Consider the following 115343-nt stretch of genomic DNA (forward strand, 5'->3'; position numbering starts at 1 on the left):
TTAGCTGTTATAGGCTTTTTAATAATGGCTTAAATATTATACCAATCCGCAATAATACTTAATCATTTTACGGGGCTAAACGTGTCGCTACCTGAGTTAAAAAATTTTCATTTAGAACAACTAAATAGCAAATTTTTGCCTAGCTATCAACACGTTTTTCCATCCTCAAAATAGATCACTTAATTAAGCGAATTGGTATTATTAGTAAATATAGTGAGATAAATAATAAACCCCAATGTAGCAATACATTGGGGTTTATTTTTAGCTGTATAAATAAAGCTTATTTTTGTAGTTTAATACCATTGTAATAGGCATCAAGCGTTGTGATTTTAGTTTGATTTGGTAAATCGGCAAAGTCACTTTCTATAAACTTAGTACCGCGTAATTGCACATTTAAACGTGCGGCATTAGGATTAAGCATTGTTTGCTTGTAGTAGTCTTTTATATCTGCAAGCGTTACTTTTTCAACTTCATCAATCAGCTTTTGCTTAGAATCAAAGGTAAAGTTTTCACGGTACCAATCGTTTATAAGTGGTCTCATTTCGTCACTTAAGTTTTTAGGTTGCTCTTTAAGTGATACTAGGGTTGAGTTTTTAAGCTGCTCAAAAGTCTCTTCGCTCATGTTATCAAGTTCAACTGCGTATTCTTTTTTAAACTTATCAAAACGAGCTTGTATTTCTTTAGGACCTTTAACCGGTGTTTGAATATACAAACCAATTGCAGAGTAACCCTCGATTGGGCGCGCTAATGCACCTACTGCATACGCAAGTTGCTCCTCAGTACGCATTTTATCAAACGCAACTGTTCTAAAGTGACTTTGTAATACAGCCGCTTCTGCTTTTTGTCTGTAACCCGCAACTGGATGAACGGTCATATCAACTACAGCTACATCAGCTACATCAATATCTTTTTGCAGTACCAGCGTTTCGCCAAGTTGAGGTAACCAAGCTTTGCTACGCGCAAATTCACTGCGTTTATGGTTACTTGGTAGTGTTGCGCTTAATTCTTCTGCAATCGCGTCTATATCTTGCTGATTATAGTTACCGTAACTAAATACGCGTAAATCGTTTTGTGCAAACGTAGCTGTTTTTAATTGTGCTAAGTCGGCAACACTCAGTGAGTCAGCGGCTTTAATAAGCGCCTCTGTATCAAATCCACCTGTACGCGTTAGTTTTGAGTACTCGCCAAATGCTTGTGCATACGGAAACTGCTTTTGTTGGTTTAGTAAATTACGTTTAAAGCGATCTACTGCTTGGCTAAATGCTTGCGCTGTTTCATCGGCTTTTAATCCGGTTAAAGCTTGTTTAAGTAATACATCTTGTTTATCTGTAAAACCACTCATAGATAAAACAAGGCCATTACTCGGCGCGAGGCTTACACTCATACCAGCGATTGCTGCTTCGGTACTTAACTGACTTTGTTGAATATTGTATAAATCAGCCCAAACAGAATAAAGTACTTCTGCTTTAATATCGTTTAAACCTGGTTGAGTATTTATATAAACTTCAACAAGCCCTTTTGGCTGCTCTGCAAATTTTTGACTTGCTTGGCGCCATACTTTTACACCATTTTTATCGTATGCAAGCTCAGGGTGTTTTTGCTCTTTAAAGGCTTGAGTTTTTATTGCAAAATTTTCAGGTAATAAATTATTTACAGTTGGTAGTGCTAGCTTAAACTCGCTTGGTTTTTTCCAGCTGGCAATTTCATCATCGCTAATATCACTAATGCGGTATTTGCCGTCGTAAAAATGTAATTGCGAGTCTGTCTCTTCTTGCTGCGATACATACCAAATACGAAGGGTATCGGCATTTAACTGCTCAAGTACCTTGTTTACAGCGTCAGCGTCAAACTTTGCATAATAATATGGCGCATTAATAGCGTGATTTAACGGATAATCTTGCATGCTTTGTGTAAGCGAGCTTACATAATTAAACTCATCACCTTTTTCTAAAAACTTAAACTGGTTGTTTAGTGATGTACGAATTTCGTTGAAGTATTTGCTATCAACGCCTTCGTTTTTAACTAAATCGATGTACTGCATGATAGTTGCAACTATTTCATCACGATTTTTCATGCCTTCATCTGTAAGCTCTACATTTACGTTTAACGAACCGTAATTACCATATTGATTTGGTGCAGCTGAAGCTGACAACTGAGATACCCACCCTTTGTCACGAAGTAGTTGCGCTGGGCTGCCTGGCATTTCATTACTTAGTAGATACGCTACAAATCGGTTTGGTTTAAGCGCAAATTCGCTATTATTATTAGCAATGGTGAAATCAAGTTGTAGCTGTTTTACATCTTCATTTGGTGCATAAAACACGCGTTTTCCGCCAGCGTTATCAAAATCAAGTTTTGCAGTTACTGCTGGTTTTTCGATATTTTTATTTTTTATATCTGCAAAGTATTTTTGCGCTTTTTGCTCCATTTCAGCAATAGATAAATTAGAAATAAGCGCAACTTTCATAATATTTGAAGAGTAATATTTATTATAAAAATCAACCGTTTCTTTATGAAGTGAACTGTTTTCTTTATCGCCAAGCGTTTCTAGGTTACCAATTAAAAAGCGATTAGCGGGGTGATCGCCCATCATTTTTCGCGCGAGTTTAAATTGACCAAAAAAGTCCATTTCGCGGCGCATTGACCACTCTGCGTTTACTGCATTTTTTTCTTTGTCTGTGTATTCTGGGTATAACTTAGGTGCTTTGAAAAAGTCAGAAAAACGGTCTAGCCCTTCATCAAACGCGTCGTTATTAATTTTAAACATGTAATTAGTAATATCGAGCCACGTATACGCATTGTGCGCGCCACCATTTTTGGTCATAAAATCAGAATACCCTTTTGTGTCTGGGTAACGATCTGTGCCTAAAAACAGCATGTGCTCTAAATAATGCGCCATACCTTGTTGCGACATCGGGTCGTGTAGTAAACCAACCCCAACGCTTAGTGCTGCTGCTGATTTTTCAGCACCTGGATCTGACACTAAAATAACTTCAATGTCGTTTGCCAGCTTAAGTGTTTTATATTCGCGGTTATCGTTAGGGCTTACAACTAACGTATCTGATAATAAAGAGGCCTGAGGCGCCACAGAAACCGAAGCTGTATTTGAACAACCACTTAAAACTGCAAGTGCAATAGCACTAAAACCAATAATCTTTTTCATTTTTGTTTTCCATTAAAAAGTATTGCGCAAAATAGCGTGCGCCAATTCAAAGCAATATAGTTAAGCTAAACTAACATTTTCAATTAATAACTTTCTACAAAATAACGCTATTTTGTGTAACACATTGTGAAAAATGCCTTCATAATCGAATATTAGTTGCGAGTATGCCAATCTTCGAGATTAAAAATCATTCAATATAAAAAGATACACAAACTCTAAATAATAATAAGGAAAAACAATGGAAAAAATCATCATACTTGCCATGTTTTCACAAGTTACGCTTTCACTGGTTGTAATGCTCATTATGGGTAAAAGGCGCTTTGCAGCAGCTAAAAACAAACAGCTAGATTTAAGCGATTTTAAAACAATGCAGTTAGATAAGGCTGGCGACACTATTAGGGTTGCAGATAGAAACTTTTCAAATCAGTTTGAAATACCTGTACTTTTTTACGCGGGATGTTTACTTGCACTACAACTAAATAGCGCCAGTACACTTGTGGCTATACTGGCCTGTTTATTTGTAGCAACACGCATTGTGCATAGTGTTATTCATTTAGGTGAAAATAACGTACGCGCACGTTTTAAAGTATTTTTACTAGGTTGTATTTGTGTGTTTTCAATTTGGCTAGCTATGGTTTGGCGAGTATTACTTTAAATAGCAAAGTTTAATAATAGTAATGTGAAAGGTAATTTACGTCTGACACATTACTATTACATAAGATTTAATTATTTAGCACGTTTTAAACGAGGAAACACAAGTAAAAAAGCGCCTAAAAGCCACCCTAGCCCACCGCCAGAACTACTATCTGAACCTATTGCTGCACCTGAGTCAATTAACGTGTTTTCAGTTACAGTAAGACCAGCAGAAGAATTAGGATCATCATCCATAACGGTTACACTTTGAATAGTTACCAAATTAGCACTACTAATTGTTACATCAGTGCTTGCACATTGCTCAGCAGTTATATCAACAACGGGAGTTTCACCACAGTGCACTAAAGCAGCAATTTTATCTAAAGTTGATTGGCTCGCGGCAGTAATTTGTCCAAACACTGTAAAACCGCCATTTTGCGTATCTAGCGCTGCACTTCCTGCGCTGTTATTAGCCATATTAAAAAACCACTGACTTGTAGCGCTATTTTCATTGCCTGATAATTTAGCCATTGCAATGGTGCCTTTAACGTTTGAAAAAACAGGCTCATTTTCTACAGCTGGCTTTGTAGTAATCGCATCTAATGAATCAGAGTATGTAAATCCACCACCTTGAATAACAAAGTTACTAACAGAGCGATGAATTACTGTTTCGTTATATGAATCGTCTTGAACGTAACTTAAAAAATTGGCGACTGTTTTAGGTGTTTGTTGATCAAACAAGTTAATTTCTATGACACCTTGGCTCGTGTTCATTTCGACAATAGTGGCAGCACTTGTAAAGCTTACTGCAGCGAGTACTGAGCCAAGTAAAAGTTTTTTCATGTTATATTCCCGTTGTTATATTTTTTAGTTAATTGTTAATGTGTTAACACATTAATACCATAGGCGATTAAAATCGATTCTAAAGTGTGAGTTGATACAAATTAGACCGCGTTGATAACAAATTAATTACATATAGTGTTACTTATATTCTTTTTAGCTATATAAATCTAATCATTTAAAATTAAATCATCTTAAAAGCATACCTACTTTTTGTTACCTTTAAAAAACACAAAACAATAGGAACTGACAATGCAACATACTGAACACACAATTTGCGACTTTGGTTTACACCGAGGCGAAGCTTACACAAAACTACCCGCTAGCTTTTTAACGTGGATGATTGCAACAAACCATGAAAAATCTAAATATGCGAGTGAAGAGTTAAAGCGCAGAGAAACAGCTGCAACAAGCCGTAATTAAGGTAAAATGTAAATAAGTACGTTTTTTTCGCATAAAACTAGTTTAAACTAGCCGCTCAATAAATTAAGTGGGCCTTAATAGACAGGTATTTTATGCGAATAATTATTTTATTTTCAGTTTTTTTAAGCGTACTTGGGTGTACATCGGCAACTTCCGACCCAAGTGCAAGCAACTCTCCTGCAACTCAATATCTAACTGTACTTCATACGAATGATAACCATGGGCGCTTTTGGCAAAACGAAAAAGGCGAATACGGTATGGCCGCTCGCAAAACGTTAATTGACACATTACGCAATGAAGCTCAAAAGCAAGGTCATGCAGTATTACTTCTCTCTGGTGGTGATATAAATACAGGCATCCCTGAATCAGATTTACAAAAAGCAGAACCTGACTTTAAAGGTATGTCGCTGATTGGTTACGATGCGATGGCATTGGGTAATCATGAATTCGACAATCCTATTGATGTACTGAATCAACAACAAGAATGGGTAAATTTCCCTTTTCTATCAGCTAATATATTTGAAAAAGAATCAGGCGAACACGCGTTTGATAGCTACAAAATATTCAAAAAGAATGGCTTAACTATTGCTGTTATTGGTTTAACAACAACCGACACAGCTAAAATTGGTAACCCTCAATATATTGGGCACTTGGAGTTTAAAGACCCTGTTGATGTTACAGCAAAACTAGCTAAAGAAATAAAAGCTAAGTACAACCCAGACATTACAATCGCCCTGACTCATATGGGTCATTATGTTGATGCTAGCTTTGGTATTAACGCACCCGGCGATGTAACACTTGCTCGCTCACTTCCTGCGAACACGCTTGATATGATCATTGGTGGCCACTCTCAAGAACCTGTTTGTATGAGCGATAAAAATGTAAATGACGACAACTTTAAACCAGGTCTTGCCTGTAAACCGGACCAACAAAACGGTACTTACATTATGCAAGCCCATGAATGGGGTAAGTATGTTGGTAAAGCTGAGTTTAAGCTTGAAAACGGAAAATTAACGTTACTAGACTACAAACTGATGCCAGTTAATTTGTATGTAGATAAAGTACAAGCTGATGGCTCAACTAAAGAAGTATTAGCAAACGAGTACATTAAACCAGACTCAAAACTTGAATCTTATTTAGCGGTATACCAAGCAAAAGGCGCTAAACAAATTGAAGGTACCATTGGTGAAGTAGATGCTCGCTTAGAAGGTGACAGAAACAAAGTTCGTTACCAACAAACAAATCTTGCTCGCGTGATTATTCAAGCCCAAATGGACGTAGTAGGTGCTGATTTTGGACTAATAAGTGGTGGTGGTATTCGCAGCTCAATAGAAGCTGGTGAAGTAAGCTATAAAGATATTTTAAAAGTACATCCTTTTAAAAACCGTATTACTTATATGGATTGGCAAGGCAGCGATTTATGGGATTATTTAAATACAGTAACGAGCTTCCCACCAGATGCTGGCGCTTATTTGCAATACCATAAACTATCGTTTGAGCGTAAAAATAATCAGTTAGTTAATGTTGTTATTAACGGCCAACCTTTGAACAAAAATAAAACGTATAGAATGAGCTTAAATAGCTATAACGCGTCAGGCGGTGATGGCTATCCTGCGCTTACAAATAAAAAAGGCTTTGTTAGTACAGACGAAACAGATGCCCAAGCACTTCAAGATTTCATATCAAAAAACAGCCCTCTTAAAACGGCTGAATTTACTCCTAAATAGCCTCTAATAATAGGAAAGTAACCTTGTTACTTTCCTATTATTTCAATATTGCCCTTTCTAATATTGACCAGACCATAACTATGCAGACGAGAGCGAGACCCCTCCCCGTATGCTTTAGGTGGATAATATAACTCTTTTTCTTCAGGATACTCGCTGAGTACTTCATCTAATGCCGCACGTATTTCGCTTAGGGTTTTTTCTAGGCTATTATTAAAGTTAGGCCTTTTTCTAACCGTATGGCCGAGTTCGACCAACCTATAAAAATACTTGTTAGCAAGCTCTAGCAGCTCCTCTGGTACATCTTTATTATGGCTAAGCGCGACATCATCGTTATTTGTACAATACTCTACAAGTGCTAAATAAAAGCACAATGGCTTATTGGCTAAACACATTTTTTGTTCTGCATTACAACTACTTGAGAATGTCTTATCGTTAAGATCAACAATAAGTACAAGCGGCGTAGGCTCAGTAATTAGTTGATGCTGTGTATTATTAAACTGCTTATTGCTTTGTTTAATAAACGCAAACTTTACCCAAAAACTAATCAGCACACTTAATACTAAAAATATAAAATAGTAAATAAAATGGCTTAATGTAAAGTGGGTTTGTTGTACGTTAAATACAACTAATACGAGTCCGTTATTAGTGCTTAAACTACGTATTATTTGGTCTGAGTTTACAGGCGTTACTACTTCACTTTTTGGTGCAATAGCAACAACTTTAAGCTCGTTCGAATTAATGTAGCTATTTAAAGTTTTAATGTAGCTGTTAACAGCATCTTTATTACCTGAATGCTTTAGCAGCTCATTTGATAAATCGAGTAATGGTAAGTCGAGTGCTATTTGCCTTTCTATCTGCGTTATTTTTTGTTTAACTACTTGCTGGACTTTCTGAGTTACAGAAATATAAAAGACTGACGATAAAATAAAAAATAAGCTTATAATAACAATTAGTTGCTTATACTTACTCATCACCATCCCCCTCTTTTAAGCTTACTAAGTTGGCACCGCAACGCCAAAATGGCTGTACGTTTTGATAGTAATGCAAACTTTGATCTTTAGACATATCAAGCAAGTTCTCCTGCACTGCGCATAATAAATCAGTGTTGTTTTGCTGCATTTTTAAATACCACCTTGTTCCAGAAATATTATTACTCAAAGGCGTAATATAGTTTTTTGAAAAACGCTTTTCGTCGCTCTCTTTCCAAAACGAAGCAATAATATCTACTTTTCCATTAGCGAGTAAATCACGTAATTCGTTATGAGAACTCGCATAAGTGATTTTCAAATTGGCTATATTAATATCCAACTCTTTAAACGTTTGCTTTGGTAAAATATGCCCTGATCGGCTGGTCGGATAATCAAGTAAACCTATGCGCTTATCTAAAAAGTATTGTTTGGTAATGCGAGGTTTTTCTTTAGAAGATATAAAAAAAGCCGTGTAGTCAGAAAAACCAACAACGGGCTGGTAGTTATAGGTCGACTCCGCTTTAAAGGCTGCCATAATATTGTTTTTAGCCAAAATTAAGTCAGCAATTCCTTTACCCACGAACTCAAAGCTGTCTGCCGTTCTATATCCCCAATACCCTTTTACAGAGCCATATTGCTTAGCCACTACGTTATCAGAGCATAACTTTTGTGTTAGTAACTTAGCTATTTTTTTTGATTGTGTAAAAACAATTAATTGGCCTTTATTACTTGTTGCAGTTGTTTGACACTCAGTTGAGGTTTCTATCATAACTGGAAAGTGTAATTCATCATTGTATACACTAACTTGACCGCAAACCCACGTAACGACCAACAACAGAAACAAAAATGTAACAATTAACATTTTGTGCAACACAATATTTTTAAAATTCAAAGCAATGCCACTCAAAAATAGACGATATAGTGTATTTGAACAATTTCGCTTACTTATTACAATAAGTAATTTTACCTGTTAAATATAAACCATTGATTTAAAAGTAATGTTAATAAGAAATTATGAATTTTAATGAGTCCTTCCTATCAACACCAAAAGTAAGGACAATTGACCGCATTAGCCCATAGCAACGCCATGAAATATTCATTAAGGAAGTTCTAATGCATAGCAATATAAAGTACTCGATATCTTCTGCGCTTTTAATTAGTGCAATATTTACAAGCACTGACTCACATGCTTGGGGTCAAAATGGCCACCGTATTGTAGGGCAGATTGCACAATCTCATATAAGCGAAACAACTAAAGCAGCAATACAACCCTACCTTGATGGTGAATCACTTGCACAAATATCAACCTGGCCTGATGAAATGCGCTCAGCTCCTGGCGAGTTTTGGCAAAAGCAATCATCTCGTTGGCATTATATTAATGCAGCACCAGGAAAATCTTTCAGCTTCAATCACGATCACACTAAAAACAAAGAATCTGTAAGTAATATCCTAGAAGGCATTCACTATTCAATGCAAACACTTACTGATACCAACAGCACGTTAGATGCTAAACAGTTCAGTTTACGTTTTTTAGTACATTTGGTGGGCGACAGTCACCAACCATTTCATGCTGGTAGAGGTGAAGACAGAGGTGGTAACCGTATTAAGGTTTCATTTTTTAACGAAGAAACAAATCTTCACAGCCTTTGGGATACAAAGTTAGTTGAGAACGAGAATTTGTCGTTTACTGAGTACGCACAATTTATTGATACAAATAACAGCGAGTTAATTGCTGAGTATTTACAAAGCTCACCTATGACATGGGTTGAAGAATCTCATAATTTAGCCACAAAAATTTATAAATATACCAACGACGAAGTTGGGTATAGCTACATTTATAACAACACTCCAATTGTAAAAACACGCCTACAGCAAGCGGGTATCCGATTAGCTGGACTATTAAACGCCTTATTTGACCCTTCTGCAAAAGAGTTAGAAACGGCATTAAAAATGACGACTGACAAATAAACAGTATTAAATTTATATAACCTACACACGGGAAATCAACATTATGACTAAGCTTCGCCTTTCGAAATTAACTGGAGCGGTAATTTTAGCTCTAGGTGTTTCTACAAGCGCAATGGCTGCTGATACTTCATCTGCAATGCGTGGTAAAATTACAACGCCATCAGGTGGCAATGCTGCAAACGTTAAAATCAAAGTAGTTCACCAACCAACGGGAACTATTAGCGAACTAACTACAAACGAAAGTGGTACGTTTATCGCTAATGGTTTACGTGTAGGCGGTCCTTACATGGTTATCATCGACTCTGATACGTTTAACGATACGACTGTTGAAAATATCTACTTGAACCTTGGTGAAACTTACCGCTTAAGCTCGCAGCTTGCTCCGCTAAACATCGAAAAGATTGAAGTGTCTGGTTATAAGATTGTTCAACAATCAGGTGGCTCTAGCAGTACATTTGGCTCTGATACTATAGAAAATATGCCAAGCTTTAATCGCGACATTAAAGATATTGCGCGCTTAAATCCACTTGCTAGTATTAATGGCAATGGCGAGCTAACGTTTGCAGGTAGTAACCCACGTACAAACGGTTTAACTGTTGACGGTATTGGTCAAAATGACGACTTTGGCTTGAACTTTGGTGGTTACCCTACTTCTCAGCCTCCTGTTGCACTTGATGCTATTGAGCAAGTTTCTGTTGATGTATCTCCATTTTCGGCTTCTAAAGGTAACTTTGGTGGCGGTACTATTAATGCAGTAACAAAATCTGGTACAAATGAGTTTAAGTTCTCTGGCTTTTATGAAATATCTACTCCTGAGATAGCTGGTGATGTTGATAATATTGTACAAGAAGACGATCTTGATGAGCTAGGTCATAAAACTTACTCTACAAATAAAGTAGAGCCAATTAAGACTGAAGAAAGATTTGGTTTTAATGTCGGTGGGGCGATTATTGAAGATGAGCTGTTTTATTTTGTTAACTATGCAGAATGGTCAAGTGAATTAGATCTAGATTACGGCTTTGATGGCTCTGGTGCTTCAAATGAATTTAATACTTCTGAAGCTAACTATAATCGTTTCATCTCTATCTTAAATAATGAATACGGCTTAACTGATTCATTGGCCGGTGCACCAGAAGATACAAACAAAAACTTGCTTGTTAAATTAAGCTGGAACGCAAGTGATGACCACCGTTTAGATTTCACTTATCAATGGCAAGACGATCAAGATGAGCGCAACTCTAGTACGGGCGGAGACAACATAGCTTTAGTTTCAAGCACTTATGCCTACGTAACTAAGTTTAATAACTTTTCATCTAAACTTTACTCTGATTGGAGCGAAAACTTTTCAACAGAAATTGGTGTGTCGTATAAAGATGTTACTTCTGATAGCGCAACTCGCTCTAACTTAGGAAGCATTACTGTTGAGGAAGACGGTCGAAATGGTCCTTCTTACAACTTTGGTACAGATCAATACCGCCATGCAAACCGTTCAGAAACACAAAACCTAACTTTTACGTTAGACGCTACGTATTTAATGGATGAGCATGAAATAAATTTTGGAGCTCAGTACGAGTCACTTCGTTTATATAACTTGTTTGCTCAAAACTCTCTTGGAACGTGGAAATTTGATAGCTTAGAAAATTTTGAAAACCGTGAGATTGGTTCTTATGATTTCTCTTATCAAAATGCTTACACTAATGATTCAGCTGATACAGCATATGATGTAAGGCGTAACCAGCTAGCGCTTTACATAGAAGATACTTTTTATGTAGGTGATGATTTAGAAGTCACTGCAGGTGTTCGTTATGAGCGCTTATCATCTGATGATAAACCAACTCTAAATGAAAATTTTGCTAATACGTATGGCTTTACTAACCAAGAAAATCTTGATGGTCTAGACATTATACTTCCTCGTGTTGGCTTTAAGTACTACGTCACAGAAGCGCTTACTATTAATGGTGGTATTGGTCGTTTCCAAGGTGGTATTCCAAATGTTTGGTATAACAATTCATTCCAAAGTGATGGCATTACTTTAGTATCAGCACAAAACGATGTAATTAATGATTACTATGCAAATAACACAGCTGATATTACTCAGGTTCCTGATGAAATAAAAAATACATTAGAGCAAGGTGCAGGAAGTGTTGCGTATATCGACCCTGACTTTAAATTGCCTTCAAGCATTCGTACTCAAATAGGTTTTGAATATGAGTTTGACTCTGAACTATTGGGTGATGGCTTTAAATGGCAAGCAGAAATTGCTTACCATAAAAAAGAGAATGAAGCGGTATGGCATAATTCGTCTATTAACCCAGTAGGCTTAGCTGCTGACGGCGAACGTGTTATCAATCAGAGTATTTACAGTGGCGATAATGTTGACATAGAAATGACTAATTCATCGGATGATGGTCGTTCAATTATTATTTCAACGGGTATTGCTAAACAATGGGACAATGGCCTGTTTGTATCGGCAAGCTATGCTCACCAAGATGTTACAGAATCATCAGCAGGTTCAGCTTCTCAGGCAGAAGGTAACTATAAGCACAATATTACAGTAAATCGTAATGAAGATATTGCAGCACGTGGATTTTACGAAGTTGAGCACAGCTTTAAAATTAACTTAGCATATAACACTGAATTTTTTGAAGGATACGCAACCAAGTTCAATGTTTATTTTGAACGTCGTTCAGGTCGCCCGTTTAGTTACACAATGAATATGTATAAAGATGAAGACTTAGGTGATACTAGTTCTTTATTCACTAATGGTGCTTACTTACCTTATATCCCTACAGGTGCTGATGATCCGAATGTAAATTGGGCTGAATCAGATATGACTTGGGCTGAGTTAGAACCGTTATTAGAGCGTGCTGGTATATCTCAACGTGGTGGGATTTTAGGTAAAAATACAGCAACGCAACCTTGGGTTACTACAATGGACGTTAGCATTAAGCAAGAAGTACCTGGCTTTGCTGAAGGTCACACTGGTGAGGTTTATCTAATGATTGATAATTTCGCAAACCTTCTAAACAGCGATTGGGGTGTAGAAAAACGCCTAGGTTACTCTAACCAAACTATTTATGACTTTGGTGGTCTTGATGATCAAGGCAGATATAAAATAGACAACAGTTTTGGCGGTGCAGATGTGCGTAATTACTCGCAAATCAGTTCATCGTCATCAGCTTGGCAGGCTAAAGTTGGTATTAGCTACAAGTTTTAGTTCTTAAAACTGCATCAATAACTTGTTAAGCTACAATAAACCCATTGCAAATTTGTAATGGGTTTTTTTATTTTACCCCTACAATTTCACATGTTTGTCATAAAGCCCACGTAATATATACCCCGATATAGAGTTATTGCTCAAAAAAACACTCAAATAGACAAATATATTACTATTTATTAAAAATATATTGCAGTTGTATTTTATTTGTAACGAATAAATAAGGTACACTAGTAACGGATTTTGAATAAATGAACTTCAACTGTTTATTTTACAAAATTTTAAAATAAAAATATAAAAATTTAATTAATAACTACACGGGAAAATTAAATGAAAACTCAATTACGCAAAACAGCTCTTTCACTTGCTATTGCAGCATGTGTTGGTGTAAGTGGCGCTGCAATGGCTAACGAAACGACCTCTGCAATTAAAGGTCAAGTAATGGGGCCTAACGGTAACCCAGCAGCCGGCACTAAAGTAACAATTTTACACGTGCCTTCTGGATCAGTAAAAACAACTGAAGTAAATGACGCTGGTTACTTTACAGCTAAAGGTCTGCGTGTTGGCGGTCCTTATAAAGTAGTTGTAGATTCAGATGTATACGCAGACCAAGAATTCAATAACATTATATTAAACATTGGTAACGATTACCCTGTAAATGTTTCTCTTGAGTCACAATCAAGCATGGAACAAATTGTGGTTACTGGGGCACCAATTAGCTCTATGTCTGGTGGTACTGGTCCGGCGTCTACATTTACGCTAACTGATCTTGAGAACCAACCTGCTATTAACCGTGATTTAAAAGATATTATTCGCATCGACCCGCGTATCACAATTGATGACAGCCGTGGTTCAATTAACTGTGGTGGTGGTAACCCTCGCTACAACAGCTTAACGCTAGACGGCGTTCGTATGAACGATAACTTCGGCTTAAGCTCAAATGGTTACCCGACAATAAATGCACCTTTTTCTTTCGATTCAATTGAACAAGTTTCAGCTGAACTTGCACCATTTGACGTTCAATACGGTGGTTTTACATCATGTAACATCAATGCTGTAACGAAATCTGGCGGTAATGAATTACATGGCGGTGTATTCTTCGATTATACAAATGACTCTATGCAGGGTGATTCAATTGAAGGTGAAGATTACGATGCAGGTAATTATACAGAAAAGCGCTACGGCTTTAATGTTGGCTTACCATTAATCGAAGACAAACTATTTTTATTCACTTCATATGAAAAACTTGAAGGTGTACAACAGTTTAACTACGGCGGCCTAACAAGTGGTAGTGTTACTGCTGATGATCTTTCTCGAGTTCAAACTGCCTCACAGTCTCTTTACAACTATGACGCTGGTGGCATGCCATCAAGTTCACCGATTGAAGATGAAAAAATTCTAGTTAAATTAGATTGGAACATCAACGAAAGTCATCGTGCTAACATCATTTATAACTACAACGATGCATTCACGATCTCTCAATCAGATGCCGATAATGATGAACTTTCGCTTTCTAACCACTTTTATGAGCAAGGTGCTGAGTTTACATCGATAGTAGCTTCTCTTTATTCTGATTGGTCAGATGACTTCTCTACTGAAGTGCGTATTGGTAAATCTGAACTAGATGCTCGCGTTGAATCTTTGGATGCAGCAAGTAGCTTTGGTGAAATGCAAATCAGCACTGAAAACGGTGGCACAATTTATATTGGTCCAGATGACTCACGTCAATCTAACGATTTAAACTACGATACAACGACTGCTAAATTTGCGGGTACTTATTACCTAGATCAACATACAATAACAGCAGGTTATGAGTATGAAAATCTTGAAGTATTTAATTTATTTGTACAGCATACTGAAGGTGAATGGCGTTTTGATTCTGTAGAAGATTTTGAAAACGGACAAGCTGCACGTGTTTACTACAACAATGCTGCGACTACAAATGATCCAAATGATGTTGCAGCAAGTTTCGAATATGCTCAACACACTTTATACGTCCAAGATGAATATAGCTTTACCGATATTGATGCCAGCTTAACATTTGGCCTTCGCTACGATAAATATACTAGTGATGATAAACCAAATCTTAATGAAAACTATACTGCTCGCTATGGTTTCAGTAACCAAAGTACATTTGATGGTATTGATTTAATCCAACCTCGTGTAGGTTTTCAGTGGTATGCAACGGATGAGCTTGAAGTACGTGCAGGTGCTGGTTTATTCTCAGGTGGTAACCCAAATGTTTGGTTGTCTAACTCTTACTCGAATGACGGTATTACGCAAATTACCTCTCAAATTCGTGGTGTAGATTTATTCAATACACCAAATGTAAACGGTGGAGCTCCAGGTTACGAAGTACCACAGTCTCAATTTGATACTATAGCTGGAACAGAAATTGGATCAGGTGATTCTAATGTAAATGCTGTAGCTTCTGATTTTGAATTACCATCAGAGTGGAAATACTCTTTAGGTGCTACTTACACTACTGAAAATGAGTATGTAATTTCACTTGATTACTTATATTCTAAAAAGAATGATGCGGCTACCTTAGTAGATCTTGGTTTAGTTAATTCTGGTGTAACGACATTTGATGGCCGCCCTCTATACGAAGGTAAAGATGATACTCTAAATCCGGGTGATACTCGCTCACGTGACTACTTACTTACAAATGTGAGCGGTGATAGCGGTGATGCATCAGTTATCTCATTAGGCATTAGTAAACAGTACGATAATGGTGTTAACTTTAGCTTTGGTTACGCATATACAGATTCTGATGATGTTAACCCAATGACGAGTTCGGTTGCTGATTCTAATTACAGTAATTTAGCATTAACAGATCCAGGTAACCCTGGTGTTGCATCATCTGATTACGAAATTCCACATCGTTTTACTATGACTCTTGGTTATAGTCATGAGTTTGTAGATGGTTTTGCTACTCGCTTTAACTTGTTCGGTGAAGCATATAAAGGTTTACCTTACAGCTATGTGTATAACAATAGCGATAATACGTTTGGTGATACTAATAACTACGGTTTTGGCTCTCGTCAACTGTTATACGTACCACTTGAAAACGATCCTAACGTTGTCTACGACATGAGTGCTGCTGAAATCAATGAATTCAATGATTTCATCGCTTCAGAAGGTCTAGAGCGCGGTGAAATTGCTGGACGTAACTCACAAAATGCAGATTGGTTTGTTAAATTTAACTTTAAGTTAACGCAAGAGCTTCCTGGGTTTATGGAAGGTCACAAAGGTGAAGCGTTTTTCGTAATCGATAACCTTACAAACCTGTTAAACGATGACTGGGGCGTACTTAAGAAAGGTTCTTTTGTAGGCAACCGTGTAATTTCAACATCTATTGATGATGATGGTCGCTACGTGTACTCTGGTTTTAACTCTAATAACGTAGGTACAACTACGGAAAATAGCGCATCTGTATGGCAAATGCGTGTAGGTGTTCGTTACACTTTCTAATTTAGAACTGTAACCTTAAACATTATTTAAAAGCCCACTTTGTGGGCTTTTTTATGCCTTTAATTTGTTATTTAACTTTTCAAAAATATTCACTAGCACTTCGTATTCTTCGTTGGTTAAAGTGCTCAGTAATTGTTTTTCCCAATTTAGTGCATCGGGTGTTATTTGCTCATATAGGCTTTGACCTGCTTGGCTCAGCACAAGTAATGCTGCGCGTTTGTCTTGCTTATTTAATTGACTTCTCACTAAGCCTTTGTCTATTAGTACTTTTACCGCGCGCGACACTGTCGATTTATCCATATTTGCTTGTGTGCATAAATCCTTTGCGTTGCTTTGCCCATACTGCGCTAAATTAGCAAGTATTCGCCACTGGGGAATATTTAAACCGTACTTAGTTTGATAAACCTTGGCAAAATCGTTACTTACATGTGTTGCTATATTCGTTAATTGATAAGGTAAAAACGTTGCTAAATCAATTTTCATTTTTGGTTATCCCAGCTTTGTAAGGTTTACTTTGGTGTTCATTAATATTTACACAGATGCGTAGTTGCACATTTGATATTAGTCTCACTTGAGAGTACCTTAACTGAAATAATAATAATATTAAACCAACCCCCTCTCACAGGAGTCAGTAATGGCGACACAATTAAGTTATATGACAGGTTTTGGGAATGAATTTGAAACACAAGCGCTACCTGGTGCATTACCAATAGGACAATTTAGCCCACAAAAGGTTAAATACGATTTATACACCGAACAATTTAGTTCGACTGCATTTACGGCTCCGCGTGCTTCAAATCGTCGTACTTGGTTTTACCGCCTTCGTCCATCGGTAGTGCAAGGTGATTACCAAGAAATTGATAACGGCTTAATAAGAACAGCCCCAATTACTGAAGCCATAACACCACCAACAATGCTACGTTGGAACCCTATTGATATGCCTTCACAACCTACTGACTTTATTGATGGCTTGGTAACGATGGCAGCTAATGGCAGTGCCAATGGGCAATCGGGTATTGGCATTCATATATATGTCGCTAATCAGTCAATGCAAGGGCGTTACTTTTGTAATGCCGATGGCGAAATATTGTTCGTCCCTCAGCAAGGTGAGTTATTAATTCACACCGAGTGCGGTAAGTTAAGCATTAAACCAGGTGAAATTGCTGTAATTCCCAGAGGAATTAAGTTCTCTGTTGATTTAATTGACGATACAGCCCGTGGTTATATTTGTGAAAATTACGGCCATGCGTTAGAGCTTCCAGAGCGAGGACCTGTTGGTGCCAATGGTTATGCCAACGACAGAGACTTTCAATATCCCGTTGCTGCCTTTGAAGATAAAGAAGGTGACTTTGAGCTTGTTTCTAAATTTAACGGTAATTTATTCAGCTGTGAAATAAAACACTCACCTTTTGATGTTGTTGCATGGACGGGTAATAGCTCCCCCTATAAATACGACTTATCGCGTTTTAATGTAATGAATACAGTGAGCTTTGATCACCCCGACCCATCTATATTCACTGTGCTAACCTCCCCTTCTGCTACTGAGGGTATGGCAAATGTCGATTTTGTGATATTTCCACCTCGTTGGATGGTAGCCGAAAATACATTCCGCCCGCCGTACTACCACCGCAATATTATGAGCGAATTTATGGGCTTGATTGAGGGTGTATATGATGCAAAAGAGCATGGTTTTGTACCTGGTGGCGCAAGTTTACACAATTGTATGTCGCCACATGGACCTGAAGCCGACGTATTTGAAAAAGCCTCAAACGCTGAGCTTACACCACAAAAATACGAAAACACATTGGCTTTTATGTTTGAGTCGCGCTATATAATTTCACCGACAAAATATGCACTAGAAGGTAAAGAACGCCAACCAAATTACACCGATTGCTGGCGTACTATAAAAAAACAATTTACAGGTGCAGAGGATTAGTTATGAAATTATACAGCTACTTTCGCTCATCAGCTGCTTATAGAGTGCGTATAGCGCTTAACTTAAAAGCAATCGATCATAAACTTGCTATTGTTAACCTTTTAAAATCGGAGCAGCTTGGGGAGGAATACTTAGCAACTAATCCCCAAGGGTTACTACCTGCACTTGAAACCGATGATGGTGTTTTAGCGCAATCGCTTGCAATACTGGAATGGCTTGATGAAACTTATCCGCAATCGCCATTAATTACAGGGACTGCGTGGCAAAAAGCACAAATAAGAAATTTAAGCTTTGCCATTGCCTGCGATATTCATCCTGTTAATAATTTACGCGTGCTGAAGTATTTATCAAGCGAATTAGGTGTTAATGACGAGGCTAAAAATAAGTGGTATCGACATTGGATAGAAGTTGGTTTTGAAAAAATAGAACTGATGCTAAACAAAAATGATGACTACTGTTTTGGTAACCAACCAACACTTGCTGACATTTGTTTAGTGCCGCAAGTATTTAATGCACTTCGTTTTAACGTAAATATGAACGTTTATCCAAAAATTGCAGCCATTTACGAACATTGTAATAAATTAGCTGCATTTAATGATGCTGCACCGCAAAATCAACCCGATGCAAATTAAACTAATTTAGTCTAACTTTGTAGCGCACTATGAATAATCGTAATATGCTCAATTAAATCTAAGCCCAGATCAGTTAAATATCCGCCATCTGGGCTATCTATAATCCCTTTTTCAAATAAACGTTGCGCTGCACTAAGTAAGCTTGGGTCTGCGTCTGAGTGTAATTTAATACCCTGCATTTTACTGTCGCGAGGAAATTTTGCTAATAGTGTGAATTCTTCGATCATTGTTTGATTAAATTGCATTGTGTGCACCTTTTTATTTGAATCTGAGTTGTTCTGTGTGTAACTAAGTTTATAATTAAAATCACTTTGTGTACTTTACACTAGCACGTTTTTTAGCTTAATGTATTATTTTTAACCCCCCCTATTTAAAGGCCTCTAATGCGTAACTTTTTAATTCTATGCTTTTGTTTTAGCAGCTTATCGTATTCAATACTTAGTGAAGCAACAACTCTTAAAACCCATTCAATTATTGATGCAAACCAGTTTGTAAATGAAGAATCTAACTGTTGGTACGACAACAAACGCTATAGCGAAGGCGCATTAATACAAATTCACTCATTTACACTTTTGTGCGGTGCTAAAACACCCCAACACAGTAACAGCCAACTCATTTGGCTTAAAATAGATAAACAAGGTAACGCTATTTACCCAACAGCTCCTAAAACAATCACTGTGAATTAGCGCTAAAAGCTGATTTGAGCTACAATGCACGCAGTTTAAATAAGTAGTATGGCTATGAATAATCAACCTAAAAACCCTTTACATGGGGTCACGTTAGAACAAATACTTGTTGAGTTAGAACAGCGACTTGGCTGGAGAACACTTGGCGAACAAGTAAAAATTAAATGTTTTACTGATCAACCTAGCATTAAATCGAGTTTAAAGTTTTTGCGTAAAACGCCTTGGGCTCGCGATAAAGTGGAAGCACTTTATATTCACACTATAAATAATAAACCTATTCGTAGACCAAAAAGTGCACCGAGAGAAACATCTTCTCAAGCGCCGGATACAACAGGGTTTGTTTGGCCATCAATTAAAAAATGATGTAAAAAAGGAGCTAAATTAGCTCCTTTTTTGATTGTAACAAGCGCGATTTATTACTCTTTGCAAATCACTTTTAATGAGGCCGGCTCAATAGTAATAACGAGTTTGTGAGCAGTTTTAATTTCACCATCAAGTACGTATTTAAGCTCACCTTCGCCTGTAACCTCGACTCTTTTAGCATTTGTATGGTGCGAGTTTATAGCTAAATGTGTTTGCGTTAAGCTGCTAAACATTAGCTCTGCAATACTCAATACTGTGGCTGATTTTTCGTCATTTGGTGTTAGCCAATTTACATCAAGAAGCCCGTCACTATGATCTGGCTGCCCACCACCTTGAGCCAATAACGTTGTAAAAGGCGCAGCGTTAGCCACAATAAAACTATTTGTGCATATTTCTTTGGGCTCATTATCGTCGAGTTTTACATTAAGTAGCTGTGATTTTTGTTCGCCAAAAGCTTCAAAAAAACCATTTAAATAGGCAAGTTGCCCCGATTTATTTTTCGACTCTCTATCTGCTTTTTCAATCATTGATTGCTCAAAACCAATACCCGCTAATAAAAGTACCAATTCATTATTGCAATAAGCCGTATCTATTGTGCTTGTTTGACCATCTATAATTAGGTCACAGGCTTGTTCTACTGGAATAAACTTAGAGCTTATACCCATCAATACATGCGCAAGTGCGTTTGCAGTCCCCATTGGGATGATTCCTAGCTTACATTGTGTATTTACAAGTACGCTTGCAACTTCGGCCACTGTACCATCGCCTCCACACGCAATTATAATGTCTGGCTTTTGCGCAATTGCTTGTTTAGCAAGCTCAATACCGTTAACGTATTGTGAAGTAGTCAATACTGTTAAATCGTAATAGGCGGATAACCGCGCAACAATTAAATGCTCTTTTTCTTTCCACAATCGCGTACCCGAAACAGGGTTTGCAATTAAAACAGCTTTGTTTTTAATCAGCAACTCGCCTTTTTTATGGCGCTTAGCTAAATGACGAAGTTGATGCTTATTTAAGTTTGCGGTTTCGCGGGTTTCTTTTATTTGCGCAAGTACTTCATGTACATCTGCATTTTTGTTTTGACTCAATAAATAAGCCGCCATTACAAAAACAGACCGCCCACGGCCTAAGGCGCAATGTACAACTACGCGACGATTTTCTTTAATATGGTGATGTATCCAATTAATAGCCTGATTCAGCTGCGAATGTGAAGGGACACTATGATCAAGCACCGGAATATTTAAGTAATTAAAGTTTTCTTGCGTTGAACTCCACTCTAGACCGTCAAACTCGCACGTTACATCCAAAATCGCCGTAATTCCGTTATCTTTTAATGTGTCTATGTCTGAGGGAAATAATCGGCAAGCTAAAAATAGATTTTCGTTTATTTGTTGAATGGGCGGTACTTTGTCATGCTTACGCGACCAGGCATTATAAATTTGCACACCAAATAAAAATGGCACAAACGCCCAACGTATATAAAATGGGATCACTCCATTTTCACGTTTTCTAAATATTTTTGCTGTATTAAAAATATATGCGGTACTCACTAATAAAAGTGACAGCGCAGTCCAATAAAAAACAATAGCAAAGTAAACAGAGTTTACTTCCCAACCAATAAAAATAAGTAGTAATGCTAAAAGTGAATAACCAATTGCAGCCCACATAGTCTCTCCTTTGTGTAAATAATTCCGATTTTCTAATTTTAATTTAAACGGCTTTATGTACTCTTTTGCAAATATCACGCCATATAAACGGCATTTTAAATTCAAATTAAAACCATAAGCTATTGATATATAATATTAATAATAAAATAAATTTAAGTGCAATCTGCTCTTTGTGCATTTTTTACAAACATGTGAATAAATTATACTTACACGTCTAAATTTCAAATACTGATCGGTTATTGCTTGTACTAACGTATAAAGCAGCTAATCTAAAAATCAATTAAAATTTTTTGCATCCAAATCACGCCCTCAACCGTTTACTCAATGATAATAAGAAAAACAGGACCCCTATGGATAACGATGATTTACTCCCTCTTTTGTGCGCAACAGCACAAGGTGACAAAAATGCTTTCTCGAGCTTGTACCAGCAAACTAGCGGCAAACTTTTTGCTATTAGTTTAAACATGCTCACAAATAGAGCCCATGCCGAGGAAGCATTACAAGATGCTTTTATAAAAATTTGGCATAACGCATCTGAGTATAATGCTTCAAAAGGCACTGTTATAAGCTGGATGATAAGTATAGTTAGGTATAGAAGTCTCGACTCGCTGCGCTATCACAAAGTACGAAAAGAGCAGTCGTTAGGCGATGATGAATATGAGAATGAATGCATCGATGTTAATTACGATGAAGAAACAAAACTGGTTAATTGTATCGAACAACTTGAGCCGCAACAAAAACAAGCTATTCACTTAGCTTATTACAAAGGGCTGAGCCATAGCGAATTAGTGGATCATATCGAAACGCCATTAGGTACAGTTAAAAGCTGGATCAGGCGTGGGCTCATGCAGCTACAAAGGTGTTTAACATTATGAATTATAATAAACCCGAATTATTAGACGCACTTGCTGGGCAGTATGTTCTTGGCACACTTAGAGGACTTGCCCGTAAGCGCTTTCAGCGTCTTTTGCTTAGTTCGAACCAAGCACGTGAAGCAACAAGTATGTGGGAGCAAAACCTAAATAACTTAGCGAGTGCTATTACACCGCAAACGCCACATGACGATGTATGGATAAATATTCTACAGCGCATTGAAAACAGGCCACAAACAAGTAAAACGGTTATACATACTAAGCCATCTATTTGGCGTACATGGTCTTTTGTTGCAACAGCCGCGTGTATTGTTTTAGCCTTTTTAATTATTCAACCTTCTAATAATGTTGTTCAAACGCAACAAATTGCCTTGGTCCAAAATCAAGATAAGCAATCATTATGGTTTATTGATGTTAACGATAAAGGGCTTTCTATCAAAGCCAGTAGCCAATTGGTTGCTCAAACAAATAAAGATTATGAGCTTTGGATGATTTTAAAAGGGCAAGATGCGCCTATTTCATTAGGTTTACTTCCCAAGCAAGGAAGTAAAATATTATTAAAAGATAACCGCTTCAACGCAAGTGATATTGCATTGCTAGCAGTAAGTTTAGAACCTATTGGTGGCTCGCCAAATGGATCACCGACCGAGGTGTTATACACAACAGAGCTGGTACTTTTATAACCTTACTATTACGACTAATATTGGCTGCTTGTATAAAGCAGCCAATCCTCAATTTAAGTTTTTAACAAAATATAAAATTAATTTAACTTTTTTGCATCCAATTTAAATCCTGCCCCGTTATTAGCTATGACTTCAATCAAAACTAAAGGACAAAGTCATGAAAGCTTTAACTCCATCAATACTCGCAGTAGTAATATGTAGTACGTTTGTAAGTGCACCAAGTGAAGCATCTAGCCACAGAGAAGCGCCAAATATAAGCCGTTTCCCGACTTTAGATTCAACCGATTTTTATGTGTTTAATAGTTACGAACAAGGTCGTGGTGATTTTGTAACACTAATAGCTAACTATATCCCGCTGCAAGATGCATACGGCGGTCCTAATTACTTTGCAATGGACCCAGATGCTACCTACAGCATTCATATAGATAACGACGGCGATGCTGTTGAAGATATTACATTTGCGTTTAACTTTAAAAGCATGCTCCCTAACGACAATCAAGGCGTGCAATTAACAGTTGGACCTGAAGGTAATCAACGCACAGTTTCGGTACCACTTAAAAATGTTGGCGGCGTGGCTGCAGGTGATGACAGCGCAGCAAATTTTAGTGAATCATACACAATGACCATGATTAGCGGCGCGCAGCGTACTGGCGAAACAACGGTATTAAATAACACTGCATCAAACTCAAGCTCATTTTCTAAACCGCTTGATTATGTAGGTGATAAAACATTTGGATCGATGAGTGATTATCAAACTTATGCAGATCAATTTGTTTATCAGGTTTCAATTCCTAACTGTGAGAGCATGGCACAAGTTTTTGTAGGACAGCGTAAAGACCCGTTTGTAGTTAACCTAGGTAAAACATTTGATTTAGTTAACTATGTACCTGTAGAAGGTGATAGCGCCCCTGGTGCTGGTGACGGCGGTGGTTTTCCAGGTGGTATAACGCAATCAGCTGATAATGACGACCTTGCAGATAAAAACGTAACATCAATCGCTATCGAAATACCTAAAAGCTGTATTGTCGGTGAAGGTAACGGCGTAATAGGTTCGTGGACAACAGCAAGCTTACCTCAAGCACGTGTATTAAACCCCAATGCTAAATTTGCTAATAATGCGGTAAACGGTGGTGCATTAACTCAGGTTTCACGCCTAGGTAGCCCGCTTGTAAATGAGCTTGTCATTGGCATTAAAGACAAGGACACATTTTCTACTGCGCACCCTAAAGACGATGCACAATTTTTAGATTATGTATCTCACCCAGCACTACCAGAGTTATTAAATATTTTGTTTAAAGATGCTGTTAATACCACTCTTGGCGCAAACTTAGAAACTCTGGCACCCACTAACTTCCCGCGTACTGATTTAATCACTGCATTTTTAACGGGTTTTGCAGGCGTTAATCAACAAGCAACGGTCACACCTTCAGAAATGCTGCGTTTAAACACAGCCATTGCAGCAACAGCACAAGCTGATCAATCTGCATTTGGTGTAGCTGGCAATGACTTAGCTGGTTTCCCAAATGGTCGTCGCCCGGGTGATGATGTAGTTGATATTGCACTGCGCGTTGTGATGGGTCGCTTATGTCACCCTATTCCTGTAAATGGCGAAGACACTGACTTAGGTCTTTGTACACCAGAGGATGCTAATACGGGTACAGTTCCATTTACTGATGGCGCACCTATTGATGCAACAATGATGGACTCAACATTCCCATACCTTGCAACACCTATTGCAGGATCTAAATAAGGAGTTAACTGATGCGTAATTTAAAAACTACCCATATTTGTGTTCTCCTCAGTGCATTAACATTGGGTGCATGTAGTAGCGATGACGATAAAAAACAACCTACACCGGTTGTAAACACCGCACCTACAGCAAACGATGCAATGCTAACAACACAAACTGAAGTAAGCATTACCGATATGCTTAACGCAAGCGATAATGATGGCGACTCACTTACTTACTCGTTAACAAGCGAGCCAATGCTCGGTACTGTTAATGTTGACAGTGATGGTAACTTTACTTATACACCTAATAAAGAAGCAACAGGTTCAGATAGCTTTATGTTTGGTGTAAGTGATGGCGTTAATTCGCAAGTTACTGCAACAGTAAGTATTACAATTGAGGCGCTGCAAGTTGACTTTGCTCAATTTGCAACCGATGCATTTAATCAAGCGCCAAATGCAGAGCCGTTAACTGTTAATGGTCGGGTGTTTACAAACACTGATACCGATGTTGATGGATTAATTTCTACAAGCGGTAACTAACCAAGTCATTAAGCTGACAGGCCACGGATGGCTTTTTTCAAAGGATATTTATAATGCATTTATCAGTACTTAAACCCCTCACTATTATTGCTATTTGCTTAACCTCTTTCGCGGTGAGTGCGGCTCCTTATACTCCAAAAGATGACGCAGTTATTGCCTCAAGCAATTCAACATTTAGTGCCTCTCTCTCTGTTGACGAAATAAATACTTTAGTGACTAATAGCCAATATGCAGGCCAAACAGAGCGCTTACAAGGGCTACTTAAAACCCGCTTAGCTCAGTTATATAACCAAACACCCACGTCTCAAATTGGTTACTTATATGCTCGTGTTTTACAAAAAGAGCACCTTTTTGACGAAGCAATTAACGTTGCCAACAACGTTTTGATTACCGAGCCAAAGCACAGTAATAGCCATTTGTTACTGGCTAATATATTGATGACCCAAGGTGAATTTACAAAAGCAAAACAACACTGTGTTGCCTTGATTGGTCAAGTAAGTACCATTACTGCTAGCACTTGTGTGCTAGACGTACAAAGCCAGCATGAAAGTGTTTTAGACAGCTACCAAACATTAGTTAAAATTATAAACAATAACCAAACTAGTTTAGCTACAAACCATGTTTTAAGTGAAATGAGCTACCGTCTAAGTAACTACAAGCAAGCTTTGTCTCACTTACAAAGCGTAGATTTAGTTCAAGCTCCTGTGAGCCTCATTGTGTTATGGGCCGATATTCAAATTGCGCTAAATCAACCTCAACAAGTATTAAATACATTAAGCGTACTGCTTCCAGATAAAAGTAATTTAGAAGATGCTATTTTGCTAAGGCTTTCAATCGCAGAAAAAAAACTAAATAAACGCGATAAAAAATGGCAAAATACAATGGCGAAAAGAGTTACACTTAGAGAGCTTCGTAAAGATTCTTTTCATGCGAGTGACTTAGCTAAATATTACCTTGATGTACAACCAAATCGCGAAAAAGCACTTTACTGGGCTCATATTAATTGGCAACAGGCTAAAATGAGCACAGATGAGCAATTACTTATTAAAGCAAAAGCGATGCAACGAGATACACTATGAAAACGCCTTATCTATTTATACTCACTTTAATGCTGTGTATTTTCTCAACTTACAGCTTTTCCCATCAACTAAGTACAAGTTATATAACCCTAAATAGCAAGAACGATAACGACACCAACAAAAGCCAATACACGGGTACCTGGCAAGTTAATATCGCCGACTTAGAGCACGCAGTGCCTCTAGATTTAGATAAAAACGGGCAAATTTCGTGGGCTGAAATAAAAGCAAAACGCAGCTCAATTAATAACTTCATTACAGAAAGTTTAAATATCACGCAAAACGCGCAAGCATGCCCTTTAAAAAGTGAAGGTATCTATCAGCTAGATAACCATTTTAACCAGCCTTATTTGGTTATTCCGCTGCTGTTTAGCTGCAATGATAGTGAAACAATCTCTCTTTCGTATTCTGCTTTTTTTAAAACCGATGCTAATCATAAATCTGTTGTAAATATAAACGGTGTATCTCGTGTATTTAATATCAACGAGGCACAACAAACATTTAGCTTTGAGAAATCCAGTTATTTAAGCACGTTCAATCAATACGTTTATCAAGGTGTTTTACATATTTGGATAGGTATTGATCATATTTTATTTTTAATCGCCCTATTACTTACCTGTGTTTTAAAACGTAGTAACAAAACATGGCAAGGTATTAGCTCTAAAAAACACATTATTAAACACACAGCATGGATAGTAACCGCGTTTACGCTTGCGCACTCTATTACGCTTACAGCAACAGCTATGAACTTAGTCTCACCAAATAGTCGCTGGGTAGAGCTTGGAATTGCTATATCGGTTTTATTTGCAGCATTAAATAATGTGTGGCCGTTGGTACTTCGTTTAGGTTGGCTTACTTTTGCTTTTGGTTTACTGCACGGCATGGGATTTGCGAGCGTACTTGGTGAGCTTGGCTTGTCGAGTGACTATCAATTATTGAGCATTTTAGCATTTAATTTAGGGGTCGAAATTGGTCAGCTCAGTATATTACTGGTTGCGCTGCCAATACTCATTTATGTACGAAACTACACCTGGTATAAAAAGTGGTTAATGCCAATGGGCTCCGTTGCCATCGCAATCATTGCACTTCAGTGGTCAATCGAGCGTTTTTAAATAGCCCAAATAAAAAAGCTAGCCAAAATATTGGCTAGCTTACTTTTTAGTTTATCTATTTTGCGCTTTACTATGCTTTATCAAATGGCATTAGTAATGTTTTCATCGCAGGGCGAAGCGCTATTAACACTGTTTTTTCGGTTAGCTCAGGGTAGAGTAACTTTCTAAGTAATAACCCTGCCATCATCGAAAAAATAACATTAATTCGACTTTCAAGTTCAAGCTCATCAATGTCTTTGAGCGCACTTCGCTCGCTTGTTAAAAGCTGTCTCATGCGCCCGCGTGCTTGAGTATCCATATCACGTAGCAATGAAGCTACTTTAACATTTCGACCTGCTTCAGCCATCATATCTAAGTCAACTACACATGCCCCTGTGTCCATGTGCCTTTGCACACCAATGTTTAAGCCATCTAAAAGAGCTGCTAAAACATCACCAGGGTGATCTTCAAACTGTTGGAAGATAGAAAACATTTCTTCCATGTCTTTTTCAATAATGCTTTCTATAATTGCTTCTTTACTTTCAAAGTAATTATAAATATGGCCTGCACTCATCCCTGCCGTTTTAGATATTTCAGCCATGCCTGCACCGTGGTAACCTTTTCGGCGAAAACACTCTGCAGCAGCTGTTAGTATTTGTTCGCGCCTAGCTTGCGCTATAGCGGGATCTGTTTGCCTTTTTGCTTTAGGCTTCATGTTCAACTCCACTACCAAGTCATAAACTCAGTAAAGCAAGAGCTATAAATAGTCTCGCTATATAAATATGTAATGCGGCTTTAAAAGCCGCAAATATTATTTCTCTTCCTGAGCTGTTTCACTGGTTACGTTCCATCCGCCACCAAGCGCTTTGTACAAATTAATTTGGCTTGCAAGATATGCTTGCTGACCTGAAATTAACTGTTGCTGCGCGCCGTACCACGTACGCTGAGCATCAAGTACTTGCAAGTAGCTATCTGCGCCTTTTTCGTAACGCATTTTTGATAAATCAAACGTGATTTGTCGGCTATTTATAAGCATATCAAGCGCACTTAATTGCTCTTGGTAACCTTCTCTATCAGCAAGTGCATCGGCAACTTCGCGAAACGCATTTTGAATTTTTTGCTGGTACGTTGCCACCGCAATTGCTTGATCGGCTTTTGCCACATCAAGATTTGCTTGGTTACGTCCCATATTAAAAATAGGTAAGCTAATTGTCGGCACAAAACTCCATGTCCCTGAGCCTGAATCAAACAAACCACTTAAGTCACTTGAAGCAGTGCCGGCATTGGCCGTTAAGCTAATGCTCGGATAAAACGCCGCACGTGCAATGCCAATATTGGCATTTGCAGCAAGCATTAAATGCTCAGCGGCTTTAATATCAGGGCGTTGCGATAGCAAATCAGACGGTAAACCAACTGGCACTTCTGGCATGCTGATCAAATTAGTTAGGTCTTTGTTAGGCAGCAAATCGGCTGAAACAGATTTCCCTACTAATAAATCTAGGGCACTTTTATCACGCTTTAACAAACGCTTATATGTTGCTATATCTACTTTTGCTGTAGCTACTGTGCTTTTAAGCTGCTCAAGGGTAATTGAAGACGTAGCCCCCAAATCAAAGCTTTTTTGCGTAAGCGATAATGACTCTTGCTGAGAGGTTAGCGTTTCTTTTGCCAGCTCTAGCAGTTGTAAGTCCGTCGCGTAGCTAAGCCACGCATTTGCAAGCTCAGAAATTAAAGACACCTGCGTACTGTATTGACTAAGCTCTGTAGAGTATAAATTTTGGAGTGCTTGCGCTGATTGGTTGCGCACTTTGCCCCAAATATCTAACTCGTAAGAGGTAATACCTACTGTTGCACTGTACTGCGAGCTAATAGCTGCATCGCCAGTACCCGACAAATCAGCCGGTAAACGCTGGCGCGTACCAGAAGCATTTAAATCAAGTGACGGATACAAAGCCGAATCTTCGATTTGATACAAACCACGAACGCGCTGCACATTAAGCACTGCAATTTGCATATCTTTATTATGCTCAAGGCTTTGCGTAATTAACGTTTGTAATTTTTCGTCATTAAAAAAATGCTGCCAATTTAATTGCTGCGCAGCGCTTTGCCCAGTACCTGATGCATAAGCATCAGATACTGGTAAAGCAAGGTCTTTTTGCTCTGGTGCAAGTTGGCAACCACTTAGTACTAATAAAGCAATGGCACTTAGGCTGAATGTTTTAATGCTCATTCTGCACTCTCCTTCGTTGTCTCGTTAGTTTTGCCTGGGAATACACGGCGAACTAACACAAAGAATAACGGTACAAACACAACAACTAATATTGATGATGCAAGTGTGCCACCAATAATCGAAATACCTAGCGCATTTTGGGCGCCAGACCCCGCACTTGAGGCAATCGCCAGTGGAATTACACCACAAATAAATGCCATTGAAGTCATGAGTATTGGTCGTAAACGTAAACGAACAGCAGCAACTGCTGCATCAACTAATCCCAGCCCTTCATCCATTTTATGAATAGCAAACTCTACAATTAATATCGCATTTTTAGACGCTAAACCTATGGTGGTCAACAAGCCCACCTGTAAGTAAATATCGTTAGATAAGCCACCGCCAAGTGCCGCCATAATTGCACCAAATATACCCAATGGCACAATCATCATTACCGCAAACGGTACTGACCAACTTTCATAAAGTGCGGCTAAACACAAAAATACAAATAATAATGACAAACCATATAGTAATGGAGCTTGACCACTACTAGAGCGCTCTTGGAATGAAATACCGGTCCATTCAGACGAAATACCATTAGGTAATTGTTTTACTAAGCGTTCCATTTCATCCATTGCTTGGCCGGTACTGTATCCTGGTGCTGCACTACCTTGAATTTCCATTGCAGAAAAACCATTATAACGCTCTAAGCGTGGCGAGCCGTATGTCCAATAAGCACTAGCGAAAGCTGAAAATGGCACCATATCGCCACTATCATTGCGCACATACCACTTATTTAGATCCTCTGGCACCATGCGCGATTGTGCATCACCTTGCATATACACTTTTTTAACTCGACCACGGTCAATAAAGTCATTCACATAACTACTACCCCACGCAGTGGCAAGCGTACTGTTTATATCACCTTGTGAAACACCAAGCGCTTCAGCTTTTGCCAAATCTGTATCAAGTTGTAGTTCTGGCATATCTTCTTGTCCATTTGGACGTACGCCCGCTAAAATTGGACTTTGGCTTGCTAAACCTAACAACTGGTTTCGTGCAGCTAACAGTGCGTCGTGGCCTAAGCCTACACGGTCTTGTAAAAATATATTAAAACCATTTGCAGTACCAAGCTCAACAATTGCAGGCGGCGGAAACGCAAACACAAACGCCTCTTTTATCGTTGAGAAGTACCCCATTGCTTTACCAGCCACACCTTGGACAGATAACTCATCACGCTGACGTTCATCCCAATGTTTGAGGTTAACAAAACCAATTGCAGCATTTTGACCTGAACCTGCAAAACTAAACCCTGTTACAGTAAAAATACCGTTAACAGCCTCAGATTGCTCATTTAGGTAATGGTTCTCCATTTTTTTAACAACTTCTAAAGTTTGTTGTGTTGTAGAACCTGCTGGCAATGAAACTTGGTTAAACAAAATACCTTGGTCTTCGTCTGGTAAGAATGCTGTTGGTAAGTGCGAAAACACATAAACCATACCACCCACTATCACAGCGTATATAAGTAAGTAACGCTTAGAGTGATTGATCATACGGCTTACAAAGCCTTGTGCGCCGCGATTTGTTTTATCAAAGCCTCGGTTAAATCCAGAGAAAAACTTGCCAATAAACGAGCTATCGTCGTGAACATGGCTTGGTTTTAATAACGTAGCACACAGTGCTGGTGTCAAAATAAGTGCAACCAATACCGAAAGACCCATCGCCGATACCAGTGTAATAGAGAACTGACGATAAATAATACCGGTAGAGCCACTAAAGAATGCCATTGGGATAAATACCGCAGAAAGCACCATGGCAATGCCTACCAGTGCACCTTTAATTTCATCCATAGACTTACGCGTAGCTTCGAGCGCGGAGAGTTTTTCCTCGGTCATTAAGCGCTCTACGTTTTCTACAACAACGATTGCGTCATCTACCAATAAGCCTATCGCAAGTACCATCGCAAACATTGTCAGCGTATTTATTGAATAGCCAAAGGTATATAAAATACCAAACGTACCTAGTAAAACCACTGGCACTGCTATTGTCGGTATAAGCGTTGCCCTAAAGTTTTGTAGGAACAAATACATAACTACAAAAACAAGTACAACCGCTTCAATTAAGGTGTGAATAACCTTTTCAATAGATAACGATACAAATGGTGTTGTGTCGTAAGGTACAACCGCATCTAGCCCTTCAGGAAAAAACGGTTTTAGCTCTTCAATTGCTTTTTTAACGCCTTCTGCTGTATCAAGTGCATTAGCGCCACTGGCTAATTTAATACCTAAGCCTGATGCCGGTTGTCCATCGTAACGAGCAACAACGCGGTAGCTTTCGCCGCCAAGCTCTACTCTAGCAACGTCCTCTAGACGTACAAAAGAGCCATCTGGATTGGTTTTAACTAATATTTGTTCAAATTGCTCTGGCGTTTGTAATCGACTTTGCGCCGTTACTGTTGCATTAAGTTGCTGACCATCAACGGCTGGCATACCACCGAGTTGGCCTGCAGATACTTGTGCATTTTGCGCACTAATTGATGCACTAATATCAGCGGGTGTAAGCTTATAGTTTTGTAACTTTGCAGGGTCTAACCAAATACGCATCGCGTACTGAGAACCAAACAGCTGCACTTCACCTACGCCTTCTACGCGCGATACAATATCTTGCACATTTGATGAAACGTAATCACCAATATCAATATTGGTCATGCTGCCATCTTTAGACACAAATGCATAAACCATTAAAAAGTTACGCGCTGATTTTGCAACTACAACACCCTGCCTTTGTACGGCTTCTGGTAAAAGTGGAGTCGCTGTCGCTAGTTTATTTTGCACTTGAACCTGAGCAATATCAGGGTCTGTTTCGGCGCTAAACGAAAGTGTAAGCGTAGCAGAACCACTCGACTCAGACGTAGATGACATATAAAGCAAGCCATCAAGACCTTTCATTTTTTGCTCAATAACTTGCGTTACTGTATCTTCAAGTGTACGAGCAGATGCACCAGGGTACGTTGCTGTAATACTTACTGCAGGCGGTGCAATTGAAGGATACTGCGAAATAGGTAAGCTCCTAATCGCCAAAATACCTGCAAGCATCACTACAATAGCGAGTACCCAAGCAAATATCGGTCTATCGATAAAAAATCGTGACATTAAAACTCTCCGTTATTGTGCTTTATCGGCTTTAGTAGACGATTGAATTTCAGAAGGATCCACTGGTGCACCAGGGCGGATTTTTTGTAAGCCTTCAACAATTAATTTATCGCCATCCATTAGACCATCGGTAACAAGCCAGTCAGAACCTATTGTGCGGTCTACTTTTAAAACACGACTTTCAACTGTATTTTCTTTGCTCACAACCATTGCTGTTGGCTCGCCTTTTGAGTTGCGGCTAACACCACGTTGCGGAGCTAAAATAGCGCCAGCTTTAACACCTTCTACTATAGAGGCACGGGCATACATGCCTGGTAATAATAGTTTTTCTGGATTTGAAAATTTAGCACGTAACGTTACTGAGCCAGTACTTGGATCAACCGTCACTTCGGAGAACTGTAATGTGCCTTTATGAGGATAAACAGAGCCATCTTCCATAATAAGTTCAACATCAGTTTGGCTAGTTGAGTCAACCGTTAGCGCACCTGATGATATTGCTTTTTTAAGTTGGGTAAGCTCATTACTTGATTGTGTTAAATCGATATAAATTGGATCAAGCTGAGTCACTGTAGCAAGTGCAGTACTTTGATTGGCACTGACTAGTGCACCTACTGTTACGCTTGATTTACTAATTTGACCACTAATTGGTGACGACACATGGCTGTAATTAAGGTTAATTTGCGCTGACTTTAATTGTGCCTTAGCTGTTAATAATTCAGCATTTGCTTGCTTGTAAGCAGCATCTGCTTCGTCAAAATCTTGTTGGCTCACGGCTTTGATTTTTAATAATTCACTATAACGCGATGCTTTTGATTTAGAGCTAGCAATGCTTGCCTCTGCACGTGCTACGCTTGCTTCACTTGCTGCTAAGTCGGCTTCAAATGTCGCAGGATCTATTTGATACAGAGCCTGGCCTTGTTTAACCTCTTTACCTTCTACAAATAAACGAGATTGAACAATACCACTTACTTGTGGGCGAATTTCAGCAATTTGAAATGCGCTGATACGACCAGGAAGTTCTTTTTTGAGAGTAAGCGCTTGGCTTTTTAATGTAAGTACACCCACTGGTACAGCTTTAGGAGCTGATGCTTGTGATTGCTCAGTTGCTTGATCACAACCAGTTAAAGCAACAGAACCGACGAGGGCTGACAATACAAATAAAGCGATGCGGGAACGCTGCATATTAAATACCTTTTAGTTTAGAGTGAACGATCATTCTAAATTAAAACGCGCTGATAATGAATCTTAATTAGAAGAAATTTACACAAACTTACACTCCCCAGTACAATATACGTCTTAGGTTGCATTTAATGTTAATTAGATGAAAATAGAATCAAGACTGTATGAAAATAAAACAACTTAACATCTTGAAATAATATCTCATTTTAGAAACTAAGTTTTTAATAGGCACAAAAAAGCCAAGCAAATACAGCTTGGCTATTTATATAAAGGACTAGTGTCATATCTAGTTTTTAAAGGGTATTAGCGCTCTGTGGGTTAATAACCCTTGAAACTAACAACTGCTCTACCCTAATACCCTCTACATCAACCACTTCAAACTTAAAGCCTGAAAAAGTAAAATGTTCCGCACGTTTAGGTATACGCTTCATGTTATAAATTAAAAATCCAGCTACCGTCTCGTAAAGCATCTGGTCAGGAAATTCTTCTATATCAAGTACTTTTGCTAAATCGGTAATTGGGGTTAAACCATCTACAAGCCATGAATTTTTATCGCGTTCTATGATTAGTTCGTCGCCTTGGTGAGTGATTAAATCACCCATAAACCCTTTCATTAAGTCTTTAACGGTAACAATACCCACCGAAAGTGCATATTCGTTTACTACAACAGCAAACGGCTTCGCTGCACTTTTAAACGCGTTTAAAGCTTCAGATAAACTTAATGTTTCGGGTAAGTAAAAAACATCTTTATCAATCAGATCATCGTTTATATTGGCGGCTTCGCCTTTTAGTACTTGTCGTAAAATATCTTTAGATTCAACAGAGCCATGCAACTTATCTAAATTTCCTGACACCACTAAAAAATGATTATGAGGATGGTCAATAATTTTAGTCGCAATATCATGGCTAGATTCATTTAAATCAAAATAGACAATTTGGTCGCGTGGAGTCATAACGCTTGATAAAAATCGCGCTTCTAGGTCAAACACATTGCCAATGAGTTCATACTCTTGCTTTTGCAAACTACCATAAGCAGCACCTGCTTCCATCATGGCAACAATGTCTTCTGTTGTTACATTGTCTTCTCGCTCAGCGGGCACTTTAAACAAACGCAGCACAAAGTTAGTGACGCCATTAAAAAACATCACCAGTGGAGTTAATGCAAAGGTAACCCAGCGCATTATTGTAACCACTCTAACAGCCACGGCTTCAGGCATGATCATCGCTAAACGCTTTGGCATTAAATCGGCGAACAATATAAACAAAGATGTAATAGTAAAAAACGAGAATAAAAAGCTAATTTTTTCTAAATGCGCACCTTCGTAAAATAATACCAACACACTTTCAACATAAGGCGATAAAGCCTGCTCACCCACAATACCACCCAATATCGCTATCGCATTGAGCGCTATTTGGATCATGGCAAAAAAAGCCCCTGGATTTTCTTGTAGCTTTAGTACCGCTGCTGCCTTTATATTCCCTTCATCTGCCATTACTCGCAGTTTTATTTTACGCGACGCTGCAATTGCTATTTCTGACATAGCAAACAACGCACTGATCAAGATCAATAAGCTAATCCCGATTAAATCACCCATTTAATGCTCCAAAAGTTAGGCTTTTTTAAACAAAAAGCAGCTGGATTATAATCTGTTTTTTAAACGCAGCAATTTAAATTTACTAAATATATTTAAACCATTAATTTTCAATTGGTTGAGAGGTAAAAAAGGAGATTTAAAGTACTGAAACTTTGCTGAAGGCGACTTTTAATTGAGTAATTAAGGCAGGATCCATATTTATATTACAAGCAAAAAATAATGGAGACTGAGCTGTATTTAGACTAAGTACAGGCTCAAGTAGTTCTAGCTTAGGTTCTGTTTTAACTCGGTAGTTAAATTGCTTTTTATTAAGGACAACAAAATCAAGAATATTGTGACGGGTACTGATAAGTTTGTCTATTTTATCTAGGCTATCGATGAGTAACAAGTTTCTGCTTTCGCTAAATCCTCGCTCAAGCAAATAGTGATGACTAAAATTATCACGCAGTACCGCTATTTTATATTTTTTAGCATCATTGAGAGTATTTAACTTTATACTTCTAGACTTAAGAGCATAAATCGCTGAGTCAAAGCTTTCAAGTTCCCCTACCCACTTAAACTTACTTTCTCTATTAGGTAATCGAACAATCGAAAATATACAGGTGTTTTTATCGCGTAGCGCCGCGTTGTAGGATATGGCCCAACTATGGGCAAACATAGTGTAATTTATACCTGTACCTTCTAGCGCTTTATGAACTTTATCAACAGAACGACCAACGAGTTTATTATCTTCATTGAGATACTGAAAGTCCGGAAATACTTCCGTTACTATTGTGATTTCAGTTGCATCAACTTTTATACAGCTAATGAACAACAAAAAGATCAATAATTTCATTCAGCAAGGCCTCAACTAACTCATTATAAGTATTTAATAAATATAGCTGAGGCTTTATGAACTGCTAGTTTTTAGTAGTGTAATGTACATTTATAAGCTGATAGTACTAGTACAGCTTAATTGTTCATTGCACTAATTAAGAATGCTGAAATTTTAGCGCCTTCTCTAAGTGTCGTTTCAGAGCTTGATTGTCCAACTAAAGAGCTGTCGGTAAATGGCGCTATTTCCATCATATCAGCACCCGTAATCGGGAACTCATCCGCAATGGCTGATAAAATATCAAGCGCATGCTGAGGCGTTAAACCATTATGCTCTGGCGTACCGGTGGCAGATGCAAACTCTGCATCAAGCGCATCAATATCAAAGCTTACGTATACTTCATCAACGTTATCGGCTTTTAGCTGTGCGATAGCGTCGGCAGCAACCGCTGCTGCGCCACGCTCAATGATTTCATGTGCCCAATGTTGCTTAACGCCAAAGGTACTTTCCCAGTGCGCTTTAGGCTTGCCACTTGAGCGAATACCAAATTGTATTAAATGATGCGGCGCCGGTAAAAACTCTAATATATGTGTACACCACGAGCCAAAACATAAATCAATACCTAAGCGCTCAACAAGTAAATCGGTATGCGCGTCAAAATGAATAATAGCAGTACGCCTACCTTGCTCACGTTTCGCTTTTAAGTACGCTTTGGTGAGTGGGTAACTAATTGAGTGATCGCCACCAATACCAAATATCCCTTTATCTTTAAACGTTGCGTAAAAACTGTCGCATACATCCTCTGTGATTGATAACGGACTAACGTAATAGTCATTATCTTCATTACCATATAGGGCTTTTTGGCAATTAGAAATGGTTGCATCATTTAGGTATTTATCATGAAGTAAATGTGGGATTACACGTACATCACCTAAATCAAACGAATGACACTGCGGTTGCTGGTCAATTAATGCTGAGCGCACAAACAGTGGCCCCCAGTTTGCACCGCGTAAAATACCACCGCCACAGTCTGAGCTAATACCTAACATAACCGCTTTATGTGGAGAATTTGGTAATTCATCTAAAGACTCACGCCATAAGTTATCAACGCTTTCAGTTTGCCCGTATAGCTTATTACGCAGCGCAGCTTTACGCTCTTTTGCAGTATTTACTGTATATACGCCATCACCCGGTGCGCACAAACAGTGCTCAACTTTGTTTTTAAATGCTTCAAATTGTGTGCTCATAATAAACTCCTTCGATTTTTATTCTGTACGTAGCTAATTACTTTTGATTAGTTATGCAAAATCACCAAAAGTGCCTAAACTTCAAATAAATCCCACTTTGCTAAATAACTCTGTGCCTAATATAAATAAACACGTTAGCTTTTACGTGCTTAACAAAAACCTAAGACATTGAATTGATTTAATATTAATGAATATTTACCATGAACTATTTAATTGTAGTTACGCGCTTGTGTGATACTTATTATGTCTGCTTGAACATGTCAACAGCACAATAAGCCTACGTATATAAGCACTTGATTGAATATTCATAGTTGATGAATAAATCAAATTAATCCTTAAAATTATTAAGACTTAATTGGAGAAGTTAAGGTAAAACGGACAATCGTCCTGTACTTGATAAACGTTTCTAGCAATGATGCTAGATTGACAACAAATTATTATAAAAGGCTTAGTTATGGAAAAGGTATTTCACTTAGGACTATGTATTGACGATCTTAAAGGTGCAAAACTTGCGATTGTACCGGGTGACCCAGATCGTGCTGCACGTATTTCACAATTCCTAGACAACCCAACCTGCCTTGCTCAAACTCGCGAGTTTCATGTTTACTTAGGTCAATTAAACGGCCATTCTGTGGTTGTTTGTTCTACGGGTATTGGTGGTCCATCTACGTCGATTGCAGTAGAAGAATTAGCACAACTTGGCGTACGTAAATTTTTACGTATTGGTACAACAGGTGCGATTCAGCCACATATCAACGAAGGCGAAATTTTAATTAGCCAAGCGTCTGTACGTTTAGACGGTGCAAGCCAGCATTTTGCTCCTCTTAGCTACCCTGCTGTGTCTGACTTTTATGCAACACAAGCTATGGTACAAGCATGTAAAAACTTAAATATCGATTTCCATATTGGTATTACTGCGTCAAGTGATACATTTTACCCAGGGCAAGAGCGTTACGATACGCATTCTGGTTACGTTCCTAAATCACTACAAGGTAGCTGCGAAGAGTGGCAAAAACTGGGCGTAATGAACTACGAAATGGAATCAGCAACGTTATTTACTATGTGTGCTGCCCTTGGCTTACAAGCTGCCTGTGTAGCTGGCGTACTTGTTAATCGTACTCGCCAAGAAATACCAAATGTTGACCATGGTGAAATTGAGCGTAAATCTGTAGCAGTAGTATTAGAAGCAGCTAAAGTGTTGCTTGATTAATATAAGTTCTATTAATTAATCGGCTATTATAACGATAAGAAAATGGCTCAGTAACAAGGCAAAAATTATGAAATATAGTTGTCTTATATGAATAATTTTTAACGCAGTTAGTGAGTTATTTAATTCGATAGAATGGCACATTTTAATAAAGCACAGCTCTGCCTGTGCTTTATTGTTTTTGAAAGGTTATTTTAGCTGTGCACTAATTACTTCTATTGCCGGCAGGTTGTTAAAACTTGCAAGTACAGCACGTGCTACACCCGCTTGGTTTTCATGGCCTGCGGTTTCTAAAAGTGTAATTGATTTTACCGTACTTTCGTTAAAGCTAAGCCCTGCGATAAACAATTGACTAAGTGCACTTTGCAGTGGCGACAAGCTTGGGCTGTACGCTGCGTTTTCTGCGTAACTTCCGTAAAAATCACCATTTTCAAATGTACTAATTTTTACTGCACTAAAGTTTTTACTATAGGGTACGTATGCGTTTAATGCTGTACTTGCTAGTTTTTCATCTAGTTGAGCATTTACGAATACTTGCTGGTGAGGCTCTGGATTGAACAAGCTAAACGCATTGCCTAAATCAGTCGGCCCGAACGAATGAGGCAATAACTCTGCTAATTTGAAGTGTTGCTCTGGCAATAAAATATCAAACTCTTTAGCATCAGCGAGTTCGTTCATAAACTGGCGACAATACCCACACGGTGCATCGCTAATCGCTATTTTAACTATTTTTTTAGCACCGTTTAACCAGGCGTTATTTATAGCCGATTGCTCTGCATGAACCACTAAACTCAACGCTTGATGATCAAACTCTACATTTGCACCAAAGTAAAAGTTTACCTCATTGTTTTCATCAAGTGCTTTAACTATTGCACCTACATGAAAATCTGATATCGGCGCAACCGCATACTCCGAAGCTAAAGGTACTAAACCTTGTAATAATGCATCATCAGACACATTTAGCTGTGCACATAACTGTTTAATATTATTAGAATTTAATATGCCGCGCTGTGATTTTAATTGACTACGTAATGACGCTGTTTGCGCTACGCTTAATGTGATGTGCGAATTTGTAAGTGCTGTATCTTGCTGTACAGTAAAAGTTGCTGAAGCCATAACATTTTTTAATTATTCAATGGCTAAGTAGTTTAAAAGTTTAGGATGCGAAATACCAGCCTATTCAACGCAAAAAAAGGGAGCACATCGCGTGCTCCCTTTAATTTTAATTGGTATACCTAAAAAAATAATTGATTGGTATACATAACAAAATATTAGCCGGTATTACGCATACCTGCTGCAATACCTGTCATCGTGATCATTAATGCATTATCAATGTCACCTTCGCTGTGTTTTTCCTGTGAGCGAGCACGGCGTAAAAGCTCAACCTGTAGTAAGTTAAGTGGATCGGTGTACGGGTTACGTAAACTAATCGACTCTTTAATCCAAGGCTGTTCGGCTAATAAGCTTTTTTGTGGGCTAAGAGATTGCACTAAGCTAATGGCTTCTTGAAGCTCTTTACGAAGTGTTACACCCAGTGGTTTGTACATATCTTCCACCAGCGCATTATCATAATGCTCACTCAACCAGCAATCGGCTTTACTAAATACCATTTCTAGCATTTCTAGGCGAGATCTAAAGAACGGCCACTGTAAGCTCATTTCGTTTAGAGTTTCTGCGCCGTATTTATTAAGCGCAGCTTTTAAGCCAGTTAACGCACCTAACCATGCTGGAAGCATTAAACGGTTTTGGCTCCAAGCAAAAATCCATGGAATAGCACGCAGGCTTTCAACACCGCCATTAGGATTACGTTTTGCAGGGCGAGAGCCAAGCGGTAGCTTAGACAGTTCAAGCTCAGGTGTTGCCATTCTAAAGTAAGGTACAAAGTTTTCATCATGGCGAACTACATTACGGTAGTGCTCACACGACTCCTCACTTATTAGCTTCATTACTTCGCGCCACTCTGGTTTTGGCTCCGGCGGCGGTAACAAGTTACTTTGCAGAACTGCGCCTGCGTAAATATTTAAGCTTTGCAGTGCTACATCGGGTAAACCAAATTTAAAGCGAATCATCTCGCCTTGCTCGGTTACACGCAAACCACCTTTCAAAGAGCCTGGCGGTTGTGAATGCAGCGCTTGTGCAGCGGGTGCACCACCACGACCTACTGTGCCACCACGTCCGTGGAATAAAACAAGCTCAATACCACGTGCATCAGCAAGTTGTACTAGTTTGTCCATTGCTTCGTACTGCGCCCAACCTGCTGCCATCATGCCGGCATCTTTAGCTGAATCAGAGTAACCAATCATTACGTTTTGGGTGTTTTTAATGTGCCCACGATACCAAACATTATCAAGCAATGTGGTAATTACATCACTGCCTGCGTTTAAATCGTCAAGTGTTTCAAAAAGCGGTGCTACTGGTAAATCAAAGCTGCAGCCGCTTTCTTTTAGCAATAGTTGTACCGCTAAAATATCTGACGCTGTGCGCGCCATCGAAATAATATACAAACCAAATGTAGCTTCGTCTTGCTTGGCAATCACATCAAAGGTATCAAGTACTTCTTGTACATCAGGACTTGGTTGCCAATGTTTTGGAATTAGCGGTCTGCGCGAGTTAAGCTCTGCAAGTAAAAATGCTTGTTTGTCTTGCTCTTGCCATTGGTTATAGTCGCCTAAACCTAAGTAACGCGTTAGCTCAGAAAACACATCGCCGTGGCGAGACGAATCTTGGCGCACATCAAGTTTAGCTAAACGCAAACCAAAGCTATTTATACGATGCAGTAAATCAAGTAATAAGCCATCCGCAACTACTTTCATATTACACTTTAATAACGATCGATAGCACACTTCAACCGGGTGTTTAAGCTGATTAATATCAGTAATTAAGTCTTGTGAATCGCTGCGCTTATTTTTAATTTTAGCACCTAAGTGCGCCACTGTTTCAGCAACTTGATTTTTAAGCTTTTTGATTACCGCTCTGTATGGTTCAAACTCTTGCCCTGCAAGCTCAATAAGCTCATCACTGGCATCTGACATAGATAATTCAGCGCACAACGTTTTTAAATCTTGAATGTATAAGTTAAGTGCCATCCAACGACCATGATCAAGCACCTCTTTTGTTACCTGCGATGTTACAAATGGATTACCATCACGGTCTCCACCCATCCACGATGTAAACTCAATTGGGCTGTAATCTATCGGTAACTCTAAACTGAGTTGGTCTTTAACATTGGCTGAAAATTCACGTAAAAAACGCGGTACCGCATGCCAAAGGCTATTTTCTATTACGGCATAGCCCCATTTAGCTTCATCAACAGGTGTTGGACGAGAGCGACGAATATCGTCGGTATGCCACGCTTGGCTAATCAGCTGTTCAATACGATTTAAAATATTGTCACGCTCTTGCACTAAGTTATCTTTTCGCTCTAATGATGCAAGGCAGTCACTTAGTTCAACGTGTTTGTTAATAATAGTACGGCGCGTAACCTCGGTTGGGTGAGCGGTCAATACTAAATTTATGTGGAGTTTTGAGAGTGTTTCGGCCAAATGATTACTGTCTAGCTGGCCTTGTTCTGCTTTTGTAGCTAACGTTTTTAATGTTTGAGTGAGAGGGTTTTGTTGACCAAGGCCAACGTCATTAAAACGCGAAACGGTATGAAATTGCTCTGCTACATTAGCAAGGTTTAAAAAATGATTAAATGAACGGGCAACCGGTAAAAGCTCTTCGTCACTAAGCGCATGTAAAACTTCTATAAGCGCTTGTCTGTCGTCTTCGTTACCACTGCGAGATGATTTTGATAAAGCTCGAATTTCTTCTACTTTATCTAAAATCGCTTGACCTTGGGCATCTTTAATTGTTTGTCCTAGTAGTTGCCCTAGTAAATTTACATTACCTCGCAAGGCGGCGTATTGTTCACTCATTTATCAGTCTCCATTTTTTCGTAGGACACTATTAATATCATTATGAAGAGATATTTAATAGATCCATTTGCAATGTCTTGTCGTAAAAAAGTATATATAAAATAATCACAAAGCATTCACATGGTCATTTTTTACGATGGTAACTGTCCTCTTTGTAGCACTGAAATGCAGCAACTAAAGCACGCAGATACTAAAAACCTAATTACGCTTGAAGATCTTAATGCGACCGACTTCAGTGAGCGGTACTCGTATATTGATAGAGACAAAGCAATGACTTACCTACAAGCTCAAAAGCAATCAGGTGAAATGATTTACGGGCTTGATGTAACTTACGAGGCATGGAAAATAGTGGGTAAACACGGCTGGTTGAAAATTTTTCGCTTGCCAATAATTAGCTTTTTCGCTGACTGTGGATATGTGTTATTTGCAAAATACAGACATTCCCTTAGTAAAATTTTAATGCCAAACACAACGTGTTCTAATGGGCAATGCAGTTTAAAAAATAAGGGTAGTAAATGAAAACCATTGTTTTATTTGGCGCTAGTAGTGCGATTGCTAAAGCGTATGTTGAGCACTTAAATAACCATGCATCACAATTTAAAGTTCTGTGTGTCAGCTCAAGTGAATACAGCAGCGCCCCTACACATACTGAGTACTTTAGCACCGACTACAGCGCTCAAAGCCTGGCTATTTTTACCCAGCACTTAAAAGATACTCAAGCTGAATTACATCAAGTTATTATATTCAATGGTAAACTTCATAACACTCAGCACATGCCCGAAAAAAAGTTAGAAGATTTAAACGCTGATTATTTTAACGAGTTACTAAATGCTAATACACTCACGCCGTTACTTTGTTTACAGAGCATATTGCCTCTATTAACCCACAAAACGCAGTGTACTATTACAGCATTAAGTGCGCGCGTAGGTAGCATAAACGACAATGAATTAGGTGGCTGGTATACTTATCGCGCATCTAAAGCGGCGCTTAACATGCTATTTAAAACCGCAGCGATTGAACTTGCACGCAGAGCTAAAAATACCAAGCTCGTTTTATTTCACCCAGGGACTACTGATACTGCGCTTTCAAAGCCATTTCAAAAAAACGTACCTGCTGGAAAACTCTTTACAGCTGAATTTGTAGCCAAGCAGCTTTTTACACTTACTTTTAATAACCCTCATTTAGAACTCAATGGTGAGCCTGCCTACTTAGATTGGCAAGGCGAAACCATACCGTGGTAAGGATTTTTAATGCATTTTACTAAAGCGCGAATAGACGCACTTGAAAAACATACCCGTACTCACTTAATCAACTCTCTTTCGGGTTTTAAAAGCGCTAACTTAATTGGTACACAAGACTTACTTGGCAATACTAACTTGTCGATTGTAAGCTCCGTTATTCATCTTGGGGCTAACCCACCGTTGGTCGCAATGATAATGCGTCCTCATAGTGTGCCGCGTCATACGTTTGAAAATATTTTACAAACGGGGACTTACACCATTAATCAAGTGAATAAGTCGATTTATAAACAAGCTCATCAAACCTCAGCCCGTTACGATAAAGACGAATCTGAGTTTGATGCTACAGGCTTAACGCCTGAATACTTAAACGACTTTGCAGCCCCTTTTGTAAAAGAAAGCCGCTTAAAGTACTCGGTTAAATTTGTAGAAAACCAACATTTAGCCATCAATGGAACTGAGCTCGTTATTGGCGAAATTATGGATGTTTTTGTTGATAAAGCCGCGCTGCAAAGCGACGGTTTCCTAGATTTACAAGCAATAGAAACAGTGGCAGTAACTGGGCTTGACAGCTACCACACAAGTAATAAACTCACGCGTTTACCTTACGCTAAAAAATAATATGACCTTTTAAGAGGCTATAAACTATTAGCCTCTTATCGCATAACATTGAATTTTACCTTGGTATTAATCACACTAGCTAAAAATCCAAGGAGAAAAACATGACTACCATAGGTATAGGTACACAATCTAGCGGGCAAGCGTTGGCAAGCTTAAGCAATATGACGCACACGCTAACCCCTATTGCAGCTGACGAACATTTAGAGCGCATAGCCAAGGCGCAAGCGTATATGCTTGCAAACAACATAGATGCAATTTATTTAAACGCTGGCACCAACCTAACCTACTTTACAGGTATGAAATGGTACGCGAGCGAGCGCATGGTTGGCGCGATATTACCCGCCCTTGGTGAAGTACAATACATTGCACCTTATTTCGAAATTGGTTCACTAAACGGGTTTAAAGTAATAGAGGGGCCTATTCATGGGTGGCAAGAGCACGAAAATCCTTATGCACTTTTTGTTGAAGTACTAAAAAAACTAAACATTAATGAAAACGCTACTATTGGCATTGATGAAAGCGCGCAATTTTTTATATTCGACGGCATTAATAAAGCGCAAACGGGTTTAACCCTCATAAACGCCCAACCTGTAACGGCGCATTGTCGTATGCATAAATCAGTTCATGAGCTTAGCTTAATGCAGCGCGCGATGGACATGACCTTAGCCGTACATCAAGCCACAGCAAGCATGCTTTATGAGGGAATAACCACCACCGAAGTAGAAGCCTTTATTAAGCAAGCACATCAAAAAGTAGGCGCGCCAGGTAACTATTTTTGCATTGTTTTATTTGGTGTTGCAACGTCTTTTCCGCACGGTGTTAAAGACGCCCAAGTACTTAAAAAAGGCGATATGGTATTAATTGATACCGGCTGTAAAGTACACGATTACCTATCGGATATAACCCGTACCTATGTATTTGGTGAACCAACAATGCGCCAACGCATGTTTTGGGATCATGAAAAAGCAGCGCAAATGGCGGCGTTTAGTGCAGCAAAAATTGGTGCTACCTGCGAAGACGTAGACGCTGGCGCACGGACTTATTTAGCGGCGCAAGGGTTAGGCCCGCAGTACCAAACACCGGGTTGCCCGCATCGAACGGGTCATGGTATTGGGCTAGACATTCACGAATGGCCATACTTAGTTGGCGGTGATAAAACCCAACTTGCCCCAGGCATGTGCTTTAGTAACGAGCCAATGTTAGTTATACCTGATGAATTTGGCGTGCGCCTAGAAGATCATTTTTACATGACCGACAACGGCCCTCATTGGTTTACTGAGCCTAGCCATAGTATTGACGACCCATTTGGGCTTAACGCTTAATACCTTCTAAAAGAGCAGCTGTTTAGCTGCTCTTTTTTGTTTGGTATTGATAAAGCTAAATTAATCCCAATATCCTTTTTTATACTTAGTTATAAGCAATCCTCAAAAGGATAAATATGAAAAACTTTAAAATTGATATCGTTTCAGACGTAATGTGCCCTTGGTGTGTAGTGGGTTATAAAAACCTAGAAACTGCACTAGAGCAACTCAAAGACGAAATGAGCGCAGATATTACGTGGCATCCTTTTGAACTAAACCCAGATATGCCAATTGAAGGTCAGGATTTAAACGAACATTTGATGCAAAAGTACAACCTAAGTGAAGAGCAAGGCGACGAAAATCGTAAAAACATGTTCGAAGCGGGACAACGTGCTGGGTTTACCTTTAATTTTGATGGCAAACGTATCATGATCAACAGCTTTGATTTGCATCGTTTATTAATGTGGGCACGTGAAGAAGGTAAGCAAACGAAGCTAAAACTCGCCTTTTTTGAAGCGCACTTCACTGATTTAAAATACTTAAATCAAGAAGAAGCACTGCTCGACGTTGTTGAAAAAGTAGGTCTTGATAAAGAAACTGCGCGCGGCATTCTACATTCAGACAAATACGTTCAAGACGTACGCCAAGAGCAAGACAACTTTAAACAGATGGGTATTACTTCTGTCCCTACATTTATCATAAACGATAAATATGCACTTACTGGCGGACAACCAAGCGACTCGTTTATTCAGGCACTAAAACAAATTAGTGAAGAAGAGGCTAAGCAAGACGCTTAGTTAGCTAGCAAAATTAAAGGCTGCAATATGCAGCCTCGTAGCCAAACAATGCTAATTTAAGCATTTTCAAACTCTTTATAAATTAGCCACTTTGGCAGGTAAGGGGTGTCGGGCACTTGCCAACCATGTTTATCATAGGCAAGGCTAGCCACTGCGCTTATCAGCAAGGCTACATCACCTTTCCACGTAACCGCCCCCTCCGGTGGGTCGTTATAGAATGTGTAATGTAATTCAATAGCTTTATGGATTGCCTGTTGGTAATGAGCGGCATCGTTTGATAACACCGCTACCCACACATCCAAATAAGGTAAGAATAGCTGGTTCACGTAAGGCGCTCTAAATTCATCAACATGCTCAGGGCCTGATTTTTCCATTACCTCGCGTAATAACACTGTTTGGTCTGCGTCTTGTACAAATATATTTCGCACAAACTTGAGGAGTGCGAAGTCAAAGGCATCAGGGTACTCAAGCCAATCTTCTTCGCACCGGCAGATTAACTCAACCGCATCAGCATCTCTTAAGCAAAGCGCTAAACTCAATTGCAATAACCAATTATCAACCATTATAGAGCGATGCTCAGCACGACCCTCTAATCGAAACACGTGCTCTTTTAAGGTAAAAATATGGCGCTGCCCGGGGTTTGACACTAAATTATAGTGCGCATGTAATAAATCTAGGCCAAAGCGCATAATAGGCACGCCCTCAAGCCCTTTCTCTGCATTTTGTGCATGAAAGCTTAGACTTATACAATCCATTGCGTCAGAGTTTAACCGTGCCTGCGGCTCCTCATAAATCGCGGGCTCTAGCTCGAGATAACGCTGCCACCTATTGTTATAAGTATCTAAATGAATTTGATAGGCATTTTGCAAATTCACTAATTTATAGTGGTCATTGTGGTACTTTAAATGGCTCATAACCTGATATTTCCAATGGTGTAATTTGTCACGTCAAACGTTGGCTTTAAGCTACTGCCAGTTTGAAACTTCTGTTGTACTTTACGAAATTCAATGTTACCAGAATAACTATCAAATGCTTGCAAAGTGTTGCCCAAGGCTTGTGTAAATAGGGTGGTCAGGTCTTTCTTTTTGACACTATTTTACTTACACGAGAATAGTGCAATTGAAAATAGTCACCAATCTCTTTCAAAGTGTCTTGTCCTGAAATCTGTTTACACATTTCAGGACAAGACAAGTTTAAAACTAAATAAGACTGCACATTTTAGCCCTATTGGTTCTCAACTGTAATATGCACATATTCGCCGCTGTAGTTGATTAAGCAATCCTTACTAGCGCAGTAATAGAGCGCCCCTGACTTGAGTATTTCCTCCTCAGTATTTTTAATTATTAACGCGCAGCGATGCGTATTTTCGAAAGTCTTAATCGATATTTCTAAAAAGCCTATGAGGGATTTATTATTTATTGTTACCTGCTCTGTTATTAAGTTTATTTTAATAACCCTAGCCAATCGAAAATATTTATAAACTATATACAAACTGGCTAAGCAGCTAATTGGCAGTATTATCTCCCCTAACGCTAAAACGAGCCCTGCTAATATAGCGATAGCTCCTATCCCTACACCTTTAGATTTTATTAACGTGACTGTATTTTTCATAATAATAGGTAGTTGATATTGCTTATGGTTAATTTCTAATATAGGAACATATCTACTATTTGTTCCTTTGCCACAATTAACATTACACGAATAGATTTTTACACTGGCATTATAAGTGCATTATTAGCAAAGAAAATTATTACATGCTCTGTGAGATAATTTTGTGCGAATGATAGGTAAAAATTACATTTATTTAGACCCTTTTTTCAAAGCGACCAACAATGTTGAAACCTACATTTGTACTGTCTGCACAAATAAATTAACTATTTAAAGTAAGGAGTACACATGGCTAAGTCAGCAACATTATATAGAATGGCAACCGATGAACATATATGTCCGTTTGGACTCAAATCAAAAGATTTACTTAAGCGAAAGGGCTATAAGGTAGATGATAAGCCGCTGACTTCGCGCGAAGAAACCGATGCATTTCAACAAAAGCACAATGTTGATACCACACCACAAACATTTATCGATAACGAACGCATTGGCGGGTATGACGACCTGCGCACTTACTTTAATAAATCGGAGCCTGGCCAACAAGGTACTACTTATACTCCCGTAACGGCCATTTTTGCTGTTACCTTATTGCTTGCCTTTGCATTTAGCTACTCGACTGGCTTTGCACTTTTTTCTATGCATACAGTTATGCTGTTTGTCGCGTTAACAATGGGCGTACTGGCTATTCAAAAATTACGCGACTTATACAGCTTTAGTAATTCTTTTATAACCTATGATTTATTTGCGATGAAAGTAGTGAGATATGCTTATATGTATCCATTTTTAGAAGCATTTGTAAGTATTGGCATGATTGCAGGGCTTTCAGCTTATATTGTTGCACCAATTTCTTTATTTATTGGGGGTGTTGGCGCCGTGTCGGTGATTAAGGCTGTTTACATAGACAAACGAGAGCTTAAGTGTGCCTGCGTTGGCGGTGATAGTAATGTACCGCTGGGGTTCGTCTCTCTGACCGAAAACCTGTTTATGATTGCTGCAGGTATTTGGATGTTGATTAAATAAAAAGACTTAACACTTAAAAGGCTGCAGTGTGCAGCCTATTAAATAATTGTCAGCGAGCTTATTAAGTACGATAAAGCACTTTAATTACATGCCAGCCAAATTTGGTTTTAACTAAATGTGGCTCTAAAATTGCGCCTTTAAATGCAATTTTGTCAAACTGTGGAACCATTTGTCCGCGTCTAAATTCACCTAAGTCACCGCCTTTTTTACCCGATGGGCATGACGAATACTTTTTAGCTAAGGTCTGAAACTTTGCACCTTTACCTAATTGCTTAATAATATCTTCTGCAATTTCTTTGTGCTTAACCAAAATGTGAAGTGCATGTGCTGTGTTTGCCATGAAAAAAGCCTTTTATACCGTTAGCTAAAATTAAACGCGGCGATTTTAGCACAACCTCATAAACCTATCATCTACTTATACTGCAGTGTATTAACGCCTAATTTATAAATAATGTTTTGCATCCTCTGGGCTGGGTATTCTGCAATACTGATATTTGCCAAATAACGAATACCTATTTAAAGCAACCCTATCGTATAACCAATTATTAAACCTATTTGGCAAAATACTAAATACGTTTGCTAGTTTGTATGGGTAACCTAGCTGCTTAACAACATTAAAAAAAGCATGGCTTTGTGTAAATGCTTTACCATTTTCAACAAGCACCATTGAAGCGTATTCACTGGTTGAAAAACCAAAGTGTGTTAACAACAGTTCTCCTTTTGGAGATTGCACGCTGCATAATTTAAAAATAGTAGTTTTATCGTGAGCAATAATAAAGTTACACCACGCGCTGCAAAGCTTACATTGCGCATCAAATAAAATAATTTTTTGGTTTTGCATTAATGTCGCTGCATCATCGCTCATAACACCTCCTTAATTAAGTACTTTACTGCTGCACCGGCTTTTTTTGTAACTTACGCTGCAAAGTACGCCTATGCATATTAAGTTGCCTTGCGGTTACCGACACATTGCCATTATTGCTGTGCAGGACTTGTTGAATATGCTCCCACTCTAAGCGCTCTGGCGACATAACTGCATCATCAATAGCACTCGATGCAGATGCCACAGGCTCGGTGTTAAGCGCTTTTAATAATGTTGCCATATCAACCGGCTTAGTAAGGTAGTCGTTTGCGCCCAAACGCATTGCCTCTACTGCGGTTGCTATACTTGCAAACCCAGTTAGTAAAACAATATGTGCTTGGGGGAGCAAACTACGTAATGGCTTTATTAATGCCAAGCCATTGTCATCGCCTAGTTTCATATCTAGCAATACAAAGTCAGGTAAGTGCTGGCGGGCTATAAGTAATGCATCACTTTGATTATGCCCCACCTCGCAGGTAAAGCCCTGTTTAGTTAAGCGCCTTGCTAGTGTGCTGGCTAAATTTATATCGTCTTCAATTATAAGTAACTTCATGAGGCGTTATTCTCAGTGTTTACAATAGCGAGTTTAACTTTGGCAACAGCGCCGCCATCTGCATGGTTAAACAAGGTAAGTGAGCCATTTAAACGCTCAAAAGTAACATTTGATAAAAGCACAGCAAGCCCCATTCCTTGATCGCTTGGCATAAGTTGCCCGCCCAGATCAGCTAATTGCGATGACGAAAAGCCACAGCCAAAATCACGAATTAGCAAGTAAACGCATTCACTATGTAAGTTATCTTGCTGCCAACTCAGCTCTAACTGGGTTTTATCTTGTTTTTGATTAGCGAGCGCGGCGTTTTGCAATAAATTTAAAATAGCAGGCAATAACATGGCATCACTCAATAGCGTTGCAGCAATAGGTGGCGTAATCCATTTAATTTGCTGATCTGGGTATTGCAGTAAAAGTGTATCTGTAATTTGCGTTTGCAGTTGCTTTACGGTGGTATGCTCTTGCGAATTTTTAAGACGTAATTGCTCTGAGAGTTTTCTAAAGTCGTTAAGTTGCGTACTACACTGAGTAAGCGGCGCTTGCATGTGCTTAACAATGGGGTTGTTTGGTTGCTCTTCTAATAACTCTTCAAACAGTAACTGTAAATTTGCAATTGGGGTCGCTAGTTGATGAGTTATTTGTGCTGCGGCCCCATCAAGGGTAACAAGCTGTTCATTACGTAATTGCTTTTCTCGCACATTTGCAATAATTCGCTCTCGCTCTTTAAGTGCTCTGCTCATTGCGCCAATAACAAGTGCAATTACACTGGCACTTAAAACAAAATTAACCCACATGCCAATAAAGTGACCACTCATATTCATTTGATGCATACTGTGATCGGGCATCTTTATCAATAAAAAACTGTATGCGGCAATGGCTAACACTGCAATATAAGCTAATCCTTTTTCTCGCAGCGTAACAGCAGCTATCATTATTGGGAGTAATAACAACGATACAAATGCATTAGTTGCACCGCCACTTAGTGAGAGCAATACCGTTAAAAATAACACATCAGCAGTTAACTGCATTAACATACCCAAGGGCTTAGCTTGGCTTACGTTACGATAAGCAAACAGGCTAATAAGCTGAAACACAGCCTCAACGGCAATGACAATCAGCAAAGGCAGTAATGCAATCTGATGTTCTAGTAAAAAATAAACGCTAAGCACAGCAATTAATTGCACGGCAATTGCGCCGCTACGCAGCATTAATAGTCGACTAATGGTGGGGTCCGTACGCATTAACAAGAGGTAATTGCCCAATCAAATGTTTAATAAGGTTATTTTAACGGTTATATGATTTTTAATCATCATCCATCGAAATTGAAAACGGTGCACAAGGCGTTCCTTGATGAAACACCATTTTCCATTGTTCGTTAGTTTGACGCCAAAGCGACATACGCAATGAATAATTAAATTCACTGCGAGCAGAGCGCCTGTAAGCAGCTTGATAACTAAGTTGCACTACATCATCGCTCAGCATTCGGCCCTTAAAATGCTGATTATAAAACTGTGGCACAACCTCGGTAGGTAAGCGGGTAAGTACTTGGTATTTATTAAATGTAGTGCCGTTGGCTGCAATTTCGATAAATTCATCATCGAGTAAAGCATCTAGTGCGCGCTCAGATTGGCGAATCTCTGGGTCTAGTAACTGGCGCTCAGCGTCAATCAAATGATTAAACAACGACACTTTTATTTTGCTGCTCATAACCTTCCCTATTGTTTATAAACTTGCCCGGCTTTCATAACAAATTGCACGTTTTTAAGTACGTCGATATTTTTAAGCGGTGAGCCATTCACACTGATAATATCTGCTTGCTTACCAACACTCAAGTCGCCAATGAGTGCGCTTTGCCCCAGTAGTTTAGCTGCATATATGGTTGCTGACTTAATAGCTTGGGCTTCGCTCATACCATTGTTTACCATTAAACTAAATTCGTTAGCATTAAGCCCATGACGCGACACACCTGAGTCTGTTCCAAAGGCTATATTAACCTTGTTTTGCAGTGCAAGTTTAAACGAAGCCTGCATTTTTGGAGTCACTTCACGCACTTTGTCGGCTATTGCCGGTGGCATATTTGGATTTGTAAGCACCTCTTCGCTTACCGTTGCACCCGCTAAAAGCGTCGGTACTAAATAAGCTCCCGTTTTTTTAAATAACTTTATTGCCTCTTTATCTAAATAAGAGCCATGCTCAATAGAATCTACACCGGCTTTTAAGGCCGCTTTTATACCTTGTGTACCGTGCGCATGCGCTGTAACTTTACGCCCTAAGTGGTGAGCAGTATCAACAATTGCAATCAGCTCTGCATCTGTAAGTTGTTGGTTAACCCCTGCGGCGGTATTACTCAATACTCCACCTGTGGCAGTAATTTTAATTACATCAGCGCCACTTTTTATTACCTCGCGTACCGCACGGCTACAATCATCCGCGCCATTACAAATACCTATCCCACCTGTAACCGCATCTGTAATGTCTTTTCGATAACCGTGCATATCTGCGTGTCCACCGGTAGGCGATATTGTATTACCCGCTGCAAAAATACGAGGGCCGTTAATATCATTTCTCTCGATAGCGCGTTTTAGCGGAAATATAACTTTATGATCGCTACCTAAATCTCGCACTGATGTAAAACCCGCATCGAGCGTACGTTGCAAATATTTAATTGAGCGCAAAGCATAATCGGCATCATATTCTGTTGCCCAGCGGTGAGGGTTTGCTTTAGCATCTCGCTCAAACGTAACGTGAACATGCATATCAATAAGACCAGGCATTACAAATTGATTTTTAAGATTGATAATATCGGCATCAGATAGGTTAAGTTCTGCTTTTGTGAGGTAGCCGTCTTTAATGGCTGTTATTGTATTATCTGTTATGACTAACGTTTGCTCTGTTTTTACTTTTTGATCCTCGGATGCAAGTAAGCTGCCCGCATAAATAATTTTATGCTGTTGAGAAAAAGCCCCATTTGCAATTAATGCCAGCGCTATTGAAGTGAATGTTGTTATTAGTGTTGTTTTCATACTTGCTCCTTTTTTATACTAGCATTACCTTAAATAACCCGTAATTGCGAATATTTACGATACAAAGCATTCTATAAACTAGTCTTGAAAGCCGTTTTTTGGTATAACTCACCCATTAGAAATACATGTCAGACCACCTTAAGAGAACATACTATGCCTTACGCACATATCACTGGTTGGGGTAAATGCATTCCACCAGCAAGCATTAGCAACGATGAAATTAGTGAAATAGTTGATACCACCGACGAGTGGATAACCACGCGTACAGGCATTAAATCTCGCCGAGTGAGCCATGTAAGTACCGCCGAGCTGGCAACCGTTGCTGCTAAGCATGCTATTGCGTGCGCGGGCGTTGATCCTAAAGATATTGATTTAGTGATATTAGCCACTTGTACACCTTCTACTGTTGTGGCAAATACCGCCTCACAAGTGCAAAAAAATATTGGTGCAACTGGCGCTGCCGCAATGGATACAAACGCGGCATGTTCGGGCTTTTTATATGCATTGCAAGCTGCTACAGCACAAATTCAAGCGGGTATGATCAAAAAAGCAGTGGTCATTGCCGCTGAGCGTATGACCTGGTACGTAAACTGGGCACGCCGTGACAGCGCTGTATTATTTGGCGATGGTGCAGGTGCAGTCGTACTTGAAGCGGCAGAAACACCAGCGGGTCTACTTGGTACTAAAACCGGTTGTGACAGTGAAGACCGCGATATTTTACACATCACTAACTTTGGTAGTGATTTAAATAAATATGAGCCAATTGGTCCATCTGATTTATTATTTGAAGGTCGTGAAATTTTCAAACGTGCTGTCAAAGGCATGAGCGAAGCGTGCGACGACGTACTCAAACAAGCCGATTTGAGCCTTGATGACATTAATGTACTCGTTCCACACCAAGCTAACTTACGTATTATTCAGGCTATTCAACATCGTTTAAAAGTACCTGACGAAAAAGTAATGGTTAACATTGGTGAGTATGGTAATACCTCTGCTGCAACTATTGCTATTGCGTTATGTGAAGCCGTTGAGCAAGGGTTAATTAAACCGCATTCAAATATTATGTCTGCTGCATTTGGTGCAGGCCTAACATGGGCTGCAAGTTACATAAAATGGGGCGAGCGCGTAACGCCTATTAGTGTAAGCGATGCTGCTTTACCACCATGTGATAAAACTGGTTTAGAGCTTGTAGCACCAGCTGTTAAAGCATGTAAAGAAGCGCAGCAAAGCTAACAAAAGATGTAATAACCCACATTTAAAACGCACTTATTTAAGTGCGTTTTTGCTTTTTAAGGAATTAAATTTGAAACTTTTAGGTATTCATCACGCTGCCATTATTTGCAGTGACTATGCACGTTCTAAACACTTTTATAGCAACGTACTTAAACTTGAAATTATTAACGAGCACTTTAGAGCAGATCGTAATTCATATAAATTAGATTTAGCCATGCCCGATGGTAGTCAAATAGAGTTATTTTCGTTTGATGGCGCACCTACGAGACCAAGCTATCCCGAAGCACAAGGCTTAAGACATTTAGCTTTTAAGGTGACTGATATACACAGTGCAAAAGCGTATTTACAATCGTGTAATGTAGAAGCTGAGGATATTAGAGTGGATGAAATAACCGGCAAAAAGTTTACCTTTTTTGCCGATCCAGATAATTTACCACTTGAGCTATACGAGGTTTAACCCCGTATAGTCATATAAGATTAGTTAAAACGGTTTTGTAAGTAAGTAAACACCGCGCGAATACCTAACGCTTCACCACCTGTTGGACGACCTGGTAATGCACGTAAGTTCCATGCCATTACATCAAAGTGCACCCATGGTGTTGTTGGTTCAACAAATTCTTTTAAGTAAAGCGCTGCGGTAATAGCACCACCAAACGGTGTGCTTGCACAGTTTGCCATATCGGCTACATCACTTTTTAGTAAGTTTTTGTATTGTTCAAACAACGGAAGCTGCCAAACAGGATCATGGACGATTAAACCTGCATCAATAATACCATTTGCTACATCGCGCTCTGTTGAGAAAAAGCCCGGAAGCTCCGTGCCCAGTGCAACACGACATGCGCCCGTGAGAGTAGCAAAATCAATAATTAGCTCAGGGTTGTCGTTTTGTGCTTCGCTTAATGCATCACACAATACTAATCGCCCTTCTGCGTCGGTATTATCAATTTCGACCATAATGCCTTTGCGCGTTTTAATTACATCGCCTGGGCGAAATGCATTTCGCGATACTGCATTTTCAACAGCTGGTACAAGCACTCGTAATCTAATTGGTAAGTTAGCTGCCATAATAAGCTGCGCTAGTGCAATTACATGCGCGGCACCGCCCATGTCTTTTTTCATGTTACGCATGCCAGAGCTTGGTTTTAAATCAAGTCCACCAGAGTCAAAACATACGCCCTTACCTACTAGCGTAATTAATGGAGCGTCAGTTGCCCCCCATTTTAAATCGAGTAAACGCGGTTTATTTTCGCTTGCACGACCCACCATATGAATAGTCGGGTAGTTTTGCTCTAGTAACTCATCGCCAATCCACTGTGAAAATTCGCCATTGTAAGTTGCAGCTAAATCTTCCATTACTTGCGATAAATGTTGCGGCATCATATCTACCGCTGGAGTATTAACTAAATCACGTGCAAGTGTAATGGCATCAGCTTGTTGGCTAATACGGTCAAACAACGCTTTATCGCTAATGGCTAATTGCGCTTTTGCCGTTGGTTTTTCTTTATATTCACTAAATTCGTAACCACCAAGCACAAACCCTAAAGCAACTTGCTCTACAAAAGCGCTCTCGCCTTGAATTTGATAAGTACCAGTAGGAAGTGTATTTGCTAAATTACCCGCAGCCCAAAAGTCATCGCTACTTTGCATTAAACAAAATACCTGGCTTAACTCGCCAGTTTTAGCATCAGGGATTAAAGCAACACCTTGCTTTTCAAAACCTGTATTAGTTAACCAATTTTGTATAAATGCAGGCTGCTGTGCTTGCCAGTCAGATAATTCGTTTTTAAGAATAAAAGATAAAGGAATACCAGAAGATGTATGACGTAGTAATGCACTCATTAAAAAGCTCATATAATATAAAAATGGTACTTAAGAGCATATCAATAAGCGCACCTAAAAGGTATCGCTAATTTGAAGGGATTTTAGTTACTTTTTTAAGCTGTTTTTGGATTCTTGCTTTTGATTTTCTTGATCTATTTTAGCATCAAGTTCTTTAATAGATTTGTTTATATTAAACGAGCTTGGCAGTACATCAACTCCCACTAAACTCCCTAATTTAACAACTAAAGGAATTGTAAGCGGGGCAAAAGGTAATACAGCAAACACACCGAGCCCTAGCCCTTTTAAAATATCAACAAACTGTTCATTAGCGCGTTTTAACTCCTCTTTACTTGTTTGGCCTTGGGTATAGCGCCTATAAATAGAGAGCATTTCTTTGGTTTCTTGTTTTTCTTGAGCAAGTGCGATTTTAAGCGCCACCATAGCACGACGAAAACGCAGCTGTTGGCGTTTCTTACTAATTTTAACTACCCGCCAAGGCGCACGGTGAATAACTTTATATAATCGCATAGCTTTTATTTTCACACAGCGGCGCAGGTTCACAAAGAATAATTTACTTGCTACGGCCTTTCACTTACTCTTATTGCACCAAATTAGTATTAAATACATACAATAATGCAAAATTTATCAAGTCAAATACCGCAAAAGCCTGAAAAACCGAAGTCTGATGAATGCTGTGGCGGCGGTAGTTGCTGCCCCTGTGTGTGGGATGAATATAAAGAAAAATTAGTGGCTTGGCGCTGCATACAAAACATTAAAAAACACAAGGAAGAAACAAATAAATAACATTTTAATATTTCCAACGCATTAAAATTCCTCTTAACAACCCTATTTGCACTTATTTAGTTCATTTCCACTTCACTTTGCACCACTGTTGCATTTTTTATTAAATTGAACCTTTTTGTTATCAAACGGTTAATTAACAATTGCTCTCCTCGTTTTTTACCTATAGTCTGTAGATAGGACTTCACAAAAAGTAAGCTTAATTGATTAGGCTTTTGAGGTAAGACCTCAAACTTATGTGAAACAAAAATTAAGTAAAAAATAAATGATGTGAAATTAGCATCAAAAATAAGAATTATTCTAACTGGGGAAAATTAGAATGAAATTAAAAAATAATGCGCTAAACCAAGCAATCAAATTTGCTTTAGCTACAACCACTGCAGGGTTGTTTTTTTCAGGTACTGCTGTTGCAGCAGACGAGCAACAACAAACTAAAGTAAACAAAAACGTAGAGAAAATTGCCGTAGTAGGTACGCGTTCAGCTCCACGTTCAATCGGTGATTCACCGGTGCCAATCGATATTATTGGTGGCGAAGAGCTTGAAAAGTCGGGCAACACTGACATGCTTGAACTTTTAAAAGGTGCCGTGCCATCTTTTAACGTACATCAAAACCCTATTAGCGATGCAGCCTCTCTTGTTCGCCCAGCTAACTTACGTGGTTTACCATCAGACAGCACATTAGTTCTTTTAAACGGCAAACGTCGTCATCGTGCTTCTGTAATTGCGTTTTTAGGCGGTGGTATTAACGATGGTGCCCAAGGTGCAGATATTTCAGTAATTCCAAGCATTGCTATTAAACAAGTAGAAGTACTTCGTGATGGCGCAGCCGCACAGTATGGTTCTGATGCAATTGCCGGTGTAATGAACTTCCAGTTAAAAGACGCTTCAGAAGGCGGTAAATTAGAAATTCGCCATGGTCAATTTTATGAAGGCGATGGGGATACAACACAAGTGTCGGGTAACGTGGGTTTACCGTTTACCGACAATGGCTTTGCTAATTTAAGTTTTCAATACAAAACAGCAGATGCAACAAGCCGCTCAGTTCAGCGTGCCGATGCTGCAGCTCTTTCAGCTGCCGGTGTTCCTGATGTATCTTCGCTCGCACAAGTATGGGGCGCACCTGAAGTTGATGACGATATTACAATTTTTGGTAACGTGGGTTTAGAGCTCACTAACGATTCTGAATTTTACATGTTTGGTAACTACTCTGAACGTGATGTACGTGGTGGCTTTTACTACCGTAACCCACAAACGCGTTCTGGTGTTTATTCAAATGATGGTGGCGAAACCCTGCTTGTTGCAGATTTAACACCTGATATGAGCGCTAACTGTCCTACTATTGCAATAACAGATGGCAACGTACTAGATGATCCAGCTTACATAAATGGTGTAGCGAACAACCCAGATTGTTTTGCATTTAACGAATCGCTTCCAGGTGGTTTTACACCTAACTTTGGCGGCAACATTACTGATACTTCTTTAACTATCGGTACTAAAGGGCGATTCACTGGTGGCTTCTTAAAAGATACTTACTATGACTTAAGCGGTACTGTGGGCTTAAATGAATCACGTTACTTTATTTACGATACGGTTAATGCCTCTTTAGGTGCAGATACACCACGTGATTTCAGCCCAGGTAAATATGAGCAACTAGAGAAAAACTTTAACTTTGATTTATCAAAGGGTGTCGACTTTGGTTTAGCTTATGATGTAAATATTGCCGGTGGTTTTGAATGGCACGAAGAAACATTCACTATCATTTCTGGTGATGAAGCATCGTACACTGCAGGCCCTTTAACAGAACAAGGTTTTGGTATTGGCTCTAACGGCTTCCCTGGTTTTAAACCATCACAAGCAGGTGAGTTTTCTCGTCGTAACTATGCAGCATACGTTGATGTTGAAGCACCGTTTACTGAAGATTTCCTAATGGGTGTGGCGCTTCGCTTTGAAGACTACGACAGCTTTGGTACTACAACTAACTACAAAGTAATGGCTCAATACCATTTAACTGAAGATTTAAATATTCGTGGCTCTGTAAGTAGCGGTTTCCGTGCACCTACAGTTGGTCAAGCTAACGTAAGTAACGTACAAACAAGCTTAGACAGCGGCGTATTACAAGATTCAGCGCTTCTTCCACCAACAAACCCAATTGCAGTGCAATTAGGTGGTACAGAGCTTGAGCCGGAAGAATCGCAAAGCTATACGCTTGGTGCTGTATACACAATCGGCGAGTTATTTTTAACGCTTGATTACTACAATATTCAAGTAGATGACCGTATTAGCCAATCAGATAAAATCAACTTAAGCCAAGCAGATAAAGATACACTTACAGCGGCTGGAGTTCCTAATGTACAAGGTCTTGCTCAAGTAAGCTTTTTTACAAATGACTTTGATACAACAACACAAGGTATCGATTTAGTTGCCAACTATACAGCTGAACTAATGGGCGGTAGCTCTACATTTAGCCTTGCTTATAACTGGAATGATACTGAAGTAACTCAATTTAGTGAGATTACAGGTGCGTTTAAGGTTAAGCGCTTAGAAGAAGACTTACCGAATCATCGTGCAACGTTCACATTATCTCAGCAGTGGGAATCAGTTTCTGCATTTGCTCGTGCAAACTACTACGGCGAATACCAAGGTGTTCACGTTGATTATGATGCAACAGCTAAAACAGCAGATGCTGCCGTCACTATTGATGCTGAAGTAACTTACTTCTTAAATGAATCAGTTAGCTTCTCTGTAGGCGCTCAAAACTTGTTTGACCAAGATGCTGAAAAACTTGATTTTGCAGATGCAACGGGAATTCCTAATAACAACTGGGGTGGTCAATACTATGAAACATCTCCGTTTGGTATTAACGGTGGCTTTTACTACGCGAAAGCAACATATACTTTCTAAACTATTTTCATGAAGAACCAAAGGCGAAATGTTAAAGACATTTCGCCTTTTTAATTTTATAGTTAATAAAAATAATAATGAACAATACCAATTGCATTGAATAAGTGTTCTATTATAGCGCTCAGAAAATAGCGTAATAACAAGGCAAAATTATGATATATAGTTGCTCTATATGAATAATTTTTAACGCAGTGAGTACGCTATTTAATGCGATAGAATGATTGTTTTTTTAATAAAATTGGTATAACTATGCTACTTAATAAAGCTAACCAACTACTGCAACAAAATAAACTCAAAGAAGCTGAGTTTCATTTTAAAACGTTATTAAATAGTAACCCTGAAAATGGTGAAGCTTTATTTGGCTTAGGCAGAATTGCCTTACGACTAGAACGCTATGACTCTGCTGTATACTTACTCCAAAAAGCATGTGAGCGAATGCCTCATATGCTTGAACCATTACATGCACTAGCAGATGCGTTTAACGGTGTTAATTCGCCAAACGATGCGTTAACTGTTCTCGAATATGCAAAAAAGTTAGCGAGTCATAACCCAGAACCCCACTACTACCTAGCCCAACACTACTTAATATATGGCGAATTAGATAAAGCCCATACAACGTTTGCCCAAGCTCTCAGTATTGGCACCTACCCAGTAACAGCCTATATTTTATTTGAACTTGTACAGTTAGGCCGCTTTAATAAAGAGCATAATTATGTAAGTAATTTACACCACTTATTAACTCAAACGAGCAATTTACGTTTGAAAATGGTGTGTTACTACGCATTAGCAAACAGTTACGATGTACTTGAAGATACCGAGCAAGCATTTAATTACTTTATATTGGCGAATAAATTACAAAAAAAATTAAGTGAATTTAACACTAAAGATTTAATCCCTTTTTACGATGAAATAATAAAATACAACACCGAGGAATTTATTGCCTCTGCCGATGAAAAGTTTACAGGTAATATTACGCCTGTTTTTATCATTGGCATGCCTCGTAGTGGCTCTACCCTCCTGGAGCAAATGTTGGCAAGCCATAGTCAGTTTTCGAGCCTAGGAGAGAGTACAAGTATTAGTAATAACGCAGTTGCTTTTATTGAACAAAAAACGGGAGTTGCTTACCCGCAATGTTTAGCGCATTTAACGCCTGACCTAATAAAAAAAGCCCGCGAACTGTATATCACAACTTTAAAAACAGCATCGCCCATCAGACCTTTTATAATAAATAAACTGCCTAGTAATTATCAATCGCTAGGACTTATATATAGGCTGTTTCCTAATGCTAAATTTATAAACTTAAGTCGTGATTTTAATGCCACCGCATTTTCTATCTTCACTAATTACTTTGCTGAAAACGAGCCTTATTTTTGCTCACTACCTGAGTTTAAGCTTTATCATAAGTTGTATGAAAAAATGATGAGGCATTGGCACTCCTTTAAAGATATGCCAATTTATGATGTCAGTTACGAAGATTTAGTGAGTAACCCAAAAGAGCAGCTAACGCAGTTACTTGGTTTTTTAAACTGTCATTTTGAAGAGCGCTGCTTAGCTTTTTATAAACAAAAAACACCGGTAACCACGTTGAGTAAACATGCTATTCGCCAACCTATTAATAACGCCGCAATCGCTAAGTGGGAGCGTTACAAAACACCGCTTTTAAAGTTACTTGATGAGAATTAATCGGATGTGCTTTAAACCAATTAAGTAAATCTTTAAATTGATCATCACGCGCACTTGGGTGGGTAAGCATATTAATATGATCGTAATCAAAATTATGCCCGTGTTTACGACCGTAAATTCGCATTTGTTGAATGCCAGACCCAGATTCGTCCATAAATTTTTGAATATCGATTGGTTGAGCTAGTGCTTTGTCTTTTACCGCAGCAATATGAAGCGTTGGCGGTAAATGCAGGCTGTTTAGCGCTTTTGCATAATCAAAATTATCATCAGAATCTATCCATGGCTTCTTTTTAGCCCATTGCATACTTTGATAATGCGACTTTTGAGTTTCGTTATCGCTTCCCCACTTATAGCTCTTAGCATTTAAATAACCATGTTTTTTAGCAAGTAAAGGCGCCATAAAATACCAAATTAAATTGGCTTGTAATAGTTTTTGAGGATGATTATTAAATAAAGAACGCTTAGAGCCAAAATACACACACGCTTTTACATCATTAATATATTGAGGGAAACGTGCAAACGCGCTGTTCATTAATACTCCGCCCCAAGAGTGAGCAACCCAGTAGTCAGGCTTCTTGCCTTCAATCAACTCTATTTGCTTAATAAACGCTGGAATATCTTCTAAAATGGCTTCAGTTTGCCCGTACTTAGCGTCACTTGAAATAACCGGTTTACTATCACCTCGGCCACGTAAATCGGCCACATAACATCTATATCCATGCTCAGCCAAAAAAGGGGCAAGTCCTTTATTTGAATGGGTATAAAAAATTTTACCGTTTTCTACAGCTCCATGCATAAAAAATACGACAGGCCCTTGCTGATTTTCATCGCTAATACGGCGTAAATGAAGTGTTTGTTGATCAGCTAAATTAATAATTATTGATTGCTGAGAAATCGCCACAGTTATTCCTTTTTATTATTTTCAACTCATCCTACCAGCAATATTAAATATACCAAAGGAAATGTCTGCACTTTACTCATCAGCATTTGTTACAATCATCACATCATATCTGTTGTTAAAATGAAGCCATGAAAGAAAATAAAGCACGTTCAAAATTACACCCTCGTAACCTACATAAAAATGGGTACGACTTCGATTTATTAACAACAGAGCACCCTGCTCTACTGCCCTTTGTTATAACAACACCTGCAGGTACTAAAAGCATTGATTTTAGTGATAACAAAGCCGTTAAAACACTAAATCAAGCTCTTTTAAAAGCACATTATAATATTGATTTTTGGGATATTCCCGAGCACAACTTATGTCCACCTATACCTGGGCGTGTTGACTACATTCATTACTTAGCCGACTTATTAAGTGATGATAATCAACAACAAATACCTTTAGGTAAGCAAATTAAAGTACTTGATATTGGTACTGGCGCTAATTTAGTTTACCCGCTTACTGGTACAAGTGAATATAAGTGGCATTTTACAGGGACTGATATTGATGCAACCTCAGTAAAAATAGCAAAGCAAATTGCTCAGTTTAATGGTTTAAAAATAACCCTAAAACAACAAAAAAACGCATCACATATTTTTAAAGGCGTTATAAATCAAAAGGATTTATTCCATTTAACACTTTGTAATCCTCCGTTTCATGCCAGTGAAGAAGAAGCGACTAAAGGTAGTGCACGTAAATGGAAAAACTTAGGCAAAACACCAAGTAACGCGCTTAACTTTGGTGGCCATAATAATGAATTATGGTGCGAAGGCGGTGAAGTACAGTTTATCTCTAATATGATTAAAGAAAGCGAAGACTTTGCAGAGCAAGTACTGTGGTTTACGTCGTTAGTATCCAAAAAAGATAATATTGCAGCCCTTGAAGAAGTATTAAAAGCCCACCCGATAGCACAATATAAAATAGTTGATATGGCACAAGGTCAAAAAATTAGCCGCTTTATTGCATGGAGCTACTTTGATAAAGAAACCCGCGAGCAAATTTGTAGCGAGCTTGATTAATACCAATTTTATTAAAAACAATAAAAAGGATAAGGCAATCATGATAGATTTTCGCTCTGATACAGTTACAAAACCAACAAAAGAAATGCGCGATATTATGTACAGCGCACCGGTTGGTGATGATGTATATGGTGATGATGAAAGCGTTAACCAACTAGAAGCTTATGCGTGTAAGCGTTTTAACTTTGAAGCCGCACTTTATTGTAGCTCAGGTACACAAGCCAACTTACTTGCAATAATGGCGCATTGTGAGCGAGGTGACGAATACATTTGTGGCCAAAATGCGCATAACTATAAGTTTGAGGGCGGCGGTGCAGCTGTTTTAGGGTCTGTGCAACCACAGCCTATCGAAAACGATGCTGATGGCAGTATACCTTTTAGTAAAATATCGGCGGCTATAAAACCAGACGATTGCCATTTTGCAAAAACGCGATTGCTTAGTTTAGAAAATACCATTGGCGGAAAGGTGCTGCCTCTTGAGTACTTAGCCCAAGCTCGTGACTTTGTTAACACACATAATTTAGCGCTGCACTTAGACGGCGCACGAGCATTTAATGCCGCAGTTGAGCTAAATGTTGATATCACTGAAATTACAAAACACTTTGATTCAGTTTCTATTTGTTTATCTAAAGGCTTGGGAGCGCCCGTAGGCTCTTTATTAATAGGCTCACCAGCACTTATTAATAAAGCAAGACGATGGAGAAAAGTACTTGGTGGCGGTATGCGCCAAGCCGGAATGCTTGCAGCCGCTGGGCAGTTTGCACTTGAGCACAATGTAGAGCGCTTAAAAGACGATCATGCAAATGCACGTTATTTGGCTCAACAATTAAGTGAAATCAGTGGCTTTACTGTCGATATGAGTAACACCACTAATATGGTCTACGCAACATACACTAACAGTATAAATATTGAAGAGATTGCTGAGGCACTTAAACAACAAGGTATATTATTTAGCCCAAGCAAGCAGCTTAGGCTAGTAACGCATTTAGATATTACGCGCGAAGATATTGATACATTTTTAAATGCTTTGTCGGCCCATATTTAACGCGGCTTTATAATGTTTGCGGCATACCGAAACATATCGGTCATTGCCGCCAATTTCTACTTGATTACCATCGGCTATTGCTTCACCATTTTCATCGGTACGAAGTACATGGTTAGCTTTACGCCCGCAGTGGCATACAGTTTTAAGCTCAACTAACTTATCAGCCCACGCAAGTAAGTATTGCGACCCTATAAATAGCTCGCCTCTAAAGTCATTACGCAGGCCATAACACAATACCGGTATACCAAGTTCATCAACCACATCGGTTAATTGCATTACTTGTTCTTTTGATAAAAATTGACACTCGTCAACTAATACACAATGGCGTTTTTTATCATTGTTGAGTGATTGAATAAGATCAAAAACATCTTTGCTAGCATCAAATACATGCGCATCAGCTTGCAAGCCAATACGAGACGATACTTTACCCACGCCTTGTCTATCATCAATGGCCGCAGTAAGGATGACAGGTTCCATGCCACGTTCTTTATAGTTAAATGCAGATTGTAATAACGTGGTTGATTTACCTGCGTTCATTGCAGAGTAGTAAAAGTATAATTGAGCCATTGCTGTGCCATTTTATAAAAAGTGCGCTTATGCTACCTTAATATTAAATTAATACCAATTTACAAACGCGAATTTTATTTTGTCAGGGCCTGTGACCTTTTAGGATTGTAATTTGTTCTATCTAGGGGGGATTTAATCGCGGCGCGAGATTTGTAACCTAGTGAGCTAAGTAAAAACCGAGCAACAAAGAGTAAATCCCTCCTAGGACGAACCCAGGGGCAGCGCGTGTTTGGCATTTATAATGCGTTATCGTTTATTTATGGGGACTAACCACACTACATAGGCTCCGCCTAGCCTAAAAACCAAACACGCTGCTGCAAATTTAACCTCGAAAGATAAACAGGCCCTTTTATTTAAGTGTTTGTAAGTATTTAATATACACAGGTGCACTTTCAAATTTTGATAACCATTGCCACATTTCCAAGCTTAGAGTGCTATTTTCTTCGTAGAATTTTTTTGAAAAAATAAGGTAACCATGGCTGGTTTCGTACGGTGGGTAAATAGGTTTAACATTTTTACTTTTATAAGGGTAACTCGACACTTTTAAGCCATCTACTTGGCATAGATCGACACTCGCCTGCACCACGCCCTTATCTAGCAACTCAAAAGCTTTGCTTTTAGAGAACGTATTATGAATAAAAAATGGTTCTTCTTTTAACGCGCTATTTAGCCCATAGCCATTAGGAATAGCTATCGTAAATGCTTTATTTTGAAATACTTCGCGAGTCTCCCATTCTTTATGAAATTTATAACGCCCTATAAGGCAGCTACCAAATTCACTTACTGCATACTCTTCTTGTAACTTACCTTGTTCATCAACAGGGTAAACAGCAACATTTTCTCGTCCTGTGCGGTAACTTGCAATAACAGCATTCACTCGATTAAATTCTAAATCGTTTAAGCATCTACGCCATGGCTTTCTAACAAATTTAATCTCAACACCATCAATCGCTTTATCTAATAAGCTTAAAACCTCCACTGAGGCCTCAGGTTGATCAATAGGTATAGCCTTATCAACACCTAAAAATAGTGGTGCTGCGTTTTTATCTTCATAACAAAAAAGTAATTCTTTGGCCGTAACGCCATTGCAAAACACAATACACTTCAAAACAAAAATATAAAGTAACGTTCTAATTTTCATAGTGATTTTTATTTATAAACTAAATCTACAGTGTAGTATGTAGTACTAAACATACAAAATATTCGTTAAATTAATTTACATTAATCCTTCGTGTTTCAGCAACCATAGTTTTCTATCAAGCCCACCTGCATAACCCGTTAACTTTGCATTTGCGCCAATAATTCGGTGACAAGGCACTATAATACTAATCGGGTTTTTACCATTAGCAGCACCTACCGCCCTCACTGCTTTTGGGTTATTGAGTTGGTTTGCAATATAACCGTATGTTTGCGACTGTCCAAAAGGTACCGTTAATAATGCTTGCCATACACTGTGCTGAAATACCGTACCGCTTGTATCAAGTGGTACATCAAAAGTAGTGCGACTTTTTGCAAAGTACTCATTTAACTGCGCAGCGCAAATAAGCACCGCCTTGTTAGTGACTTGCTCAAATGGCGTATAAGGGTGTTCAACTGGTGGATAAAACCCAACATAACTCACGCCTTTTTCGGTCGCTTGAATAACTATGTCGTCTATTGGGCTCGAAATTGATGTTTGAATTATCATTATAATTGCTGCCAAAGTTGAAACGTTAAGTAAGAGCGAAAAGGAGCGCAATTAGCAGGCTCAAACGGGTTTGCCGCTGCTTGTGCTTTTTTAACACCTAAATCACCATCAAGTAATATATCGGGTTGGCTTTGTCCTCGCAGCTTTGCATAATTTACTGTCCAAGGGCCAATTCCTTTTAAGCTAAGCCATTCATCTAAATCGTCATTTTCAGGATTTAGTGCACAAAAATGGGCTAAATTGTGCAGTGCATTTTTGCGTGCTTGTGGCATTTTAAAAAAAGCAAAATCACTATCAGCAACAATTTTAGCTGTGGGGAAGTAAACAGCATCACCCTCTTTTTCGCCTAATTCGTCAACTAACTTTGTTACTAAATTATGCGCCGCAGTAACACTCACTTGTTGTCCGAGTACCGCCCTTATACCGGCTTCAAAACTTGACCAAATCCCCGGAAGCCTGAGCCCTTCACACACTGTAAACGCATTGTTTATATTGGCGCTTAAATGCGTTTGAATTAAATTAATATCGGCATCTAAATCAAGCACACGGCGTATATTATTTATAACAGGTTGTAAGTACACCGTATTGTCTATATTGATAGATACACTAAAGTGGTTTTTACTCGCTATAAATTCAGCGGTAAAGCTTCCTTTGTATTCCTCACTTGCAAAAGTACGTCCGTAGCTCGTTTGTGTTATCCACTCCATTGGTTTTATCAAGCGCCTTTGTAAAAAGCCCTGCAAAGCAGGCCAATTATAAGGCGGCCTAAATGGCAGGGTTAAAGTGAGTGTTGACGTTGGTTTTTTATCGCTACTACGCAGCTTCGAGGGAGCTATATTTAACTGCTGTAAAAATGCATCATTAAAGCGCCTAATGCTTTTAAAACCTGCGGAAAACGCTATTTCGGTAAGGGGTAAATGTGTTTCTTGAATCAGCTTTTTAGCAAAGTGACATTGGTTAAATAATCGATATTGCGTAATCGACACGCCAAAATACTGCTTAAACAACTGTCTTAAATAACGACTACTTACACCTAAACGAGCTGCTAATTTTTCGCAGTCGTGCTCGTCATTTTGATCTATTAACTGTTTTGCTCTAAGTGCAGTCGTTTTTGTACCCTGCCATGCTGCGCTGCCAGGGGCACTATCGGGCCTGCAACGAATACAGGGTCTAAAACCATCTTGCGCCGCATTATGGGCAAACTGATAATAAGCAACGTTTTTTTCGTGAGCCGTTGGCGCAGGGCAAATAGGTCTGCAATAAATACCGGTACTTTTTACCGCTACGTAAAAAAGCCCGTCAAAACGAGGATCGCGGCTCTGACGTGCTTTTTGCCAATGTAAAATGTCCATAAGCGACTCTGTAAAATAACCTTATAGAGCCTAGCTTATACAAAAAAACTCACATTACTAGCCATATTCGGCACTCAACCAATAGCCAATAAATAACGCCTTTGTACTTCTTGCCAATTAATTACATTATAAAATGCAGCAATATATTCAGGGCGTTTGTTTTGATACTTCAAGTAATAAGCATGTTCCCATACATCAAGTCCCAAAATAGGTGTATTACCTTGCATTAAAGGACTATCTTGATTAGCGCTATTTTCTACAATCAACTTTTCATCCGGCGTTACAGATAACCACGCCCAACCACTACCAAATTGGCTAATTGCCGCGGCTGTAAATTCCTCTTTAAACTTATCAAAACCGCCTAGTTGCTCATTTATAGCCTGAGCCACAATACCTTCAGGTTTACCGCCTCCTTGTGGGCTCATTACTTGCCAAAATAAGCTATGATTAAAATGCCCTCCTACATGCTCTTGTACTGCTTTTTGCAAATTACTAGGCAGGCTGTTTATTCCCTTAAGTAATTTTTCAACATTTACGTTTTCATACTCAGTATCTGCTAAAGCAGCATTGGCTTTATTGATATACGTTTGATGATGCAGTGTGTGGTGAATATGCATCGTTTTACTGTCAATATGAGGTTCTAATGCATCGTATTCATAATCTAGTTTAGGTAAAGTAAACGTCATAAATAGTCCTTTTTAGTGCAATTGTTTGTTTGAAGGTGTGTTTGAGCTTAAACAAAAATTAACTTGCTCAATCAGTTCTGGAAGAGAAGGGTACCGGCGTGCAAATGACACAAGTTCAGAGGAAGTTTTAATGTAATGATGCTTACTCACTTTTTGTATATCGTAATGAATATGCTTTGTTAAAGAACAAAGCGTTAGGTGTATTTCGCATAGCCATTTACATGCATTTTCTGGCTGCTGCATAGCTATATAGGTATCAGCTAAATTATGCGACGCAACAACAAGTGCGGGTATACAATGCTCAATAGCATAAATGGCATTGTTATTAATCTGAGCATATAAAAACTGCTGAAGGAGATGATCCGCAAGCGTTTTGGCTAATAAGTATTTATCGCGTGCTTCGAGTAAAGCACCCTGCTCAAATGCATAATTACCTTGCATTATGTTCGACTGCCAAGGGCTTTATGCTTGCTCAAGATAGAGTAGATCTGGGTGGGGCTGTTTTTGACCTGAGATCATATAATCATCTGCACATTTAATTATTGAGTGTGTATTTAACTTACACACCCAACAACCCAAATGCAAATGATTTTCATTAACTACTTGGCGAAATCTAATAATTCCTGCCCTGTTAAGCGATATATAATCCATTCGTTTTGAGGCTTTGCGCCAATACTGTTGTAAAAATCGATAGCGGGTTTATTCCAATCAAGCACCACCCATTCAAAACGACCACAGTTATTACTAATAGCCTTATTAGCTAAGTGCTTCATAATGGCTTTGCCTGCACCATTGCCACGACTATCTGGGCTTACATATAAATCCTCAAGGTATAGGCCATTTTTACCTAACCAAGTAGAGTAATTATAAAAATATACTGCAAAACCAATTGGCTCATCGCCCTCTAAACAAATTATGCTGTGCGCGGTTGCCCCTTCGCTAAACAAAGTATCTAAAATTGCTTGTTCATCGGTTTTTACCGCATCCGGTTCTTTTTCGTATATGGCAAGTTCGGTAATAAAGTGCAAAATTGTTTTTGCGTCACTTGGTTTTGCATCACGTATTATAACGGGTTGGCTCATTGTATTTTTACCTTAAATATACTGCTCTAATTTATCTTTTAAAATATCTAATTGAATAGGTTTACTCAAGTAATCATCCATACCAGCTGTAATACAACGCTCTTTATCGGAGTCCATTGCATTAGCGGTGATAGCAATAATTCTAATATTTTTGTGCTGTTCACCCGCTAATCCTTTGCGAATAGCCGCGGTTGAAGCAAAACCATCCATAACAGGCATTTGGCAATCCATAAGTACTAACTTAAAGAACCCTGAATCGTGAGCTTTTAATATATCAATTGCCAGTTGACCATTCCCGGCAATCGTAACATCACAATTAAGCTTTTTGAGCATTAATTTAGCCACCTGTTGGTTAATGGGATTATCTTCTACCAATAATATTTGGGAAGGCTCCTGTACCTTTTCTTTTTTGAGTGACGAAATATAACCTGACGTAACGAGTGGAAGCGCTTCTCCTGCTCCATTACTCGTAATAACGGACAGAGCAGAAATTAAATCAGCGGTGGTTACTGGTTTAGGGAAATATGCCTGAAAACCAGCATCAGAATAGCGCTGAGCGCCTTCCATACCCGCAATACTAGTCATCATTACAAGTGGCATTGATTTATAATGTTCATGTGCTTTTAATGCTTTACAAAGCTCTATGCCATCCAGTCCTGGCATTTGCATATCAAGCACTGCAATATCATACATGCAATTTTCGCTTTTATATTGCTGCGCACACATATCAAGTGCTTGGTGTGCGTCACATGCCAGAACAACTTTCGCGCCCCAATGTTCAAGCTGCTGTAAAATTACTATCCTATTTGTCTCGTTATCATCAACAACTAAAACTGTTAATTCTTCCATATTAATATTAGGAATATAACGCTCTTTTTGATCTCCCGGTGTTAGCATTATAGAGGCAGTAAAGGTGCTTCCTTTACCTGCTTCGCTAGTGACAGAAATAGCTCCTCCCATTAACTCGCAAAGTTGTTTACAGATGGCAAGCCCTAAGCCACTGCCCCCGTACTCACGCGTTGTTGATGCATCTACTTGAGAAAACGGAGTAAATAATTGCTGTTGTTTGTCTTCACTTATTCCTATGCCTGAGTCTTTTACACTTACAACAAATTCTAAACCTTGAACCATTTTATTAATTTTCGCACTTACCACAACCTCGCCTTTAGCCGTAAACTTAACGGCGTTACTCAGTAAATTAGTAAGCACTTGGCGAATTCGCCCGGGGTCACCACATAATTGCGAAGGCTCCAAGGCTAACAAATCTAAAATTATTTCAATGCCTTTGTCTTGAGCTGTAAATGCTTGCGCGGCAGCAACTTCGCCAATTAAATCTCGTCCATTAAAGTTAATTTCTTCAAGTTCGATTTTACCAGCCTCGGCTTTAGAAAAATCTAAAATATCGTTAATCACGGCTAATAAAGAATGTGCGCTTGTTTTGGCAATGTCTACTTTTGTCTCTATTGGCTTAGGTAATGATTCTAATTGAACAAGCTCTAGCATACCGAGCACACCATTCATTGGCGTTCTTATTTCGTGGCTCATAGTTGCTAAGAATTGACTCTTAGCAAGCGCTGCATCTTCAGCTTTAACAAGCGCTACTTTTAACTCCTCACTAATTACTTTACGCTGCTGAGAAACTAAAGAGCTTCCCACTAAAGTAGCTAATGATCGAAGATACGTTTCTTCGCTTTGCGTCCAATTGTGGTGCTCGCCTACCGTTTCAGCACACAAAATACCTAAATTACCATCGCCAGTTGCTATCACTGCATCAAGCATCGATTTAATATTTAGTGGTTTTGCATACGCTTCTATAAAATCAGCAGTTGCTGGGTGCGTATAAACATCATCAATAGCTACTAAGTTTTGCTTATAAATGGCGTTATAATATTCAGGGTAGTCTTTAGCAGTTAAAACAGCATTTGTATCTACAAAACCTTGCCCTTTAATGTATAAACTATGACATGTCATCACATCTCGTTTATCGTTAAAAATCCATACCGAAGCGCGAGCAATATCTAGCACTTCACACATAGATTTAACTGCTAACTTTTTAACTTGTTCTACATTACTGTTTTGTACTTCAGGGGCAACAGTAAGTGCGGCTAAATTTTTGTTATACCTGTTTGTTTTTTCGCTTTCGAGTTCAAGTCGCTTATGCGCATCAATACTTTGAAACGAGCCAAAAACACGTACGCATTTTCCATCTCTAAGCTCTGCTTGGCCCATTGATTTAACCCAACGCTCCTGCCCCGAATAAGTTAAAATAATAAGCTCAACACTCCAACTTTCACCTAAAGTCACAGCGCATTCAAACAAGGTACTTATAGTGTCTCGGTGTATTCCTGGTTTATAAAAATCAATTGCGGTATCTATGCTAGGCTCATAACCCTCTGGTACCTCATGAATAACTTTAACTTCATCAGACCAATAAAGCGTATGCGCCTCTAAGTCAATTTCCCATGCGCCAATCTGACCTTGCTTACTCATTGATTCGAGTAAATTTTGCTGACGATTTATTTCTAATTGAGTATTGTAACGATCCGTAATATCTAAAATAAACCCATCTAAATACAATATGTTGCCATCATCTGCGTAAATCGCTTGGCCTTTTTCGTTTACCCAATGCAAGGAACCATCGCGAGCTGTAATTCTATACTCAACAGACCATGGTTGCTTGGCGCCGACACAGCTTAATATTTCAGCTTTTATTTTTGTAGAATCGTCTTTGCATATTAAATCAAAAAAGTTAATGGCTTCGCTATGTATCAACTCATCAGGCGAATAGCCTGTTATTTCACTCGCTTGGTCGCTCATATAGAGCATGCTTAATTTGTCATCAAATTTACATCGATAAATAATGCCCGGTATATTTGATACTAAAGATGCAAACCTATCTCGACTTCCTTGCAGTTCATGCTGTGTAGATTTTTGATCAGATATATCTAAATGCGTACCTATCATACGTTTTGGAGAGCCATCGGTATTCCACTCAACTATTTTTGCAGTATCGAGAACCCAAATCCAATCTCCATTTTTATGCTTCATGCGGGCTTCGCTAACATAATAGTCAGTCTCGCCGGCAAAATACGCTTGAAGTTTTCTCTCCGATATAGCTAAATCATCAGGGTGAGCAAAGGTATACCAAGTATCTATAGTGCATGGTTCAAGCTCGCTGAGTTTGTAACCTATAATCTCGGCCCAGCGATTATTAAATGTCACTTTTTTAGAATCGATATACCAATCCCAAATACCCACGGCTGTTGAGTCAATCACTAGTTGTAACTGTGTTTTGTGCTGTTCAAGCTCCAACTCTTGTAATTTAAGTGCTGAAATGTCGGTACGAATAGCGATATAGTTTTGTGGTTTACCGTTTTCATCTAAAAATGGCACGATGGTCGTATCTACCCAATAAAAATCACCATTTTTAGCTTTGTTACATATTTGCCCGTTCCATATGTCGCCATGTTTAAGCGTTTTATACATATTTTTAAAAAATTCTTTTTCGTGTTTTCCCGAATTTAAAAGGCGATGGTTTTCGCCTATTAATTCATGCTCATCAAAACCACTAATCTCACAAAATTTCTTATTTACAAAAGTGATAGTGCCATGCAAATCGGTTACAGCAACAATTGCATGTTCATCTAATGCGCTTTTTTGTTCAGCTAATTGTTTTAATGCAATTTGAAGTGCCGAACGTTGTTTTTGCAATATACTTTGTTGCTCTGCTTTTACGTCCACTAACTTACGAAGACCTAATGAAAGCTGATTAAACTCTATACTGTCGTTTATTATTGGAACTTTAACCAAATCGCCTTTTGTAATATTTTCAACAATTTTAGCTAAGTTAATTAAAGGCTGAGAAAGCCGGCGACCAAACCACCAAGACAGCGTTAATATAAGCAATAACGCCCCCGTATTAGTCAATACAGCAAGCTGCTTATAATAATTGGCGCCTTGTAGTGCGACTTCTTTTGGTTTTGATACGAGTAGCTGCCAGCCAGATTCATTTAAAAACTCTAATGAATTAATATACCCATATAAAGTGACTTCATTCTTATCACTATAAGTAAAAACACGTTGTGTTGGTGATCCATTTTGAGAGAAAAATAGTGGTTGGGTATCGTCTGAGTTATTACTTTTTTGAATTTTATTTTTGTACATAACATAAAATGTTATGTCTTTATTAGCAGCGTGTATTTTACTTAAATTATTTAATAAGCCTTTTAAATTTATATCTGCGATCAATATTGTTTGTAACTTATTTTCATCATTTAATACCGGCAAGCCAATAATATGATAGTCGCGCCCTGAGGCAGTCATTGACCGAAACTGAATCTTGCCTGTATTTTTAATACCTGTGCGTATGTCGTCAAAGCGCGGCTCTTTAATAACATCAAAAAAAGGTGATAAAGGTCGTGAGTTAACAAGGTTTATATCTATAAGCTCTACACGATTAACGAAGTCATACTGCTCAACAAATTGATTTATTAATTTTTGTTTTTTAGCAGAGCTAATATCAAGTTGTGACCTAAGCAAATATAAATCTTTAACATGGTCTGCAAACCAAATATCAGCAAATTGCTTGCCTATATTATTAAGCTCGTTAAGTTCGGTGTCTGCATTTTGTTTAAGGGTGCGATTTACGTGTTCAAGACTAAACCACGTAAGTATACAAAGTGGCACTAAAGCTATAATTATAAAGGTTATAATTAACTTACTTCGAACAGATTGTCCTTTACCTGTTAATTCACCAAAGTTTAAACCTTTGTCCATGCTTAATACCCAGCAGCTTTTAATCATTTAATATTACTTACATTAATGCACTAAATATATAAAGACGCAAGTTTTGAGCCGTAAACTCCTTAAAAACTCGACATTTAGCGCGACAAACTTAAATTCACGCATTTAATAAAATACGCCTTTATCATTAACTTAAAATTACGTTCATGTACGCGACAACTTCTGTAGCTGTTTTAAACCACCCATGATATAAGCAATATTCAGTCAATGTATTTGAAGGGATTATGGCAATGGCGCACGATCATTCACATAGTCATGTAGACGAAAACCAAAGTAATAAGCAGCTCACCGTTGCAGTTTTTATTAATGTATTACTAACCATAGCCCAAGTTATTGGTGGGTTATTTTCGGGCAGTTTGTCACTTATAGCAGATGCACTTCATAATTTAAGTGATGCCGCCGCTATATTTATAGCCTTGATTGCACGAAAAATCGGTAATAAACCAGCTGATGACACTCATCACTTTGGCTATAAACGCGCTGAAATACTCGCCACTCTTTTTAATAGCAGTACACTAATAATAATTGGTGTGTATTTAATTTTTGAAGCCATTTCGAGTTATTTAAACCCTCAACCAATTAATGGTTGGATAGTTGTGTGGGTGGCCGCAATAGCGTTAGTGATTGATTTAGCAACAGCGTATTTAACCTATCGAGCTGGTGCAAATCACAGTATAAATATAAAAGCAGCCTTCATTCATAACGTATCAGATGCAATGGCATCTATTGTGGTAATCATTGCTGGCACCTTAATTATTTTATATCAATGGTATATTGTTGATTTAATCGCCACTGTACTTATTTCTATGTATGTAATTTATCATGGCATTTTACTTTTAAAACAAAGCTGCAAAGTTTTAATGCAAGCAGCGCCTGACAATATCGACACACACGCAATATCGGATGCTATTAGTAGTAAATTTAATATCGAATCGGTAACCAGTATTAAGCTTTGGCAATTAGACGATAAAGAAAGCTACTGCGAGCTTATTATTAGCACTCAGCAAGCGATTAATTTGCAAGCCATAAAAATATTTTTACACGATAATTATAATATCGAAAATTGCATAATAGAAATCCAACCAAATACACAACTATTTAATTGAAAACAGCTCGTATTATCATTTACAATATTAGCATTAACTCATAATGAGATACCGTTTTTGAAAATTTGGTTACGTAGAATTCATTTAGGCCTTGCCCTTATTAGCGGACTATTTTTATTAATAGTGAGCTTAACCGGTGCTGTTATGATTTATGCAAAAGACATTCAGCACTTAATAGAACCCGCAAAATGGCAAGTAGCACCACAAGCTACTTTTATGCATTACGATGAGCTTATACAAAATGTACAAACTCAAACTAAGCAAAAAATTACTTTTTTTATGCCAGAGCAAGCACCGGACGCCGCATGGCAGTTTAGGTTAGCTAATAAACATTACGCTAGTGTTAATCCCTATTCAGGGAGTGTACTAAACGTCTATGAATCAACCGATACTATTTATGGGTTTGCCCAAGGCTTACATCGCTGGCTGTTGTTTGAAAACAGTAAGGGTGAAAAAACCTTTCGAAATTGGATGTCCGTGTGTGCATTGCTGCTGCTAGTAAATGTATTACTTGGTTTTTACTTATGGGTAAAACCAAAAAACAGAGTTAAACGTTTAGCTATAAAACCAAAAGCCAAATTTAGAGTGCTCATGTATCAATTACATACCGTGCTTGGTGTTTACTTTTTTATACCCCTTATGCTTATTGCCTTTACTGGCATGGCATTTAACTGGAAAACACAAACTCAATCTGTATTAGAATTTGTAACGTTTAACAAAGTAGAGCGAAGACCTAAAGCGCCAAAAATAATCCCCCTTTCTCAAGCTGTTTTAAATTATAACGAAGCAATAAAAAATGCCGAGAGCGTATTCCCTGATGGCAAAACATATAGAATTTACTTGCCTAAAAAAGATGACGAAGCAATTGCACTGAGAATGCAAAACCCTGGCGAAAGCCATGCTTACAGCTGGGTTTGGACTAACCCATTTACTGGTAAAGTATTAAACTCATTTGACGCCAGTAAAACCAACTTCACAACACAAGCATGGAACTTTAAGTATAAATTTCACATTGGTGATTTTGCAGGTCATATAGTGCAGTTTTTATGGTTATTAATAGCCCTTGCACTCGCATTTTTTATTGTAAGCGGTGTGTATTTTTGGTTAAAACGCCATAAATGGAAATAAATCTCATTAACACTTGCGTCATTAGTTGATAATAATTACCATTACGCAACTTATTATCAACTAAGACCCTCCCATGTTAAAAACTTCGCTTTGCCTTATTGCTGTTGCAATAAGTGCTAACACGTTAGCAAATGAAAATAATAAAAATGAATACACTTCTGATCAGTTAGAGCATGTGATTGTATCTGGCAGCCGAATATCAGAAAGCATTGACGAAGTACCAGCCTCAATTACCGTTATTAATCAGCAACAAATACAGCAGCATTTAAAAGTAAGCTCAGAGCTGGGGAGTTTACTCGCGCAAATGGTTCCAGGCCTTGCACCTAACACTGGCAGCTCAAGTAATTCAGGACAAACACTGCGTGGTCGCGCGCCATTAATAATGATTGATGGCGTACCGCAATCAACCCCTCTTCGTAATGGTTCATTAGGTGTAAAAACGTTAGACGCAAGCGCAATAGCGCGCATTGAAGTCATAAAAGGAGCAACCTCTATTTATGGTAATGGTGCCTCAGGTGGCATTATTAACTACATAACAAAACAAGCGCGTAGTGATGGTAAACCGGAAGGCGAAATAAGTATTTCAAGTCGCTTTAGCGCTGTTAAGTTAGCAGAAAGTGGCGGCGGTAGAATATCAGCAGCAGTGAACGGTAAACTTGATAAACTAAGCTATCTACTAACAGCAAGCTATGAAGAAAACGGCGTACAACGCGATGCACAGGGCGATATTTTAGGCTTGCAATATGGTTTATCTGATTCTGAAACTCAAAACTACTTTACAAAGTTAAGTTACGATTTTGACGACGAAAAACAACTTCAGTTTAGCTACAACTTTTACAGCTCACAACAAAAAACAGACTTAGGCGATGTGACTGGCGATGGCAATATAGGGGAAAAAACATACGCTATACACGTCCCTTTAGAGCTTCAAAAACAAGGTAAACCGCAAGGCCCTGAAGGCAACGAGAATATAACCCTAAAATATGTTGATTACGCGCTGTTTGAAAACACACAAATGACCCTCGATCTATATAAACAAAATATAGAAAACGTGTTCTTTTTCTCAACCGCTTTAGCCAATCTTGATGAAGGTTACAGCGGTGGTCAATCGGTTATTAAGTCAGATAAACAAGGTGCACGAGCCACGTTTAATAGCCAGTTTGATTTTGAAAATGTAACAGCCACCCTAATCTACGGCATTGATGCCTTAAACGATAAAACATCGCAACCTTTAGTAGATGGCCGAGTGTGGGTGCCAGAAATGGACATGGAAAGTATTGCCAGCTTTTTACAAACAAAATGGGTAATAAACGATGATATTATCCTAAAAGCAGGCGTAAGAAACGAAAGCATCGATTTGAGCGTAAGTGATTATCAAACATTAAAGCTGTGCAGAACCGAATCACAATGCTCAGTGCCATTGAGTGTGCGTGGCGACAGTATTAATTACGACGCGACAACCTATAACGCTGGTATAAAATACAATTTAACAGAGGCGTTTAGTCCGTTTTTTAGTTACTCACAAGGCTCTGATATTTCTGATATTGGTCGCCTACTTCGCTCTGCGACCGTTGAAGATATTGCGCTTATTCAAACCCAAGCTTCTATAATCGATAATTACGAAGTTGGTTTTACCTCACAGTTTGAAAACGTGCGTTTTGAATTTGCACTTTACAGAAGTACCTCAGAGCTTGGTACAAGTAGTGAATATAATGAAGTAACGGGTGTTTACGAACCCGTGCGTGCACCACAAGAAATATGGGGTTACGAAGGACTAGTTAACTACACTATTACCCAAGACCTTAAATTAAGTGCTACTTACAGCTATGTTGAAGGTAAAAACACCGAGACAGATGACTATTTAGGCGCAAGCCAAATTAGCCCACCTAAAGCAACAGCTAATGTAACATGGCAAACAAATGACGAACTATCACTTGCAATGAGCTTTTTATACGTAGGCGACAGAAAGCGCTTTGATAAAAACGCACAAGGCCAATACTCCGGCGATCAGGGCCCTGTTAGTAGCTACAACACATTTAACTTAAGTGGCCAATACAATGTTAACGCCAAGTGGAGTGGCTATTTTGGAATAGAAAACCTTTTCAATAGTGATTACTACCCAGCCCGCGCACAAGCATATACTTACGGTGGGTACAACATTAAAGGATTAGGCACAACTGCAACATTGGGTGCTACATACCAATTTTAACAAATAAACATACACTATAGGCATGCCCTGCATGCCTATATGCTTAACCTGAGCTCTGGTTAAGAGATTTACTGACGTATTGAATCATGGAGATATTTAAATTGATTTACTCTAGCCAGAGATTCTCAGTGAAAACAAGGCGACTTTACGCGTCAATAGCTAGCCTATTGCAAGTAAATTCAACGCAGTTAGCGCTGAAAATAGCTGCTCGAGATAGATTTATTATCCAGAGTTCAGGTTAATTAACAAATCCCACATAAATAAACGTCTCACTTTTTATCTATCAATCCTGATCTTGTATTAGTTGCTAATACAAATAAAAAACTGTCCATAAACCAAGCAGTAACGCAAACTTAAATAAGAATCAAAACCAATAGTAACGCAATGATTTTTATAGAGAAAACTTGCAATATAGGCTATTTGTACTACACTGCATGCAATTAAAATAGTTAAGGCGATTTATCATGAAAGGTAATCAAAAAGTAATCGATGCGTTTAATACATTGTTAGCTAACGAATTAGCAGCAATCGATCAGTATTTTATACACTCGCGCATGTATGACGACTGGGGTTTAAACAAACTATACGAGCGCCTTAACCACGAAATGGAAGAAGAAAAAGATCACGCAGACTGGCTTATTAAGCGCATCTTGTTTTTAGAAGGTGTACCAAATATGACTAAACGCCGTGATTTACTTATCGGTAACGACGTAAAAAGCATGATGCAAAACGATTTAACACTAGAACTTGAAGTAGTTGCGTGTGTTAAAGACGTTATCGCAATATGTGAAGAACAACAAGATTATCAATCTCGTAGCATTTTAGAAAAACTGTTATTTGATACCGAAGAAGATCATGTTTACTGGTTAGAGCAACAACTTGGGCTAATTGATAAGATTGGTTCTGAAAATTATCATCAAGCACAAATGGCTTAGTAGGAGCATAGTATGAAAGGCGATAAAGACGTTATTGCAGCGCTTAATAAAGTACTCGCTAATGAGCTTGTTGGTATTAACCAATACTTTTTGCATGCACGCATGTTTAAAGATTTTGGCTTCACTCAACTAGACAAAGCAGATTACAAAGTATCTATTCAAAAAATGAAAAACGCCGATCGTTTAATCGAACGTATTTTGTTTTTAGAAGGTTTACCTAATCTTCAAGACTTAGGTCGTCTGCGTATTGGTGAGAACAGCGAAGAAATGATTGCAGCTAACATGAGTTTTGAACTTGATACTATTGGTGAGTTACAAAGCGCAGTTAAACTGGCTGAAAGCAAAAAAGATTATATTACCCGTGAAGCCCTTGACCACATTTTAAATGAGCAAGAAGAGCAAATTGATTGGTTAGAAACCCAACAATTACTTATTAAAAATACGGGTATTAAAAACTACTTGCAGTCTCAACTGTAAATAGTAACAAGCATAAAAAAAGCAGCTAAAAAGCTGCTTTTTTTATATCTAAATTTTTATATGTAATTAAGCAACTTGATCCGTCACATCTGCAATCTGGATAAGTCTGCGATTAAGGATCTTTTTAGTACAACCACAACACTTACCGCATTGGCTGCCTACTTTAAGCTCTTTAGTTAATTCACGCATGGTTGTTGCACCATCGTCAATTGTTTGCTCAATTTTTTTATCAGTCACACCGTGACATAGACAAATATACATGAATACAAACCACTCTCAATTTCATTTAGTATGTGCATACTAATCTAAACGAAAATGGTTATCAATTGTTATTTGAAAAAATGTGTATTATTTGAATTTTTTTTTGGCCAGCGCCACTTAAATTGAGAATTCGCGGTAGCTTGAGAATAGTTTGAATTTCAAGCAAAGTGTGGCACTAAGATTGAGATTTATTAATTAGAGCCTACCTTAAATTTAGGTAAGATTCGGTTTAGGTAAATATTTGAATGGTTGAAAATTAATTACATTAAGGCTTTAAAAACCTTATGTATAAATACGGAACTTATGGATAGGTGATTTCCGGTTTGTGCCAGTAGCGGGCATTGATAGCAACGCTCAATTAAGGTGTAAGGCACGCAATACTGATGCGTCACATACCCCTTAATCATTAAAACCGACGCATAGTAAAAATGCCATGCGTGCCGAACCCCTCTTAAATTGTGTTAGGTGTGTTCTAAATTAGTACTTTTTGAAGTTATCTAAGCTTCTTCCACCTTCACTGGATATATTTAAAATACGGCAAACAACTTCAAAATACTGAGGCTCAATACCTTCGATTTCTTTGTATTCGCCATGATCGTTAAGTGATCGAATCGTCGGGTAGTTTCCCCATAAGTTATTGCTAGTTATATAATCATTTACTTGTGTGTGTTTTGAGAACCCATTTGCCTTAAAGATACCTATATATTCTTGAATTTCTGAATTCTCGCCTTGGCTTAAACTCATCCCTTTCAAAATACTATTTGCTCTATACTTTGTACTGTACTCCTTATAAAGTAAATACTGTTTCTCGAACTTAGTGTTACCACATGAGACTAACAGTTGGAGTTGGTGCCAGCTCAATTTTACTATATTCGTAATGTGTATTGTTGAACTATGCCCCTTTCGATTCGTCACCTGAACGATTTCATTTACCTTAAAGAGCACAATTTGGCGGTAGACCACCGGGTCATACTTGAATTTTCTTTCAGCTGCTACCGCTGTAGGGAAAAGAGCTTTATGTTGCTTAGTCAATGAAACTTGAGGTGTCACAAGTCGAGCGGTCACTCGTTCAGGCTTAGAGGCTGGGTCAGGTTTTAATGCTTCTTCAATCGTTTTTCCAATCTGCAATTTTCCGAGTACTTTTTCTGCAGCCGTCCGACTAAATTCTCGATGGATTAACTCTCCATTTTGAAAAATGCCATAATGTGTCCCAAGACTGTTACTGCTAATTCTATTAATTTTAAAACTCATTCTTTAACTGACCTCATGAACACTTAATGCCGCCAGCACGCACGGTTTTGTAGTCGTGGCGAAGCCGCAACGAAAAAGCAGTCGCTGTGCCTAGCCTTGTTAGCTTTGTCCCGAAAGCAAATCATATAAATGCGCTTTGAATTCATCTGTATGAAAGCATTGTGTCGTAATTTCTAAATACTTATATGCTGCCTCTGATTTTTTTAGAAGCCGTTTATCCCTCGATACTACACATTTAAAATAGGACCCGTTAAATGCGTGACGACTATCAGCTAAGCGTGAACCTTTTTTGTACGTCCTCTTTGAGTCACTCCAGAAGCCGAATGTATCGATAAATGAAAACAAACTAACTAATTTACAGTTCCGTAGGTGAGATTCTATATTTGCGCCCATTGACTCCCATATCTGGGAGAAATGCTCTCGCATATTCTGCTCAGAGTAATCCAACATATCGTTAAGCGTTCTCGGAGGATCTATTTGTCCTTCTTTAAGCTCATACTCGTAATTTGATAGCGCCGAGTTTATCTTGGTAATCGCTTCTTCAGCTGATAGGTTATTTAGGTCATCCGTTGACAGGCCATAAGCAGTTCTAGCCTCTAACTGCTGCTCGAAAGAAATAAAATTAGCAAAATCAGCTTCCCAATTTTGAGATAATGAAACTTCGTTTATTGTTTCATAAACCTGAGTAGTAGATTCAGTACGAAATTGAAGACTATTGATACTGTGTTCAAAATAAACATTACGGCTTAAATCAGATAACAGCATCAGCCTAGATTCGTTTCTAGCTTGCCTTTCGTTGTCTGTAATTTCAGAAATTTGCTCTGCGGAAAATGGATAACAGTATGGTCCTTCATAAATGCTCCTCATGACTAGCCCAAGAAGATCGTTCTCGCGCCCATCGGCCATATCAATGATGACATTACTATCCAAGTAAACGGGAACTCTTTCCACGAAACCTCCTGGGGCTAACCAATTTAATAGTGCGCTCATCGCTCATATTTCCGACGACTTAACGCTCATTTATCTACTTTTAACAAATTACTTAAGGTATTACTATCACTAAGTTTTCTAAAAATTTAAAGTAAGTTTAATAGAATAATACGCGTGCATTGTTCATATATTATTAGCATATGAGCAAAGAACAGTTTGAACAATCAATTTACTTATATTTAGCCAACCTCAATGACAGGTTTTCGCTCGATGCTGGCTATCGGCTGAGTGCAAAAAAATGTTTAATAAATCATTTTTAAAGCCAAACTCCCGATAGCAAATCAAATATATAGACAGCTATCGGAGTTAAAGAGTTGTTACTAAACGCGTTAACGACTAGCGTTTTTAGGTGGCCCTGTGGGTGCTTCCTCCGCGCTTATATAGCCATCCTTATTTTTATCAAAGTGATTAAAGCGTTGCTCTGACGCTTTAAACTCAGATAGCTCAACTTTGCCGTTTCCATTTTTATCAAAACGGTTAATAAATTTATTATTACCCTTTTTAATCGATTGTGTGCTTAGCCGTTGTGTTGAACTGCTTATTAACGATGTACTTTTATTACTGTATTCACTTCTATTTTCACTTAACTCTTTTGTTGGGATAAAAACATCCCCGCCTCTGACTAATCGAACATAATTTTTTACTCTGATCATGTCGCCTTGCGGGCCTCTTGATGTGGGCTCTCCGGTTTTAGGGTCGCTGCGTTGTGAACCTGCTCCATGAACATCCATCGTTATACCACGCATTTTGCCTAGCGCTTTACCAAAAGCAATATATACCGCACCTTGTGCTTGAACTGGGCCATCAAGGTGAGTAGTTGAGCTCCAGTAGTATGGATAATCTTTTTCACCAGCTTCATTTTTAATAGACGTTGCTTTAAAAATAGGGTCGATAGCAGCTGAATTTGATGTTTCTACAGAACGCGTGTAATCAACAATACTTTGTAATTCTTTTGCGTTAGGTAAACGCCAATCGCTATAACCACCAAAGGTTGAATGCTGTGCATATTGCAATGCTTGTTGCCAATTTAAGCCTTTATTGCTGTCGGCTTGTTGCCACATTAAGCCTGTTGCTTTATCTGAGACAGTTCCATCCGCATTATTAACAAAGTTGTTTTTCCCATAATCAGTGTTTCCTCTAACAAATCTAAAATACATTTTATTTGGCTCAGAGGTACGCGGATTATATTTTGGATAACCTTTAATACGGCCATCAACAAAGTTAACGCCAAAAACGGTATCATCGTTTTTCATTGTTTTGCCCACATACTCGGTAACTGACCAAGTTTGAGCATCAATTTCTCGCTCATTAGCGCGAGTATTACCAATCGGCTGATTAAAGTATTTTGTGTCGATAAAAGGATAAAGTGCTTTGTCTCCTTTAACACTGCCTGAAAATTGAATGAGTGAATAAAGCTCTTTAATCGTTGGTACGCGCCAATCGCTATAACCACCTAATTTTACGTTTTTAACTTTTTGCAATGCATCCTCAAATGTTATTTTTTGGCCCATATCTTGTTGCCAAACAAGTCCGGTTACATTATCGGTTACAGTGCCATTTTGATTGTCGGTATAAGAAGGTGGGTTAATAATATAATTAGCATCTTGAGAAAAAAAGTCATCTTTGTCTTGAGGTAATGAAATAACACGTTTGTCGCTGTAAGCAATTCTCTGCCCAGTATCAACAATAGCGTAACTGTTTAAAGCTTTAGGTTTACTGGAGGTTATGGCTGTTTTAAGTACCATTAAATCTTCGCCAAAAATAATATTTCCACGGTAATTTTTTTGAATTTCCGCCAAACTAGCATCAACATCAACATCAACAATGGTAGAATTAAAGTGTGTATAAACTAAATTTTTAACGTTGGCTTGCTTAGCTATGCTACTCGAATCAGCTAGGTTGAGGTGAGCATTACCCTTCTTTTTTTTATTGCTTTTTTGGTTTTTCGTTACTGTATTATTCGTTTTTCTATTATTTTTTTGACGCCCATCTTTCATAATCATGCCGCCCGAATCAATGATCATAAAGTCGGCATTTTGAGCAAAGCTAGGTAGCTTGTCTGAATAAGTAAGGTCTCCTGTAATAACGATTGATTGTTCGTTAAAATCAAATCGATAAGCTAACGTGTAAATTGTATGCGGTACTTGTAAAGTGGTTACAAGAATGTCGCCAACCTTAAATGACTCCCCTCCTTTTAAGTCGCTTACTTTAAAAGCTTTTTTACGTTCAGCTAATGTTCGTTGAGTTTTACTTAATCGATAATCAATATCTTCACGATACAATTCTAAATTCAACTCAGTTAGCTTCACTGTATTAGGTGGGCCTACAATAGTGAACTTGTCTCGCCCTAATAAAGAGCGAATAAATATAGGTACAAATTCTTCATTATGATCAAGGTGATGGTGAGTAAAGATAAGTGCTGATAAATTTCGAGGTTCAACACCTAACTTAGCTAAATTAGCTTGAGTGCCATTTCCCATATCTACCAGTATTTGTGTATCGCCTGCAGAGATTAACGCACTTGCACTGGCTCTATTTTCATTATAAATAGGCGAGCCTGAGCCTATAATCGTTGCTGTTAACTGTTCTTGCGCGTTTGCGACATTCAGTAACTGGTAACTTAATAGGATTAACGCAATGACGACCTTTTTCATAGCAAACTCCAGACCTTTATTAAATATAAACACATCCAATTTGAGGTGACTATACAAATATAGCTTGAAATTTTCAGAGAATTTACAAAACTTTACTCCCTAATTACAACCACTATGGCTGTAAAACTGACGCTTTAACACACCTACTATATAAAAAATAATCTCCGGTAGATTCTCAATAAATATATATCAATACCAACCTGCATAAACCTTTGATCAATTTAACGAATTAAATTGCACTATAACGTCGTTAAAAATTTTTATTTAGAACAACTAGATATAAAAATTTTTGCCTAGTTCTAGCGTAATTTCCTTAACGTTAAATAGACCCCATATATAAGCAGATTGGTATAACTATGCGCGATTCTTAATATTTACCGCACAAAATTTTTGTGGAATAATGCCCGCCTCTTAGGGGAGTAGCCCGCTCAGTAATGAGTAAACTTATCAACATAATTGCACCTCAAGTGCATGGTAAGTTTGTAATGTTGTAGCAAGCGTTATCGGCGAGACCTAGGTAGACACTATCCTCATGGCGGGAGATAGTTGTTTGCCTTGGTTTAGTATTCCCGCCTGTAAGAATCAATAATGGAAGTTTTTTTAACCTCAACCGTCACTGTCACACTTGCCGAAATAGGCGATAAAACCCAGCTTTTATCGCTCCTGTTAGCCGCCCGCTTTCGTAATAAAGGCGCGCTTATTCTTGGTATTTTAGCCGCAACCTTACTCAATCATGGTTTATCAGCATGGTTTGGGCAGTGGTTAAGTAATAGTTTTTCTTCTGAATATTTACCTTGGCTTGTTAACATAAGCTTTATTGTAGTTGGCCTTTGGCTATTAGTTCCAGACAAAGACGAAGCTGTAAGTAGTAAATACGATAGCTACGGGGCTTTTTTAGTCGCTTTTGTATTATTTTTTATTGCAGAAATTGGTGATAAAACACAAATAGCGACGGTGTTGCTAGGCGCACAATATCAGTCTGTGTTTTGGGTAACGGTAGGAACCACGTTAGGTATGCTAATTGCTAATGTCCCTGTTATATACGCCGGAAATGCATTACTAAAAAGAATATCTTTAAACACCGTACGTGCTATTGCTGCTTGTGTGTTTGTATCATTAGGTATTTATGGTTTAGTTACAATTTAATAAATATTAAAGCTCGCAACTGTTAATTTAAGTGCGAGCTTTAATTTTTTTCTGCACGTTATTTATGCATTATTTACACAGTAACATCCCTTGGTTTGTGTAATTAAGAGGTTTGAGTTAAAACCTGCAGCTAAATTAGTGACCACAGTTTCAACAAAACCACTTCCCTGAGCGCAAGCTAATCCTTCGGAGAGCGGCCCTGCATAAACAAATTCACCCGCTTTGTTAATAATAACAGCAGCAGGCGTTGCCGGAATAATGTGTTTAAGAATTGGTGTTAATTCAACTTCCACAATCTTTATGCCTTTATTCGTAGCAAAAGAAGTTAGCGATGAAATATGTGGCTTAGCCTGTATAGTACACCCGCAGTTTTTTTCTGTTATAAGCACTAAAGACGGCTCACCATTATCAACCCAATCCAATTGCTTTTTAAAATTACTAAACCAATGTTTTTGCATTAAAATTTTTGAGCTATCAAACGGTTTAAGCTGCTCTAATTGAAAATAAACTAACCCTGCAACAACACAAATAAGCCATGTAGCTATTAGCGAAAATACGAAAGAGTTAGATTTATTTAAACTTGGCAATGCTTTGCTCTAACACATCAATACTGACATCGATTAACTGCACCTTAGCGGTTAACTGCTGCACTATTTGCGTATTTTGGTACTGATTTTGTCGCATAGTATCAGTACTGCTCGCTATTAATTCAGTATTACCTGCCTGCTCAGCTACAACTTGCGCAACTGAATCAGAACTTGAAGATACTGCGGCTATTTGCTCGCTCATTGCTGAAATATTTTCTTTCATTGCAGCACTAATACTTGTTAAATCAACTACAAAATTCACACACTGACTCATTGATTGTGTTGACGTTTTACTATTATTAACAAGATCTTTTAATGTTAGACTAATTTTATCTGTTGTTGCTTTACTATGGTTAGCCAAAGATCTTACCTCATCAGCAACAACAGCAAAGCCTCGACCATGTTCGCCTGCACGGGCAGCTTCAATAGCTGCATTTAAAGCAAGTAAGTTTGTTTGCTCAGCAATACCTGATATCTCATTTAGAAGACCTGAAATAACATCACCCGCAGCCACTAAGAGGTTTATTTTTTCTTCAGTATGGTTAAGTAGTGTTAATAGCTCTCTACTTTTAGCATCTGTTTGAAGAACTTCTTTTAATGCGTCGCTCGCAGCTTGTGTAATGTGGTCGACTTGACGCTTTAGCACCTCACTTTCTTCTTCTACAAGTTTAAAACCATTAGCAACTTGAGCGCCAGAATTAGCAATATCATCAGTTTGTTGTGTACGCTGCACTGCACCACCCGCCAACTGATCATGAACATGTATAAGCTCTTGTGAGTTTTTTTGCAGTGATTCAGATTGAGTTTGTACCTGCTTAATAACATCCGATAAGTAATCTAGTAACGTGTTAAAACCTGCTACAGCTTCACTTTTAGTATCATCAGCGCGAAGAGATAGTTTTATGTTTTCAGGGTCTTTCATTATTTGCTCTGTTGCATAACTTAAAGACAGAGCTGCACGACGTTCGCGTTGCAACATTATGGCAATGTAGCCTGCAACTAACACTTCAACTATTGCGTATCCAGCATGAATAAGCACCGTAGTAAAAGCAAGCCTGTCAGGATCAAATACATAAAATCCTGTATTTTGAGTTTGTAAATAATAAAAAGACAAATGATGAACTGCCACGAATACAATTGCAGTAATAAACACTCGCCACTGTACAAAAACAATTAACATGGGCATTAAAATAAATATTTCAAAATGGACTTCAATCAACCCAAAAGTTTGTTGTATGTGCAAAAAAGAAAACATCATTATGGCAGCAGCTATCACATGCGGGGTAACAGGGCTGTCCCCTTGTGTGTTTAAAAGCCATATAGGTAATAAACACAATGGCAAACCTATCATAAAGGCCTGCGCTAATGTGTCGAAATACAAGCCAATAGCGATAGACTCGACAAACAAAAGACTGAAAATAATTGTAAATAACCGGCCAATACTAGACATAAAAACCTTAAAATTGTTGTTTGCATTGTTGTTTTATAAAGCAGTCTGCAATATACGTGTAAAAACGAGTTTCAGTTCACTGAATACAACAATAAACTACCGACACACCAAAAAGTAATACATTTGATTTACATCATATACATGTGGTCTACTTAATTATAGGCAGTATTTTTTTAAACGTAGGCGTTGCTGCTTTTTTTGTCCATTGAAAAATAACAATTTCAGCGCATGAAATTACCGCACCCGCTTGGCGTAATTGCTCAACTGCCAAGTTTTTATGTTGCGGATTTCTCGAGCCAATACCATCGTGTACGACAATAACCTCAAAACCATTTTCTATTAAATCTAAGCATGTTTGTAAAACACACACATGCGCTTCAGTGCCCACAACAACAACCTGCTTTTTATCATGGCTTTTTAACTTATCAATAAAGCCAAGCTCTGCACATGCACTAAAGTACGTTTTATGAAAATACGTAGCATTAGGTAATGTATTTTTAATTTGCTGATTAGTCGCGCCCAACCCTTTGACATATTGCTCAGTTATTAAGACCGGAACGTCGTGAATAATACCTGCCTGCGCTAACTGCAATGTACTTTTTAAAATATTCGGAAAATCTTTAATTGCAGGAGCAAGCAACTCTTGTAAGTCTATTATTAATAATACGCTGTTTTTTACATCAATATTAGATAAAACCACTATACTCTCCTCATGAACATTAACTGTTATCTATTTAGATTAGCTCACTATTTGAAAATAGAAATTTTAACTTTACGTATATTATTTGTAATTAAAAAATAAAAACTTATGCTATATTTACTATCTAGCTAAGTATCATCCTATCCTCCACTGAGAGTGTTTATAAGTGCGTTTGAGCAAAGTTTTTTTTCATATCACCATTATTTTTTTACTATGCATTCAATGTACTTTTGCATCACAAAACTATGCTCAACAATTACAACGTATTTCTACTGACGAAGGTCTCTCGCAAAGTTACGTTTTGCAGACACAAGAAGACGAAATTGGCTATATTTGGATAGCTACCCAACAAGGTTTAAATCGCTTTGACGGGTATAAAGTAAAAACTTTTAATGGTGGCTTTGGTTTAGATAAACACTATATTTATGCGTTATTTAAAGCCGAAGACGGAAAAATTATCGTTTCAACTGATCTTTCTGGTGCGTTTATAATAGATCCCCTCACTTTAAAAACCGAAAAAATCTATTCAGGTCAAATAGATAAAGAACAAAAGATGTTTTCTCCAATCTCCGCGATGACCCAAAAACAAAATACTTTTTACTTCGCCATAGATGGTCAAATATATACATTTGATGAGACGAGCAAACGCTTTGCACTTAAACTAGCTCTACCAAATGAAGGTGACTATATTAGGTCATTAACGATATATAAAAATACTTTATATATTGGTACAAATGATGGCTTATACACGGCAAATATAGATAATTCAGAACTTGTAAAAATCCCTCTTCATCCCCCTGAAAAAAATACGATAGATAATGTAAACGTCAAATTCTTAAGTGTTGATAATGAATTAGGATTACTTGTTGGTACTGTTGAAGGCATGTATCAATTAGCATTCGATAATAACAAAAATATATCTGCAGCAAATATTACAACGTTAATCCCTGATTATAATATATGGGATTATGCCAATACTGTTTACGGGGAGTTTGTAGCAACCGAAAGTGGATTGTTCAGTTATCACCGCGAAACCAAAGAACTAGAGTTCATTTTAAATTATGAAAAAAGTAAGTTTAATATTAGTGAAAACTCAATCAACGACCTAATGATTGATAAATCGGGTGTACTTTGGCTAGCTTCTAGAACCCAAGGAGTGTTTACTTGGCCAGTCAAAACTCAACGGTTTAAACATATTTTTTTACCAGGGAATAATACTGTTCATGCTGCCTATCAAGATAAAAATAATATTATATGGCTAGGGACCGAAGATGGTATTGCGCGCTACGACCAAGTTACAAATAAAAGTAAAGTATATTTAAGCTCGACCGACTCAAAAGCTATATATGGAGCATCTGCGGTATTTGATATTTTTGCGTCTTCGATTGGAGATGATCAGTTTCTTTGGCTTGTTACTTTCAACGGGTTCAAACTTTTTGATAAGCAAACAGGTAAAGTTATTGAAAACCAAAACACAGAGAATGATGTAATTAACCGATCAAACTTATTTGGCTTTGCCCAATTATCTGCAGACACATATGCATTTATGTCTGATGATAACTTTTATCTTTTTAATGAAACAACCGGAAAAACAAGAATTATTAAGGGACTCAAAGAGCAAGTCGACCCTTTATTTTCTTACGCTTTTTATAAACACCTCGACACACATCCTGAAGAGTTTGTGCTTGGTACATCAAAAAGTTTTTTTAGGTACAACGAAAAAACGAAAACTTTAACGACTATATTTCAGTCTTTTAATCCTAAAGAAGATATTTTTTACACTGTAGAAAACTTTTACTTAGACTCAAAACGGAATACTTTATGGTTGGCAACCACCCAGGAAGGCTTAATTGGTGTTGACCCAGTTACTTATGAGAGAAAACACTACATAGGATTAAAAAATTCATTTAATACTGACTCTATCTATTCATTACTTCCTGATCAAAATGGTTTTTTATGGGTAAGTAGCAACAATGGTTTATACCAAATAAACCTAGATACACTCATTGTGGTGAGTTATTCAGTAAAGGACGGATTGAATATAAACCAATTTACTCCTATAGCTGCAACAACGTTAAATGATGACAGGCTAATTTTTGGCAGCAATGTCGGAGCTCTACTCTTTGACCCTCTAGACTTTGATGAAGAAGAGTTATTTAAAAAAAGTAATGTAGCGATTACCGATATAAATCTTTTTACCAAAGAGCTCAATTATTACCCTCATCAATATCTTAGCCAACCACTTGAGCTCAGTTATGAAGATATGGGGTTGACGGTTAGTTTTTCTAACTTTTCTTACCCCAATATAGACAAAGCGTATTATAAAGTTACCCTTTTAGGGCCAACGTCTCTTACATATGAAGACTTACAATCTAATCAAGTGTTTTTCACAAAGCTCCAACCGGGTAGTTACTCACTAAAAATATCAGCACATAATCGCGATGGTATTGTTACAAGCGAACCAGCCACGCTTAACATCAACGTAGCTTACGCTCCATGGAAGTCGCCCTTTGCTATTGCCGCCTATATAGCCTTAATACTAGCCGTATTGTTTTTTATTTTTTGGCAATACCGCAGCCGCCAAGTTGCAATAGAACAAGCTCATAGAGCGACTATTCATTCGCAAAAGCAAACAGAGCTCGCGCTTAAAAATAACAAAAGTGGCGTGTGGGATTATAATTTTAAAGATGCTTCCGTAAGCACGCTCAGAGGAATTGAATTAGGCTATACAGGCTTGCCTGTACGCGTACACATAGAACAATTTTTGGCGCTAATACACCCTGATGATCGACGTCGTTTTGAAAACCAATGGGAAAACTACTTCAAATACAAAAAACAACAAAACTGGCAAGCAACCTATCGCTTACAGCACAAAGATGGCCATTGGTTATGGTATCAAGATACAGGTCAAGTTATATATGATCCTCAAACAAATGAGCCGTTATATGTTTCTGGCATATATACTAATATCACAGCGCAACGTGCTAACGAGCAACAAGCAAAAATTTTAGGTGAAGCGTTCAGCCAAATAAATGACTGGCTCCTTATACTCGATAAACATTTAATGCCATTTTCTGCGAACAACAGTTTTATTGAAACATTTTCAAATGAAAAAGTAGCCACTAAAATTAGTCCTAAATTGTTCATAAAAGCGATTGGTAAAGATAAGTGTAAAGAGTTTGCTGGTATTTTAAAAAAATTAAAACCGACAGAAAATTGGCAAAGTGATGCTTATATAAAAACAGCAAGAAATAACGAACATCCAATTCATATAAGTGCCACAGCAGTTACAAAAGATACTGCAAGTTACTATGTGGTGGTTATTACAGATTTAACCGAGCAAAAACGTGCTGAAAACGAATTGCGCTATTTGGCTAACTTTGATCCTCTAACGCATCTCCCAAATCGTAGTTTAATGTATCAAAACATTGAGAAAGCGATTAAATATGCCGATGAAAGTAATACACAATGCGCATTATTATTTATTGATTTAGATAAGTTTAAACCTGTTAATGACTCTTTTGGCCACGCAGTTGGCGATAAGCTCTTGTGTAATATTACCCAAAGAGTGAACGGTATGCTCGGCGCAAACGCAAAACTTGGCCGACAAAGTGGTGATGAATTTTTAGTGCTGGTTCAAAATATAAAATCGCTTCAGTCTCTTCGCGATACAGTAAGAAAAATTAGTAATGAGTTAGCTAATAAAGTAATTATTGAAGACTTCTCTATTAATATTTCAGCCAGTATTGGCGTTGCTTTATACCCATTCGATGCTGTAACCACCGATTTACTTATCCGTAATGCCGATGTAGCCATGATGCACGCTAAACAAGGCGGTAGAAACGACTTTAAGTTTTTTAGCGATGAAATGAATGAGCTGATAAAACAAAAGTTACTGCTCGAAAATGATTTAAAAGATGCAGTGAAAGACAACCGATTTTTTAATCACTATCAGCCTATCATCGACATAGAAGAAAAAACGATAAATGGCGTGGAGTTACTCATGCGCTGGAACAATCAAGGACAGTTAGTATCGCCTGCACTTTTTATTCCTGTCGCAGAGGAAACCGGTTTAATAGAACTCCTTACTGAGCAAGCATTGCAACGAGCTCTTATTGAACTTGCACCTATACTCAGTGAAAACCCATTGTTTTACATATCTTTAAACTTATCGCCTAAACACATTTTAAAAACAAACATAACCCAAAGGTTAATGTCTATATTAGCGGACTCTCAAGTTCATCCAAGACAATTAAGACTTGAAATAACAGAGAGTATTTTACTAGAAGATAAACTCAAAGCAGCCAAGCAGCTACATAACTTAAAAGCTGCTGGCTTTAAATTACTACTTGACGATTTTGGTACAGGTTACTCGTCACTCACCTATTTGAGCCAATTTCCTATTAATGTTATTAAAATAGATCAAAGCTTTGTAAACAGTATTGGTATAGATAAAGGTGATGAGTCAATTATTAAGACCATTCTTTCATTGGCCGAAAACCTAGATCTTTACTGTATTGCAGAAGGAGTAGAAACGCGCGAACAGATGAACTTTTTAGCTGGAGTTGGATGCAATGTACTGCAAGGTTACTACTTTGCAAGGCCAATGAATGCTAAAGACTTACGTAAAAGCGATTGTTTTAGCAATATCATTGATTTGATTTAAAACATTAAAAGCGTGCTAATCAGTTTTACACGCTTTTATATTAATTTGTATTAATGAATGTGATGGCATTCGTGGCTTTCAATTTGTAATACACTATTGTGTACATTAAATTTTTCAGCTAACAGTTGTTCTACTTTCATACGACATGCTTCATCGTGTTTTTCAATAGTACAATGTTCTTTAAGGACAACGTGTGCGCCTACTACTACACCCTTATATTTTCGCGTGACAGTGACGTTATGGACATTGTGAACATGCTCCATATCTGTAATCTCACTTTCAATATCTGCTACTTTAGGGAGTTTGGCCTTATTTAAGCGTAAACCTTTTATACAACTAATAATGACCTTAACACCGGTAAACAACACGAAAGAGGCGATTAACATGCTCGATAAAATATCGATAACAACCCAGCCCGTAAAATATATAAGAATACCAGCCACAAATGTCGATACTGTCGAAATCAAATCAAAGAATGAATGTAAAAATACCGCGTAAACATTAATACTCGCTTTGCGGCCTTTATATAAAACCCATGCAGCAGCACCATGAAACAAAAAACCAATAGCAGCAATAACCGACATTAAATAACTATTAATAGCCAGCTCATTTCCTTCATGCTGGTGTATATAGCGCTCACCACCTTCATACAAAATAATTAAACTTATTGCTAGATATAAAAACCCGTTCACCAGACCGCCTAGAAGCTCAGCTCTTTGATGACCATCGTTATAGGTTTTAGCAAAATGAATAGCGAGACTTGATGCAATCAGTGCGATGAATAACGAACTATTGTGAACAAACAAATGCCCCGCATCGGCAAGTACAGCAAGCGAATTAGAATAATAAGCACCTATAACCTGAATTACCATAAACGAACACGTAATTGCTAGCGCAATAAGTAACCGACGACGAGAAGCTTGATGTGTAGTGATTTCTGTCATGAAATGCTTGAATAACCTATACTTAAAGTGCAAATAAGCCAAAGATGGCTTAGAGTAGAAAGGGTAATGATATACAGTATCAATTATAATACGTACTGCCCTCAAACGCACTAAAAACTTAGTAAATCAAAAAAAATGTGCTAATAATTAGTAGGTAAAAACAATAAAAATACAATAGATAACAATTTAATTGTGGCTTAAGCACATGGAGAGTTAAGTGAGTAATAACCGATCAGATGAAATGTGGCAAAACATGAAGTTACTGCCATTTTGTATATTACTTTATGATGCCAATGAAGATATATTCAAAGTTAACAGTCAGGCACTGAGTTTATTTGACTTAGAAGAGCAACCACATTTTAAAAAAAACGATTTTGCACATATCACTTTAACCAATCACCACAGTAAAAAAGAACTGTTAATCGAAGATCTATTCTTAGACTATTTTACAGCAAATAATCAATGCCAGTTTGCTTTATCAAAACAAACATCTAAATTACTACTCAATGTAAAATTTGCAAAATTACCTAACTCACATTCAATTATTATCATTGATATATTAAATAACAATGTCGAAGAACAATATGATTTTGATAATATTATTTCGAACATATCAACTGACTTAATTGATATTCAAAACGACGACGTTGATAAGCATATCAACTATGCATTAAAAGCTATTGGTACCGTATGCCACGCAGATAGAAGTTATTTATTTAAGTTTGCCGAGGACGGTAAAACAATAAATAACACTCACGAATGGGTCAATAACGATATACAAGCATTTAAAGACGACTTACAGGACCTTCCAAAAAGCGATCTCCCTTATTTTTTTACTTTAATGGCCCGTACTCACTTATTTAGAGTTAACGATGTAACGTTGTTACCTATTCAAGCAACGAGCGAAAAAATAATTTTTCAGCGACAAAAAATAAAATCAGTTCTTTGCATCGGGTTACGTTATGACAAAGAGCTCGTTGGCTTTATAGGCTGTGATTGCGTTGTTCAAAAGAGAAACTGGACTGATTTAGACCTTATTCGCCTAAGGTTAGTAGGTGAAATGCTTGCTAATGCTTTCAAAAATTTAAATTACAAGCAAGAGCTACAAAAAACTCAGCAGCAACTCATTAATGCCAACCATAAACTCAACAAACAAGTTAATACTGATGGCCTTACAAACATTGCTAACAGACGCTGTTTTGATCAAACTTTAAAATGCGAAATAAAACGCGGCGCACGTAATAAAGAACCCATTAGTTTAATAATGTGTGATATTGATTTTTTTAAGCGTTATAACGATAACTACGGGCATCAGCTCGGTGATGAAGTGTTAAAACAAGTTGCCAAAGCGCTGCATGATCTTTGTAAACGTGAAGGTGATTTAGCCACTCGTTTCGGTGGTGAAGAATTTGCGATAATTTTACCTGCAGTCGACACAGATCATTGTCAAAGGTTTGCTGTTCTTATTCAGGAAAAAATCGCAGAACTCGCAATTGAACATAATTTTTCAAGTGCTAGTAATTACCTCTCTTTGAGTATTGGATTTTATAGCCTTATACCCAATCAAAAAACAACATCTAAAGAAGTAATAACTAACGCCGACATAGCCCTTTATAACGCAAAAGAAACAGGCAGAAATAAAATAGCCAGTTTTTAGAAAACCGACTAAGTCGGCGCGCTACAGTGAGTTTTAGTGGTTAAAAGTTCACTGTAGTGATAATCTATACACGCTGAAATTATAAACAATACAACCACTCAGCGTTTAATTATTATAAGGAATGTTTAAATGGATCCAGTCACACAAATTCTCGATATGGTTTTTACTGTTGAGGCTTTTTTACTTGTTTTTGTTATCGTGCTTTTAAAAAGTAGCGTTAAATTTGTACCACAAAACCGCGCCTGGTTAATCGAACGTTTTGGTAAATACCAATCAACTAAAGAAGCCGGCCTTAACTTTATTATTCCATTTATTGATAGAATCTCGGCTGATCGTAGCTTAAAAGAACAAGCTCAAGATGTACCATCGCAGTCAGCTATCACTAAAGATAACATTTCACTTATAGTTGATGGCGTACTGTACTTTAGGGTACTAGACCCTTACAAAGCAACGTATGGCGTTGACGACTATACGTTTGCAGTGGTACAACTTTCGCAAACAACGATGCGTTCTGAATTAGGTAAAATGGAGCTTGATAAAACATTTGAAGAGCGTGATTTACTTAATACCAACATTGTTGCAGCTATAAACCAGGCATCTGAGCCTTGGGGTATTCAAGTACTTCGCTACGAAATTAAAGATATTGTGCCGCCTAACTCTATTATGGAAGCGATGGAAGCACAAATGAAAGCTGAGCGTGTTAAGCGTGCTCAGATTTTAGAGTCAGAAGGTGATCGCCAAGCAAATATCAACGTTGCTGAAGGTAAAAAACAAGCACAAGTACTTGCTGCTGAAGCCGACAAAGCCGAGCAAATTTTACGCGCTGAAGGTGAAGCAACAGCAATTACAACTGTTGCTGAAGCACAAGCAAATGCACTTATTAAAGTTGGTGAAGCTGCAGATACCGATCAAGGTCAAAAAGCAATTCAGCTAGACTTAGCAACCAAAGCAATTGCAGCTAAAGAAGCGATAGCTCGTGAGTCATCAATTGTATTACTGCCAGACAACGCGACAGATGCAAGCTCAGTGGTTGCCCAAGGTATGGCAATTATTAATAGTTTAAATAAAAAGAATTTGGGTTAATAACTAAATAAAGAGGTTTGTATGGATTTTATTACGCAAAATTTACCGCAAACACTTATGGTACTTGGTATTGTTGCTTTAATAATAGAAGTAGCAGTACTTGGCCTTTCTACATTTATTTTGTTGTTTTTTGGATTATCGTTATTCCTCACAGGATTATTAATGAGTTTTGGTATTTTACCTGACTCATTAACAACAGCCCTTTGGAGTAACACAGTTGTAACAGCGGGCTTAGCCGTTGCACTTTGGAAACCATTAAAACAAATGCAAAATCGCGTAGATAAGAAGCAAGTGAATAGTGATTTTGCTGAACTTACTTTTGTACTTACTAGCGATGTAACAGAACAAGGTTTAACTACCCATCAATATTCAGGTATTAGCTGGAAGCTTAAAAGTGAGCAACCAATTATCGCAGGTACTGAGGTTCTAGTAACCAAAAAAGAAGTGGGTGTTATGTGGGTTACGCCTAAAAGCTAATCATCACTTTAAATACAAGCACTATGTATAATAAATTACAGTAAAACGGGCGGCTCAAACTGCCCGTTTTTTATGCCTGAGATTTGAAATACAGTGCCTTGTTCACTAGCAGTATTATTAATCGTTTTATCAAATGCCGATGTTACAAGTAAAAACTCAGCATTATCACCACCAAATGCAGTGCATGTCGGTTTTATTGCACAAAGCTTGATTGTTTTAATTAGCTCACCGCCTGGGGATAAACATATAACACACCCCATTCCCCACACAGCTAGCCACAAATTACCTAATTGGTCGGTCACGCAGCCATCGGGGTCAACATCAGTATCATTAAATTGATAAAAAACACGTGGCTCAGAGCAAGGTTCGCCAGTTTGCTCATCCAAATCTAATACATAAATACAACTTGTTAAAGAGTCGCAGTAATAACCGCGTAAACGTGGCTTATCAAAGCACAATCCATTTGGGATACTCAAACCACTTACAACGACTTTAAGCTGGCGTTTATAATAACGGTATATTTTACCATCAGCTTTTTTAGCATTTACGTCCATTGTACTTAACCAAAAGCCACCCCATGGATCAGCGCGGCCGTCGTTTGAACGCCTATTTAGCTCTGTATTTTCAATATTAAAAATAAGATGGCGAGTGCTCGAATTAATATGGTATTTGTATAAACCAGTACTTGTACCTAGCAACAAGTGCTGCTCATCAATCCACGCTATTGCACTGAGTGTATCGGGCATATTAATTGTTTTTAGTTGGCTTTCGCTGTGTATGTTTTTGCTTAAAAGTAATTTTTTATTTATGTCGACCCAAAAAAAGGTATTCAGCATAGGGTGCCAAAGAGGACTTTCTGCAAGCTGATTCTGTGTGCTTTCAAAAATGGTTACGCTAGGATCAAACATAAATACTTATTCTTAACAAAGCCTTGTAATCCCAAACCTTACCAGAAAACAGTTGATTTCGCGATGTGTACCTGGCTTTAATTTATCAACACGCCCTAGTGACTGCAAAATCAATATCATTGCACCACCGGCTAATTTTAAAGTTGGGCGTACCACTAAAAAGTTTGAAATACTTAATAGTGGTTACAACATGGGAGTTAATACTGCAAAGGCCTTTTTAGCTAAATAACTGTATTCTTTACTCTAATAATTGCGGTGCTTTACCTGCAATAACTGCGGTTAGTAAACCAGCTAACATAGCTCCCACAACGGTGCATATTGCACCCCCTAAAATACCGTAAACACTCATAAAACATATCAGCGCTAAACCAAATAGCAGTGTACTTAAAAATGTTTTGACCAATAATGTAAGTGTGTTTTTTCGTATATTGAGCATCATTAATAGTAAACTCACCATCGCAATTGTAATTAGTAGCTCGTTCATGCGGGTTGTACCTCAACTTGTAATTTTTGTGTGTTTTTTATTTTTAAGGCACCAAACATACACGCGATACCCACCACCATAAAACTTATATCTACTACCGCAACAAGCGAGCTATTAAAGTTAATAACATTGCTCACGCCAAATACGATGTTAAGCGGCAGCACCAAAGCAAGCGAGGCACCGCATAGTAAAAGAGTCAGCTTGAAGTAGTTTTTATAATCTATGGGTAATACACTAAAGAGTAACCATGCCAACCACGTATAAAAAAACACGGGTCCAAAAAAGCTATTTTGCGCCACACCAATAACGGTATAATTAAGTACAACTTGCACAGGAAATAGCACAAAGCTTGCTAATACCAAGCCACCACAACTGCCAATAATAAAACGATTCCAGCGTGCATATGCCTGCATACTCAGTGAAGGGCTACTGCCACGTGTACGCTTTGCTAGCCACATCATCATGCCCGAAATAGGTAAAAGCGCAGTACTTAAACCAAGTAATACCCAAAGCAGTTTGACAAACACCCCTGCAAAGTTTCCAAAGTGCAGCGGAAACATCAGCTCAATTATTTTTATTGAAACACCTGAAATATCACCAAAACTACTCATCGACTGTACAAACTCACCATTGCCTTGATAATGTAGTAACTGAGAAGCAACAGCCTCGCCACCTAACAAACGCAAATATACCTGCGCATTCGCATCGTTATGCGCCATTATTGTGACATCTCTAATTATTGCTTCAGGGTAACAACTATGAGCATGCTCTAAAATAGTGTCTATTTTTGTAGGTTGCTTAATGTGGCTAACTACAGGCTCAGGAATGGCGGTAAACGTTTCTATTAACTTATCTTGATCGCCACCAAAGCTCACAAACGCAGCTGCTGGTAGTAAAATAATAGTCGCGAGTCCTAAAAATGATCCTGTAAAACCAATCACAATATTAAATACGCTGCCCCAAATACCTATAACCTTATGAGCATCGCTTATTGCAATATCTAACCCTTTATCTCGCCTAAACGTAAAGAGCTCTTTTATCAATTTGCGATGAATAAACAAGCCTGTCACTGCACTTACTAAAAGCGTTAAACCTAAAAACCCAGTGAGTATTAACCCAATTGGACGCCCTAAATGCAAATCTGCATGAAATTCACCTATATAAGTTGGCGCATCGGTTTTTTTATTGGCGTAAAACTCTTTACTAGGCCCATAGTAAGTATTTTCCAGCACCAGTGTATTGGGATGAAATTGAAATACTCTAGCCACCTCTTGGTCGTAATTTTCATCGCCATGGTGAGATTCAAATACCAACGTTAATAAATGAAAGTTATGCCCACTTGGTAAAAACACATGAATGTTTTCGCCAAATTCACTAGGTACTTGTTTATGATATTCGTTTACTAGTCTATTAATTTGCGCGCTGGCAACGTGTTGGCTAGATTGTAGTTCTGGATTAGCCCATATTTTTAACTCAGGTCGCGACAGAACTGCTAACGCCCCACTAAATGCAACAATAAATAGCAGTACCGCAGTAATAATTCCTACCCAGCTATGTAATAAAAATAGCTTTTTTAAAGTAATCGACTTCATCCCTGCCCCTGCGTTAACGCCCAAAAACTCAATAAACCATGTAATACACACAATGCAATCATGACTACAAAAGGTTGCCATACTTTTTGCGCCAAATACGCATAAATAAACAGCGCAGTCCAAATAACAGGAAAGAGTAAAATAGGTAGTAATATTTGTTCATTCATTTGAAACGGTAAATAGGTTGTCATACCCGGAATCATTATTACCGCTGTAACTAGCGCTAATACACACGCAATTAAGTGCCTTCGCCGTGTAGCTGTAAACGTTTTTTTATTATTCATTATTCGCTCAGTAAATTTGCCCAAACATATACAAAACAGTACATGCAAATGATAACAATTACTATTATATTGTGCATTTAATGTTTAATGCAATTTATTAAACAAATTAAGTCTAAAAACACTGTTGGTTTGCCTTAAGAGCTTTTATGCTACGCCTCGCAATTTAGGTACGCAGTAATGCGTCATTTCAGTTAAGCCGAGTTCGGGCTTTTTAATTTTTCAGGAAGCAGTAAACCGTGGATATAATTAACGCGATTATTTTAGGTATTATTGAAGGTATAACAGAATTTTTACCCATATCATCAACTGGGCACTTAATTGTAGCGTCAAAGTGGTTAGGCATTGAATCAACAGACGCTAACCTCGCCTTCGAAGTCATTATCCAACTTGCCGCCATTTTAGCGGTACTAGCCAACTATAAAGATAAGTTTAGCCCTAAACATTTCAATTTATGGGTGAAAGTTGCCATTGCATTTATTCCTTTGGGTATTATTGGTTTTATATTTAGTGATGCAATAAAAACACTTTTTAGCGTACCAGTAGTAGGTGTTATGTTTATTGTAGGCGGTGTGATTTTTTTACTATTAGAGCGCAATTATAAAGAGGCTCAATGCACAACTACCGATGTAACCCAAGTTACTTATAAACAAGCTCTTTGGATTGGCGTAGCACAAGTATTTGCGTTAATTCCAGGGACTAGTCGTGCTGGAAGTTCTATTGTTGGTGCCATGTTATGTGGTTTAAACCGAAAAGCCAGCGCTGAATTTTCATTTTTACTTGGTTTACCTGTACTTGCAGCAGCCTCAGGGTACGACTTACTTAAACATTACCAACTGTTTAGCTTAGATGACCTAACTGCCCTTGCAGTTGGCTTTTTAACGTCTTTTATAGTCGCTTATTTTACTATTAAACTATTCATACGCTTTCTAGAAAATTTCACTTTTGTTAGTTTTGGTCTTTACCGAATCGTATTTGGTGTTATTTTATTAACTATAGCCTACACATAAGAGAACATTATGACCGAAAAAATAAACGAAGAAGCACTCCATGCACTTAAAATAGCCTTTACTTACATGCCTAAAGCGATTGAAGTGACAAAGTATGAATATGGCGAGCGCTACCAAAGCGTACTTGATCACATTGAAGCTGTACGTGAAACGCTACTTCTTAACGATGTAGACCCGGAAGAAGTTGGCGGCGATATAAATCCTGAGTACACACCAAACTCAACCTACTAAATATAAAACACTGAGCATTATATAATCATCATTACACTCAGCGTTATATTAATGCTCTATTATTCTACAAAACATAAGGTTATAAATTTAAAGTGTACACATCAGTTTTAGTTATCATCGATAAAAACTGCTAAACTTACTTGGTAATTAATAAATATGCCTTTAATTGGCTTTTATATTGTATAAATTGAACAAAAGCTTACGGGGTGTTTTCTTTTGAATTTTTTAAGACGTTTTCACGATATCGTTTCGAATCAGTCGTTTGATTTTCAAACCAAAATCAATAAACTTTTAATCTTTGGATTAGAAGTATTCGAGCTAGAGCTAGGCATTATTAGTAAAGTAGATGAAAACAGTTATACCGTTTTATATGCCATAACCCCCGACAACTCACTTTTACCCGGTACTGTGTTTGACTTACAAGGCACCTATTGCGTACATACGCTATCTGCTGGCTCCGCACTTGCTTTTCATAAAGCCTCTCAAAGCGCAATTGCAAACCACCCCTGTTATATAAACTTTCAGTTAGAGTCTTACATTGGCGCGCCAATAAAAATTGGTGATAAAATATTTGGTACAGTCAACTTTTCATCCGCAAAAGACTCTCTCGCTTTTAACGATGATGCTTACGACTACATCGAATTATTTGCGCAATGGCTAGGCTCGGAATTTGCTCGCGCACAAACTAAAGAACAACTCATAAAAAATAGTAATACCTTATTAAAGCTAGAGCACGTTGCAAATATAGGCACCTGGGAAGTTGATTTAATCTCTGACAAAATCACCTGGAGCGAACAAACATACCTCATACATGAAGTAGATGAACAATTTCAACCACAAATGAATTCTGCAATCGAGTTTTATAAAGAAGGCCCAAGTCGTGAAGGCATTACTCGCGCTGTAGAATTAGCCATAGAAAAAGGCAAAAAATGGAATTTAGAGCTAGAAGTAATAACCGCTAAAAATAAACACTTATGGGTGGCTACCTTTGGTGAGGCTGAGTTTGAAGGCGAGCGCTGCATAAGGTTATTTGGCACCTGCCAAGATGTAACCGAGTCAGTCAAGCTTCGAGAAGAGCTTAAACAAAAGCAAGCTCAAGCAGAGCGCTTACTTGAAGATAGAAGCATGCTATTTGCTAAAATCAGCCACGAATTAAGAACCCCTCTTAACGGCATCACAGGTATGCTAACCACATTAATAGATGAACATAGTGAAGAAGTACGTGCTGAAAAAATAAAAATAGCACTTAGAAGTGCTGATATTTTGCTTAGTATTATTAATGAGGTGCTCGATTTTTCTAAAATTAATCATGGAGAGCTAAAGCTAGAGCCTACTGACTTTTTGTTAAAAACAATTTTTACCGATTTAACTTCTTTATACACACCACTATTTAAAAATACGCATGTAACGCTACAAGTAAATAATACAATTGATGATGACTGCTGGGCTTTTAGTGACAATACTCGACTAAGCCAGATTGTTTCTAATTTATTGAGTAATGCACTTAAATTTACTGAAAATGGTTCAGTTACACTAAATACCAGCCTTTCTAAAGTAAAAGCTAAGTTAAGTTTAAACATTGAAGTGTCTGATACAGGCCGCGGAATGAGTAAAGGCTTTTTAGAGTCACTGTTTTCTCCTTTTTCTCAAGAAGTAGATGCTAAAAATTCAAAAGGTGGCACAGGCCTTGGGCTTGCAATAGTAAAAGAGCTTGTTGAATATATGGGCGGCAAAATAAAGGTAAAAAGTACACCTAATAAAGGCACTACGTTTTTAGTAAATATTCCTATAGAGCCAGGTAAAGAGCAAAAACAAGAAAGCCTTAAATCAAACTTAGACACTAACGGCAGTGACTTATCTGTACTTGTTGTTGATGATAACGACATTAACAGATTAGTTTTACATGCCTCGCTAGATAAGTTGAATATTAAAGCAGACTCAGCCGTTGATGGCCAAGATGCAGTATTAAAATGTCGCCAAAAACATTATGACCTTATTTTTATGGACTGCGTAATGCCCATACTCGATGGATTTGAGGCAACAAAACAACTTAGAGCAGAAAACATCTGTCCAGATGAAGAAACTTACATAGTGGCTTTAACAGCAAATACCTCATCACAAGACAAACTGGCCTGTAAACAAGCTGGCATGGATATGTTTATATCAAAACCTTTTAAGTTACCAATACTCGAAAAAGCAGTTATTAATGCGCTTGAGCATACAGCTAACGTTAGTTAACGTTTATAGTTAACTTATTGGTTAAATAGGGATATAAAATGAAAAGTATAATAAGAACAATACTATTTACGGTGCTTTGTTTAGCAATATTTAAAGGCGTTTCCACTGAGCAATGGGGGTCATCAATAACGGTAATTATCGTATCAGGCATATTGCTGTTAGTTACATTCATCAGTGCTAAGTCATCACGTGGATCATCAGCTTATACTGGCAGTGACTCATCAGTTTCCTCTAGCAGTAACTCATCGCACTCTCACACACATTGTAGCGGCGGTGATTCTGGCGGTGGGTGCGATTAGATCGTGTGCTAATTCTTAAGCATTAAAAAAGCCGCCTTTGGAGAAGGGCGGCTTGGGTTAACAAACAGCTATGGGTGTAGCCTTGCTGTTATATCAAGAGAGTTTTTACTAATTACATTAAGCAGCGCTTTGATCAGCTTCTTCAGAGTGGCGAATTAAATAATCAAATGCACCTAAACTTGCTGTTGCACCGCTGCCCATTGCAATAATAATTTGTTTAAACGGAGTATTGGTTGCATCCCCCGCGCCATAAATGCCTGGTAATGAAGTTGCGCCTTTAGCATCAATCAGTATTTCACCAAATTTGCTCAATTCAAGGTCGCTATCTTTTAACCATTCTGTATTAGGTATTAAGCCTATTTGTACAAATATACCGGCAAGTTCAAGCTCTTTGCTCTCTCCCGACACTCTATCTGTGTACATTAAGCCAGTTACTTTTTTACCATCACCAAGTACTTCGGTTGTTTGTGCACTTTTGATAATAGTAATATTAGCCATGCTTTTAGCTTTACGAATAAGCACTTCATCAGCACGTAGTGTGTCTGCAAATTCAAGTACCGTAACGCTTTGCACAATATTAGCTAAATCGATTGCAGCTTCTATACCTGAATTACCACCGCCAATTACGGCAACAGGTTTACCTTTAAATAAAGGACCATCGCAATGTGGGCAATATGCCACACCATGGCCGCGATATTCTTGCTCCCCTGGTACGTTCATTTCGCGCCAACGTGCACCGGTGGCAAGTACAAGCGACTTAGCTTTAAGTACTGCGCCATTTTCTAGTGTAATTTCGTAGCCATTGTTATAGCCAAGTGCCGCTGCACGCTGATTATGCATTACATCTACATCGTATTCTTTAACGTGCTCTTCAAGCTGGGCAACCAACTTTGGCCCCTCTGTCGCCTTAATCGAAATAAAGTTTTCTATTGCTAATGTATCTGCAACTTGTCCACCAAACCTGTCGGCAACAATGCCTGTATTTAACCCTTTTCGTGCTGAGTAAATCGCAGCCGATGCGCCCGCAGGCCCACCACCAATTACAAGTACATCAAATTTATCTTTTTCACTTAGCGATTCAGCTTGGCGCTGTGCCCCTTTGCTATCTACTTTATTGAGTATGTCGGTAAGGCTTAGTGCACCTTGGCTAAATGGTTCGCCATTTAAATATACAGCCGGTACAGCTAAAATATTTCGCTCTTCTACCTCACTTTGAAATAATGCGCCATCAATCATGGTCGCTTTAATATTGCTGTTTGTCGCTGCCATAGTATTAAGTGCTTGGACTACTTGCGGGCACGTTTGGCAACTTAAACTTATGTATACTTCAAAGTTGAGTTCTTGAGTGAGCGATTGTATTTGCTCAATGTCTTCGCTTTTAGCTTTACTTGCGTGTCCGCCAGTATGTAAAAGTGCTAACACTAAGCTTGTAAATTCGTGGCCCATAGGTACGCCTGCAAACGTAATATGAGTGTTTTTAATAGGTGAATGTACAACCATCGACGGGCGACGCGCGCTTGTATCTGGGTTGTTTATTACCGTAAATTTATCGCTCAGTGAAGCTAAATCGTTCGCTAAGCTTTCTACTTCTGCTGATTTTTTGCTGTCATCCAAGGCAATAAGCAGCTCAACAGGTTGAGTAAGCGATTCAAAATGGCTTTTTAATTGATTTTTTATGTTGTTATCTAACATGGCTTAACCCTTTTAGGAAAATTTAAACAGCAAGCCTCCCATGCCAAATAATGCATGTGCTTAAACAAGTATATTGATATAGGAGGCACCAACAAACGGATGTTCGTTGATTTAAGGGCAGTTACCTGCCCTCATAGTAGGAATAAATCTATACTTAGATTTTACCAACTAGGTCTAGTGAAGGTGCAAGTGTGTCTTCACCTGGCTGCCAAGATGCAGGACAAACTTCACCGTCGTGAGTTGCAATGTATTGTGCAGCTTGTACTTTACGAACTAGTTCTTTAGCGCTACGGCCAATACCTAAATCGTGAGTTTCGATAATTTTAATTTCGCCTTCCGGGTTCATTACAAATGTTCCGCGAAGTGCTAAGCCTTCTTCTTCAATCATTACGCCAAAGCTACGAGTAATACGTCCTGTTGGGTCGCCAATCATTGGGTAAGTAATTTTACCAATTGTGTCTGACGTATCGTGCCATGCTTTATGAGTGAAGTGAGTGTCAGTAGATACTGAGTAAACTTCTACGCCCATCTCTTGAAGTTGTGCGTAATGATCTGCAACATCGCCAAGTTCAGTAGGACATACAAACGTAAAATCAGCTGGGTAAAAGAAGAAGATTGACCATTTACCTAGAACATCTTTTTCAGACAATTCTACAAAGTCACCGTTGTGGTAAGCGGTTGCATTGAATGGTTGTAATTTTGTATTGATTAATGAAGTGCTCATGGTATTTCCTCATCTATATTTAATGTATTTAAAAAGTAATCAACGCTTTCGTTTAAAACGACCTTCTGCGTTGGCTTGGTTAATACAATAAGGCCAATGGGAAATTAAATAAAATTGATTGTTTAGATTAAAACAATCGGTTTTTTGGATTGAACTATATAATCTCTTTTACCGTAAGCATTAGTTGAATTGTAAACGCTGGCGAATTATTAAGATCGCTAATCGCAATACTGCTACAATAGCCGCGCTTCAAATAAGTCATTAAACATAAGGCACGCCGTAATGGAAAAATTTTTTAACCACATACAACTAGGTTACTTAGGCTTAATCCCGTTTTTAGGGTGTGTAGGTTGGCCACTTATGTTTGGCAGTAATAGCCTTAACTTAGAGTTTTTTACTTTTTACAGTATCGCTATTTTAGTATTTATGGCAGGTAACTTGTGGCGCGCCGGAGAGCAAAGCTATAGCAATGCAATTAAAGCGGTATTACCTGTTATCCCAGTTCCATTTTTATCATTTTTACCTGTAGAGTGGGCACTGGCTTGGCTAGGTGCTAGTTTTTGGTTAGTACTTATATTTGAAAAAGCCACGCCACAATGGCAAACCTACCATAAAGATTATCAAAAAATGCGTGTAGTACTTACCTCTGTTGTGTTTGTTTGTCACATTCTTACTATTGGTATGAGTATTTATCCTAAATAGCAGCTGTAAACTTAAATGTTGCACAGTAATAAGGTAATATCTGCGCACTGCTATTTGAGGACACACCATGATTGACCAATTACGCCAACAACTCGATGAACTTGGCGAAAACTACGTAGAAAAAAACGCGGCATTTAAAATCAAAGTGATCCCATTTTTTTGTGCTATTCGCATTAAAAAAGATCATAAAAGCGAAGGTCGTTTGAGTTTTTATTCAAGTCAATTACTCGAAATTTTCTTGGTTGTCTTATTTTTGCTATTCGGTTTAATGCTTTACGATACAAATGCAGGGTTTACCCACGGGCCTATTCATATTGCCTTTGCCATTTTAATTACCTTTAATCTTATTATTAAACAAATCGCCATTGAAGGGTTAAAAACACGCCTTGCTTTTCATCGTTTACTTGCAGCGCAGTCTCAAAAAAGTACGCCTGGTGCCGATAACACACCAACTAAACCATTTTAATTTATGTATTTAAATCCTCAATGGCGAATACTCACCGTAGGCGATGGCGATTTATCGTTTTCGAACGCTATTTACACTCATCTATCGCCAAAAGCTTTGGTTGCATCCACTTACGATGACCAAGCTACTATTGAGCAAAAGTATCTGCACAATGCACTTAGCAACTTAAAAGCGCATAACGTTGAGGTGCTTAATGGTTTTGATGTAACAAACCCCGCGTGTTGGCAAACTCTAAGTGAAAACCAGCACAGCTTTGACGTGGTTATTTTTCAGTTTCCGCTTATACCCGCGTTTGTTGGCCGTGAAGCGTTTGAAAACAACACGCGCCAAACCAGTATGAACGTATTAAACCGTGCTTTACTACATCAATTTATTAAATACGCTAACGAATACGCCCTTGATAAAAATGGTCCAATGCTGTGTTACATCACTTCAAAGGATGTAAAACCTTATCGAGAATGGAATATTGAAGGAAGTTTAAATAATGGTTTAACCGCTGATTATTTAGGCCAAATCCCATTTGATATTAACCATTTTGAAGGTTATAAAATTCGTAATGTTGACCGTGATAAACACGTAAAAGACACCAGCGGTATCACTTACGTTTTCAGCCAAAAAGGTATTAATACACACACTAGCGAATTAAGCTCACGCCTCACAAAGCCTGCATACTTAACACCAAACCATTGCCCCCTTTGCCGCGTTGGACCCTATATGGCAAGCGAGGACGAACTCAAGCATCTAAATGCTAAAAAGCATCAGCAAATGCTGCACCTTGAAAGCGATTGGCAACAATGGCTAAATGAATTTTATAGCTAATTAATAGCCCTACTAAAGTTGATTCAATTAAACATTTGCCTGTTTAATTAAATCAGCTGCTTTTTCAGCAATCGCAATTACAGGTGCATTTGTGTTGCCGGTAATAATGGTAGGCATAATCGACGCATCGACTACGCGTAAGTTACTTACCCCGTGTACTCGCAAATTAGTATCCACCACTGCCATTGGATCTTGCCCCATTTTACATGTACCAACTGGGTGATACTCGGTATCTGCCGTTTGGCGTATAAACTCAATTAACTGATCATCATTATTTATATCAAGCGGGTAGATCATTTTACCGCGTATGTTATCAAAAGCTTTACTTTGCATAATAGCGAGTGTTTTTTTAAGGCCAGCAATCATTACAGCTAAGTCGTCTGGGTGGCTTAAGTAATTAGGGTCAATAAGTGGAGCACTACGCGGGTTGCTGTCGGCTAATGTTATAGTACCTCGGCTTTTAGGGCGCATAATACTGCTGTGTATACTGTAACCATGCCCAGTGTGTAATTTACGACTATGATCGTCCACCAGCCCAATCACAAATTCCAGTTGCACATCAGGCGCTGGCGAGCCTTCAAATAATTGAATAAACGCGTGCGATTCTGCAAAGTTACTGGTTAATCGCCCTTCTCGCTTACTAAACCAGTTAACGCAGCCTTTAATAATGCTCGCAATACCAAGTCGGCTTATACCAAAGGTACCCTTATTTGTTTTTGATTTATAAAGTGGCACTACCGTTAAGTGATCTTGTAAATTAGCGCCAACGCCTTCAAGTACGTGCTCAACTTTAATGTTATGTGCGCTTAGCTGAGCTTTAGGGCCAATACCTGAAAGCATTAATACCTGCGGCGAATTAATAGCGCCAGCACTAAGTATTACCTCTTTTTTAGCACGTAAATTAATAACCTCTTTGTTATGCTCTATTTGCACGCCTTGCGCTATGTTATTGGTTATATTTATTTTATTAACGTGGCTATTGGTTAATACCGTTAAATTGGGGCGGTTTAAATGCGGTGTTAAATATACTTTTGCTGCACTACAACGCTCGCCATTGTGCTGAGTTACCTGCGATAAACGTGCACCACTTTGCTCTATGCCATTTATATCGTCGCTTAAATTAACGCCCTGCTCAGCACAGGCATTTAAAAAGTATTGGTTTATATTGCTTGGATTATTTAGCTCTTGTACATGTAGCGGGCCTTTTGTCCCGTGCAGCTCATTATTTATAAAGATTTTATTGTTTTCAGCTTTAATAAAGTACGGGAGTAAACTATCAAAATCCCAGCCTTCATTACCAAGCTGTGCCCAATTATCGTAATCATACTTATTACCTCTAATATAAACCATCGCATTAGTAGAGCTCGAGCCGCCCAGCACTTTGCCACGCGGCACAAAACCACAGCGGTTATTAAGCTCTTTTTGTGGCACCGTATTGTAATGCCAGCTATTTATGCCATAAGGCACACTCGCTGCTATGCCTGCTGGCATTTGTACAAATACACTGTTATCACTACCGCCTGCTTCAATTAAGCACACACTTACATTTTTATCCTCAGACAATCGCGATGCCATAACGCAGCCGCCACTACCTGCGCCAATCACAATGTAATCAAATGTTGTATTGTTCATGGTGTACCTTAATAAAAGTGTTAAATGGCCTTAACAGTAATAGTGCATAGAAAAACCCAACAAAACTTGATATTTTTAGACATCATTTATTTGAGGTTAACCATGAGCAGCCTAATTAGAGCCACGTCATTACAAGGTATAGATACGCTAATTAGCGAATTTGGCGGCGATCCGCATGAAATAATGCAAAACTGTAATATTAATAACGTTGACTTTAAAAATCTCGATAACCAATACTTACCTTATCGAGATTACGCTGGGCTATTAGAATACTGTGCTTTTAAGTTCGATTGCTCTAGTTTTGGCCTTAAGCTCGCAAGTAGACAAAATTTTGATATTTTAGGGCATATTGCAATAGCAGCCAAAAGCAGTACTAATTTAGGTGATGCACTTACTTGGGTTATTAAATACCTTCACTTGCACAGCCCTGCACTTAGCTTAAACTCACACCCATTAGAGAATGATAAAAGCGTATTTTTATCATTCGAAATTAATTTAAAACCATTACCGCACATAAGCCAAGTAATTGAGCTCACCATTGGTTTAGCACTGGCTGTTATTAAAAAGCTGAGTAATAACCGCTGCAAACCAATTAATATATTTTTACCAAAAAAATTAAGTACTAATACTCGTGCCTATAACACTTACTTTGGTTGTAACGTTATAGAGCATCGCAACAGCGCTGGTATTGTAATCTCAAAAAGTGATTTAACTCTTGAGCTTGATCACCCTGAACTAAATAAAGTACAAGCAGCGCTAAACTTCTTGGCAAAAAACAAAGAACACACCCAACCATTGCCCAACCAAGTTAGTGCACTAATTAGGCCTATGCTTCCTATTTATCAATGCAGTAACCAAACTATTTCAGCTGCACTGGGTATGCACCCGCGTACTCTGCATCGAGAACTTATCAAACATAATACGAGCTTTGTAAAACTTAAAGATGCCACTCGCCGCGCTTTAGCTGAACACTACTTAGCGCAAAACCAATTTACAATATCGACTATATCTGAGCTTTTAGGGTATCAGGAGCAAGCAACGCTAAGTGTTAATGTAAAACGCTGGTTTGGTTGCTCTCCTAGGGCGTGTCGAACTTTGTGGATTGAAATTTGTTCAATCTAGGGGCGATTTAATCGCGGCGCGAGGTTTGTAACCTAGTGGGCTAAGTAAAAATCGAGCAACAAAGAGTCAATCGTCCCTAGAAAGAACCCATAGGGCAGCGCATGTTTGGCCTTTATGCTGCGTTATCGCCTATTTATGGGGAATAAACACTACATAGGCTCTGCCTTGCCTAAAAACCAAACAGTCTGCTGTAAATTCAACCACCAAAGATCAACACGCCCTAAAGCATATAGAACTAAAAAAATGTTAAACTAAACACTCTTATTATTTTTATTTAAGCTAAGGAGTGAGCATGAACTTTGTTATTGTTGGCACCAATTTTATTAGCGACACACTGTTAGCCGCTGCAAATACGTTAAACGATTTTAATTTATATGGGGTGTGCTCGCGCGCAGTATCAAGCGGTGAAGCGTTTTTAGCCAAACACCCACAAAATACACAAGCAAAAATTTTCACCTCAATCGAGCAAGTTTGCCAAGATCAAAATGTTGATGCTGTCTACATAGCCGCCCCTAACAGCTTACATAAACAATACGCTGTTATGTGCCTAGAAGCAGGTAAACATGTCCTTGGCGAAAAACCATCAGCAGCCAATTCTAAAGAGCTTGCGAGTATTATAGCTAAAGCAAAAAAGCATCAGCGCCTATACATGGAAGCCATGATGAACACTCACTTGCCTAACTTTGCAGGCCTACAACAGGCAATGGAAAAAATTGGCACACCACGTAAATATATTGGCCAGTACAGTCAATATTCATCGCGTTACGATAAATACAAAAATGGCGAACGTCCAAATACGTTTTTACCCGAGTTTGCTAATGGTGCTTTGGTTGATTTAGGGATTTACCCACTGTATTTATTAATTGCACTTTGGGGAGCGCCGCAAAGCGTGAGTGCCAGTGGCATATTACTTGATACAGGTGTAGATGGTGCGGGCGATGTATTACTAAACTACGCAGATAAACAAGCCGTTATTAGTTACTCCAAAATATCGCAAGGCGACAACATAACCGAAATACAAGGCGAGCTTGGACGCATACGTATAGAAGCTGTATCGCAACTAAAAAAGATTGAGTTTATTGCTAATAATGGTGACGTAGAGGTTATATCCCAGCCATTTGATGAGCAGTTTATGAAATACGAAGTTGAGCATTTTATGTCATTAGTGAAGCAAAATATTTTTGAGTCACCCGTTAATACACATATTTTAGCCAGTAACGTAATGAGCGTTCTTGATGAAGCGCGCAAACAGCTTGGGGTTGTGTACCCTAACGACTAATTAAATAAAATATGGGCGTTAACCAACGACAGTTAACGCCCAGAAGAAAGCTTAAATAGCTCTCGTACAACTACACATTTTACAAAACACTTTTAAATAATAGCGATCCCCATCCGTGGGCAATCAAATACTTCTACAACAAACTTAACACTGACAACCTAAACTCGGTTTATTACCAATATTTATTATTCAATAGCCTTAAAGCTAACCTAACACATAAAAACATTACCAATCAAGCTGGCCAATTGCATTATTTTGAACTAAATTGGTAATACAAGAATACAACCATTGGTGTATAGTGGTTTTTAACCATAACATCGCGTTAGAATTTTGACATAATAGTGAATTTTGAGGTAACCTCTGGTATTAACAGTTGGTTTTGACTTTTAGGCCCCAGAGGCCATTATTCCTTAAGGTAATGAAGGTAAAGTATGGGTAATCGTCGCTTATTTTGGCGCATAGTTGATAAAATTGAGTCTTTAATAA

100 protein-coding genes and 1 pseudogene (2 of these 101 only partly in view) are annotated in these 115343 nt (G+C 38.2%); 52 read left to right on the top strand and 49 right to left on the bottom strand.

Annotated features, from left to right (window positions below):
• A protein-coding gene (locus WNY79_RS01230; RefSeq protein ID WP_342874869.1) for a Na+/H+ antiporter NhaC family protein crosses the window boundary here: on the top strand, positions 1-33 show its final stretch. 1350 nt of this gene lie to the left of the window's left edge; 33 of the gene's 1383 nt are visible here — the last part of the coding sequence; the start codon falls outside the window, past its left edge; the stop codon is at positions 31-33.
• A gap of 247 nt (positions 34-280) precedes the next feature.
• Here WNY79_RS01230 and WNY79_RS01235 read toward each other — a convergent pair whose 3' ends face one another.
• Positions 281-3163 (bottom strand): insulinase family protein, encoded by a 2883-nt coding sequence (locus WNY79_RS01235; RefSeq protein ID WP_342874870.1) that lies wholly within the window; start codon positions 3161-3163, stop codon positions 281-283.
• Between the two features lie 238 nt (positions 3164-3401).
• Between WNY79_RS01235 and WNY79_RS01240 the strand changes: the two genes are divergently transcribed.
• Positions 3402-3818 (top strand): MAPEG family protein, encoded by a 417-nt coding sequence (locus WNY79_RS01240; protein WP_024598575.1) that lies wholly within the window; start codon positions 3402-3404, stop codon positions 3816-3818.
• Between the two features lie 71 nt (positions 3819-3889).
• Here the strand turns inward: WNY79_RS01240 and WNY79_RS01245 are convergent, their stop codons facing one another.
• A complete protein-coding gene (locus WNY79_RS01245) occupies positions 3890-4639 on the bottom strand; it encodes a peptidylprolyl isomerase (protein ID WP_076925641.1) in 750 nt (249 codons plus the stop codon).
• Between the two features lie 249 nt (positions 4640-4888).
• Between WNY79_RS01245 and WNY79_RS01250 the strand changes: the two genes are divergently transcribed.
• Both WNY79_RS01250 and ushA read left to right on the top strand, forming a co-directional pair.
• A complete protein-coding gene (locus WNY79_RS01250; RefSeq protein WP_182720648.1) occupies positions 4889-5059 on the top strand; it encodes a hypothetical protein in 171 nt (56 codons plus the stop codon).
• Positions 5060-5151: 92 nt separating this feature from the next.
• A complete protein-coding gene (ushA, locus tag WNY79_RS01255; RefSeq protein WP_342874871.1) occupies positions 5152-6786 on the top strand; it encodes a bifunctional UDP-sugar hydrolase/5'-nucleotidase UshA in 1635 nt (544 codons plus the stop codon).
• Between the two features lie 26 nt (positions 6787-6812).
• Here ushA and WNY79_RS01260 read toward each other — a convergent pair whose 3' ends face one another.
• Together WNY79_RS01260 and WNY79_RS01265 are read right to left on the bottom strand one after the other, a co-directional pair.
• Complete coding sequence (locus tag WNY79_RS01260; protein ID WP_342874872.1) at positions 6813-7757, bottom strand: hypothetical protein; 945 nt, start codon at positions 7755-7757, stop codon at positions 6813-6815.
• A complete protein-coding gene (locus WNY79_RS01265; protein ID WP_342874873.1) occupies positions 7750-8616 on the bottom strand; it encodes a hypothetical protein in 867 nt (288 codons plus the stop codon). The genes WNY79_RS01260 and WNY79_RS01265 overlap by 8 nt, the downstream gene beginning before the upstream one ends.
• Before the next feature lie 251 nt (positions 8617-8867).
• Here WNY79_RS01265 and WNY79_RS01270 point away from each other — a divergent pair, with 251 nt between their 5' ends.
• The 3 genes from WNY79_RS01270 (at position 8868) to WNY79_RS01280 (ending at position 16413) form a co-directional block, all read left to right on the top strand.
• Complete coding sequence (locus WNY79_RS01270) at positions 8868-9722, top strand: S1/P1 nuclease (RefSeq protein ID WP_024598579.1); 855 nt, start codon at positions 8868-8870, stop codon at positions 9720-9722.
• A 43-nt stretch (positions 9723-9765) separates the two neighbouring features.
• Positions 9766-12939 (top strand): TonB-dependent receptor, encoded by a 3174-nt coding sequence (locus WNY79_RS01275; protein ID WP_342874874.1) that lies wholly within the window; start codon positions 9766-9768, stop codon positions 12937-12939.
• A 330-nt stretch (positions 12940-13269) separates the two neighbouring features.
• Positions 13270-16413 carry a TonB-dependent receptor gene (locus WNY79_RS01280; RefSeq protein WP_342874875.1) on the top strand — a complete coding sequence of 1048 codons (3144 nt, stop codon included), beginning with the start codon at positions 13270-13272 and terminating at the stop codon, positions 16411-16413.
• Positions 16414-16464: 51 nt separating this feature from the next.
• Here the strand turns inward: WNY79_RS01280 and WNY79_RS01285 are convergent, their stop codons facing one another.
• Entirely contained in the window at positions 16465-16896 is a 432-nt protein-coding gene (locus tag WNY79_RS01285; RefSeq protein ID WP_342874876.1) for a MarR family transcriptional regulator, read from the bottom strand.
• Between the two features lie 151 nt (positions 16897-17047).
• On the opposite strand from WNY79_RS01285, the gene hmgA reads away from it, so the two are divergent.
• Entirely contained in the window at positions 17048-18349 is a 1302-nt protein-coding gene (gene hmgA, locus WNY79_RS01290; RefSeq protein WP_342874877.1) for a homogentisate 1,2-dioxygenase, read from the top strand.
• Between the two features lie 2 nt (positions 18350-18351).
• The gene (maiA, locus tag WNY79_RS01295; protein WP_076925654.1) at positions 18352-18981 is read left to right on the top strand and encodes a maleylacetoacetate isomerase; all 630 of its coding nucleotides are present in this window, start codon (positions 18352-18354) and stop codon (positions 18979-18981) included.
• Positions 18982-18992: 11 nt separating this feature from the next.
• On the opposite strand, the gene WNY79_RS01300 is transcribed toward maiA, so the two are convergent.
• On the bottom strand, positions 18993-19226 hold the full coding sequence (locus WNY79_RS01300; RefSeq protein WP_342874878.1) for a TIGR02647 family protein: 234 nt from the start codon (positions 19224-19226) through the stop codon (positions 18993-18995).
• Positions 19227-19364: 138 nt separating this feature from the next.
• Here WNY79_RS01300 and WNY79_RS01305 point away from each other — a divergent pair, with 138 nt between their 5' ends.
• Entirely contained in the window at positions 19365-19667 is a 303-nt protein-coding gene (locus WNY79_RS01305) for a DUF1496 domain-containing protein (protein ID WP_008134362.1), read from the top strand.
• A gap of 54 nt (positions 19668-19721) precedes the next feature.
• Complete coding sequence (locus WNY79_RS01310) at positions 19722-20030, top strand: VF530 family protein (RefSeq protein ID WP_024591820.1); 309 nt, start codon at positions 19722-19724, stop codon at positions 20028-20030.
• Positions 20031-20083: 53 nt separating this feature from the next.
• On the opposite strand, the gene WNY79_RS01315 is transcribed toward WNY79_RS01310, so the two are convergent.
• Positions 20084-21700, bottom strand: coding sequence for a diacylglycerol kinase family protein (locus WNY79_RS01315; RefSeq protein ID WP_342874879.1), 1617 nt, complete (start codon positions 21698-21700; stop codon positions 20084-20086).
• 350 nt (positions 21701-22050) lie between these two features.
• On the opposite strand from WNY79_RS01315, the gene WNY79_RS01320 reads away from it, so the two are divergent.
• The 6 genes from WNY79_RS01320 to WNY79_RS01345 all read left to right on the top strand — a co-directional run bounded on the left by WNY79_RS01320 (position 22051) and on the right by WNY79_RS01345 (position 27714).
• Positions 22051-22575 (top strand): sigma-70 family RNA polymerase sigma factor, encoded by a 525-nt coding sequence (locus tag WNY79_RS01320; protein WP_294122708.1) that lies wholly within the window; start codon positions 22051-22053, stop codon positions 22573-22575.
• Positions 22572-23255, top strand: coding sequence for an anti-sigma factor (locus tag WNY79_RS01325; protein ID WP_024598588.1), 684 nt, complete (start codon positions 22572-22574; stop codon positions 23253-23255). Before WNY79_RS01320 ends, WNY79_RS01325 begins: the two co-directional genes overlap by 4 nt.
• Before the next feature lie 157 nt (positions 23256-23412).
• The gene (locus tag WNY79_RS01330; RefSeq protein WP_024600512.1) at positions 23413-25005 is read left to right on the top strand and encodes a DUF4331 domain-containing protein; all 1593 of its coding nucleotides are present in this window, start codon (positions 23413-23415) and stop codon (positions 25003-25005) included.
• An 11-nt stretch (positions 25006-25016) separates the two neighbouring features.
• On the top strand, positions 25017-25526 hold the full coding sequence (locus WNY79_RS01335) for an Ig-like domain-containing protein (protein WP_342874880.1): 510 nt from the start codon (positions 25017-25019) through the stop codon (positions 25524-25526).
• A 53-nt stretch (positions 25527-25579) separates the two neighbouring features.
• Positions 25580-26605 (top strand): hypothetical protein, encoded by a 1026-nt coding sequence (locus WNY79_RS01340; RefSeq protein WP_024600514.1) that lies wholly within the window; start codon positions 25580-25582, stop codon positions 26603-26605.
• Entirely contained in the window at positions 26602-27714 is a 1113-nt protein-coding gene (locus tag WNY79_RS01345; protein ID WP_342874881.1) for a HupE/UreJ family protein, read from the top strand. Before WNY79_RS01340 ends, WNY79_RS01345 begins: the two co-directional genes overlap by 4 nt.
• A gap of 70 nt (positions 27715-27784) precedes the next feature.
• Here the strand turns inward: WNY79_RS01345 and WNY79_RS01350 are convergent, their stop codons facing one another.
• The 7 genes from WNY79_RS01350 to WNY79_RS01380 form a co-directional block, all read right to left on the bottom strand.
• Positions 27785-28408 (bottom strand): TetR/AcrR family transcriptional regulator, encoded by a 624-nt coding sequence (locus tag WNY79_RS01350; protein ID WP_024600516.1) that lies wholly within the window; start codon positions 28406-28408, stop codon positions 27785-27787.
• Positions 28409-28504: 96 nt separating this feature from the next.
• Positions 28505-29923, bottom strand: a complete 1419-nt coding sequence (locus WNY79_RS01355) for an efflux transporter outer membrane subunit (protein ID WP_342874882.1) — start codon at positions 29921-29923, stop codon at positions 28505-28507.
• A complete protein-coding gene (locus WNY79_RS01360) occupies positions 29920-33054 on the bottom strand; it encodes an efflux RND transporter permease subunit (RefSeq protein ID WP_170071360.1) in 3135 nt (1044 codons plus the stop codon). The genes WNY79_RS01355 and WNY79_RS01360 overlap by 4 nt, the downstream gene beginning before the upstream one ends.
• A gap of 12 nt (positions 33055-33066) precedes the next feature.
• Complete coding sequence (locus WNY79_RS01365; RefSeq protein ID WP_342874883.1) at positions 33067-34236, bottom strand: efflux RND transporter periplasmic adaptor subunit; 1170 nt, start codon at positions 34234-34236, stop codon at positions 33067-33069.
• A 290-nt stretch (positions 34237-34526) separates the two neighbouring features.
• Positions 34527-35828, bottom strand: coding sequence for a hemolysin family protein (locus tag WNY79_RS01370; RefSeq protein WP_342874884.1), 1302 nt, complete (start codon positions 35826-35828; stop codon positions 34527-34529).
• Between the two features lie 136 nt (positions 35829-35964).
• On the bottom strand, positions 35965-36663 hold the full coding sequence (locus WNY79_RS01375) for a transporter substrate-binding domain-containing protein (RefSeq protein WP_076925675.1): 699 nt from the start codon (positions 36661-36663) through the stop codon (positions 35965-35967).
• 116 nt (positions 36664-36779) lie between these two features.
• On the bottom strand, positions 36780-37889 hold the full coding sequence (locus WNY79_RS01380; RefSeq protein WP_342874885.1) for an arginase family protein: 1110 nt from the start codon (positions 37887-37889) through the stop codon (positions 36780-36782).
• A 454-nt stretch (positions 37890-38343) separates the two neighbouring features.
• Between WNY79_RS01380 and udp the strand changes: the two genes are divergently transcribed.
• Positions 38344-39099, top strand: a complete 756-nt coding sequence (gene udp / locus WNY79_RS01385) for a uridine phosphorylase (RefSeq protein ID WP_007582384.1) — start codon at positions 38344-38346, stop codon at positions 39097-39099.
• A gap of 186 nt (positions 39100-39285) precedes the next feature.
• Here udp and cdd read toward each other — a convergent pair whose 3' ends face one another.
• Both cdd and ppc read right to left on the bottom strand, forming a co-directional pair.
• Positions 39286-40212 carry a cytidine deaminase gene (gene cdd / locus WNY79_RS01390; RefSeq protein ID WP_342874886.1) on the bottom strand — a complete coding sequence of 309 codons (927 nt, stop codon included), beginning with the start codon at positions 40210-40212 and terminating at the stop codon, positions 39286-39288.
• A gap of 155 nt (positions 40213-40367) precedes the next feature.
• The gene (gene ppc / locus WNY79_RS01395; RefSeq protein ID WP_076925679.1) at positions 40368-43013 is read right to left on the bottom strand and encodes a phosphoenolpyruvate carboxylase; all 2646 of its coding nucleotides are present in this window, start codon (positions 43011-43013) and stop codon (positions 40368-40370) included.
• Between the two features lie 120 nt (positions 43014-43133).
• Here ppc and WNY79_RS01400 point away from each other — a divergent pair, with 120 nt between their 5' ends.
• The 5 genes from WNY79_RS01400 (at position 43134) to WNY79_RS01420 (ending at position 46970) form a co-directional block, all read left to right on the top strand.
• Positions 43134-43532, top strand: coding sequence for a DUF393 domain-containing protein (locus WNY79_RS01400; RefSeq protein WP_165735905.1), 399 nt, complete (start codon positions 43134-43136; stop codon positions 43530-43532).
• Positions 43529-44254 carry an SDR family NAD(P)-dependent oxidoreductase gene (locus WNY79_RS01405; protein WP_342874887.1) on the top strand — a complete coding sequence of 242 codons (726 nt, stop codon included), beginning with the start codon at positions 43529-43531 and terminating at the stop codon, positions 44252-44254. Before WNY79_RS01400 ends, WNY79_RS01405 begins: the two co-directional genes overlap by 4 nt.
• A 9-nt stretch (positions 44255-44263) precedes the next feature.
• A complete protein-coding gene (locus WNY79_RS01410; protein ID WP_024605704.1) occupies positions 44264-44872 on the top strand; it encodes a flavin reductase in 609 nt (202 codons plus the stop codon).
• Between the two features lie 101 nt (positions 44873-44973).
• Positions 44974-46194 carry a Xaa-Pro peptidase family protein gene (locus tag WNY79_RS01415; protein WP_342874888.1) on the top strand — a complete coding sequence of 407 codons (1221 nt, stop codon included), beginning with the start codon at positions 44974-44976 and terminating at the stop codon, positions 46192-46194.
• 116 nt (positions 46195-46310) lie between these two features.
• Positions 46311-46970, top strand: coding sequence for a DsbA family oxidoreductase (locus tag WNY79_RS01420; protein WP_024591839.1), 660 nt, complete (start codon positions 46311-46313; stop codon positions 46968-46970).
• Between the two features lie 56 nt (positions 46971-47026).
• On the opposite strand, the gene WNY79_RS01425 is transcribed toward WNY79_RS01420, so the two are convergent.
• On the bottom strand, positions 47027-47884 hold the full coding sequence (locus tag WNY79_RS01425; protein WP_290192759.1) for an immunity 49 family protein: 858 nt from the start codon (positions 47882-47884) through the stop codon (positions 47027-47029).
• 982 nt (positions 47885-48866) lie between these two features.
• On the opposite strand from WNY79_RS01425, the gene WNY79_RS01430 reads away from it, so the two are divergent.
• Positions 48867-49598, top strand: a complete 732-nt coding sequence (locus tag WNY79_RS01430; RefSeq protein WP_342874889.1) for a MauE/DoxX family redox-associated membrane protein — start codon at positions 48867-48869, stop codon at positions 49596-49598.
• A gap of 61 nt (positions 49599-49659) precedes the next feature.
• On the opposite strand, the gene WNY79_RS01435 is transcribed toward WNY79_RS01430, so the two are convergent.
• The 6 genes from WNY79_RS01435 to WNY79_RS01460 form a co-directional block, all read right to left on the bottom strand.
• Positions 49660-49938 (bottom strand): peptidylprolyl isomerase, encoded by a 279-nt coding sequence (locus tag WNY79_RS01435; protein ID WP_002959014.1) that lies wholly within the window; start codon positions 49936-49938, stop codon positions 49660-49662.
• A gap of 102 nt (positions 49939-50040) precedes the next feature.
• Positions 50041-50463, bottom strand: coding sequence for a DCC1-like thiol-disulfide oxidoreductase family protein (locus tag WNY79_RS01440; RefSeq protein ID WP_342874890.1), 423 nt, complete (start codon positions 50461-50463; stop codon positions 50041-50043).
• A 22-nt stretch (positions 50464-50485) separates the two neighbouring features.
• Entirely contained in the window at positions 50486-51013 is a 528-nt protein-coding gene (locus WNY79_RS01445) for a response regulator (protein ID WP_342874891.1), read from the bottom strand.
• On the bottom strand, positions 51010-52251 hold the full coding sequence (locus tag WNY79_RS01450) for an ATP-binding protein (RefSeq protein WP_342875020.1): 1242 nt from the start codon (positions 52249-52251) through the stop codon (positions 51010-51012). Before WNY79_RS01450 ends, WNY79_RS01445 begins: the two co-directional genes overlap by 4 nt.
• 61 nt (positions 52252-52312) lie before the next feature.
• Complete coding sequence (locus WNY79_RS01455; RefSeq protein ID WP_024600535.1) at positions 52313-52717, bottom strand: DUF4440 domain-containing protein; 405 nt, start codon at positions 52715-52717, stop codon at positions 52313-52315.
• A gap of 8 nt (positions 52718-52725) precedes the next feature.
• The gene (locus tag WNY79_RS01460; RefSeq protein ID WP_342874892.1) at positions 52726-54033 is read right to left on the bottom strand and encodes an amidohydrolase family protein; all 1308 of its coding nucleotides are present in this window, start codon (positions 54031-54033) and stop codon (positions 52726-52728) included.
• Between the two features lie 153 nt (positions 54034-54186).
• On the opposite strand from WNY79_RS01460, the gene WNY79_RS01465 reads away from it, so the two are divergent.
• The gene (locus WNY79_RS01465; protein WP_342874893.1) at positions 54187-55266 is read left to right on the top strand and encodes a ketoacyl-ACP synthase III; all 1080 of its coding nucleotides are present in this window, start codon (positions 54187-54189) and stop codon (positions 55264-55266) included.
• Between the two features lie 70 nt (positions 55267-55336).
• Positions 55337-55723: a VOC family protein gene (locus WNY79_RS01470; protein ID WP_170071346.1), complete on the top strand. Its 387-nt coding sequence runs from the start codon at positions 55337-55339 to the stop codon at positions 55721-55723.
• A gap of 20 nt (positions 55724-55743) precedes the next feature.
• Here the strand turns inward: WNY79_RS01470 and WNY79_RS01475 are convergent, their stop codons facing one another.
• Positions 55744-57105, bottom strand: a complete 1362-nt coding sequence (locus tag WNY79_RS01475) for a leucyl aminopeptidase family protein (RefSeq protein ID WP_342874894.1) — start codon at positions 57103-57105, stop codon at positions 55744-55746.
• A gap of 87 nt (positions 57106-57192) precedes the next feature.
• Positions 57193-57615 (bottom strand): hypothetical protein, encoded by a 423-nt coding sequence (locus tag WNY79_RS01480; protein WP_024600540.1) that lies wholly within the window; start codon positions 57613-57615, stop codon positions 57193-57195.
• 105 nt (positions 57616-57720) lie between these two features.
• Here WNY79_RS01480 and WNY79_RS01485 point away from each other — a divergent pair, with 105 nt between their 5' ends.
• The 3 genes from WNY79_RS01485 to WNY79_RS01495 all read left to right on the top strand — a co-directional run bounded on the left by WNY79_RS01485 (position 57721) and on the right by WNY79_RS01495 (position 62473).
• A complete protein-coding gene (locus WNY79_RS01485; RefSeq protein WP_076925739.1) occupies positions 57721-57891 on the top strand; it encodes an oxidoreductase-like domain-containing protein in 171 nt (56 codons plus the stop codon).
• Between the two features lie 316 nt (positions 57892-58207).
• Positions 58208-60790, top strand: a complete 2583-nt coding sequence (locus tag WNY79_RS01490; protein ID WP_076925741.1) for a TonB-dependent receptor — start codon at positions 58208-58210, stop codon at positions 60788-60790.
• Positions 60791-61039: 249 nt separating this feature from the next.
• Complete coding sequence (locus tag WNY79_RS01495) at positions 61040-62473, top strand: sulfotransferase (protein WP_342874895.1); 1434 nt, start codon at positions 61040-61042, stop codon at positions 62471-62473.
• Here the strand turns inward: WNY79_RS01495 and WNY79_RS01500 are convergent.
• Complete coding sequence (locus WNY79_RS01500; RefSeq protein WP_342874896.1) at positions 62421-63374, bottom strand: alpha/beta fold hydrolase; 954 nt, start codon at positions 63372-63374, stop codon at positions 62421-62423. The two genes, WNY79_RS01495 and WNY79_RS01500, sit on opposite strands and share 53 nt — an antisense overlap.
• A 128-nt stretch (positions 63375-63502) precedes the next feature.
• On the opposite strand from WNY79_RS01500, the gene rlmF reads away from it, so the two are divergent.
• Together rlmF and ltaE are read left to right on the top strand one after the other, a co-directional pair.
• Entirely contained in the window at positions 63503-64435 is a 933-nt protein-coding gene (rlmF, locus tag WNY79_RS01505; protein WP_342874897.1) for a 23S rRNA (adenine(1618)-N(6))-methyltransferase RlmF, read from the top strand.
• 40 nt (positions 64436-64475) lie between these two features.
• Positions 64476-65480, top strand: a complete 1005-nt coding sequence (gene ltaE, locus WNY79_RS01510) for a low-specificity L-threonine aldolase (RefSeq protein ID WP_342874898.1) — start codon at positions 64476-64478, stop codon at positions 65478-65480.
• On the opposite strand, the gene WNY79_RS01515 is transcribed toward ltaE, so the two are convergent.
• The 8 genes from WNY79_RS01515 to WNY79_RS01550 all read right to left on the bottom strand — a co-directional run bounded on the left by WNY79_RS01515 (position 65454) and on the right by WNY79_RS01550 (position 75630).
• On the bottom strand, positions 65454-66047 hold the full coding sequence (locus tag WNY79_RS01515; protein WP_007582344.1) for a thymidine kinase: 594 nt from the start codon (positions 66045-66047) through the stop codon (positions 65454-65456). The two genes, ltaE and WNY79_RS01515, sit on opposite strands and share 27 nt — an antisense overlap.
• 349 nt (positions 66048-66396) lie before the next feature.
• Positions 66397-67188 carry an amino acid ABC transporter substrate-binding protein gene (locus WNY79_RS01520; RefSeq protein ID WP_121954723.1) on the bottom strand — a complete coding sequence of 264 codons (792 nt, stop codon included), beginning with the start codon at positions 67186-67188 and terminating at the stop codon, positions 66397-66399.
• Between the two features lie 75 nt (positions 67189-67263).
• Positions 67264-67734, bottom strand: a complete 471-nt coding sequence (locus WNY79_RS01525; RefSeq protein WP_170071339.1) for a methylated-DNA--[protein]-cysteine S-methyltransferase — start codon at positions 67732-67734, stop codon at positions 67264-67266.
• Positions 67734-69086 carry an AlkA N-terminal domain-containing protein gene (locus WNY79_RS01530; protein WP_342874899.1) on the bottom strand — a complete coding sequence of 451 codons (1353 nt, stop codon included), beginning with the start codon at positions 69084-69086 and terminating at the stop codon, positions 67734-67736. Before WNY79_RS01530 ends, WNY79_RS01525 begins: the two co-directional genes overlap by 1 nt.
• Before the next feature lie 74 nt (positions 69087-69160).
• The gene (locus WNY79_RS01535; RefSeq protein WP_342874900.1) at positions 69161-69772 is read right to left on the bottom strand and encodes a superoxide dismutase; all 612 of its coding nucleotides are present in this window, start codon (positions 69770-69772) and stop codon (positions 69161-69163) included.
• Positions 69773-69784: 12 nt separating this feature from the next.
• Complete coding sequence (locus WNY79_RS01540; RefSeq protein ID WP_342874901.1) at positions 69785-70213, bottom strand: hypothetical protein; 429 nt, start codon at positions 70211-70213, stop codon at positions 69785-69787.
• A 158-nt stretch (positions 70214-70371) separates the two neighbouring features.
• Positions 70372-70854, bottom strand: coding sequence for a GNAT family N-acetyltransferase (locus WNY79_RS01545; protein WP_024593105.1), 483 nt, complete (start codon positions 70852-70854; stop codon positions 70372-70374).
• 12 nt (positions 70855-70866) lie between these two features.
• A complete protein-coding gene (locus tag WNY79_RS01550; protein WP_342874902.1) occupies positions 70867-75630 on the bottom strand; it encodes a PAS domain-containing protein in 4764 nt (1587 codons plus the stop codon).
• 257 nt (positions 75631-75887) lie between these two features.
• Here WNY79_RS01550 and WNY79_RS01555 point away from each other — a divergent pair, with 257 nt between their 5' ends.
• The 5 genes from WNY79_RS01555 to bfr (WNY79_RS01575) all read left to right on the top strand — a co-directional run bounded on the left by WNY79_RS01555 (position 75888) and on the right by bfr (WNY79_RS01575) (position 81512).
• A complete protein-coding gene (locus WNY79_RS01555; RefSeq protein ID WP_342874903.1) occupies positions 75888-76763 on the top strand; it encodes a cation diffusion facilitator family transporter in 876 nt (291 codons plus the stop codon).
• A 57-nt stretch (positions 76764-76820) separates the two neighbouring features.
• Complete coding sequence (locus WNY79_RS01560) at positions 76821-77891, top strand: PepSY-associated TM helix domain-containing protein (RefSeq protein WP_342874904.1); 1071 nt, start codon at positions 76821-76823, stop codon at positions 77889-77891.
• A gap of 73 nt (positions 77892-77964) precedes the next feature.
• Entirely contained in the window at positions 77965-80100 is a 2136-nt protein-coding gene (locus WNY79_RS01565) for a TonB-dependent receptor (protein WP_342874905.1), read from the top strand.
• Positions 80101-80564: 464 nt separating this feature from the next.
• Entirely contained in the window at positions 80565-81035 is a 471-nt protein-coding gene (gene bfr / locus WNY79_RS01570) for a bacterioferritin (protein ID WP_002958985.1), read from the top strand.
• Positions 81036-81047: 12 nt separating this feature from the next.
• The gene (bfr, locus tag WNY79_RS01575; RefSeq protein WP_024593101.1) at positions 81048-81512 is read left to right on the top strand and encodes a bacterioferritin; all 465 of its coding nucleotides are present in this window, start codon (positions 81048-81050) and stop codon (positions 81510-81512) included.
• Between the two features lie 66 nt (positions 81513-81578).
• Here the strand turns inward: bfr (WNY79_RS01575) and WNY79_RS01580 are convergent, their stop codons facing one another.
• The 4 genes from WNY79_RS01580 to WNY79_RS01595 all read right to left on the bottom strand — a co-directional run bounded on the left by WNY79_RS01580 (position 81579) and on the right by WNY79_RS01595 (position 86668).
• The gene (locus WNY79_RS01580) at positions 81579-81773 is read right to left on the bottom strand and encodes a (2Fe-2S)-binding protein (RefSeq protein WP_002960627.1); all 195 of its coding nucleotides are present in this window, start codon (positions 81771-81773) and stop codon (positions 81579-81581) included.
• A gap of 477 nt (positions 81774-82250) precedes the next feature.
• On the bottom strand, positions 82251-83024 hold the full coding sequence (locus WNY79_RS01585; RefSeq protein WP_342874906.1) for a hypothetical protein: 774 nt from the start codon (positions 83022-83024) through the stop codon (positions 82251-82253).
• 99 nt (positions 83025-83123) lie between these two features.
• Complete coding sequence (locus WNY79_RS01590; protein WP_342874907.1) at positions 83124-83975, bottom strand: hypothetical protein; 852 nt, start codon at positions 83973-83975, stop codon at positions 83124-83126.
• Between the two features lie 368 nt (positions 83976-84343).
• A complete protein-coding gene (locus tag WNY79_RS01595; protein WP_342874908.1) occupies positions 84344-86668 on the bottom strand; it encodes a DUF1566 domain-containing protein in 2325 nt (774 codons plus the stop codon).
• Between the two features lie 588 nt (positions 86669-87256).
• On the opposite strand from WNY79_RS01595, the gene WNY79_RS01600 reads away from it, so the two are divergent.
• Positions 87257-87814 (top strand): TMEM165/GDT1 family protein, encoded by a 558-nt coding sequence (locus tag WNY79_RS01600; RefSeq protein ID WP_076924201.1) that lies wholly within the window; start codon positions 87257-87259, stop codon positions 87812-87814.
• Positions 87815-87876: 62 nt separating this feature from the next.
• Here WNY79_RS01600 and WNY79_RS01605 read toward each other — a convergent pair whose 3' ends face one another.
• The 3 genes from WNY79_RS01605 to WNY79_RS01615 form a co-directional block, all read right to left on the bottom strand.
• Positions 87877-88401, bottom strand: a complete 525-nt coding sequence (locus WNY79_RS01605) for a DUF6436 domain-containing protein (protein WP_121954734.1) — start codon at positions 88399-88401, stop codon at positions 87877-87879.
• Positions 88385-89851 (bottom strand): methyl-accepting chemotaxis protein, encoded by a 1467-nt coding sequence (locus tag WNY79_RS01610; protein ID WP_342874909.1) that lies wholly within the window; start codon positions 89849-89851, stop codon positions 88385-88387. The genes WNY79_RS01605 and WNY79_RS01610 overlap by 17 nt, the downstream gene beginning before the upstream one ends.
• A 148-nt stretch (positions 89852-89999) precedes the next feature.
• The gene (locus tag WNY79_RS01615; RefSeq protein ID WP_342874910.1) at positions 90000-90551 is read right to left on the bottom strand and encodes a hydrolase; all 552 of its coding nucleotides are present in this window, start codon (positions 90549-90551) and stop codon (positions 90000-90002) included.
• A gap of 166 nt (positions 90552-90717) precedes the next feature.
• Between WNY79_RS01615 and WNY79_RS01620 the strand changes: the two genes are divergently transcribed.
• Positions 90718-95217 (top strand): EAL domain-containing protein, encoded by a 4500-nt coding sequence (locus WNY79_RS01620; protein WP_342874911.1) that lies wholly within the window; start codon positions 90718-90720, stop codon positions 95215-95217.
• A 50-nt stretch (positions 95218-95267) separates the two neighbouring features.
• On the opposite strand, the gene WNY79_RS01625 is transcribed toward WNY79_RS01620, so the two are convergent.
• Positions 95268-96161: a cation diffusion facilitator family transporter gene (locus tag WNY79_RS01625; protein WP_024600569.1), complete on the bottom strand. Its 894-nt coding sequence runs from the start codon at positions 96159-96161 to the stop codon at positions 95268-95270.
• 217 nt (positions 96162-96378) lie between these two features.
• Between WNY79_RS01625 and WNY79_RS01630 the strand changes: the two genes are divergently transcribed.
• The 3 genes from WNY79_RS01630 (at position 96379) to WNY79_RS01640 (ending at position 99378) form a co-directional block, all read left to right on the top strand.
• Complete coding sequence (locus WNY79_RS01630; RefSeq protein WP_342874912.1) at positions 96379-97818, top strand: diguanylate cyclase; 1440 nt, start codon at positions 96379-96381, stop codon at positions 97816-97818.
• A gap of 129 nt (positions 97819-97947) precedes the next feature.
• Positions 97948-98901, top strand: a complete 954-nt coding sequence (locus WNY79_RS01635; protein WP_165735637.1) for a slipin family protein — start codon at positions 97948-97950, stop codon at positions 98899-98901.
• 21 nt (positions 98902-98922) lie between these two features.
• Complete coding sequence (locus WNY79_RS01640; RefSeq protein WP_342874913.1) at positions 98923-99378, top strand: NfeD family protein; 456 nt, start codon at positions 98923-98925, stop codon at positions 99376-99378.
• Positions 99379-99413: 35 nt separating this feature from the next.
• On the opposite strand, the gene WNY79_RS01645 is transcribed toward WNY79_RS01640, so the two are convergent.
• The gene (locus tag WNY79_RS01645; protein WP_342874914.1) at positions 99414-100286 is read right to left on the bottom strand and encodes an SMP-30/gluconolactonase/LRE family protein; all 873 of its coding nucleotides are present in this window, start codon (positions 100284-100286) and stop codon (positions 99414-99416) included.
• A 94-nt stretch (positions 100287-100380) separates the two neighbouring features.
• Here WNY79_RS01645 and WNY79_RS01650 point away from each other — a divergent pair.
• Positions 100381-100515: pseudogene (locus WNY79_RS01650) on the top strand (DUF6363 domain-containing protein); the annotation flags it as partial.
• Between the two features lie 9 nt (positions 100516-100524).
• Here the strand turns inward: WNY79_RS01650 and WNY79_RS01655 are convergent.
• The 3 genes from WNY79_RS01655 to WNY79_RS01665 are packed head-to-tail and all read right to left on the bottom strand — an operon-like array spanning position 100525 to position 102646.
• Entirely contained in the window at positions 100525-100770 is a 246-nt protein-coding gene (locus WNY79_RS01655; protein ID WP_342874915.1) for a hypothetical protein, read from the bottom strand.
• Entirely contained in the window at positions 100767-102362 is a 1596-nt protein-coding gene (locus tag WNY79_RS01660) for a PepSY-associated TM helix domain-containing protein (RefSeq protein ID WP_342874916.1), read from the bottom strand. The genes WNY79_RS01655 and WNY79_RS01660 overlap by 4 nt, the downstream gene beginning before the upstream one ends.
• Positions 102359-102646 carry a hypothetical protein gene (locus WNY79_RS01665; protein ID WP_024600574.1) on the bottom strand — a complete coding sequence of 96 codons (288 nt, stop codon included), beginning with the start codon at positions 102644-102646 and terminating at the stop codon, positions 102359-102361. Before WNY79_RS01665 ends, WNY79_RS01660 begins: the two co-directional genes overlap by 4 nt.
• Positions 102647-102882: 236 nt before the next feature.
• On the opposite strand from WNY79_RS01665, the gene WNY79_RS01670 reads away from it, so the two are divergent.
• The 4 genes from WNY79_RS01670 to WNY79_RS01685 all read left to right on the top strand — a co-directional run bounded on the left by WNY79_RS01670 (position 102883) and on the right by WNY79_RS01685 (position 106421).
• Entirely contained in the window at positions 102883-103653 is a 771-nt protein-coding gene (locus WNY79_RS01670; RefSeq protein WP_294118449.1) for an undecaprenyl-diphosphate phosphatase, read from the top strand.
• A 9-nt stretch (positions 103654-103662) separates the two neighbouring features.
• Entirely contained in the window at positions 103663-103884 is a 222-nt protein-coding gene (locus WNY79_RS01675) for a penicillin-binding protein (RefSeq protein WP_076924211.1), read from the top strand.
• 216 nt (positions 103885-104100) lie between these two features.
• On the top strand, positions 104101-106122 hold the full coding sequence (locus tag WNY79_RS01680) for an ATP-binding protein (RefSeq protein WP_342874917.1): 2022 nt from the start codon (positions 104101-104103) through the stop codon (positions 106120-106122).
• Between the two features lie 38 nt (positions 106123-106160).
• Complete coding sequence (locus WNY79_RS01685; RefSeq protein ID WP_076915785.1) at positions 106161-106421, top strand: hypothetical protein; 261 nt, start codon at positions 106161-106163, stop codon at positions 106419-106421.
• A gap of 117 nt (positions 106422-106538) precedes the next feature.
• Here the strand turns inward: WNY79_RS01685 and ahpF are convergent, their stop codons facing one another.
• Positions 106539-108113: an alkyl hydroperoxide reductase subunit F gene (gene ahpF, locus WNY79_RS01690; protein WP_197184837.1), complete on the bottom strand. Its 1575-nt coding sequence runs from the start codon at positions 108111-108113 to the stop codon at positions 106539-106541.
• 154 nt (positions 108114-108267) lie between these two features.
• Entirely contained in the window at positions 108268-108837 is a 570-nt protein-coding gene (gene ahpC / locus WNY79_RS01695) for an alkyl hydroperoxide reductase subunit C (RefSeq protein ID WP_008134426.1), read from the bottom strand.
• Between the two features lie 282 nt (positions 108838-109119).
• Between ahpC and WNY79_RS01700 the strand changes: the two genes are divergently transcribed.
• From WNY79_RS01700 to WNY79_RS01710, 3 genes are all read left to right on the top strand, one after another.
• Complete coding sequence (locus WNY79_RS01700; protein ID WP_342874918.1) at positions 109120-109539, top strand: DUF3429 domain-containing protein; 420 nt, start codon at positions 109120-109122, stop codon at positions 109537-109539.
• A gap of 67 nt (positions 109540-109606) precedes the next feature.
• Positions 109607-110005, top strand: coding sequence for a hypothetical protein (locus tag WNY79_RS01705; protein WP_342874919.1), 399 nt, complete (start codon positions 109607-109609; stop codon positions 110003-110005).
• Positions 110006-110008: 3 nt separating this feature from the next.
• On the top strand, positions 110009-110824 hold the full coding sequence (locus tag WNY79_RS01710; protein WP_342874920.1) for a class I SAM-dependent methyltransferase: 816 nt from the start codon (positions 110009-110011) through the stop codon (positions 110822-110824).
• A gap of 27 nt (positions 110825-110851) precedes the next feature.
• On the opposite strand, the gene WNY79_RS01715 is transcribed toward WNY79_RS01710, so the two are convergent.
• Positions 110852-112456, bottom strand: coding sequence for a GMC family oxidoreductase N-terminal domain-containing protein (locus tag WNY79_RS01715; protein ID WP_342874921.1), 1605 nt, complete (start codon positions 112454-112456; stop codon positions 110852-110854).
• 102 nt (positions 112457-112558) lie between these two features.
• Here WNY79_RS01715 and WNY79_RS01720 point away from each other — a divergent pair, with 102 nt between their 5' ends.
• From WNY79_RS01720 to WNY79_RS01730, 3 genes are all read left to right on the top strand, one after another.
• Positions 112559-113578 carry an AraC family transcriptional regulator gene (locus tag WNY79_RS01720; protein WP_024600583.1) on the top strand — a complete coding sequence of 340 codons (1020 nt, stop codon included), beginning with the start codon at positions 112559-112561 and terminating at the stop codon, positions 113576-113578.
• Between the two features lie 292 nt (positions 113579-113870).
• A complete protein-coding gene (locus WNY79_RS01725) occupies positions 113871-114857 on the top strand; it encodes a Gfo/Idh/MocA family oxidoreductase (protein ID WP_342874922.1) in 987 nt (328 codons plus the stop codon).
• 431 nt (positions 114858-115288) lie between these two features.
• Positions 115289-115343: the beginning of a FadR/GntR family transcriptional regulator gene (locus tag WNY79_RS01730; protein WP_024600585.1), read on the top strand. 689 nt of this gene lie beyond the right edge of the window; 55 of the gene's 744 nt are visible here — the first part of the coding sequence; the start codon lies at positions 115289-115291; the stop codon falls past the right edge of the window.

Origin of the sequence: Pseudoalteromonas sp. AS84, from assembly GCF_038900255.1 — a bacterium.
Taxonomy (GTDB): domain Bacteria; phylum Pseudomonadota; class Gammaproteobacteria; order Enterobacterales; family Alteromonadaceae; genus Pseudoalteromonas.

Coding starts and splice junctions, on each gene's coding strand:
- bfr (WP_002958985.1), top strand. CDS start 80,565: ATGAAAGGTAATCAAAAAGTAATCGATGCGTTTAATACATTGTTAGCT.
- WNY79_RS01345 (WP_342874881.1), top strand. CDS start 26,602: ATGAAAACGCCTTATCTATTTATACTCACTTTAATGCTGTGTATTTTC.
- WNY79_RS01540 (WP_342874901.1), bottom strand. CDS start 70,213: ATGCAAGGTAATTATGCATTTGAGCAGGGTGCTTTACTCGAAGCACGC.
- WNY79_RS01660 (WP_342874916.1), bottom strand. CDS start 102,362: ATGAAGTCGATTACTTTAAAAAAGCTATTTTTATTACATAGCTGGGTA.
- WNY79_RS01240 (WP_024598575.1), top strand. CDS start 3,402: ATGGAAAAAATCATCATACTTGCCATGTTTTCACAAGTTACGCTTTCA.
- WNY79_RS01355 (WP_342874882.1), bottom strand. CDS start 29,923: ATGAGCATTAAAACATTCAGCCTAAGTGCCATTGCTTTATTAGTACTA.
- WNY79_RS01325 (WP_024598588.1), top strand. CDS start 22,572: ATGAATTATAATAAACCCGAATTATTAGACGCACTTGCTGGGCAGTAT.
- WNY79_RS01610 (WP_342874909.1), bottom strand. CDS start 89,851: ATGTCTAGTATTGGCCGGTTATTTACAATTATTTTCAGTCTTTTGTTT.
- WNY79_RS01480 (WP_024600540.1), bottom strand. CDS start 57,615: ATGCGATTATATAAAGTTATTCACCGTGCGCCTTGGCGGGTAGTTAAA.
- WNY79_RS01525 (WP_170071339.1), bottom strand. CDS start 67,734: ATGATAATTCAAACATCAATTTCGAGCCCAATAGACGACATAGTTATT.
- WNY79_RS01465 (WP_342874893.1), top strand. CDS start 54,187: ATGCCTTACGCACATATCACTGGTTGGGGTAAATGCATTCCACCAGCA.
- WNY79_RS01310 (WP_024591820.1), top strand. CDS start 19,722: ATGAATAATCAACCTAAAAACCCTTTACATGGGGTCACGTTAGAACAA.
- ltaE (WP_342874898.1), top strand. CDS start 64,476: ATGATAGATTTTCGCTCTGATACAGTTACAAAACCAACAAAAGAAATG.
- WNY79_RS01400 (WP_165735905.1), top strand. CDS start 43,134: ATGGTCATTTTTTACGATGGTAACTGTCCTCTTTGTAGCACTGAAATG.
- WNY79_RS01280 (WP_342874875.1), top strand. CDS start 13,270: ATGAAAACTCAATTACGCAAAACAGCTCTTTCACTTGCTATTGCAGCA.
- WNY79_RS01415 (WP_342874888.1), top strand. CDS start 44,974: ATGACTACCATAGGTATAGGTACACAATCTAGCGGGCAAGCGTTGGCA.
- WNY79_RS01340 (WP_024600514.1), top strand. CDS start 25,580: ATGCATTTATCAGTACTTAAACCCCTCACTATTATTGCTATTTGCTTA.
- WNY79_RS01420 (WP_024591839.1), top strand. CDS start 46,311: ATGAAAAACTTTAAAATTGATATCGTTTCAGACGTAATGTGCCCTTGG.
- WNY79_RS01435 (WP_002959014.1), bottom strand. CDS start 49,938: ATGGCAAACACAGCACATGCACTTCACATTTTGGTTAAGCACAAAGAA.
- WNY79_RS01720 (WP_024600583.1), top strand. CDS start 112,559: ATGAGCAGCCTAATTAGAGCCACGTCATTACAAGGTATAGATACGCTA.
- WNY79_RS01625 (WP_024600569.1), bottom strand. CDS start 96,161: ATGACAGAAATCACTACACATCAAGCTTCTCGTCGTCGGTTACTTATT.
- WNY79_RS01520 (WP_121954723.1), bottom strand. CDS start 67,188: ATGAAAATTAGAACGTTACTTTATATTTTTGTTTTGAAGTGTATTGTG.
- WNY79_RS01460 (WP_342874892.1), bottom strand. CDS start 54,033: ATGAAAACAACACTAATAACAACATTCACTTCAATAGCGCTGGCATTA.
- WNY79_RS01320 (WP_294122708.1), top strand. CDS start 22,051: ATGGATAACGATGATTTACTCCCTCTTTTGTGCGCAACAGCACAAGGT.
- ppc (WP_076925679.1), bottom strand. CDS start 43,013: ATGAGTGAACAATACGCCGCCTTGCGAGGTAATGTAAATTTACTAGGG.
- WNY79_RS01645 (WP_342874914.1), bottom strand. CDS start 100,286: ATGTTTGATCCTAGCGTAACCATTTTTGAAAGCACACAGAATCAGCTT.
- WNY79_RS01550 (WP_342874902.1), bottom strand. CDS start 75,630: ATGGACAAAGGTTTAAACTTTGGTGAATTAACAGGTAAAGGACAATCT.
- WNY79_RS01535 (WP_342874900.1), bottom strand. CDS start 69,772: ATGACGTTTACTTTACCTAAACTAGATTATGAATACGATGCATTAGAA.
- WNY79_RS01455 (WP_024600535.1), bottom strand. CDS start 52,717: ATGAGCAGCAAAATAAAAGTGTCGTTGTTTAATCATTTGATTGACGCT.
- WNY79_RS01275 (WP_342874874.1), top strand. CDS start 9,766: ATGACTAAGCTTCGCCTTTCGAAATTAACTGGAGCGGTAATTTTAGCT.
- WNY79_RS01585 (WP_342874906.1), bottom strand. CDS start 83,024: ATGAGTTTTAAAATTAATAGAATTAGCAGTAACAGTCTTGGGACACAT.
- WNY79_RS01405 (WP_342874887.1), top strand. CDS start 43,529: ATGAAAACCATTGTTTTATTTGGCGCTAGTAGTGCGATTGCTAAAGCG.
- WNY79_RS01250 (WP_182720648.1), top strand. CDS start 4,889: ATGCAACATACTGAACACACAATTTGCGACTTTGGTTTACACCGAGGC.
- WNY79_RS01425 (WP_290192759.1), bottom strand. CDS start 47,884: ATGAGCCATTTAAAGTACCACAATGACCACTATAAATTAGTGAATTTG.
- WNY79_RS01350 (WP_024600516.1), bottom strand. CDS start 28,408: ATGAAGCCTAAAGCAAAAAGGCAAACAGATCCCGCTATAGCGCAAGCT.
- WNY79_RS01315 (WP_342874879.1), bottom strand. CDS start 21,700: ATGTGGGCTGCAATTGGTTATTCACTTTTAGCATTACTACTTATTTTT.
- WNY79_RS01555 (WP_342874903.1), top strand. CDS start 75,888: ATGGCGCACGATCATTCACATAGTCATGTAGACGAAAACCAAAGTAAT.
- WNY79_RS01640 (WP_342874913.1), top strand. CDS start 98,923: ATGGATTTTATTACGCAAAATTTACCGCAAACACTTATGGTACTTGGT.
- WNY79_RS01515 (WP_007582344.1), bottom strand. CDS start 66,047: ATGGCTCAATTATACTTTTACTACTCTGCAATGAACGCAGGTAAATCA.
- WNY79_RS01725 (WP_342874922.1), top strand. CDS start 113,871: ATGAACTTTGTTATTGTTGGCACCAATTTTATTAGCGACACACTGTTA.
- bfr (WP_024593101.1), top strand. CDS start 81,048: ATGAAAGGCGATAAAGACGTTATTGCAGCGCTTAATAAAGTACTCGCT.
- WNY79_RS01705 (WP_342874919.1), top strand. CDS start 109,607: ATGATTGACCAATTACGCCAACAACTCGATGAACTTGGCGAAAACTAC.
- WNY79_RS01380 (WP_342874885.1), bottom strand. CDS start 37,889: ATGAGCACACAATTTGAAGCATTTAAAAACAAAGTTGAGCACTGTTTG.
- WNY79_RS01495 (WP_342874895.1), top strand. CDS start 61,040: ATGCTACTTAATAAAGCTAACCAACTACTGCAACAAAATAAACTCAAA.
- WNY79_RS01685 (WP_076915785.1), top strand. CDS start 106,161: ATGAAAAGTATAATAAGAACAATACTATTTACGGTGCTTTGTTTAGCA.
- WNY79_RS01580 (WP_002960627.1), bottom strand. CDS start 81,773: ATGTATATTTGTCTATGTCACGGTGTGACTGATAAAAAAATTGAGCAA.
- WNY79_RS01655 (WP_342874915.1), bottom strand. CDS start 100,770: ATGAACGAGCTACTAATTACAATTGCGATGGTGAGTTTACTATTAATG.
- WNY79_RS01235 (WP_342874870.1), bottom strand. CDS start 3,163: ATGAAAAAGATTATTGGTTTTAGTGCTATTGCACTTGCAGTTTTAAGT.
- WNY79_RS01440 (WP_342874890.1), bottom strand. CDS start 50,463: ATGAGCGATGATGCAGCGACATTAATGCAAAACCAAAAAATTATTTTA.
- WNY79_RS01600 (WP_076924201.1), top strand. CDS start 87,257: ATGGAAGTTTTTTTAACCTCAACCGTCACTGTCACACTTGCCGAAATA.
- WNY79_RS01365 (WP_342874883.1), bottom strand. CDS start 34,236: ATGCAGCGTTCCCGCATCGCTTTATTTGTATTGTCAGCCCTCGTCGGT.
- WNY79_RS01450 (WP_342875020.1), bottom strand. CDS start 52,251: ATGCGTACGGACCCCACCATTAGTCGACTATTAATGCTGCGTAGCGGC.
- ahpC (WP_008134426.1), bottom strand. CDS start 108,837: ATGAGCACTTCATTAATCAATACAAAATTACAACCATTCAATGCAACC.
- WNY79_RS01445 (WP_342874891.1), bottom strand. CDS start 51,013: ATGAAGTTACTTATAATTGAAGACGATATAAATTTAGCCAGCACACTA.
- WNY79_RS01565 (WP_342874905.1), top strand. CDS start 77,965: ATGTTAAAAACTTCGCTTTGCCTTATTGCTGTTGCAATAAGTGCTAAC.
- WNY79_RS01245 (WP_076925641.1), bottom strand. CDS start 4,639: ATGAAAAAACTTTTACTTGGCTCAGTACTCGCTGCAGTAAGCTTTACA.
- WNY79_RS01360 (WP_170071360.1), bottom strand. CDS start 33,054: ATGTCACGATTTTTTATCGATAGACCGATATTTGCTTGGGTACTCGCT.
- hmgA (WP_342874877.1), top strand. CDS start 17,048: ATGGCGACACAATTAAGTTATATGACAGGTTTTGGGAATGAATTTGAA.
- WNY79_RS01410 (WP_024605704.1), top strand. CDS start 44,264: ATGCATTTTACTAAAGCGCGAATAGACGCACTTGAAAAACATACCCGT.
- WNY79_RS01430 (WP_342874889.1), top strand. CDS start 48,867: ATGGCTAAGTCAGCAACATTATATAGAATGGCAACCGATGAACATATA.
- WNY79_RS01270 (WP_024598579.1), top strand. CDS start 8,868: ATGCATAGCAATATAAAGTACTCGATATCTTCTGCGCTTTTAATTAGT.
- WNY79_RS01715 (WP_342874921.1), bottom strand. CDS start 112,456: ATGAACAATACAACATTTGATTACATTGTGATTGGCGCAGGTAGTGGC.
- WNY79_RS01700 (WP_342874918.1), top strand. CDS start 109,120: ATGGAAAAATTTTTTAACCACATACAACTAGGTTACTTAGGCTTAATC.
- ahpF (WP_197184837.1), bottom strand. CDS start 108,113: ATGTTAGATAACAACATAAAAAATCAATTAAAAAGCCATTTTGAATCG.
- rlmF (WP_342874897.1), top strand. CDS start 63,503: ATGAAAGAAAATAAAGCACGTTCAAAATTACACCCTCGTAACCTACAT.
- cdd (WP_342874886.1), bottom strand. CDS start 40,212: ATGGCTTCAGCAACTTTTACTGTACAGCAAGATACAGCACTTACAAAT.
- maiA (WP_076925654.1), top strand. CDS start 18,352: ATGAAATTATACAGCTACTTTCGCTCATCAGCTGCTTATAGAGTGCGT.
- WNY79_RS01665 (WP_024600574.1), bottom strand. CDS start 102,646: ATGAATAATAAAAAAACGTTTACAGCTACACGGCGAAGGCACTTAATT.
- udp (WP_007582384.1), top strand. CDS start 38,344: ATGGAAAAGGTATTTCACTTAGGACTATGTATTGACGATCTTAAAGGT.
- WNY79_RS01595 (WP_342874908.1), bottom strand. CDS start 86,668: ATGAAAAAGGTCGTCATTGCGTTAATCCTATTAAGTTACCAGTTACTG.
- WNY79_RS01490 (WP_076925741.1), top strand. CDS start 58,208: ATGAAATTAAAAAATAATGCGCTAAACCAAGCAATCAAATTTGCTTTA.
- WNY79_RS01335 (WP_342874880.1), top strand. CDS start 25,017: ATGCGTAATTTAAAAACTACCCATATTTGTGTTCTCCTCAGTGCATTA.
- WNY79_RS01375 (WP_076925675.1), bottom strand. CDS start 36,663: ATGAAATTATTGATCTTTTTGTTGTTCATTAGCTGTATAAAAGTTGAT.
- WNY79_RS01330 (WP_024600512.1), top strand. CDS start 23,413: ATGAAAGCTTTAACTCCATCAATACTCGCAGTAGTAATATGTAGTACG.
- WNY79_RS01370 (WP_342874884.1), bottom strand. CDS start 35,828: ATGGGTGATTTAATCGGGATTAGCTTATTGATCTTGATCAGTGCGTTG.
- WNY79_RS01545 (WP_024593105.1), bottom strand. CDS start 70,854: ATGAGCCAACCCGTTATAATACGTGATGCAAAACCAAGTGACGCAAAA.
- WNY79_RS01265 (WP_342874873.1), bottom strand. CDS start 8,616: ATGTTAATTGTTACATTTTTGTTTCTGTTGTTGGTCGTTACGTGGGTT.
- WNY79_RS01675 (WP_076924211.1), top strand. CDS start 103,663: ATGACCGAAAAAATAAACGAAGAAGCACTCCATGCACTTAAAATAGCC.
- WNY79_RS01475 (WP_342874894.1), bottom strand. CDS start 57,105: ATGAGTGCATTACTACGTCATACATCTTCTGGTATTCCTTTATCTTTT.
- ushA (WP_342874871.1), top strand. CDS start 5,152: ATGCGAATAATTATTTTATTTTCAGTTTTTTTAAGCGTACTTGGGTGT.
- WNY79_RS01305 (WP_008134362.1), top strand. CDS start 19,365: ATGCGTAACTTTTTAATTCTATGCTTTTGTTTTAGCAGCTTATCGTAT.
- WNY79_RS01485 (WP_076925739.1), top strand. CDS start 57,721: ATGCAAAATTTATCAAGTCAAATACCGCAAAAGCCTGAAAAACCGAAG.
- WNY79_RS01260 (WP_342874872.1), bottom strand. CDS start 7,757: ATGAGTAAGTATAAGCAACTAATTGTTATTATAAGCTTATTTTTTATT.
- WNY79_RS01285 (WP_342874876.1), bottom strand. CDS start 16,896: ATGAAAATTGATTTAGCAACGTTTTTACCTTATCAATTAACGAATATA.
- WNY79_RS01710 (WP_342874920.1), top strand. CDS start 110,009: ATGTATTTAAATCCTCAATGGCGAATACTCACCGTAGGCGATGGCGAT.
- WNY79_RS01300 (WP_342874878.1), bottom strand. CDS start 19,226: ATGCAATTTAATCAAACAATGATCGAAGAATTCACACTATTAGCAAAA.
- WNY79_RS01530 (WP_342874899.1), bottom strand. CDS start 69,086: ATGGACATTTTACATTGGCAAAAAGCACGTCAGAGCCGCGATCCTCGT.
- WNY79_RS01635 (WP_165735637.1), top strand. CDS start 97,948: ATGGATCCAGTCACACAAATTCTCGATATGGTTTTTACTGTTGAGGCT.